Source organism: Methylophilus sp. DMC18, from assembly GCF_056314005.1.
Genome location: NZ_JBQUZE010000004.1, coordinates 1 through 115,343 on the forward strand (window position 1 = coordinate 1; position 115,343 = coordinate 115,343).

The 115,343-nt window shown below is 52.0% G+C and carries 109 protein-coding genes, 1 tRNA gene and 1 riboswitch (1 of these 111 running past the window's edge); of the genes, 34 read left to right on the forward strand and 76 right to left on the reverse strand.

The window, feature by feature from the left end; translation table 11 throughout:
• Positions 1-260 precede the first annotated feature (260 nt).
• Positions 261-584: a cupin domain-containing protein gene (locus tag ACT53G_RS09965; protein WP_476169319.1), complete on the reverse strand. Its 324-nt coding sequence runs from the start codon at positions 582-584 to the stop codon at positions 261-263.
• Positions 585-693: 109 nt separating this feature from the next.
• Here ACT53G_RS09965 and ACT53G_RS09970 point away from each other — a divergent pair, with 109 nt between their 5' ends.
• From ACT53G_RS09970 to ACT53G_RS09980, 3 genes are all read left to right on the forward strand, one after another.
• Complete coding sequence (locus tag ACT53G_RS09970; RefSeq protein ID WP_476169320.1) at positions 694-1,650, forward strand: L-threonylcarbamoyladenylate synthase; 957 nt, start codon at positions 694-696, stop codon at positions 1,648-1,650.
• Between the two features lie 70 nt (positions 1,651-1,720).
• Positions 1,721-2,083, forward strand: coding sequence for a hypothetical protein (locus tag ACT53G_RS09975; RefSeq protein WP_275357237.1), 363 nt, complete (start codon positions 1,721-1,723; stop codon positions 2,081-2,083).
• Between the two features lie 353 nt (positions 2,084-2,436).
• Entirely contained in the window at positions 2,437-3,540 is a 1,104-nt protein-coding gene (locus ACT53G_RS09980) for a porin (protein WP_476169321.1), read from the forward strand.
• 60 nt (positions 3,541-3,600) lie between these two features.
• Here the strand turns inward: ACT53G_RS09980 and ACT53G_RS09985 are convergent, their stop codons facing one another.
• From ACT53G_RS09985 to msuE, 10 genes are all read right to left on the reverse strand, one after another.
• Positions 3,601-4,389: an ABC transporter ATP-binding protein gene (locus ACT53G_RS09985; RefSeq protein ID WP_476169322.1), complete on the reverse strand. Its 789-nt coding sequence runs from the start codon at positions 4,387-4,389 to the stop codon at positions 3,601-3,603.
• A gap of 114 nt (positions 4,390-4,503) precedes the next feature.
• Entirely contained in the window at positions 4,504-5,850 is a 1,347-nt protein-coding gene (locus ACT53G_RS09990) for an ABC transporter substrate-binding protein (RefSeq protein WP_194749537.1), read from the reverse strand.
• Between the two features lie 117 nt (positions 5,851-5,967).
• Complete coding sequence (locus ACT53G_RS09995; RefSeq protein ID WP_476169323.1) at positions 5,968-7,035, reverse strand: branched-chain amino acid ABC transporter permease; 1,068 nt, start codon at positions 7,033-7,035, stop codon at positions 5,968-5,970.
• A 25-nt stretch (positions 7,036-7,060) separates the two neighbouring features.
• Positions 7,061-7,942, reverse strand: coding sequence for a branched-chain amino acid ABC transporter permease (locus ACT53G_RS10000; RefSeq protein ID WP_338656096.1), 882 nt, complete (start codon positions 7,940-7,942; stop codon positions 7,061-7,063).
• A 22-nt stretch (positions 7,943-7,964) separates the two neighbouring features.
• Positions 7,965-8,753 (reverse strand): ABC transporter ATP-binding protein, encoded by a 789-nt coding sequence (locus ACT53G_RS10005; RefSeq protein ID WP_338656094.1) that lies wholly within the window; start codon positions 8,751-8,753, stop codon positions 7,965-7,967.
• Positions 8,750-9,904: an AMP-binding protein gene (locus ACT53G_RS10010; protein ID WP_476169324.1), complete on the reverse strand. Its 1,155-nt coding sequence runs from the start codon at positions 9,902-9,904 to the stop codon at positions 8,750-8,752. The genes ACT53G_RS10005 and ACT53G_RS10010 overlap by 4 nt, the downstream gene beginning before the upstream one ends.
• A 23-nt stretch (positions 9,905-9,927) precedes the next feature.
• Entirely contained in the window at positions 9,928-11,022 is a 1,095-nt protein-coding gene (gene sfnG, locus ACT53G_RS10015; RefSeq protein ID WP_476169325.1) for a dimethylsulfone monooxygenase SfnG, read from the reverse strand.
• A 57-nt stretch (positions 11,023-11,079) separates the two neighbouring features.
• On the reverse strand, positions 11,080-12,390 hold the full coding sequence (locus ACT53G_RS10020; protein WP_313984310.1) for an ABC transporter substrate-binding protein: 1,311 nt from the start codon (positions 12,388-12,390) through the stop codon (positions 11,080-11,082).
• A 31-nt stretch (positions 12,391-12,421) separates the two neighbouring features.
• Positions 12,422-13,546 carry a dimethylsulfone monooxygenase SfnG gene (gene sfnG, locus ACT53G_RS10025; protein ID WP_275357254.1) on the reverse strand — a complete coding sequence of 375 codons (1,125 nt, stop codon included), beginning with the start codon at positions 13,544-13,546 and terminating at the stop codon, positions 12,422-12,424.
• A 13-nt stretch (positions 13,547-13,559) separates the two neighbouring features.
• Positions 13,560-14,135, reverse strand: a complete 576-nt coding sequence (gene msuE / locus ACT53G_RS10030) for an FMN reductase (protein ID WP_275357256.1) — start codon at positions 14,133-14,135, stop codon at positions 13,560-13,562.
• 429 nt (positions 14,136-14,564) lie between these two features.
• Between msuE and ACT53G_RS10035 the strand changes: the two genes are divergently transcribed.
• Positions 14,565-15,797 (forward strand): SfnB family sulfur acquisition oxidoreductase, encoded by a 1,233-nt coding sequence (locus ACT53G_RS10035; protein ID WP_194749544.1) that lies wholly within the window; start codon positions 14,565-14,567, stop codon positions 15,795-15,797.
• 135 nt (positions 15,798-15,932) lie between these two features.
• Here ACT53G_RS10035 and ACT53G_RS10040 read toward each other — a convergent pair whose 3' ends face one another.
• The 7 genes from ACT53G_RS10040 to ssuD form a co-directional block, all read right to left on the reverse strand.
• Positions 15,933-18,359, reverse strand: a complete 2,427-nt coding sequence (locus ACT53G_RS10040) for a TonB-dependent siderophore receptor (protein ID WP_476169326.1) — start codon at positions 18,357-18,359, stop codon at positions 15,933-15,935.
• A 132-nt stretch (positions 18,360-18,491) separates the two neighbouring features.
• Positions 18,492-19,490 carry a FecR domain-containing protein gene (locus ACT53G_RS10045; protein ID WP_476169327.1) on the reverse strand — a complete coding sequence of 333 codons (999 nt, stop codon included), beginning with the start codon at positions 19,488-19,490 and terminating at the stop codon, positions 18,492-18,494.
• Positions 19,487-20,011 (reverse strand): sigma-70 family RNA polymerase sigma factor, encoded by a 525-nt coding sequence (locus tag ACT53G_RS10050; protein WP_476169328.1) that lies wholly within the window; start codon positions 20,009-20,011, stop codon positions 19,487-19,489. Before ACT53G_RS10050 ends, ACT53G_RS10045 begins: the two co-directional genes overlap by 4 nt.
• Before the next feature lie 187 nt (positions 20,012-20,198).
• Positions 20,199-20,903, reverse strand: a complete 705-nt coding sequence (gene ribB / locus ACT53G_RS10055; protein WP_476169329.1) for a 3,4-dihydroxy-2-butanone-4-phosphate synthase — start codon at positions 20,901-20,903, stop codon at positions 20,199-20,201.
• Positions 20,904-20,918: 15 nt separating this feature from the next.
• The gene (locus tag ACT53G_RS10060; protein WP_476169330.1) at positions 20,919-21,779 is read right to left on the reverse strand and encodes an amidohydrolase family protein; all 861 of its coding nucleotides are present in this window, start codon (positions 21,777-21,779) and stop codon (positions 20,919-20,921) included.
• Positions 21,780-21,937: 158 nt separating this feature from the next.
• Positions 21,938-23,158, reverse strand: coding sequence for an acyl-CoA dehydrogenase family protein (locus ACT53G_RS10065; protein ID WP_476169331.1), 1,221 nt, complete (start codon positions 23,156-23,158; stop codon positions 21,938-21,940).
• Positions 23,159-23,166: 8 nt separating this feature from the next.
• The gene (gene ssuD, locus ACT53G_RS10070; protein WP_476169332.1) at positions 23,167-24,300 is read right to left on the reverse strand and encodes an FMNH2-dependent alkanesulfonate monooxygenase; all 1,134 of its coding nucleotides are present in this window, start codon (positions 24,298-24,300) and stop codon (positions 23,167-23,169) included.
• A 565-nt stretch (positions 24,301-24,865) separates the two neighbouring features.
• Here ssuD and ACT53G_RS10075 point away from each other — a divergent pair.
• Together ACT53G_RS10075 and ribA are read left to right on the forward strand one after the other, a co-directional pair.
• On the forward strand, positions 24,866-25,906 hold the full coding sequence (locus ACT53G_RS10075) for a sigma-54 interaction domain-containing protein (protein WP_228518946.1): 1,041 nt from the start codon (positions 24,866-24,868) through the stop codon (positions 25,904-25,906).
• Positions 25,893-26,540 carry a GTP cyclohydrolase II gene (gene ribA / locus ACT53G_RS10080; RefSeq protein WP_379073808.1) on the forward strand — a complete coding sequence of 216 codons (648 nt, stop codon included), beginning with the start codon at positions 25,893-25,895 and terminating at the stop codon, positions 26,538-26,540. The genes ACT53G_RS10075 and ribA overlap by 14 nt, the downstream gene beginning before the upstream one ends.
• 1 nt (position 26,541) lies before the next feature.
• Here ribA and ACT53G_RS10085 read toward each other — a convergent pair whose 3' ends face one another.
• The 10 genes from ACT53G_RS10085 to ACT53G_RS10130 form a co-directional block, all read right to left on the reverse strand.
• On the reverse strand, positions 26,542-27,156 hold the full coding sequence (locus ACT53G_RS10085) for a hypothetical protein (RefSeq protein WP_194749553.1): 615 nt from the start codon (positions 27,154-27,156) through the stop codon (positions 26,542-26,544).
• Between the two features lie 114 nt (positions 27,157-27,270).
• A complete protein-coding gene (locus tag ACT53G_RS10090) occupies positions 27,271-28,680 on the reverse strand; it encodes a putative bifunctional diguanylate cyclase/phosphodiesterase (protein ID WP_476169333.1) in 1,410 nt (469 codons plus the stop codon).
• A 223-nt stretch (positions 28,681-28,903) separates the two neighbouring features.
• Positions 28,904-28,988: riboswitch (cyclic di-GMP riboswitch) on the reverse strand.
• A 178-nt stretch (positions 28,989-29,166) separates the two neighbouring features.
• Positions 29,167-30,447 (reverse strand): c-type cytochrome, encoded by a 1,281-nt coding sequence (locus ACT53G_RS10095; RefSeq protein WP_476169334.1) that lies wholly within the window; start codon positions 30,445-30,447, stop codon positions 29,167-29,169.
• 9 nt (positions 30,448-30,456) lie between these two features.
• Positions 30,457-32,673, reverse strand: coding sequence for a xanthine dehydrogenase family protein molybdopterin-binding subunit (locus ACT53G_RS10100; protein ID WP_476169335.1), 2,217 nt, complete (start codon positions 32,671-32,673; stop codon positions 30,457-30,459).
• Positions 32,674-32,675: 2 nt separating this feature from the next.
• A complete protein-coding gene (locus tag ACT53G_RS10105; RefSeq protein WP_194749556.1) occupies positions 32,676-33,134 on the reverse strand; it encodes a (2Fe-2S)-binding protein in 459 nt (152 codons plus the stop codon).
• 581 nt (positions 33,135-33,715) lie between these two features.
• Positions 33,716-35,152 carry a serine/threonine protein kinase gene (locus tag ACT53G_RS10110; protein ID WP_476169336.1) on the reverse strand — a complete coding sequence of 479 codons (1,437 nt, stop codon included), beginning with the start codon at positions 35,150-35,152 and terminating at the stop codon, positions 33,716-33,718.
• A 243-nt stretch (positions 35,153-35,395) separates the two neighbouring features.
• Positions 35,396-36,328, reverse strand: coding sequence for an ImmA/IrrE family metallo-endopeptidase (locus ACT53G_RS10115; protein WP_476169337.1), 933 nt, complete (start codon positions 36,326-36,328; stop codon positions 35,396-35,398).
• A gap of 8 nt (positions 36,329-36,336) precedes the next feature.
• On the reverse strand, positions 36,337-36,813 hold the full coding sequence (locus ACT53G_RS10120; protein WP_476169338.1) for a hypothetical protein: 477 nt from the start codon (positions 36,811-36,813) through the stop codon (positions 36,337-36,339).
• 9 nt (positions 36,814-36,822) lie between these two features.
• Positions 36,823-37,380 carry a GNAT family N-acetyltransferase gene (locus ACT53G_RS10125; protein ID WP_476169339.1) on the reverse strand — a complete coding sequence of 186 codons (558 nt, stop codon included), beginning with the start codon at positions 37,378-37,380 and terminating at the stop codon, positions 36,823-36,825.
• Positions 37,381-37,424: 44 nt separating this feature from the next.
• Complete coding sequence (locus tag ACT53G_RS10130) at positions 37,425-37,634, reverse strand: transcriptional regulator (protein WP_476169340.1); 210 nt, start codon at positions 37,632-37,634, stop codon at positions 37,425-37,427.
• Between the two features lie 120 nt (positions 37,635-37,754).
• Between ACT53G_RS10130 and ACT53G_RS10135 the strand changes: the two genes are divergently transcribed.
• Genes ACT53G_RS10135 through ACT53G_RS10145 form a run of 3 tightly spaced genes read left to right on the forward strand, consistent with a single transcriptional unit; the run spans position 37,755 to position 39,765 of the window.
• Positions 37,755-38,015, forward strand: coding sequence for a multiubiquitin domain-containing protein (locus ACT53G_RS10135; RefSeq protein WP_476169341.1), 261 nt, complete (start codon positions 37,755-37,757; stop codon positions 38,013-38,015).
• Positions 38,015-38,401, forward strand: a complete 387-nt coding sequence (locus ACT53G_RS10140; RefSeq protein WP_476169342.1) for an E2/UBC family protein — start codon at positions 38,015-38,017, stop codon at positions 38,399-38,401. Before ACT53G_RS10135 ends, ACT53G_RS10140 begins: the two co-directional genes overlap by 1 nt.
• Positions 38,401-39,765, forward strand: a complete 1,365-nt coding sequence (locus ACT53G_RS10145) for a ThiF family adenylyltransferase (protein ID WP_476169343.1) — start codon at positions 38,401-38,403, stop codon at positions 39,763-39,765. Before ACT53G_RS10140 ends, ACT53G_RS10145 begins: the two co-directional genes overlap by 1 nt.
• Here ACT53G_RS10145 and ACT53G_RS10150 read toward each other — a convergent pair.
• Positions 39,752-40,102 (reverse strand): ubiquitination-like system serine protease family protein, encoded by a 351-nt coding sequence (locus ACT53G_RS10150; RefSeq protein ID WP_476169344.1) that lies wholly within the window; start codon positions 40,100-40,102, stop codon positions 39,752-39,754. The two genes, ACT53G_RS10145 and ACT53G_RS10150, sit on opposite strands and share 14 nt — an antisense overlap.
• Before the next feature lie 179 nt (positions 40,103-40,281).
• On the opposite strand from ACT53G_RS10150, the gene ACT53G_RS10155 reads away from it, so the two are divergent.
• Positions 40,282-41,447 (forward strand): IS3 family transposase gene (locus ACT53G_RS10155; RefSeq protein ID WP_476169471.1). Its coding sequence is split into 2 segments (ribosomal slippage): positions 40,282-40,531 and positions 40,531-41,447, totalling 1,167 coding nucleotides; the frame shifts between segments, so codons are not numbered across the junction.
• Positions 41,448-41,516: 69 nt separating this feature from the next.
• On the opposite strand, the gene ACT53G_RS10160 is transcribed toward ACT53G_RS10155, so the two are convergent.
• From ACT53G_RS10160 to ACT53G_RS10170, 3 genes are all read right to left on the reverse strand, one after another.
• The gene (locus ACT53G_RS10160) at positions 41,517-42,239 is read right to left on the reverse strand and encodes a site-specific integrase (RefSeq protein ID WP_476169345.1); all 723 of its coding nucleotides are present in this window, start codon (positions 42,237-42,239) and stop codon (positions 41,517-41,519) included.
• Positions 42,240-42,478: 239 nt separating this feature from the next.
• On the reverse strand, positions 42,479-43,009 hold the full coding sequence (gene ssb / locus ACT53G_RS10165) for a single-stranded DNA-binding protein (protein ID WP_275357292.1): 531 nt from the start codon (positions 43,007-43,009) through the stop codon (positions 42,479-42,481).
• A 4-nt stretch (positions 43,010-43,013) separates the two neighbouring features.
• Entirely contained in the window at positions 43,014-44,411 is a 1,398-nt protein-coding gene (locus ACT53G_RS10170; protein ID WP_476169346.1) for an MFS transporter, read from the reverse strand.
• A gap of 78 nt (positions 44,412-44,489) precedes the next feature.
• Here ACT53G_RS10170 and uvrA point away from each other — a divergent pair, with 78 nt between their 5' ends.
• Positions 44,490-47,318: an excinuclease ABC subunit UvrA gene (uvrA, locus tag ACT53G_RS10175; RefSeq protein ID WP_476169347.1), complete on the forward strand. Its 2,829-nt coding sequence runs from the start codon at positions 44,490-44,492 to the stop codon at positions 47,316-47,318.
• Between the two features lie 215 nt (positions 47,319-47,533).
• On the forward strand, positions 47,534-48,610 hold the full coding sequence (locus ACT53G_RS10180) for an AraC family transcriptional regulator (protein WP_476169348.1): 1,077 nt from the start codon (positions 47,534-47,536) through the stop codon (positions 48,608-48,610).
• A gap of 173 nt (positions 48,611-48,783) precedes the next feature.
• Here ACT53G_RS10180 and andAb read toward each other — a convergent pair whose 3' ends face one another.
• From andAb to ACT53G_RS10210, 6 genes are read right to left on the reverse strand one after another with little or no spacing between them, the layout of a single operon-like run.
• Positions 48,784-49,851, reverse strand: a complete 1,068-nt coding sequence (andAb, locus tag ACT53G_RS10185) for an anthranilate 1,2-dioxygenase ferredoxin subunit AndAb (RefSeq protein ID WP_476169349.1) — start codon at positions 49,849-49,851, stop codon at positions 48,784-48,786.
• Entirely contained in the window at positions 49,848-50,321 is a 474-nt protein-coding gene (gene andAd, locus ACT53G_RS10190; RefSeq protein ID WP_194749565.1) for an anthranilate 1,2-dioxygenase small subunit AndAd, read from the reverse strand. Before andAd ends, andAb begins: the two co-directional genes overlap by 4 nt.
• Positions 50,322-50,331: 10 nt before the next feature.
• Positions 50,332-51,615, reverse strand: a complete 1,284-nt coding sequence (gene andAc, locus ACT53G_RS10195; protein WP_476169350.1) for an anthranilate 1,2-dioxygenase large subunit AndAc — start codon at positions 51,613-51,615, stop codon at positions 50,332-50,334.
• Between the two features lie 15 nt (positions 51,616-51,630).
• On the reverse strand, positions 51,631-52,599 hold the full coding sequence (locus ACT53G_RS10200) for a SphA family protein (protein WP_476169351.1): 969 nt from the start codon (positions 52,597-52,599) through the stop codon (positions 51,631-51,633).
• Between the two features lie 55 nt (positions 52,600-52,654).
• Positions 52,655-53,440, reverse strand: coding sequence for an SDR family oxidoreductase (locus tag ACT53G_RS10205; RefSeq protein ID WP_476169352.1), 786 nt, complete (start codon positions 53,438-53,440; stop codon positions 52,655-52,657).
• An 8-nt stretch (positions 53,441-53,448) separates the two neighbouring features.
• Positions 53,449-54,678, reverse strand: coding sequence for a dienelactone hydrolase family protein (locus ACT53G_RS10210; RefSeq protein WP_476169353.1), 1,230 nt, complete (start codon positions 54,676-54,678; stop codon positions 53,449-53,451).
• A 271-nt stretch (positions 54,679-54,949) separates the two neighbouring features.
• Between ACT53G_RS10210 and ACT53G_RS10215 the strand changes: the two genes are divergently transcribed.
• Together ACT53G_RS10215 and ACT53G_RS10220 are read left to right on the forward strand one after the other, a co-directional pair.
• Positions 54,950-56,464 (forward strand): flavin-containing monooxygenase, encoded by a 1,515-nt coding sequence (locus tag ACT53G_RS10215; RefSeq protein ID WP_476169354.1) that lies wholly within the window; start codon positions 54,950-54,952, stop codon positions 56,462-56,464.
• A gap of 51 nt (positions 56,465-56,515) precedes the next feature.
• Positions 56,516-56,794: an Lrp/AsnC family transcriptional regulator gene (locus tag ACT53G_RS10220; RefSeq protein WP_476144887.1), complete on the forward strand. Its 279-nt coding sequence runs from the start codon at positions 56,516-56,518 to the stop codon at positions 56,792-56,794.
• Positions 56,795-57,038: 244 nt separating this feature from the next.
• On the opposite strand, the gene mtgA is transcribed toward ACT53G_RS10220, so the two are convergent.
• From mtgA to ACT53G_RS10235, 3 genes are read right to left on the reverse strand one after another with little or no spacing between them, the layout of a single operon-like run.
• Positions 57,039-57,725: a monofunctional biosynthetic peptidoglycan transglycosylase gene (gene mtgA, locus ACT53G_RS10225; RefSeq protein WP_476156257.1), complete on the reverse strand. Its 687-nt coding sequence runs from the start codon at positions 57,723-57,725 to the stop codon at positions 57,039-57,041.
• A gap of 13 nt (positions 57,726-57,738) precedes the next feature.
• On the reverse strand, positions 57,739-58,557 hold the full coding sequence (gene aroE / locus ACT53G_RS10230; RefSeq protein WP_476169355.1) for a shikimate dehydrogenase: 819 nt from the start codon (positions 58,555-58,557) through the stop codon (positions 57,739-57,741).
• Between the two features lie 11 nt (positions 58,558-58,568).
• On the reverse strand, positions 58,569-59,018 hold the full coding sequence (locus ACT53G_RS10235; protein ID WP_476169356.1) for a rhodanese-like domain-containing protein: 450 nt from the start codon (positions 59,016-59,018) through the stop codon (positions 58,569-58,571).
• A 366-nt stretch (positions 59,019-59,384) separates the two neighbouring features.
• On the opposite strand from ACT53G_RS10235, the gene glnA reads away from it, so the two are divergent.
• The 4 genes from glnA to ntrC all read left to right on the forward strand — a co-directional run bounded on the left by glnA (position 59,385) and on the right by ntrC (position 64,033).
• Positions 59,385-60,794, forward strand: coding sequence for a type I glutamate--ammonia ligase (glnA, locus tag ACT53G_RS10240; protein WP_194749573.1), 1,410 nt, complete (start codon positions 59,385-59,387; stop codon positions 60,792-60,794).
• A gap of 126 nt (positions 60,795-60,920) precedes the next feature.
• Positions 60,921-61,412: a DUF4124 domain-containing protein gene (locus ACT53G_RS10245; RefSeq protein WP_275357303.1), complete on the forward strand. Its 492-nt coding sequence runs from the start codon at positions 60,921-60,923 to the stop codon at positions 61,410-61,412.
• 109 nt (positions 61,413-61,521) lie between these two features.
• Positions 61,522-62,625 (forward strand): nitrogen regulation protein NR(II), encoded by a 1,104-nt coding sequence (gene glnL / locus ACT53G_RS10250; RefSeq protein ID WP_194749575.1) that lies wholly within the window; start codon positions 61,522-61,524, stop codon positions 62,623-62,625.
• Between the two features lie 16 nt (positions 62,626-62,641).
• Positions 62,642-64,033, forward strand: coding sequence for a nitrogen regulation protein NR(I) (gene ntrC / locus ACT53G_RS10255; RefSeq protein WP_194749576.1), 1,392 nt, complete (start codon positions 62,642-62,644; stop codon positions 64,031-64,033).
• A gap of 4 nt (positions 64,034-64,037) precedes the next feature.
• On the opposite strand, the gene ACT53G_RS10260 is transcribed toward ntrC, so the two are convergent.
• Positions 64,038-64,712, reverse strand: coding sequence for a DUF6445 family protein (locus ACT53G_RS10260; protein WP_476169357.1), 675 nt, complete (start codon positions 64,710-64,712; stop codon positions 64,038-64,040).
• Positions 64,713-64,817: 105 nt separating this feature from the next.
• A complete protein-coding gene (locus ACT53G_RS10265) occupies positions 64,818-66,074 on the reverse strand; it encodes a porin (RefSeq protein WP_476169472.1) in 1,257 nt (418 codons plus the stop codon).
• Between the two features lie 376 nt (positions 66,075-66,450).
• Here ACT53G_RS10265 and ACT53G_RS10270 point away from each other — a divergent pair, with 376 nt between their 5' ends.
• The gene (locus tag ACT53G_RS10270) at positions 66,451-66,933 is read left to right on the forward strand and encodes a hypothetical protein (protein WP_194749578.1); all 483 of its coding nucleotides are present in this window, start codon (positions 66,451-66,453) and stop codon (positions 66,931-66,933) included.
• Positions 66,934-66,949: 16 nt separating this feature from the next.
• Here ACT53G_RS10270 and mutY read toward each other — a convergent pair whose 3' ends face one another.
• From mutY to katG, 4 genes are all read right to left on the reverse strand, one after another.
• Positions 66,950-67,993: an A/G-specific adenine glycosylase gene (gene mutY / locus ACT53G_RS10275; protein WP_476169358.1), complete on the reverse strand. Its 1,044-nt coding sequence runs from the start codon at positions 67,991-67,993 to the stop codon at positions 66,950-66,952.
• A 24-nt stretch (positions 67,994-68,017) separates the two neighbouring features.
• Positions 68,018-70,708, reverse strand: a complete 2,691-nt coding sequence (locus ACT53G_RS10280; protein WP_476169359.1) for an AsmA family protein — start codon at positions 70,706-70,708, stop codon at positions 68,018-68,020.
• 19 nt (positions 70,709-70,727) lie between these two features.
• On the reverse strand, positions 70,728-71,531 hold the full coding sequence (locus ACT53G_RS10285) for an undecaprenyl-diphosphate phosphatase (RefSeq protein ID WP_194749581.1): 804 nt from the start codon (positions 71,529-71,531) through the stop codon (positions 70,728-70,730).
• A gap of 208 nt (positions 71,532-71,739) precedes the next feature.
• Positions 71,740-73,920, reverse strand: coding sequence for a catalase/peroxidase HPI (katG, locus tag ACT53G_RS10290; RefSeq protein WP_476169360.1), 2,181 nt, complete (start codon positions 73,918-73,920; stop codon positions 71,740-71,742).
• A gap of 321 nt (positions 73,921-74,241) precedes the next feature.
• Here katG and ACT53G_RS10295 point away from each other — a divergent pair, with 321 nt between their 5' ends.
• On the forward strand, positions 74,242-75,147 hold the full coding sequence (locus tag ACT53G_RS10295; RefSeq protein ID WP_275357322.1) for a hydrogen peroxide-inducible genes activator: 906 nt from the start codon (positions 74,242-74,244) through the stop codon (positions 75,145-75,147).
• A gap of 12 nt (positions 75,148-75,159) precedes the next feature.
• Here ACT53G_RS10295 and ACT53G_RS10300 read toward each other — a convergent pair whose 3' ends face one another.
• The 8 genes from ACT53G_RS10300 to cutA form a co-directional block, all read right to left on the reverse strand.
• Positions 75,160-76,005, reverse strand: a complete 846-nt coding sequence (locus ACT53G_RS10300; RefSeq protein ID WP_476169361.1) for a DUF3426 domain-containing protein — start codon at positions 76,003-76,005, stop codon at positions 75,160-75,162.
• Positions 75,996-76,898: a 50S ribosomal protein L11 methyltransferase gene (gene prmA, locus ACT53G_RS10305; RefSeq protein ID WP_194749585.1), complete on the reverse strand. Its 903-nt coding sequence runs from the start codon at positions 76,896-76,898 to the stop codon at positions 75,996-75,998. Before prmA ends, ACT53G_RS10300 begins: the two co-directional genes overlap by 10 nt.
• A 2-nt stretch (positions 76,899-76,900) precedes the next feature.
• A complete protein-coding gene (gene accC / locus ACT53G_RS10310) occupies positions 76,901-78,250 on the reverse strand; it encodes an acetyl-CoA carboxylase biotin carboxylase subunit (protein WP_194749586.1) in 1,350 nt (449 codons plus the stop codon).
• A gap of 112 nt (positions 78,251-78,362) precedes the next feature.
• Positions 78,363-78,815 carry an acetyl-CoA carboxylase biotin carboxyl carrier protein gene (gene accB / locus ACT53G_RS10315; RefSeq protein WP_194749587.1) on the reverse strand — a complete coding sequence of 151 codons (453 nt, stop codon included), beginning with the start codon at positions 78,813-78,815 and terminating at the stop codon, positions 78,363-78,365.
• Between the two features lie 32 nt (positions 78,816-78,847).
• On the reverse strand, positions 78,848-79,285 hold the full coding sequence (aroQ, locus tag ACT53G_RS10320; RefSeq protein WP_275357328.1) for a type II 3-dehydroquinate dehydratase: 438 nt from the start codon (positions 79,283-79,285) through the stop codon (positions 78,848-78,850).
• 190 nt (positions 79,286-79,475) lie between these two features.
• The gene (locus ACT53G_RS10325; RefSeq protein ID WP_338656020.1) at positions 79,476-80,012 is read right to left on the reverse strand and encodes a TlpA family protein disulfide reductase; all 537 of its coding nucleotides are present in this window, start codon (positions 80,010-80,012) and stop codon (positions 79,476-79,478) included.
• Positions 80,005-81,777: a protein-disulfide reductase DsbD gene (gene dsbD / locus ACT53G_RS10330; protein ID WP_476169473.1), complete on the reverse strand. Its 1,773-nt coding sequence runs from the start codon at positions 81,775-81,777 to the stop codon at positions 80,005-80,007. Before dsbD ends, ACT53G_RS10325 begins: the two co-directional genes overlap by 8 nt.
• Positions 81,778-81,820: 43 nt before the next feature.
• A complete protein-coding gene (gene cutA / locus ACT53G_RS10335; protein ID WP_409934465.1) occupies positions 81,821-82,129 on the reverse strand; it encodes a divalent-cation tolerance protein CutA in 309 nt (102 codons plus the stop codon).
• 57 nt (positions 82,130-82,186) lie between these two features.
• On the opposite strand from cutA, the gene ACT53G_RS10340 reads away from it, so the two are divergent.
• Together ACT53G_RS10340 and ACT53G_RS10345 are read left to right on the forward strand one after the other, a co-directional pair.
• On the forward strand, positions 82,187-82,642 hold the full coding sequence (locus ACT53G_RS10340; RefSeq protein ID WP_476169362.1) for an FxsA family protein: 456 nt from the start codon (positions 82,187-82,189) through the stop codon (positions 82,640-82,642).
• Positions 82,643-82,662: 20 nt separating this feature from the next.
• Complete coding sequence (locus ACT53G_RS10345) at positions 82,663-83,673, forward strand: CDP-6-deoxy-delta-3,4-glucoseen reductase (protein ID WP_476169363.1); 1,011 nt, start codon at positions 82,663-82,665, stop codon at positions 83,671-83,673.
• A 113-nt stretch (positions 83,674-83,786) separates the two neighbouring features.
• On the opposite strand, the gene ACT53G_RS10350 is transcribed toward ACT53G_RS10345, so the two are convergent.
• The 9 genes from ACT53G_RS10350 to rpe all read right to left on the reverse strand — a co-directional run bounded on the left by ACT53G_RS10350 (position 83,787) and on the right by rpe (position 91,284).
• The gene (locus ACT53G_RS10350) at positions 83,787-83,993 is read right to left on the reverse strand and encodes a hypothetical protein (RefSeq protein WP_194749594.1); all 207 of its coding nucleotides are present in this window, start codon (positions 83,991-83,993) and stop codon (positions 83,787-83,789) included.
• Between the two features lie 177 nt (positions 83,994-84,170).
• The gene (hemB, locus tag ACT53G_RS10355) at positions 84,171-85,166 is read right to left on the reverse strand and encodes a porphobilinogen synthase (RefSeq protein WP_476169364.1); all 996 of its coding nucleotides are present in this window, start codon (positions 85,164-85,166) and stop codon (positions 84,171-84,173) included.
• A gap of 119 nt (positions 85,167-85,285) precedes the next feature.
• Positions 85,286-86,074, reverse strand: a complete 789-nt coding sequence (gene trpC / locus ACT53G_RS10360) for an indole-3-glycerol phosphate synthase TrpC (RefSeq protein WP_476169365.1) — start codon at positions 86,072-86,074, stop codon at positions 85,286-85,288.
• Between the two features lie 16 nt (positions 86,075-86,090).
• On the reverse strand, positions 86,091-86,579 hold the full coding sequence (locus ACT53G_RS10365; RefSeq protein ID WP_313984781.1) for a DUF3465 domain-containing protein: 489 nt from the start codon (positions 86,577-86,579) through the stop codon (positions 86,091-86,093).
• On the reverse strand, positions 86,576-87,601 hold the full coding sequence (gene trpD, locus ACT53G_RS10370; protein WP_275357566.1) for an anthranilate phosphoribosyltransferase: 1,026 nt from the start codon (positions 87,599-87,601) through the stop codon (positions 86,576-86,578). Before trpD ends, ACT53G_RS10365 begins: the two co-directional genes overlap by 4 nt.
• The gene (locus ACT53G_RS10375; RefSeq protein WP_026295541.1) at positions 87,601-88,167 is read right to left on the reverse strand and encodes an aminodeoxychorismate/anthranilate synthase component II; all 567 of its coding nucleotides are present in this window, start codon (positions 88,165-88,167) and stop codon (positions 87,601-87,603) included. Before ACT53G_RS10375 ends, trpD begins: the two co-directional genes overlap by 1 nt.
• A 1-nt stretch (position 88,168) precedes the next feature.
• Positions 88,169-89,686, reverse strand: a complete 1,518-nt coding sequence (gene trpE, locus ACT53G_RS10380; RefSeq protein WP_476169366.1) for an anthranilate synthase component I — start codon at positions 89,684-89,686, stop codon at positions 88,169-88,171.
• A gap of 179 nt (positions 89,687-89,865) precedes the next feature.
• Positions 89,866-90,558: a phosphoglycolate phosphatase gene (locus ACT53G_RS10385; protein WP_338655848.1), complete on the reverse strand. Its 693-nt coding sequence runs from the start codon at positions 90,556-90,558 to the stop codon at positions 89,866-89,868.
• Positions 90,559-90,576: 18 nt separating this feature from the next.
• Positions 90,577-91,284 (reverse strand): ribulose-phosphate 3-epimerase, encoded by a 708-nt coding sequence (gene rpe, locus ACT53G_RS10390; protein WP_049639627.1) that lies wholly within the window; start codon positions 91,282-91,284, stop codon positions 90,577-90,579.
• A 215-nt stretch (positions 91,285-91,499) separates the two neighbouring features.
• Between rpe and hemA the strand changes: the two genes are divergently transcribed.
• The 8 genes from hemA to metW are packed head-to-tail and all read left to right on the forward strand — an operon-like array spanning position 91,500 to position 98,686.
• The gene (hemA, locus tag ACT53G_RS10395; RefSeq protein ID WP_476169367.1) at positions 91,500-92,759 is read left to right on the forward strand and encodes a glutamyl-tRNA reductase; all 1,260 of its coding nucleotides are present in this window, start codon (positions 91,500-91,502) and stop codon (positions 92,757-92,759) included.
• A 51-nt stretch (positions 92,760-92,810) separates the two neighbouring features.
• Positions 92,811-93,893, forward strand: coding sequence for a peptide chain release factor 1 (gene prfA, locus ACT53G_RS10400; RefSeq protein ID WP_194749604.1), 1,083 nt, complete (start codon positions 92,811-92,813; stop codon positions 93,891-93,893).
• A 9-nt stretch (positions 93,894-93,902) separates the two neighbouring features.
• Positions 93,903-94,319 (forward strand): GFA family protein, encoded by a 417-nt coding sequence (locus tag ACT53G_RS10405; RefSeq protein WP_194749605.1) that lies wholly within the window; start codon positions 93,903-93,905, stop codon positions 94,317-94,319.
• A gap of 17 nt (positions 94,320-94,336) precedes the next feature.
• The gene (locus ACT53G_RS10410) at positions 94,337-95,185 is read left to right on the forward strand and encodes a DNA alkylation repair protein (protein ID WP_476169368.1); all 849 of its coding nucleotides are present in this window, start codon (positions 94,337-94,339) and stop codon (positions 95,183-95,185) included.
• A complete protein-coding gene (gene prmC / locus ACT53G_RS10415; protein ID WP_476169369.1) occupies positions 95,186-96,058 on the forward strand; it encodes a peptide chain release factor N(5)-glutamine methyltransferase in 873 nt (290 codons plus the stop codon). It begins immediately after the preceding gene.
• Positions 96,059-96,100: 42 nt separating this feature from the next.
• Entirely contained in the window at positions 96,101-96,904 is an 804-nt protein-coding gene (locus tag ACT53G_RS10420) for a TIGR01458 family HAD-type hydrolase (RefSeq protein ID WP_194749608.1), read from the forward strand.
• A 52-nt stretch (positions 96,905-96,956) separates the two neighbouring features.
• Positions 96,957-98,084: a homoserine O-succinyltransferase MetX gene (gene metX / locus ACT53G_RS10425; protein WP_313984758.1), complete on the forward strand. Its 1,128-nt coding sequence runs from the start codon at positions 96,957-96,959 to the stop codon at positions 98,082-98,084.
• On the forward strand, positions 98,081-98,686 hold the full coding sequence (metW, locus tag ACT53G_RS10430) for a methionine biosynthesis protein MetW (RefSeq protein WP_476144755.1): 606 nt from the start codon (positions 98,081-98,083) through the stop codon (positions 98,684-98,686). The genes metX and metW overlap by 4 nt, the downstream gene beginning before the upstream one ends.
• A gap of 19 nt (positions 98,687-98,705) precedes the next feature.
• Here metW and ACT53G_RS10435 read toward each other — a convergent pair whose 3' ends face one another.
• A complete protein-coding gene (locus ACT53G_RS10435) occupies positions 98,706-100,721 on the reverse strand; it encodes a sigma-54-dependent Fis family transcriptional regulator (RefSeq protein WP_476169370.1) in 2,016 nt (671 codons plus the stop codon).
• 168 nt (positions 100,722-100,889) lie between these two features.
• Between ACT53G_RS10435 and ACT53G_RS10440 the strand changes: the two genes are divergently transcribed.
• From ACT53G_RS10440 to ACT53G_RS10450, 3 genes are all read left to right on the forward strand, one after another.
• Positions 100,890-102,758: a methanol/ethanol family PQQ-dependent dehydrogenase gene (locus tag ACT53G_RS10440; protein ID WP_194749611.1), complete on the forward strand. Its 1,869-nt coding sequence runs from the start codon at positions 100,890-100,892 to the stop codon at positions 102,756-102,758.
• 13 nt (positions 102,759-102,771) lie between these two features.
• Positions 102,772-103,092 (forward strand): c-type cytochrome, encoded by a 321-nt coding sequence (locus ACT53G_RS10445; protein WP_194749612.1) that lies wholly within the window; start codon positions 102,772-102,774, stop codon positions 103,090-103,092.
• A gap of 172 nt (positions 103,093-103,264) precedes the next feature.
• Entirely contained in the window at positions 103,265-104,509 is a 1,245-nt protein-coding gene (locus tag ACT53G_RS10450; RefSeq protein ID WP_476169371.1) for an AmpG family muropeptide MFS transporter, read from the forward strand.
• 918 nt (positions 104,510-105,427) lie between these two features.
• Here the strand turns inward: ACT53G_RS10450 and ACT53G_RS10455 are convergent.
• Positions 105,428-106,201, reverse strand: coding sequence for an exodeoxyribonuclease III (locus ACT53G_RS10455; protein WP_476169372.1), 774 nt, complete (start codon positions 106,199-106,201; stop codon positions 105,428-105,430).
• Between the two features lie 27 nt (positions 106,202-106,228).
• On the opposite strand from ACT53G_RS10455, the gene pyrE reads away from it, so the two are divergent.
• The gene (pyrE, locus tag ACT53G_RS10460) at positions 106,229-106,876 is read left to right on the forward strand and encodes an orotate phosphoribosyltransferase (RefSeq protein WP_476144761.1); all 648 of its coding nucleotides are present in this window, start codon (positions 106,229-106,231) and stop codon (positions 106,874-106,876) included.
• A 42-nt stretch (positions 106,877-106,918) separates the two neighbouring features.
• Here the strand turns inward: pyrE and ACT53G_RS10465 are convergent, their stop codons facing one another.
• The 10 genes from ACT53G_RS10465 to ACT53G_RS10510 all read right to left on the reverse strand — a co-directional run.
• Complete coding sequence (locus ACT53G_RS10465) at positions 106,919-107,308, reverse strand: YidB family protein (protein ID WP_476169373.1); 390 nt, start codon at positions 107,306-107,308, stop codon at positions 106,919-106,921.
• Between the two features lie 168 nt (positions 107,309-107,476).
• Positions 107,477-108,562 carry a pseudouridine synthase gene (locus ACT53G_RS10470; protein ID WP_476169374.1) on the reverse strand — a complete coding sequence of 362 codons (1,086 nt, stop codon included), beginning with the start codon at positions 108,560-108,562 and terminating at the stop codon, positions 107,477-107,479.
• A gap of 44 nt (positions 108,563-108,606) precedes the next feature.
• Positions 108,607-109,893, reverse strand: coding sequence for a biosynthetic peptidoglycan transglycosylase (locus ACT53G_RS10475; RefSeq protein WP_476169375.1), 1,287 nt, complete (start codon positions 109,891-109,893; stop codon positions 108,607-108,609).
• Between the two features lie 12 nt (positions 109,894-109,905).
• Positions 109,906-110,220 (reverse strand): (2Fe-2S) ferredoxin domain-containing protein, encoded by a 315-nt coding sequence (locus ACT53G_RS10480; protein ID WP_194749691.1) that lies wholly within the window; start codon positions 110,218-110,220, stop codon positions 109,906-109,908.
• Between the two features lie 31 nt (positions 110,221-110,251).
• The gene (locus ACT53G_RS10485; RefSeq protein WP_476169376.1) at positions 110,252-111,205 is read right to left on the reverse strand and encodes an energy transducer TonB; all 954 of its coding nucleotides are present in this window, start codon (positions 111,203-111,205) and stop codon (positions 110,252-110,254) included.
• Between the two features lie 15 nt (positions 111,206-111,220).
• Positions 111,221-112,591, reverse strand: a complete 1,371-nt coding sequence (gene mpl / locus ACT53G_RS10490) for a UDP-N-acetylmuramate:L-alanyl-gamma-D-glutamyl-meso-diaminopimelate ligase (protein WP_476169377.1) — start codon at positions 112,589-112,591, stop codon at positions 111,221-111,223.
• Positions 112,592-112,661: 70 nt separating this feature from the next.
• Complete coding sequence (gene thiE, locus ACT53G_RS10495) at positions 112,662-113,288, reverse strand: thiamine phosphate synthase (RefSeq protein WP_476169378.1); 627 nt, start codon at positions 113,286-113,288, stop codon at positions 112,662-112,664.
• Positions 113,272-114,129, reverse strand: a complete 858-nt coding sequence (thiD, locus tag ACT53G_RS10500; protein ID WP_194749687.1) for a bifunctional hydroxymethylpyrimidine kinase/phosphomethylpyrimidine kinase — start codon at positions 114,127-114,129, stop codon at positions 113,272-113,274. The genes thiE and thiD overlap by 17 nt, the downstream gene beginning before the upstream one ends.
• Before the next feature lie 11 nt (positions 114,130-114,140).
• Positions 114,141-114,214 (reverse strand) — tRNA-Gly (locus ACT53G_RS10505).
• Between the two features lie 104 nt (positions 114,215-114,318).
• Positions 114,319-115,343: the 3' end of a two-partner secretion domain-containing protein gene (locus ACT53G_RS10510; RefSeq protein ID WP_476169379.1), read on the reverse strand. The gene runs 2,638 nt beyond the window's last position; only the last 1,025 of its 3,663 coding nucleotides appear in the window; the start codon falls outside the window, past its right edge; its stop codon occupies positions 114,319-114,321.

Genomic DNA, 115,343 nt, shown 5'->3' on the forward strand with positions numbered 1-115,343 from the left:
AAGAACAGTGCCTCGAAGGCTTTTCGCCCTTCCGTTTTAACTTCCAACGTTTCAAGCGAAGCGCGCATTATACAGAGCTTATTTACTTCGTCAACAACTTTTATTCCGCTGCCAACTTAACGCTCAAACATACTGCGCTTATTATTTCTTCTCACCCAACTAAACAACCGTTTCGTTGAAGAGAGCCGCGCATTTTACAGCGATAAGCGTTGCGGTCAACCCTTATTTGCCATTCTTACAATTTTGTTACAAATTGATGATTATTTCTTGAAAGCGGCCTTAATGCGCAACCAGGTTTGCGTCAAGACATTGCCATCCAGCTGATAATGCTTGTGCAAAGGTTGTTTGACTTCCCAACTCACCTTGAGGCCGGCAGGAAAGACCACAAAGTCTCCTTTACCAAAGCTGACCGGCGCACCACCCACAGGCGTTACTACACATTGACCTTCTAATATATAAGCCTGCTCTTGTTCGTGAAAAATCCAATCAAAGGTTGATACTTCTTTTTTCCAGGTAGGCCACTTGGACACACCCAAGTCCTTTAGTTGTGTTTCGGCAGGATTGTGCTGAACTTGAATTGGCATGTGTCGCTCCTTGAATCAAAGCGGGCATTTTATAGCAAGCCAGCTTTAGCCGTCAGGGTTTTACAGAGTAAAATACATTTTTTGATGATTTACATATATAGAGTGCGCAATGCGGATCAACCAGGCAGAGGCGATAGAACGATTGCAACGGGGCGAAGTGGTCGCCATCCCGACCGAGACCGTCTACGGCCTGGCGGCAGATGCACGCAATGACGTAGCTGTTGCCAACATCTACGCCACCAAACAGCGACCTGCCAATAACCCATTGATCGTCCATATTGGACGCACAGAACAAGTGGCCGACTGGGCCAGCAGCTTTCCGCCACTGGCACAAAGGCTGGCCGCGGCCTTCTGGCCGGGTCCGCTGACATTGGTATTGCCTGCGCGCGAGGAGGTCTCAGCGGCGGTGAGGGCTGGCGAGCCAACGGTGGCTTTACGCGTGCCGGCACACCCCGTGGCGCTGGCGCTGCTCAACGAAAGTGGCCTGGGCCTGGCAGCCCCTTCAGCGAATAAGTATACGCAACTGAGCCCCACCACGGCAGACCATGTGGAAGCAGGACTGGGGGCAAACATTCCGGTGCTGGATGGTGGCGCTTGCCAGGTGGGCATAGAGTCGACTATTGTCAGCGTGCATGAAGATGGCTGGCGCTTGCTCAGACCCGGCATGATAGATGAGGCGGCGATTGCAGCCGTCGCAGGCACGCCGGCGTCTGTAGATGCATCGGCGCAAATTCCCAAGGCCCCCGGGCAGCATTTGCTGCATTATTCGCCACGGACACCCTGCCTGCTGTTTTCTTCCAGGCAAGCGATGACAGACTATGCACAGCAGCATCCTCATGCTGTCGCCTTGTTGTTTGGCGCCGGGGCGGCGGTCACTTCCAAAGATACATATTTGCCAGCAACGCCTGCGCACGCCGCCGAGCAGCTCTATGCGGCGCTGCACATATTGGATGCCGCACATGCTGACGTCATCTTAATAGAATCGCCGCCTAACACCGCGGCCTGGGACGCCGTGCGAGACCGGCTGCAACGGGCAGCCTACCAACCCAAGCGCCAAAACGATTGAGTCTGCCCAGCATGGCTGGCACAATAGCGTGCATCGTCGATTCCCTTAAAATAGAGCCCAGATTTAAATCATGAAAAACATCTACTCCTTCATCCTATTGGTTGGCGCCAGCAGTCTATTGTTTGGCTGCAAAAGCGTTGAACTGCCAAGCGTGTTTGACAAAGGGACCAAGGAAGTCCCGCGCTATGGCAAAGAAGCTTTGCATTACCAATGCGAAAATTATCAGTCGTTTGGCCTCAAGCTCTCTGCCACTGGCGATGAAGCATGGGTCATGCTGCCTGACCATGAGGTGGGACTGTTACGTGATGCCGACGATAAGCAACACTACCATTATGGCACCATGGATTTGCGCCTGAATGGCGACCAAACCACGCTGGATGACAGTGACCACTTGCACCTGAAAGGTTGCAAGACCGCCGATACGTCCAAATAAACACTGATTCTCATCTATCCATGGCCACTGTTTACGGTGGTCATGTCCCCTGTTTGCCGAGTCCATTGGGTATCGCCACCTGCTTCTGCGCATCCCGCGCGTTTTTGTCATCGCACGTCATTCCGCCTAATCACATGCTGCGTTCGCCCTTTGCTGATTAAAAGACAGGCGAACAGCAGCTTGCGCCATCGCCAGCAAGCACCCCCAGCAAAATTAAATATAAGCCATTGATTTTTATCAAACAATTTTATGGCACAGATTCTGCAAAAGCTCACTCTGGAAAGCAACCATTTCATCGTTATCCGGTTGCCTGATCTCCATTTATTGATAACTGATTATCACAGAGTGAACACATGAATATACAAACTATTAATCCTAAACTACGACAAATTTTTCTCTACACCAGCTTGGCCCTGCTGAGTACACAAGCTTTTGCCGAGGCCACGCTGCAACGCAACGAAAACCAATTTATCAATATCGGCATTGCCTCTCGCGTCAGCTTTAGCTCGATTAAAGATGCCGCGCCGAATGGCAAAGACCGCTCGAATGACTTTGAGGTCGAAGAAGCCCGTTTGTATACCAACGGTAAGGTGCATGAGAACGTCTCCTTTGAATTCAACTTTGCGCGCAATTCGGCCGACGACAAAATAGAGTTGCTGGATGGCCATCTGGGGCTAGAGTTTAACAACTACGTGCATGTGTGGGCGGGTCGGTTCTTGCCCCCCGCTAGCCGCGCGTCTGCCGCTGCACCGATGTATTCCACCACGTTTGACTTCCCGATTGCCGAGCTAGGTTCTTACCAGTTTGCAGGTCGGGATAATGGTGCTGTCCTTTTCGGCACAGACAAGAGCGAGGCCTTCAAATACTACGTTTCAGCCACTAATGGCCGTCAGGGCGGCTCCAATCAGGCCGACAGTTTATCTTATGCCACCCGTCTGCAATATAACTTCTGGGATACCGAGCCAGGCTTTTATAACCTGGCCAGCTATGATGGCAAGAAATCCATCTTGTCTGTGGGCGCCTCTTACCGTTATCAAAAGGATGGCGCAGGGACGCTGCTGAATAAAGGGGACTCCAAATACTGGAACCTGGATGCACGCCTGGAAAAACCATTGAGTGATGGCGCCGTGCTGGGGGCAGAAGCCTCCTATTACAACTATGACAATGACAATACCGGCGATACCGTCTTGCCAGAAGCCAAAGGCTTTTTTGTGAATGGCAGCTATACCTTTGCCGAAAAAGTGGGCATAGGCAAATTCCAGCCCAAAGTGATTTACCAGGAATTTAACAATGACACCACCGGCTTGGACCGCAAGCGCGTAGACATTGGTGTAGGGTATTTAATTGACGGTGACAGCAACAAGCGGATTGATGTGTTTTACTTCAGGGAAAACCGCAATACGCTACCGGATATTGACGGCATTAAAGCCATTTTCCATGTGGCACACTTTTTCTAAAAGTATCCTGCAATAAAAAACGGCCATGATGGCCGTTTTTTTATTAGCCGCCATTTTAACTTAACGGCTACCCAGATAAGAATCACTCAATGCCTGGCTATTGGCAATGGTCTGTGCATCGCCCTCTTGCGTGATATGGCCACTTTCAAGTACATAAGCATGGTTGGCGTAACGCAAGGCCACCGTGGCGTTCTGCTCCGCCAGCAAAAAGCTCAAGCCTTGCGTTTGCTGTAACTGGTGCACGATTTCAAAAATCTCTTCTACAATTTGCGGCGCCAGCCCCATGGAAGGCTCGTCGAGCAGAATCAGTTTGGGATTCGCCATCAACGCACGGCCGATCGCCACCATTTGCTGCTCGCCCCCGGAGGTATACCCGGCATAGTTTTTACGCAATAACTTCAGGCGTGGGAAAAAGGCATAGACCTTTTCCAGGTCTTGCGCCAGCCCTTTGCTCGACGGTCTGCGAATAAAGGCCCCGGTCAGCAGGTTTTCCTCAACCGTTAAATGGCCAAAGCAATGCCGACCTTCAAGCACCTGAACCAGACCCTGTGCCACCAGTTGGCCCGGTGTGGCCTTGGTCACGTCTTTACCGCCATAGACAATCCGGCCTTGTACAATCTCACCGCGTTGTGCCGGGGCCAGGCCAGAAATCGCTTTCAGGATGGTACTTTTGCCAGCGCCATTCGCACCGAGCAAAGCCACAATAGACTGTGGTTTAACCTCTAAAGAAATATGCTTGATAGCAAAAATGACCTTTTCATAGATCACCTCAACATTGTCCAGCTGCAACAAGGGCTCAACCGCAGTGAGCGCTTGCACCGGGATCGTATTTAACTGTGCTTGTGTCATGTTTGACTCCTCAATTGACTGTCGTCGGCAAGGTGCAGGGCCTTGCCCACGGCAGCAAACTGTAAAGGCACACCGTCATGCGGTGTGCCCTGTGTATCGTTGTGCAACGAGTTTTTAGTTGGCAGCAACAACTTCTTTACTGCAATCCCGTGGCGTGATGCCTTTTTCCTTGGCATACTCATGGGAAGATTTTTCAATAATCGGACGCAACAACTGGCGGTCTGCCTGCACCCAGTCAGAAATCACTTTCCATTTGCTGCCATCCCACTGCTGGAAGCGGACGGCACCGCCGCCCTCATGGTCAGCGCAACTCAGTTTGAGCGGCTGTACCAGACCCAGAGCGCCCAACTCTTTAAGGCGCGCATCATCCAGTTTGAGGTTCTCAAAGCCCCAGCGTACCTCTTCACCGGTCAATGGACGTTTGCCAAATTTGGCTTGCGCCACACGCACGGCTTCCACGTTGAGGATGCCATTGACCACGCCCAAGTTGTAATACACATTGCCAAAACGTTTAGCGTCTTGCAAATTGCCTTTACCGGCCTTGATCACATATTTGTCTATGCCTTGCAATACCGGGAAGCTGGTGCCGGAAGGATGGGTAGTGATCGAGATAAAGCCTTTGGCAGCATTGCCAGCAGGTGCCGCGTCATCTTCAGAGTTGCTCCAGATATTGCCGATGATATGGTCGGCCGGAAAACCGGTTTTTTGCGCAGTTTTCAACGCCACCGGGTTCATCACGCCCCAGCCACGTAAAATCACCCAGTCCGGCTTGATGCGACGTATCGTCAGCCATTGCGACTGTTGCTCGTTGCCCGGATGCGGCACTTCGAGCAAGGTCAGCTCAAAGCCGTATTTCTTTGCCAGCAGTTCCAGAATCGGACTGGTTTCCTTGCCGTAAGGCGAGCCGTGGTACAAGGTGACAATTTTTTTGCCTTTGAGCTTGTCCAGACCGCCAGATTGCTGGGCGATATAGTTCACAATCGCAGACACTTCGCTGTACGGGTTTAATTGCAGCGGGAAGGCATAAGGGAACACGCTGCCATCGGTCGAATCGGTGCGGCCGTGGTTAATCGTGATCAGCGGCAATTTGTCTGTGGTCGAGCGCTCCAGGGTCGCGTAGGCAATGCCCACGGACAGCGGATTGGTCGCTGCAGCAGGCGCGCCGTTCAGGCCTTTTTTCAGGCGCTCGTAGCACTCAACGCCTTTTTCCACGACGTATTCGGTTTCGCACTCACTCCAGGTCAGCTTGACGCCATTGACGCCACCCTCTTTGGCATTGATGTATTGCAAATAGTCGATAAACCCACCAAAAAAGCCGGAACCGCCTGCCGCATAAGGGCCAATCCGGTAACTTTGTAACGGAAAATATTGCTCATTGGCGGCTTGCACTTGCGTAGACAGACTGGCAACCCCCAAGCCCAATGCCAGCCACAGCCAGCGATGTTTACTTAAAAAGTTCACTTAAATACTCCTTATAAAAATATAGAAATCTCTCTTAATCGTTCTTGGTTATATAAAAGACCGTGTGAGGCTGTTTAACACATGGAAGTCTCCTTCAATCAATTCGTACGGAACGACCTAGAAACGTAGCGGCCAGACCCGCAGCCGTTGTTTGAGGGTTTGCCAGACCTTGGCCAAGCCATTGGGCTCTTTGATCAGGAAAAAGATGATTAAGGCGCCAAAAATCATTTTCTGGAAATTTTCCAATTGGCCAGGATCAATCGCCCCGGCCAACAAGCTTGTCGAGATCTGAGAAAGCAGAATAGGAAACAACACGATAAAGGCCGCGCCGAGGAAATTACCCAGAATACTGCCCATGCCGCCGATAATAATGATGAACAGGATTTGAAATGAACGTGACAAATCAAAGCCATGCGGCTCAACGGTGCCCAGGTAAGTGAACGCCCACAACGCACCGGCAATTCCTAAGTAAAATGAGCTGATTGCAAAAGCCAGCAATTTGGTTTTTGGCACCGAAATCCCGATTACGGCGGCAGCGGTATCCATATCGCGCACGGCCATCCACTTGCGTCCGAGCTCACCGCTGACGATGGTTTTTGCCAGCCAGCCTAGCGCCACCACCACCGTCAAGGTCAACAGGTAACGTCCCGCCGGGGTACTCAAATCTGTGCCCAAGATGTGCAAGGGCGGTGCTGTAATGACGCCGGATGAAGAGTTGTTGGAAAACCAGGAGAATGTGGTGAATACCCATTGCACAAAAAACTGTGCCGCCAACGTCGCCACAATCAGGTAAAAGCCCTTGATGCGCAAACTCGGCAACCCGAACACCAAACCGACGCCACCTGCCGTCAACCCGCCCAAAATCAGGCTAGCAATCAATGGCAAGCCCTCTAGCCGCAGATGAAAGTTGTAGGTAGCAAACGCGCCTACCGCCATAAAAGCCGCAGAGCCTAAAGACAGCTGGCCCGCATAGCCAGTGAGCAAATTCAAGCCCAAGCCTGCCAGCGACAGCACCAGCACAGGGATGAGGATGGCGCTAAACCAGTAGTCGTTGCCAATGGCAGGGACCACCAGAAAGGCGAATGCCAGTAAGGCCGCAAACGCCCAGCGCTCCTGCTTGAGGCGGAAAAACCGTTTATCCAACCTATACTCGGTAATAAATTGTCCAGTTTCTTGATACCACATGCTATGCCTGCCTGCTCTCTATTTTTTAAACACGTTCAATCGCTTTGTCGCCAAACAAGCCATAGGGCCGGACCAGCAGAAACAACATCGCCAACACATAGGGAAACCAGTTTTCAATGCCACCGCCTATCAGCGGACCAATGAAGACCTCGGCCAGTTTTTCGCTGGCGCCAACGATCAGACCACCAACGATCGCCCCTTCAATCGAGGTAAAACCGCCAATAATCAGCACAGGCAAGGCCTTGAGCACAATCAGCGACAGCGAGAACTGCACGCCGACGCGTGCGCCCCACAACATGCCAGCGACCAGGCCGACAAAACCAGCCACCGCCCAGACAATCAGCCACAAGCGTTGCAGATGGATGCCCACCGCCAAGGCCGCCAGTTGGTCATCTGCCACGGCGCGCAAGGCAATGCCAATGCGGGTTTTATTGAAGAGGACACCGAGCAGCGCGACCAGGCCGCCCGCAATCGCGGCAGCAAACAAATCGAACTGTGACAGCAAAATACCGAACACCTCATACGGCTCGTCATTGATGCCAATCTCCAGCGCATGCACTTGTGCCCCCCACACCGCTTGTGCCAGCCCTTCCACGATATAGCTCAGGCCCAAGGTTGCCATGAACAAGGTAATCGGCGAACGGTTCACCAGCGGCCGCAACACCAGCCATTCAATCAGCCAGGCCAACACCGCCATGGTCAGCAAGGTCAACACAAAGGCGCCCCAGAACGGCACGCCTCGCTCGACTAGGCTGACAAAGGTCAATGCCGCAAACAGCACCATGGAGCCCTGGGCAAAATTAAACACGCCTGATGCCTTGTAAATCAGCACAAAGCCGATCGCGACCAGCGAATACATCACGCCCGCAAGCAAGCCACCAGTCAGAACTTCGAAAAAGAAACTCATCTCAATTGATCCTTGTATTGCCTTAGTGTTTGGTGCCCAGATAGGCGGCAATCACCTCCGGGTTGGCACGCACTTCATCCGGCGTGCCATCGCCGATCTTCTTGCCATAATCCAGCACCACCACATGGTCTGATAGCGTCATCACCACGCCGATATCATGCTCAATCAGCACAATCGTGGTGCCAAACTCGCGGTTGGTTTCACGGATAAAACGGCTCATCTCTGCCTTTTCATCGGCGTTCATGCCCGCCATCGGTTCATCCAGCAACAGCAGTTGAGGCTCGGCGGCCAGCGCACGGGCAAGCTCGACGCGCTTTTGCAAGCCATAGGGCAAACTGCCCACAATGCTGTTACGCCAGGGTTGCAGTTTGAGAAAAGCAATCACGCGCTCTGCTTTCTGCCGTTGCGCCAAGGCATCCGCAGGCGCGCGGCCCACATTAAATACCTGCTCCAGCCAACTGCTTTTCACCTTGAGATTGGTGCCGGTCAGTACGTTGTCGAGCACCGACATGCCTTTAAACAGGGCTATATTCTGAAACGTGCGCGCCACGCCGCGTCTGGCAGCCCATTGCGGATGCATGGCGCGACGCACCGCATCCTGGTAGCGGATACTGCCTTCATCAGGCTTGTAGACGCCATTAATCACGTTAAGCAATGAGCTTTTGCCGGCGCCATTGGGGCCGATCAAGGCACAAATTTCGCCCTCATTGACGGCAAAACTGATATTGGTAATGGCTTTCACGCCCTTAAACGACAATGAAATCCCGTCTAATGCCAGTAATGGCTGAGGTGCAGCAAGGGTGGTACTCATATCGCGGCCTTCCATGTCGCTAACCCCAAATAACTGTGCAAGTCATTGGACTGATGTGGAATCACTTGCAACTGGCTGGTCTGCCAGGCAGAAGCTTCTGGCCAAGCACGCACATCAATGCCAATGTCACTGAAAAACTGTGTGGCCTCGGGCGACAAGGGCTCGCCTACCAGTAATGGCACGCGCGTACGCCGCAGACCCAGCACATCCTGCAAGGGCAAAATCACCAGCCAGCGCGCCAGCGTTGCGACCAGCGGCAACCGGGCACGGGCTGCACGCAGTGCCCAACCCACCAGCCTATGCTGCCAGCTGCCCGGCAAGGGCCAACGGGATTGTGTCAGCGCATACAGGCGCTGATAAGTGGTTGCCGTGCCAGCGACCAGCGTGGGGCCGAGTTCGCGCCTGTCGGTGTCCCGGGTCGCCAGATTTTCTGGAAAATTCAGCGTAAAGCCTGCCAATAGCCACGGCGAAAGCAGGTATTTCGCATGACCGCTGGCGGCAAATGCACGCGCCGCCAATGCCTCTTCATGCGCAGTGAGCGCCTCTTGGCTGATCAGTTGGCGGCCATTTCTAAGCAGCTCGGCATGGCTTAATTCGCTGTACTCCAGCGCATAGGCGTCACTTAAGCGGTAAAAGCGGAAGGCGATTTCCGCAGTCTCAGCCACGGGTGAAATGTTCTGGGTCTCAGGCGTGGCCACAATCTGCGCATAGGTAACCAGCGCAGGATGCTGATAGCCCGCCAGCCCGCGCGCATCGGCATAAATCACCAGTGCGCTATCAGGCTTGGCTGCCAGGACTTGATCCACCTGCGCCTGCGCCTCGGCAAACACAAATTGCGGCCGCAAGGTATGCAATAAATCCAGTAACTGCGGCTGCGCAAAGGCCGGATCCAGTGGCGCCGCCACGCCGCCCAGCCAATGGGCAGCCAGCGACAACAACAAGGCCTCGGGCCGTGGTTCACTGAGCAAGAACAAGGTATCGCCCTGGCGAAAGCCGTGTTGCTGCAAATAGTGCGCTGTGCGGGTGACGTCCTCTTGCACCGCAAGCCAGGAGGCCTGCTGCCAGAGGCCCAGCTGTTTATGCCGAATTGCAACACGATGCGGGCGCTCCAAGGCCTGCAAAGCGAGCAAGTGAGGTAAAGTCTCTGCCATTGCCAATTTCCTGCCGGGTTGAGTTAAGCCGCTTTGGCCAAGGTTTTAGCTTCCAGCTCACGCACCAGTGGCAGTATTTTTTCACCAAAATAAGCGACCTCTTCCTGAAAGTGCAAAAAGCCCGCTAACACTAAATCTACGCCCACCGCCTTCAAAGCCACAATGCGCTCGGCAATTTGCTGTGGTGTACCAATCAGATTGGTTTTAAAGCCATCGTTATATTGCACCAGGTCTTCAAAGCTCGATTTCGCCCAGTTACCTTCACGCTCCGGGCTGGCAGCGCCGGCATTTTTCACTTCATGGCCAAAGGCATTTACCGCCTCAGGGTTGGCTTTATCAATGATTTCCTTCAATACGGCTTTGGCTTCTTCTTCGGTATCGCGGGCAATCACAAAGGCATTGACCCCGATCTTGACCTGATGCTTATTTGCCGCGGCCTTGGCGCGAATATCGTCCACCTGGGCCTTGATCCCTTCCACGGTGTTACCGTTGGTGAAGTACCAGTCTGAGACCGCGGCCGCATTATCGCGCGCAGCACGAGAGCTGCCGCCCTGAAAAATTTCAGGATGTGGCTGCTGCAAGGGTTTAGGCTTGAGTGAGTAGTTACTAAAGCGATAAAAATCGCCTCTGTAAGTAAAGTTATCCTGGGTCCAAATGCCTTTGAGCGCTTCAATAAACTCGCGCGAACGGCGGTAGCGTTCGTCGTGATCCAGCCAATGCTCGCCAATCGCCGTAAACTCCCCGCGGAACCAGCCGGAGACGATATTCACGGCAATCCGTCCCTGAGTGAGAATATCAATGGTCGCCAATTGTTTGGCGGCCAACACCGGATTCCAGGGGCCAGGCAAAATGGCGGCAATCACTTTGAGTTTGGTGGTCGCCGCCAGCAAGGCATGCGAAAAAGATACCGACTCATGCTGAAACTCGGCCCCATACCCCGCTGTAAAACGGATTTGGCTCAAGGCATATTCAAATCCGGCTTTTTCGGCAATTTGTGCCAGCTTGCGGTTGTAATCGATATCCCAACTGGTGCGCTGCTCAATGTTACTGACCACCAGGCCACCACTGACGTTAGGCACCCAATAGGCAAATTTAATCGCTGCTTGATGTGTAGACATTTATTTTCCTTTCCTTTTGGAGGCTGAGCCTCCCACGTTTTCAGAATGTGTGAATCATTAAAGCTCTTTGCTGCAATCCCGGATCGGGACTTTTCGCTCTTGGGCATACTGGGCCGCAGATTTCTCAATCAATGGCCGCAACAGCTGTCTGTCGGCCTGTATCCAGTCGCTGATAACTTGCCATCGCTTACCATCCCACTGCTGGAACTTCACTGCACCGCCACCCTCGTGATCGCTGCAACTGAGCTTGATCGGTTGCAGCAAGCCGTTCGCTCCCAGAGCTTCCAGGCGGCTTTTATCAAGATCAATGTGCTCAAAGCCCCAACGCACCTCATCCCCAGAAAGGGGGCGGTGACCAAATTTGGCCTGTGCCACCCGCACCGCTTCCACATGCAAAATGCCATCAAGCACGCCCATGTTGTAGTAAATGCTGCCGACGCGTTGCGGCTCGATCTTGCCCTTGCCTGCGGCATACACATACTTCTGGATGTCCTGCAGCACAGGGAACGCGGTGCCTGACGGATGGGTGGTGGCCGAGATATAGCCCTTGGCCGCAGAACCGGCCGGTTGCGCATCCTCTTCGGAGTTACTCCAGACATTGCCAATGATGTGATCGACTGGAAAACCGGTTTTTTGGGCGGTTTTGATCGCCACAGGGTTCATCACTCCCCAGCCACGCAAAATCACGTAATCGGGTTTGATCCGCCGAATGTTCAGCCACTGCGACTGTTGGTCATTGCCCGGATGCGGCACCTCAATCTGCGTATTTTCAAAGCCATATTTTTTGGCCAGCAACGCAAAAATCGGGATGGTTTCTTTGCCATAGGGCGAGCCATGGTAAAGCGTGACGATTTTTTTACCCTTGAGCTGATCCAGCCCACCCGATTTGCTGCCGATGTAATTAATGATTGCCGACGCTTCGCTCCAGGGATTCAAAATCACCGGAAACACGAACGGAAACACGCGGCCATCAGTGGAGTCTGTGCGGCCATGATTGGGCGTAATCACCGGGATCTTGTCCGTGGTGGCGCGCTCAATCACGCCATAAGCAATGCCCACACTAAACGGGTTAAAGGTCGTGGCTTGTTTTTTGGTCCGCTCGTAGCACTCGACACCGCGTTCAACCACATATTCGGTCTCGCACTCGGTCCATGCCAGCTTGACGCCATTGACGCCGCCATCTCGCAGGTTGATCAACTGCAAATAATCTTCCAGCCCGCTGGCCTGACCAGAACCGCCGGCGGCATAAGGCCCAATGCGGTAGCCGGCAATACTGAACTGCTGCTCTGCAGGGGCTGCCTGTAATGCGGCTGCACTCAATGCGGTCAGCAGAGCGACAGAAAGTTGATAGATACTTCGGTTAAACACGCTTTTTCTCCCTAAGCGTTTGATGCTGCCCTCAGGCAGCTACGCTGTCTTTAATCTTCTGTTGCGACGCAGACGTTGTCTCGAGCACTTGCTTCTCAAGAGCACGCACCTGCGGAATGATCTGCTCACCAAACGCGACCAGTTCCCAGTCGTAGTTGAGTACGCCCACCAGCACCAGGTCGATGCCAATCTCGCGCAATTGCACAATGCGCTCGGCAATCTGTTCGCGGGTACCGATGAGCCCGGTTTTAAAGCCGTCATTGGGTTGCACCAAATCCTGCTTGCGCGAATTTGCCCACATGCCCAGTTGGTCCTGCGTCGCCAAACCCGCTTGCTTCACGGCTTGGGCAAAGCCTTCCAGCGCTTCTGGGTTGGCCAGGCGGACAATCTCCTCCTGCACGGCTTTCGCCTCGGCCTCGGTCTCCCGCGCAATCACAAAGGCATTCACGGCAAACTTGAGCTTGCGACCATGTTTCGCCGCTTCAGCCGACACCTCGTCAATTTGTGCTTTCAACACTTCAGGTGAACCGCCATTCATGAAATACCAGTCCGACACACGGGCCGCCATCTGCCTGGCCGCGGTCGAATTCCCGCCCTGGAAAATGGGTGGATGTGGCCGCTGAATCGGCGTTGGCTGGTAAGCCAATTGATTGATGCGGTAAAAATCGCCTTTAAAGGTCAACGATTCGCCCGACCACAAGCCCTTGAGCACGCGGATAAACTCTTCAGAGCGGCGATAGCGCTCGTCATGATCCAGCCAGGGCTCGCCCAAAGCGGTAAACTCGTCCTTGAACCAGCCACTGACCACATTCACCGCCCAGCGGCCACCGGAAAGGTGGTCGGCGGTAATGCCCAGCTTGGCCAACAGCGCAGGGGGCCAGACGCCGGGCAATACCGCGGCAATCACCTTGAGCTTCTGCGTCGCCTGCAACAGGGCCGAGGTCAGAATGACAGACTCATGTTGCCCATCCGCCTTGTAGCCGCCCAAAAAGCGGGTAGCGGTCAGCGCATAGTCAAAGCCAACGCGCTCGGCGATTTGCGCAAGCTGAATGTTGTACTCGGTGCTCCAGCCAGTTTGCTGGGCAATTTCGCTCACGACCTGGCCGCCACTCAGGTTGGAAACCCAGTAAGCAAATTGAATCGGTGATTGGCTCATCAGGCGCTCCCGTTTAGGCGTTAACCAAGACTGAAGCGTTTTCTGCCAGCTCACGGTGTTTAAGGAGCGGTAAGGCACGCTCAACAGCCAGCGCTACGCGCGCTTTCACCGCCTCACTCTTGATTTGATAATTTTCAAAATCCGCTTCAACGGCATATACGCCGATCGGCAACGTGACTGCCTGGAAGAAGCTAAACAAGGGACGCAGCTCATGATCAATGATCAAGGCATGGCGCTCAGTCCCGCCGGTTGCTGCCAGCAGCACGGGCACATCAATCAATGCTTCGAGATTGACCAGATCAAACAAATGCTTGAACAACCCTCCATAAGAGGCGCGATACACAGGCGTAGCCACCACCAGTAAATCGGCGGTTTCAATCGCCTGGATATCTTGCTGTACGTTGATTGGCAAAGCTTTGGGATCGTAGGAAGCGACCAAGCTGCCCGCAATTTCGCTTAATTCCACCACGTGCAGATCAATCGGGATTTGCTGTCCCAACTTCTGTGTGATCGCCTGCACCAGTGCAGCGGTTCTGGAAGGTAATTTATAGCTGCCGGAAACGGCAGTGACTTTTAATGGACGGCTCATCATGACTCCTGAAATAACAATGACGGAGGTCGTTGCTTACGATGCTTCGCAGACGACCTTGCTTGCCAGTAGTATTAGCAGCATCCATGCCAGGCAATAATATCTATATTTTTCAATGACTTAATATAAAACCTGATTTTTAAATGGTGTTAGATTCCAGCGCTAGTTGCTGATCAACTGCTGCAAAAGCAGCAGTTTTGCGCGATCACGCTGCAGTTCGCTCCCACCCCACCCTCCAGTGGCTGCTGCTTTTACAGCAGTCATTCAGCAGCAAACTGTTTCTATAGAGGCGGCAGCAGAGATGGATTTTTATATTTTCTTTTAAATTCAATGCCTTATTGATTGGCACACTAAATGCAACAGTGACTGAAGACGCATGGTGCCTGCTCGCCATGCCTTTATTGATCTCTTTTTGAATAAGGACTGACTATGACTGCACAAGCAAATAAGATTGCGCATTTGCCTGTAAACCTGCCGCGACAAGCGGCACATTTGATTAAAAGTGACGCAGAAGCCCTGACCGTCGCCAAACAAGTGGCCAGCGAAATTGCCAAAGAAGCCGCCCTGCGCGACCAGGAACGCCGATTGCCACGTAAAGAGCTAGACCTGTTTTCAAGCAGCGGACTGTGGGGCATTACCGTGCCAAAAGAATACGGTGGTGCCTTCGTCTCCAACAAAACCCTGGCAGAAGTGGTAGCCACCGTGGCCGAGGCGGACCCCAGTGTCGGGCAGATTCCACAGAATCATTTATATATGGTGGAAGGCTTGCGCCTAGATGGCTCAGACTTTCAGAAAAAATACTTTTTTGAGCTGGTGCTACAAGGGGTGCGGTTTGGCAATGCGTTCTCCGAGATTGGCACCAAGAGCGTCAATGACGTGAAAACCAAGCTCACGCCCACCAATAGCGGCTACTTTTTAAACGGCAAAAAATTCTATTCTTCAGGCGCATTGCTGGCGGACTGGGTGCCAGTGGTGGCAAAAGATGAACACGACAATACCGTGGTGGCGTTTGTCCCTGCTGGCGCAGAAGGCTTGACCATTATTGATGACTGGTCCAGCTTTGGCCAGCGCACCACGGCCAGCGGGACGACCATCCTGGAAAATATTTTTGTGCCCAGCGAATATGTGTTGCCGCACCACCTGGCGTTTGACCGCCCGACCACCATGGGGCCGATTGCGCAGATTATCCAGGCGGCGGTGGATACCGGCATCGCCCGCGCGGCGTTTAAAGATACCCTGCACTTTGTACGCAACTACACACGGCCATGGATAGATACCGATCTGGAGCACGGCTACGAAGATCCGCATACCATCAAGGATATCGGTGATTTGCAGATTCGCCTGCACGCCACCGAGGCCTTACTGGCACGCGCGGGTGAATACATAGACGAAGCGCAGCGTAACCCGAATGAAGACACCGTGGCCGAAGCCTCGATTGCGGTGGCAGAAGCCAAAGTGCTGAGTACCGAAACTGCCTTGCTGGCGGGTAGCAAGTTGTTTGAACTGGCCGGCACACGCTCAACCCTGGGCGAATACAACCTGGACCGCCACTGGCGCAATGCACGCACGCATACCCTGCACGATCCGGTGCGCTGGAAATACCATGCCGTCGGCAACTACAGCCTGAACAAGGTCAAACCGCCGCGCCATCCTTGGATTTAAACGGCAAGGCCATGAAAGCGCCATAAGCGTTGGCGCCTTCTGCAAGTCATGCAGCATAGATTGAAAAAACAGCCCGACATGATGTCGGGCTGTTTGCGTTGGCTCAGGCTGTTAACCGCGCTGAAGGCAACAGGTTTACCAGCGGTAAGTCGCCGTTAGCATGGCACGCCGAGGTTCCCCATAGTAGCAACTGCCAGAGGCGCAATTGGCGACATATTCTTTGTTGGTGAGGTTGCGCGCATTCAATGCCAGCGTCCAGTGCGGCAGGTCATACCCGACCAAGGCATCCCATAAAGTAAATGCCGGAATCCGCTCGGATGCAGAATCAAAATTGCCACGGGTTGAGCCGTTATAGCGCGCACCCAAGCCCACCTTGAACCCATTGTTAAAGCGGTAATCACTCCACACGGCGAGCGAGTTTTCCGGCGTGGCCAGCAAAGGCGTACCAATCAACGCAGGATTGCTGCTGGCAGTGACTTCAACCTTGGGCGTATACGTATAGGCCGTAATCAGATTCATATTTTCTATTGGCTGCGCTTGTATTTCGACCTCCAGGCCACGCACCTGAATCTGCCCGGTCTGGCTCGGACTGCCGCTGTTGGGGTCATAACTGATAAAGTTGTTACGCTCCAGATTAAACCAGGCAGCGCTGTAACGGTTCTTGCTACCTGGCGGCTGATAGCGTACGCCAAACTCATACTGCTTGCCGGTTTCGGGTTTAAAGCCTTTGCCTGTTTGCGTGTTGACCGTGACCGTTGGTATAAAAGACTCTGAGTAGCTGAAATAAGGGGCAATGCCATTGTCTGCCAAATAGAGCAAGCCTGCGCGGCTGGTAAACTTGTGGTCATTAAAGCGATCATTGGTGCCTGCCACACGCTCCGCGTTCTGGGTGGTGGCATCGTCGTAGCGGCCACCGAGGGTCGCAATCCAATGCGAACCCCATTTGATCTGGTCTTGCAGATAAAAGCCTGTTTGCGCCAGTTTGATGCTGCTATCCTGCACAGGGTCACCCCTCACTATGGTTTGTGCCGTATCCGGGGCCAACAAATCCAGGTCTGCCGCACTGCCAGAATAGAATTGATTGCGGTCCCTGACCTTTTGGTAATCCAGACCCGCCAGCAAGGTATGTTGCCAATCCCCCGCCTGAATACGCCATTGCAGCTGATTATCGATGGTGAAGGCTTTGATGTGATCCGGGCTACCGTTCATATTGCGGGTGATATAGCGGAAATTGCGAGGGTCCTCCGGATTCGCCTGGTTGACCTGCGTGTACCCCATGCCGAACACCTGCCAGTAAGCCAAATCTACCTCGCTGTAGCGTGCATTCTGCCTGAAGGTCCACTGGTCGTTGAAGCTATGCTCAAACAGATAGCCGACATACCATTGCTTTTGCTCAAACCGGTTAAATTTTCTATCGCCGACAAAGGTCTTGTAAGGCAACTTTTGTCCCGATGGCGTGCGCAGCAAGGTGCCTTGCTCAGGCAAGGCACCAGCCACGATCCCGGCATCCGAGTTCATATACTGAGACATGACTGTCAAACTGGTTTTGTCAGAAGGCAAAAAGGTGATTGACGGCGCAATAAACACCCGGTCATCCTTCATGCCTTGACGCGGCAAGTCGGCGTCACGCACCAGGCCGGTGATGCGATACAACACGGTGCCGTCTTCATTGAGCGGCCCCGAAAAATCACCGGCGAGCTGCTCACGCGAGTAATTCCCCAATTGCATCTGGATTTCTTTAAGCGGGGTTGCGGTTGGACGTTTGCTAACCACATTGATCAAGCCGCCTGCAGTACTTTGTCCATACAGCACCGAGGCTGGCCCGCGCAGGATCTCGAGACGCTCTATGCCATAATTTTCGATTCTGCCGGTCGCAAACGTGCCGGCATTGCGCCACGGCAAGCCATCTTGATAAAAACCGGGTGAATACGCATCAATGCCACGCAAGGCAATCCAGTCATAGCGGGAATCCGGGCCGTAAGGCGCCACATTCACCCCCGGTGTATAGGCCATGCCTTCACGCAGGCTTTGTGCACCAATGGCCTGAATAAAGTCTTTAGTCACCACCGAGACCGACTGCGGCGTTTCCATCAGCGACGTATCGGTTTTGGTCCCCGTGGCTGATTGCTCGGCAATATAGCCTTTAATTGGGCTCCAGGCCGTTTCCTTGTTGGCCGCGGCCGTCACTTGCACCTCGGGCAAGGTACTCGCCTTGGCCGACTGCGGGAGAATGGCATAACGGTGATCCCCGCGATGCTCGACCTCCAGACCGGTGCCCTTGAGCAAGGTATCCAAAGCCTGCTGCACAGTAAACTTGCCATGCAACCCTGTGCTAGCTTTACCATCTGCCAGCGCAGCATTGGCTGACAGCAGAATGCCGGCTTCGGCGGCAAATCGGCTTAATACCTGACTCAACGGTCCGGCAGGAATCTGGTATTCCTGTGCCACGGCCTCCTTTTCAGCAGCGTGCAATACAGGCATAGGCGTGAGGCTGCTGATCATCAGTGTCAGTAAAGCCGCCCGGACATGCCGCGCAAGCGGCAAAGTGTGATGCGATTTCATTCAAGCTCCCTGTTAGGTTAAAAATAACGTGTTGTTATCTCTAAACCGAAACAGCCCGTTAAAAAGGGAACCTCCAGCGCAAAAAATACAAAAATTTCTCGCGCGCCTGATACCAAAGCCAATGACAGGCGCTCAAGCAGCAGGGAGCAATTGAATATTGCCTTGCGCGTCGGTGTGCTGGCGAATGCCTAAACTATGGGTGATTTCCTGCAGCACCAGCGGCACGTTGGCAAACGGGTATGCGCCCATCAAGCGTAAATGGGCAATATCGGGGGCTACCGATAGCCTGGTTGAATGATAGCGTGCCAGCTCGGCAATAAAGTCTTTGAGCGATTGATTGTCCGCAATCAGGATGCCGCGGATCCAGGCTTCACGGGCAGGAAGTGCGGCCTGTATTGCACCGACGCCATGCCGGTCAAAATAGGCCTGCTGACCGGCACTCAACGTGATGGCAGTGCCTTGTGATGGCGTAATCGCCACCCGTCCCTCATACACGGCGAGCAAGCTACGCGTGGCCTCCTGGCAGACGGTAAAACGCGTCCCCAGAGCCGTCAAGCGCCCATGCTGCGTATCCACGACCAACGGCCGCGATTGCGGGTCATGGCCAGATTGCAGCAGTATCTCGCCGTATTCCAGCGTGATGCGCCGCAACATCCAGCCATAGGCGACGCGCACCTGGGTGTCGGTATTGAGCCAGAGTTTGCCCTGATCCGCCAATAGCACGCGATGCGTTCTGCCGGCTGGCGCACGGTAGATGCTGGTGTTGGCAGTGAGCGTCGTCAGCCAATCTTGCCAGGGGCTGTAGCGATGCAACAGGCGCACGCCCAAGTAAGTGACGCCCGCCAGGCCGAGCATTTTTAAAGCCTGCCTGCGCCCACTGGAATGCAACAAGGCCTGATGCGAGGCCGACTTGCTTGCCACAGCATTGAGATTGGAGAAGGCAGCATTAATCGCCTCCACCTCGGCCCAGGCCCGTTGGTGGGCTGGGTGCGCAGTTAGCCACGCTTGCCAGGCCTGCCGCTCAGACGCCTCGGGGGCGTCATCACTGAGTACGGCAAACCATTCTGCCGCTTGCTGCAGCGCCAACTGTTCTACCGGCGACATCCCCACCTTAACGGCTGATGACTTCATGAGGTCTGTCTTTCATCTTGCCATTGCCGGCGCAACATCAAGCAATGCATCATGGCGGTTGCCATATATTTTTTGACCATGCGCTCAGAGACCGCCAGCCTGTCTGCAATTTCCTGATATTGAAAGCCGTGGATCTGCGCCAGCAAGAATGCGGCTTTGGCCTTGGGGTTTAACCGACTCAGCATCGCATCCACTTCCAGCAGGGCTTCGGTAATCATGGCCTGCTGTTCCTGGGAGATGCAGGCAGGCTCCTCCTGACTCAGCGCATTGAGGTAACTTTGTTCCAGAGCCTGACGTCGCCACTGGTCTATCATCAAGCCTTTGGCAATCTGCAACAGATAGATACGCGGCGTATAGACATGCTGTAAGGCCTCCTGTTTTAGCAACAGTTTGACAAAGGTATCCTGGGCCAGGTCTGCGGCGTGGTGTGTACAACCGACTTTTTTGTTCAGCCAGCAACACAACCAATGATGATGCGCCTGATACCAATGCGTGACCGGTAACTGTGAAGAGTCTGCCATGACTGCTTAATACATAAATGATAATAATTCTCATTTTAATATTAAGCCAGACAATCGACAAGCCTAAAACGCGTCTGCGGCGCTCACAAACAATACGGCCACCTCATCTCCGGTCAAGCTACACCCCCGGCCAGGCCATGAAAAAGCCCAACACAAGGTTGGGCGCAAGGCTAGCCGGTATCCGTACTTAACCGCTGTAGACCATGGCTGCATCCAGCAGTCGGCTTTGCTGGCGTGGAATCGACTGCAAGCCCGGCATTGCGTAGTTGAGGTCACGCGCACGATAGGCTTTCATATCGGCAATGCTGATGATTTTAAGCCCGTGTACGCTGGCAAACTTGAATAAGTCGGGTCGTCTGGCCATGCTGCCATCGTCATTGACGATTTCGCATAACACGCCAACCGGCTGCAAGCCGGCCATGGCCGCCAGATCATGCGCCGCTTCGGTATGGCCGGGCCGCTCGAGCACGCCACCACGGCGTGCGCGCAACGGAAAAATATGGCCGGGGCGGTGAAAATCATCGGCCTGAGTGGTGGGATCCGCCAGCTTGCGCAGGGTCAGGGCACGATCCGCTGCTGAAATGCCGCTGGTCGTGCCATATTTGTAATCGACGCTGACCGTAAACGCAGTACGGAACGGGTCGGCGTTGTCTGTCACCATCTGTGGTAACGCCAACGCCTGCAAGCGTGGTGCGGGCATGCCGACGCAGACCAGACCACTACTGTGTTTGACCAGGAAGGCCATTTTTTCAGTGGTGATTTTTTCGGCGGCGATAATCAGATCCCCTTCGTTTTCGCGGTCGGTATCATCGACCACAATCACGAATTCGCCGTTGGCGATGGCTTGAATGGCGCTAGCGACCGAATCAAATGGTTGGTTTTTTTCTAACATACACACTCCTTTTACTCACGCGGCCGGGCTGAGATTCAGCACTCTGGCCGCATTCTGATAAAACACTTTTTCGAGTACGGCATCCTTGAAGCCCAGTGCCGCAAAATCAGCGATGGTTTGTTTCATGGGGCGGAACGGATAAGAGGTGCCAAACAGTAACTGGTCGCCCAGAAACTGGTTGGCGGCCTGCACATACAGCTCGGCGCCGGGCTGGAAAATGTACATATCCGGCACCAGGTACAGATTGGGGTAGCGGAAGGCGGCACCGACAATCTCGTTCACAAACGGGTAATAGCCGTGAAAACAAATAATGTTCAATTGGGGATATTTACGCGCCAGCCGTGCCACCGCATTCGGATGCGCATAGTCGAGATCCGGTGTGGTCGGGCCCGACATCACGCACACCGGCACGCCATACTGCTGGCACGCGTCATACACCGGGTCAAACAGCGGATCATCCACCTGCCGCGCAGGCTTGCCAAAGCCCGGCTCGATATTGATGGCTTTAAAGCCATAATGGTGTATGGCTTTTTCAATCGCGGCCAAGGTGCTGTCCACGCCGCGACTTTCAATATCCACCGAGCCCAACCCCACCAGCTTGGCGCTGTGTTTGACCAGGTCGGCAATTTTCTGATCATCAATGGTCAGGTCCGGCGTTTCACGGCCGACCACCACTGCAATGTCGATACCAGCTTCGTCTATTTCCTGCAGATAACCCTCTACCGTGTAAGAGCGACGGAAATGCTCGGGCTCCAGCGAACCCACGCGCTGATTCAGCCATTTGGCCGTCTCATAGGCAGGCGTGTTGGGGGTGGCGCCAAAAAAGTCATGCAAAAACGCAGGACGGTTACGTAAATCAATAATTTTTTGTTTCATATCTATTCTTTAGTGATGGAAACACTTAAGCAATGCGCGAGCGGGATGAAGACCAAGGCGCACGACACGCAGAAACCGGAATGTACATGGCGTACATGGGGATTTTGAGTACCGTGCAACGCCGTTATTCGCCCGCGCAGCTATGGATCATGTGTTTTCTATGAGTAAAAGCTAGGGGTGGGATACTGCCCATTCAGCGCCCACTCGCCTAACTCCTTGAATTTGTAATCCACCGGGTCATGCAAGGTATACACACGCAAATTCCGCCAGAAACGGTCCATGCGCAGCTTGGCTGTGGTCGCACGGGCGCCCGCCACCTCAAAAATACGCGTGGTCACATCCAGCCCGGCACGGGTCGCCTGCACTTTGGCCGAGAATACGGCCAGCGCCACCTCTCCGCGTTGTGCGTCTTCCAGTGCCAACCCTTGTTGCCAGGCCGCATCGAGCAATTCGGCAGCATGGTCGGCCAGTACAGATGATGCATGTAATCCGGCCCAAAACTCGCCGTAATGCAGCAAGGTATAAGGATCCTCATACACACTATTTGCCAACGAAGCAGACCAGACCCGGCTGCTGCCACGGGTGTATTTGGCGCCCTCGGCCAGCGCCCCTTCGGCAATACCCAGGTAGATATTGGTAAAAATCAGCTGGGCCACCAACGAACGCAGACTGGCAAACGACGAACTGAGTGGACCAGGCTGCATGAGTAAGTCATGATCTTCCACCTTGAGCTGGTTAAATTCGGCGCTACCACTATCGGTCTGGCGCTGGCCAATATTGTCCCAGTCGCCCTTGAGCGTAATCCCTGCGCGACTGGTCGGCACCGCAGCCACCAGAAATTTGCCGCTGCCTTCTTCTATGGCAGACGCGATCAGGAAGTCAGAATCCATGGAGCCGGAGCAAAAACTTTTTTGCCCGTGGAACACATAACCGCCGTCTATCTTGCGTGCCACCGTGCGCTGGTCCAGCGGATTGAGGGCATTACCCCACCACAGGTGCTGTTGCGCAGTGAGCTTGAAATAATGCTGCCATTGCGTCTCGCTGCCATATAAACGGATAGACGCCAGCATCAAAAACTGGAATGCAAACACCTGTGCAATTGAGCTGTCGACGCGGGCAATCTGGCGGATGATGCGGTAAGTCTGCGTCCAGCTAGCGCCCAAGCCCCCGGCCTGTTGCGGAATCCACAAGCTGAGTAAGCCACTATCACGCACCGCCTGGCGCTGCAGGTAAGGTGTACCGCCTGCGACATCACGCTCAACCGCAGTGAGTGCCAGATAATCGCAAAGCTGTTCTGCGCGCTGCTCTGGGGTACCGTGAAACACAATGCCGTGCTCCGCCTCAACGGCGGGCTGGCGTAAATTCAGAGCCAAAGTCATCTTCCCCCCTACGCAGCATGCTTAACAGATTGGGCTGCGCCAAACGGGCCGGTGAGATTGGTCGTAATGCTAACCTCATGTGGGGCCTGTTGCTGGAGCGGCAAAAGCGGGAACAATAATTCAGCGACACGGTAAGCCTCCTCCAGATGTGGGTAGCCTGAGAAAATAAAATAATCAATGCCAAGCGCCTGATACTCTTTAATGCGGTCAGCCACTTCTTGCGGATTGCCCACCAGCGCAGTGCCGGCACCGCCGCGCACCAAGCCCACACCGGCCCACAGACTCGGGGAGACTTCGAGCTGGTCACGACGGCCATGATGCAAAGCCGTCATGCGTTTTTGCGCCACAGAATCAAAGTTGGCCACCGCGGCCTGGGCGGCGGCTATGGTGTCATCGGTGACCTGCGAAATGAGCGTGTCGGCGGCTTGCCAGGCTTGCTCGCTGGTCTCACGCACAATCACATGCAAGCGGATACCAAACCGGATATGGCGGCCTTTGGCTGCCGCGGCCGCACGGATCACCTTGATTTTTTCGGCCACGGCGGCAGGCGGTTCACCCCAGGTTAAATGCACATCAATATGCTCGCTGCTGAGTTTGATGGCGGCCTCGGAAGCACCGCCGATAAACAGTGGCGGGTAAGGTTTTTGTAGGCTACCGGTCGGTAAGCTGGCCCCTTTCACACTTAAATATTCGCCTTCAAAATCCACGCGCTGCTCGCTCAGTACCGAGCGCCAGATAGACAAGAACTCCTCAGCCTCAGCATACCGCGCATCATGATCGAGAAAGCTACCCTCGGCTTGCTGTTCGGCCGGGTCACCGCCCGCCACCACATTAATCAACAGACGCCCGCCTGAAATGCGATCGAGTGTGGAGGCCATGCGTGCCGATACCACCGGTGAAATAAACCCAGGCCGTGTGGCGACTAAAAACTTGAGCTGGCTGGTTTCATTGATCAGCGCCGAAGAAATCACCCAGGCATCTTCGCAAGAGCGGCCAGACGGCACCAGCACACCGCCATAGCCCAGCCGATCTGCCGCTTGCGCAATCTGCTTCAGATAAGAAAACGTGGCCGGTCTGGCGCCCTGGCTGCTGCCAAGATACCGTTGATCGCCATGCGTGGGTAAAAACCAGAATATTTGCATCGACTACCCTTTACAACCCATTCAACAGAAATAACAGCTTGAAAAGTGCAAAGTCCATGCCACAAATAAAGTGCTTTTAATTCAATTACTTAAAAAAATTATTTTTTTGATTGCTGCAAAATCAGCAACTTGTTCAGCAGTGCTGCTGCGTTTGCAGCACCCTGCATCGATTTCAGCAGGCGGATGTAGAGCAGTGCCATTTGCATACCTCACGCAGCAATAAGCAACCACAAGTCCTCCTTTTCTTAACCCCATGATTTGATGGCATTTATTGTTTTAACCCGTCATCTCATGCCTGCGGTAGCACGACCTCGGCCTGATTGGCATGCATTCTGCTAATTCAGACGGGTAATTAAATCATTATTTCTAATGAGAGATTTATTTATAACTTTAAAGAATATGAATAGCGCCATTACTTATTGGCACGAAATTGCAGCCTGGATTACTGTATCTGGGCTTAACTCTATGGAAAGACAGTGAGATCCTCACGATGGCAAATCTATTAGCAAACGATTTTTATACGACTGAACACGACACGCAGTTTGAGCAACAGCGTCTGTTAACCATGCCGAACTCGCGGGCCATGTCGACATCGATTCGAGCGACCGCGCAGGTGTTTGAAGATCCGAAGTCGATCGCCTTGCTTAATCGCATCAAGCAAATTGCCCCCAGTGACGCCAATGTCTTGATCATCGGCGAAACTGGCACGGGCAAGGAGCTGATTGCCCGCCATGTGCATGCCTTGAGCTACCGTAAATCCAAACCATTTGTCGCGGTGAATTGCGGGGCGTTCTCGGAAACACTGGTCGAAAGTGAATTGTTCGGCCATGAAAAAGGCGCGTTTACCGGGGCAGTCACCGCCAAAGCCGGCTGGTTTGAAGAGGCGAATGGCGGCACGCTGTTTCTGGATGAGATCGGTGATTTGCCGCTGAGTCTCCAGGTGAAGCTGTTACGTGTACTACAAGAGCGGGAAGTGGTACGGCTAGGCGCGCGCAAACCAACCCCGATTGATGTGCGGCTGATTGCAGCGACCAACGTACGCCTGGAAGAGGCCGTGCTGGCTGGTAACTTCAGGGAGGATTTATTCTACCGTTTACGCGTTGCGCACCTGGAGCTGCCAACCCTGCGCAACCGGCCCGGCGATATTTTGCCACTGGCAGATTATTTTGTTGGCGAATATACACGGCGGTTGGGCTACGCCACCATCCGCCTCGATGACTCGGCCAAGCAAAAATTATTGCAACATAGCTGGCCAGGGAATATCCGCGAACTCGAAAATGTGATTCATCACTCCTTGCTAATTTGCCGCAACAATGTGGTGCGCAGTGAGGATTTACATTTGTCCTCGATCTCGCTACACCGACCCAAAGCGACACTGCAGGCCTTGCCCAGCGAAGCAGATACTGACTCGCTGGAGGCGTCGCTGCAGCAGTTGTTTGAAACGGGCAAAGCGCAGCTTTATGACTATGTGGAAGACACGCTGGTACGTGCCGCCTATCAGCATTGCCACCATAATCAGGTGCAAACCGCCAAGCTGCTGGGCTTGAGCCGCAATGTGTTGCGCGCCAAGCTGATTAAAATGGGAGCGATCAATGCGCTTAAATAAGCTTGCCTCTGTGCAAACAGCAGCCATCGAAAGCGGCAGCCTGCGCTGGAAAGCCAGTGCTCACTTACCGACAGAATATGGGCAGTACCGTTTACACGCGTTTGTTGATATGCACAGCGGGCAGGAGCAAATCGCGTTGGTGCTCGGCGAGGTCAGCGGTCAAGCCAGAGTGCTGACCCGCGTGCACTCTGAATGCCTGACCGGGGATGTGTTTGGCTCACAGCGCTGCGATTGCGGCGAACAGTTCAAACGCTCGCAGCAACTGATTCAGGCGCGTGGCAATGGCATTATTCTGTATCTGCGCGGACATGAAGGGCGCGGCATCGGCATCAGCAACAAGGTGCAGGCCTATGATTTGCAAGACACCGGCTTGGATACGGTGGCGGCAAACCTCGCCCTGGGCCTGCCTGTAGACCAGCGAGCATATGATGATGCCGCCAGTATGTTGCAGCATTTTGAGGTGAAGTCGATTGAGTTACTGAGTAACAACCCGGATAAGTCGCGCGCCCTCACCCGGCTGGGCATCATGGTGGAGGCCGTGACGCCGTTAGAGATCGCAAGTAATCCAGCCAATGCCGACTATCTGGCGACCAAAAAGCACAGACTGGGGCATCACCTGAGTTTGGTGCCTTAGGCTAGACGCTCAAGCGTTGCAACAGCTGCTTGAGTGTGGCCTCGATGGGCTGGCGCACGGCGGGTTGTTCTAGCAAAGACGGCAGCGGTGCCCGCTGCAGGCGTGCCTGCAAATCCTTAAGCTGTTGCTGCAACTGCTGCAGTTTTTGGCGATCGCGTTGTGGCGGGATTTCAAACTCATTTTGGCTGCCATAGCCTTCAAACAGCAAGGTTTCTATCCCCACCACCAAAGCCAGAATACGGTCACCACCAAACGCTTCGTCGAATGCCAGGTCTATCGCGGTCATGCCCTGCAAACGGCGGATCGCCTCAAACTTCCAGTTGGCCTTGCCATCAAATACCCATTCCGTCATTTCGCGCGGCCCGACCTGCGTGCTTTTCGCCAATTCCTCTGGATGTTCGGTATAGAGCTGCAACATCAATGCCCGCAAGTCATCGGTATGCTCACTCATGGCTTGCTTGGGGCTGAGCTCTGCGCGCTGCGCCGAAGAGGGCGCCACCTTTTTTGCGGTGCGCGCTTCCGCCTGTGGCAGAGACAGCATTGCCCACAGGCCGATCACCCATACGCAAACCCTGAAACAAGCACACCCCCTGAAGACTGCAGAATTCACCAACATGCACGCCCTTTCACCGTCAATCAAAGGTCACAGTGTAATCAGCCGCAGTTGCGTGGGTCTTGGGAGATTTTCCTTTTTACAGTCACCGCCAGGCTAGGGTTGGGAATATGCTCGTCAGAACAGGCCCGAGGTTGAATGCGCAACTGGCGAAAGCAGCGGCGAAGGCAATTGTTCAAAGGCCTGTACAGTTAAAGGTTTGCTAAAAAAATATCCCTGGTATTTCATACAGCCCTTGCTATGCAGGTATTCGAGCTGCTCTATCGTTTCCACCCCCTCAGCAATCAGGGTCATTTTGAGATGCTTACCCAGATTCACCAGCGTATCGACAATCGCCTGGTCACTTTCATTATTCAGCAAGTCGCGCACAAAGGATTGATCAATTTTTAATTGCTCAAATGGCAGGTGCTTCAAGTAGTTTAATGAAGAGTATCCGGTGCCAAAATCATCCAGCGACCAACTCATGCCAAATGCCTGCAATGCGCGCATTTTCTGGATCGTATCGTCTACTTCGTTTGCCAGCATGCTCTCTGTGAGCTCCAGTTTAATCTGGCCGGGATTGGCGCCGCTGCGCGTTACAATCTCCTGCACCTCTTGCACAAAATCGGGCTGGCGCAGCTGCGAAGTGCTCACATTCACCGCAACACTCAAGTGGGACAAATGCGGATGATCAGACCATTTCACCAACTGTGCACAGGCTTCTTTTAATACCCAATTACCAATCGGCAAAATCAGACCGGTTTCTTCCGCGGCAGTGATGAAAACACCAGGCGGGATCAAGCCCCGTTCAGGATGCTGCCAGCGTAGCAACGCTTCAGCGCCAAAAATATGACCCTGAGCATCGACCTGCGGCTGGTAATGCAAACAAAAATGCCCTTTGGCGAGTGCTTCACGCATATCCTCATACAGCCCACTACGCAAGGTAATATCGGACTGCATCACAATCAAGGCAATCCCCAAAATACCTAAGGCGGCAATATTATTCATCCATGCCCCAACCGCCCGAATTTCAGGATTTGCAATCAAAGATGCCTGGGTAATGCCAATGTCAGACGAACCAAAAATCAAACATCCCAACAGCATGAGCAACGGAAAAATCACGCGCAGATAAATGCCCTCTTTACGGAACACCAGCGATGATCCTGCGGCAATCGGCAGATAATACATATGCACCGAGCGGACCACCCCGGGCAACGGCACATCAAACACAGAAATCGCAGAAATAATCAGCGCCAAGCCATGCGCCATAAAAATGGCCGCCAGGCGATCCCGGCCCGCATTGATCATGGTCACCACAAGCATGCTCAATATCACCAGGGAAAAATTAAAGGCCATTAACAGCCATTTGGCCTGCCATAAATAGTAAACACTCCAAGCACCGCCCAGAATGATGGAGGCACAGGCAGCAATCGCCAGTAACAGTTTCACCCGCAGTTGATGCGGGTCTTGGGCAAACTGAAAAAGCTCGCCTTTAAAAAGTTTGGCAACCAGTCTCAGTTGTAGAGGAGTGTTTTTAAAGTGTGGCATTAGGCGCGCCTGTCATCCAATTGACCATTGCCAATCCACCACAAACGACTGCGACAGCGCAGTGCAAGCAAGTCATTTCTCTTTAGTAAGTGGTCGATCATAAAGCCCTCAGCGGCGGATACCCTCAATGGGCGAAACAGCACGCAGGCTTTGCCGAGACGGCATAAGCCCAGCCCACACAACACACTACTTGAAAGAACTTGATACATTAACCCTTGCGGTAAATGGTAGCCCCGCTGTCATCAGCAACTGCTTTTAGACCGGAAGCTTTGCGTCCCTGCTTTTCAGCAGGTTTGCCTTTTATAATGGTACTTAACAATAGGTGACAAGTTCATCAAACTTTGTAACGGTTGTCAATCCTCTCGACATTCAATACTGTATGTTTGTCATTAAAAAGCCGCACACACATTTTTCTCAGCAACAATCATGCCTTTTATCTCTGGCAAAAGGCTCGATTGGCAATCTACCGATGGATAGATTTCACTGTCACTCATGTGCCGAAGCGGGCAGTTTTCGAATGTCTGCAACGGCCTTCGCACTCGTCGGTTTAAGATTATGATTCCAGGCGGATTGCATAAAACTGACTAACTGCGCCACCTCAGTATCATTCAAGGTATGTCTGAACTTTGGCATATTGAAGGGTGCCGCCACCCCTTGCGGTTTGAGTTGAGGCGAGCCATTCAAAATGACATTAATGAGTGAGGAGGGGTCTGGATCCATCACAGCCGGGTTGCCCGCAAGCGGTGATAAATAAGGGGCAACCCCTTTACCCTCTTGTCCATGACACGCTGCACAATATTGCTGATAAAGCCGGGCGCCAGGATAGGTTGTCAATGATTTGAACTGAGCCAATGTCGCACCAGAATTGTATTTATACGTCGTTTGACCTTTATCGTTTGTCCCTTTGATTGTTTTCAAGTAGCTAGCGATGCCCGTTAAATCCTGGATAGTCATGCCTTCAGTACTGTTATTAATGACCGTAGTCATGGTGCCAAAAGCGGAGCTATGCTGATTAGCACCAGATTTCAGATACACAAGAATATCCGCCTCAGACCATCTGCCTAACCCGGTATTATGGTCCCCACGTAAGTTGGTGGCAGACCATCCTTCCAGGGTTTCTCCGCTTAAAAATTGATCCGATGCGTGCGTCAGCCCTTTTTCCTGATAGGCAAAGCCGCGTGGCGTATGGCAAGCACCACAATGCCCCAGCCCCTGAACCAAATAAGCGCCACGATTCCAGCTGGCATCTTTTGATGCATCAGGTTGATAACCATGCTTATCTAAAAACAGGCTATTCCAGATGGCCAAAGGGAACCTGTAATTCAATGGCCAAGGAATCTCATTCGCCCGGTTTGCTTGGCGCACCGGTTTCACGCCTTGCATGAAATACACATAGAGGGCGTGAATGTCAGCATCACTGACTTTGGCATAAGAAGGATATGGCATGGCCGGATAAAGATGATGACCATCTTTTGCCACCCCGCGCCGTAGTGCTTTGGCAAAGTCGGACTCGGTATATTTGCCGATACCTGTCTCAGCATCAGGCGTAATGTTCGTCGTATAAATCGCGCCCACTGGCGTCAGCATGGGCAGCCCGCCGGCAAAGGCTTTGCCATGGGGTGCGGTGTGACAAGAGACGCAATCGCCTACCCGCGCAAGATACTCCCCTTTTTTGATCTCTGCCGGATTGACGGCAAACACATTCAACGAGAATGTAAAGGTGACGACTGCGAAACCTATTTTCATCAAACCTGAGGCCATGTTCATGGTGACTCCTTATGCTTTTAGTTGATGCCCGATAGGTAGCTTGCGAATACGTTTGCCAGTCGCTGAGAACACGGCATTTGCCAACGCAGCGCCAATCGCTGCAGTACCAGGCTCACCAATCCCCCCCGGCGCCTCAGCGCTTTTAATCAGGTGGACGTCAATAGACGGCGCTTCATTGATACGCAGCATACGGTAATCATTAAAGTTAGTTTGCTCTACACGACCATGCTCAATGGTGATTTCGTTATATAGCACGGCCGTCAGGCCAAAAATAACACCCCCTTGAATTTGCGCAATCACGGTATCTGGATTCACGGTCATGCCACAATCGACAGCAGACACGACGCGGTCGACCTTGACTTCACCCTGATCATTCACGGTGACATCGACCACCATGGCCAAGAAACTGCCAAAAGCATGCATCACAGAGACGCCGCGACCTTGGCCTTTAGCTAATGGCTTGCCCCAATCACTCTTGCTTACCGCGAGTTGCAAGGCATTTTTCAATCTAGGCGTTTTACCGAGCAGATCCAAACGGTATTTCACTGGATCCACTTTCGCCAAATGCGCCAGTTCATCGATAAAACTCTCGACGACAAAAGTACCGCGTGTCGGTCCAACCCCCCGCCAAAATGCGGTGGGTACATCCCGCGGCTCTACCCGCACATAATCCACATACAGATTAGGCAAATCATATGGCGGCTCTGCCGACACTTCCACTGCATCCGGGTCTACCCCATTTTTGACTAACGGGGGCGCAAAGCGGGCCATGATGGAGGAGCCAACAATACGGTGTGACCAAGCGACCGGCTTGCCGTTAGCATCCAATCCTGCTGAGATACGGTCAAAGTAATAGGGGCGGAACATGTCATGTTGAATGTCCTCTTCCCGCGTCCAAATGACCTTGACGGGGCCCTTTACCTGCTTGGCAATTTTGACAGCCTGCACGACCCCATCAAACTCTAGTCGTCTGCCGAAACCACCGCCGATGAGGAAATTATGCAACCTGACTTTTTCAACCGGAATGTTGAGCGTTTTGGCGGCCATGCCTTGGGCAAACGTCGGAATTTGCGTCCCTACCCAGAGATCGCAGCCAGAAGCGCTCACCTCCACAGTGCAATTCATGGGCTCCATCGTCGCATGTGCTAAAAAGGGTTGCTCATACTCCACACTCAGCGTTTTATCCGCTTTTTTGTAGGCACTGGTGGCATTGCCTTGCTTTTTAGCCACAGCCCCCGGTTTCTTGGACGCCTCACGCAGATCATTCACCAAATCACTGGTTTTTACCGCAGTGCTTTTACCTTCATTCCATTGAATATCCAGTGCGCCCAAGCCGCGCTTGGCGGCCCAAGTATTCGTGGCTATCACGGCAACCGCATTATCTACCTTGACCACTTGTAGCACACCGGGCATTTTCAAGGCGCGGCTATCATCTACACTTGCCAGCGTCCCGCCGAACACAGGACTGGTAGCGATCACTGCAAACTTCACATTGTCAGGGTGTGCATCAATGCCAAACTTCGCCTGGCCATTTACTTTATCAGGCGTATCTAATCGCTTGGCAGCAGTGCCAATGAGTTTGAAATCTTTAGGGTCTTTGAGAGCGACTTGCTTGGGTACAGGCAAGGTGCTGGCCACTTTGACTAATTCCCCATAACGCAGTGTTCGTCTGGAGGCATCGTGGTAAACCACGCCAGATTTTGCATAACAGGCAGATTCGGCCACTTTCCATTGCTGTGCAGCCGCAGCAATCAGCAATGACCGGCACACAGCACCAGCCTGGCGCATGGGCTCCCACAAGGCACGGATGGAAGTTGAACCGCCCGTCACCTGCGCTCCGAGCAACGCATCGGCATACAGCTTTTCATTCGGGGGGGCATGTTCCAGTTTCACAGAGGGGAGATCAACCTCCAACTCTTCTGCTAACAACATGGGAATAGACGTATAAACCCCCTGCCCCATTTCCACCTTGGGCATGATCATGGTGACCTCGCCCTTAGTATCAATCTTGATGAATCCATTCGGGGCGAGCACATCCTTACCGGTTTCCAGCTCGCTATAAGGTTGGGTTTGCTTGCTTTGACTCAATGCAGGCAAACTGATACTCAGCAGCATCCCGCCAGCAGTGGTCGCACTTACCGTCGCGGCAATTTTAAGAAAATCACGTCGCGGAGGATTGGAAACCGTATATTTGTCGGCCAAGCCCTGGATAAGCCCTTGTGACATAACTAGACCCCTTCCTTAGCAGCCACCTTGATAGCGGCGCGTATACGTGGATAAGTGCCGCAGCGGCAAATATTACCGGCCATGGCGGCATCAATTTGCGCGTCATTCGGGTGAGGGTGCTGGTCAAGCAGCGCACAGGCAGACATGATCTGGCCCGACTGACAATAACCACACTGCATCACCTCCAGATCTAGCCAGGCCTTTTGCACAGCCTGACCTGCGGAGGTTTCCCCAATCGCTTCTATGGTCGTAATCTTCTTGCCGCCAACAGCCGAAATGGGCAATACGCAGGAACGCGTTGCCTGACCATCCACATGCACTGTACACGCGCCGCACTGCGCGATGCCACATCCGAACTTGGTTCCGGTCAAGCCGATGATGTCTCTGATCACCCAAAGAAGAGGCATATCAGCGGGTGCATCCACTTGGTGGGTGGTGCCATTAATATTCAGGGTTGCCATCTATGGCTCCTTCCTTGAAAACGTACGAATACTTGTGATTTTTATTATGAAATACGATTATTCATTGAAATAAATTAATTCACGAATAACTCAAGAGTGAATTAATTTAAACCCCGAATCAAGTATAAATTTATGAAATTCTTGCCTAAAACAATTTTACCTTTTGCTGTAAATCGCCTATTACGCTCCAATACTGCTTAAGTTTGGCATTCTACAGATTGGAATAAAGAGTCAATGGGGCTCGTGCGAAACCAATGATTCTTCAGGATTCTATTGCCCTTCTGGAATATTCTTAGCTATAGAAAAAGAAAAAGGCCCTGTAAAAACAGGGCCTTATCTAATTTAAATCAACAACATTTATTATTGTGTCGATCAAAAAGGTTGTTAACACCTCTCATTGATAAAAAGCTTTACCAACTCCCCTCAACCCAGACCAGGAAAGGGTTCTCACACACCGCAAGGTTGAATAATGGATAAATATAAAATATTTTGTGAAGTATTACAGCTTAATTCTTCAAAACTTTACAGCTTATTTGCAAAATCAAATCCGAGGTAAGCAGTGCCGGAGCGACTAATGCACATTATTGTTTTGAGTTTTCAAGAATGTATGCACGAAACTCTTCTTCGCTCATTTCGTTGTGACGAGCATCATATGTTCCAGGGTTTAGATTGTATGCAGAGCGTGTACTAAAGAAAACAAATGACCCTTTCAGAAATCTAGTAATTGGCCTAGCTGACTCTGGAAGTGGATCCCCATTGAACTCGCCATAATCCCAGCACTTGTATTGGGCATACTCCCCAGGTGTTAATTCGGTTAGCGCTTCACTAATTCCATCCAAACTTATGGCATTGGCTATTCCGGAAGGCTCGACCGGCGCAACCTCAAGTCGAAAGTAGCTCCAACTGGTGTCACTACCAAAAGACTCGTACGTTAGCTTTGCGGGTTTTAGTATTTCTGCAATTTTCTCTCCTACATGCAGGGCAATCATGCCTTTCTCTGCAGCACGAGAAACGCCGGTGATTGTGTTTCCGCCACCAGTTGGATAAAACATATGATTAAGCGCCTTCACTTTGGATATCTCCGAAAGCGCCGCACAAATGGAGTCGATGTTTGTCCAGGTGCTGCGCTCAGGTGCTCCCATAGGAAAAAGTTTCTGAGTAAGCTCCGTCCATTCTGCTAAATTACGTGTGTGAAAGTCGCTTGTAATTTTTTGCCACTCTTTTAAACGTGAGATGAACTCCCCGATTTTGGGTCGTAAGTTCGGATCTGTTTCGGTGCACTCCATAAGCAGACGATCTAGCGTTGTTGTGTACGTTTCTGGCAAATATTTTGACAAGGCGAGAGTGGATGCGGGAGTATATTGGCCATCAAATCCAACCTCTACCTTGGTGAGCGCAATCCAGAGAGACTTTGCGAGGGAGTATATGTCTGCCGGTAAGCCATTGGCGAGATGCGCAGTTCTGCGCATCTCAGGAGCCATTGTAAATTTGGCCCCGACATCTCGCTTTGCTGGGGTTATTGGCTCTCGCTCTGGGTATTTAACAAGTCCGAAATCTGATAAACATAGACGGCCATCAAAAAATAGAAAGTTGGCAGGCTTTATGTCCCTGTGTGCAATGTTGCGGGTATGCAGATACTCAACCACTGCAGCAAGGTCTATAAAATCGTTAACAATTTCGGCTGGTTTTTTGTTGCCTATGTGAACTGAAAAAGGCGTGGCTATTGGCATGGAAAACCATGGGGATCCAGTCGACTTATCGTCTGGAATGAACTTTTCCAAAAGGGGTATGATTCCCTTGACGCTCCCGAGCTTCTCGAGGGCTGCTATTTCAACTTTGAATCTCGCGTAGGTTTCTTCAGTAATTGTTCGAAGAATTTTTATTGCTCTTGAAGGTGCACCTGGCTTTGAAGCCTGCCATACATCACCGTTGCCACCGGCTCCAAGTTGTTTCTCAATTGCCCATTCGTTGAACATATCGCCTGGTGAAAGGGAGGGATTTTTGTTACGTTTTGACATCATCAATCCAAGAGTGTTGCCCTACAAAGTAATTGTAGTGACAGAGCACTACGGTCTACTGATTTTAGACCAAAGGATCAAACTTTCAACTTAATGCTGGCAATCAAGCATATTTTGTTCGCGAGCCCCTATGTTTTTGGTGTACGAACCCTGAAACGGATTACTACGGCAACTTCATTGCAAAGCCAACAGAGAAGAAAAGTAGTGGCTGCTCTGGCTCGTGCCTTCTTACACAAGTAATTATTACTCCTGAGATTCGGCCAAGGGAGCGCTAACTCCAATCACGACTTGTCGAGGGCGCAACCACCGGCCAAGCGTTAATACATTGTAGCCATTAGAGAAACTCTCAATATAAAAAATATGTGGGTCGCCATTACTATCGTGCACTTCAATCTCGGCACAGCCTAAAGGCCCTATTTTTGATCTTTTACAATAACCATTTTTCCAAGCCCAAACGTCTAGCGCTGTGATATGAGGAAATTGCTTTTCGAATGGATCTGACGTTACAAAATATTCTATATTCGGCTTCCCTTCCTCAATCGTATGAGGATGTTGACCTATTGTACTAAAACAAATCTCTTCACTATTTTCCACAGTTCGCCAAAGCGTACTTGTAATGGTGTTGCCAAAGTGCTTTGAAAGTGCTCGAACATGAGCAAGACTTAATTGACTTGATAGCCTGGCCGAAGTGAAGACTTGGGAGGGGAATAAAAGCAGACCCGCCCCATAGTTTGCTTCAGCCTCTATAACTTCATGGCAATCGGGAGATAATGTGGTTCGGTTATCTCCGAGCATATAATTCGCATGCCAAGGAATAACACTATGCGAAATTTCATGCGACTCATGCCAGCGTTTCTTTAGATCGGGCACTGACCCATCTATGTATATACGCTTTTGGTCAGGCAGAAATAAAGCACTTAGGTCAAAATTACGGATAGCATCCAGTAATAACTTTGGTCTTTTGATTACTTGCTTTGCACCCACTGTTAATTTGTGGATTATTTCGTCCTGTAAGCCTGGATCTTCAAGTTGATAATATCTTAGATCCAACTTCAACAGCTCACGCACCTCAACCAACGGTACCTTGCCATCAACATAACCTATATCTCGGTGAATACGCTCTACCGTTGAAGTAATATCTCGTGCAGAGCGTGAATCAATCCGAATATTTTTCACTATTGTTCTTATTTTTGCTGTGACAATATCTCTACGAGCGCTCGGACAGCCTCATATTCTGCATCTGTAACAGAATCAGTTCCTTTTGAACGCGCTGCATATCTCAATTGCTCATCGTTAGCAGGAGTTCGATGTCCTGCGAATTCAATGAACTTATCTTTGGAAAATTGGCAAACATCAGCTAATTGGGTAACGGTTCTCGGGTGTAGTTTATACTCAGGTAATGTCTCCACTGCTTGAATATCCGATACCTCAACGTCAGCTAACACAGCCATTTCTTCTACCGTCCAGCTTCGCTTTTCTCTCACATAACGTACAACCTTACCCAATTGTGTAGGAACGCTTTCTAAAACTTGCGGGGTTACTGTCCTTTGTTCAACAATCTTATTAAATTCCTCAAGAGTAGGTCCCACAGTCGAGACAACAAGATCATCACAATGCTCTAATTTCCTATCAAGCCATTCATCCGAAAATATAAATTTCATAGTGGCCTCCTATTTCATAAACGCTACAGCAGACGCAGCGCTAAGTTCATAATACTTTAAAGAGCTTTGAGTATCTATCCCATAACACTCAAACTTATGACACTCATAAAAAGCTTCTGCCTGTGGTAAAGAGTGCAAACCAAGACGTCCTTTAAAACCAAGGGCCATGCTTGTTTGTATGGCGGCACTTATCAGCACTGTTCCCACACCTCTATATTTAGGATCCGTAGCGAAGCCTGGCAAATTCCAAGGTGCTGTAGATAGATACGGAATGTAAACAAGCGGCTGATGCAACGTCTCTTTACACTTGCTCAAATACCCATCCGTGATTAACAGCATAATACCTTGAGGCAATCCTTCACATTCGACAGCAAAATTCGGCATTGATAAAAGCTTAGCGCTTCCATCAATTTTATGTTCCCACTCCCAATGGCCGTGCTCAAGTTCCGGCTTCGCCACATCTTGAACAGTTGCAGCCACTTTAGCTTGCGACAGAAAACCACCCCATGTGTCATCCGCCATCTTGGCAAAAGCCGTATCAACATTCTCATGCAACAGGGCATCCACCTTTGCACCTGAAGTTACGTGCCTCAAACTAATATTATGGGAAGTCACAGGACAACCACCTCTTTCTTCTCTTTGAGTTTATCGTCTTCAAAAAATAGCTTGTCCCCATCCTTCAGTCGAACATTTATCAATTGATACAACCGCAAGGCCTGGCGAATTACTGCCGTTTTGCTTAGGTCTTTTTCAACACACAACTCCTCCAACACCGCCATTTCGACCTCTGTAAGGTTGAGTGTCATGGTTTTTTTAGACATACCGAATCTCCTTTTATGCAACAACTATAGATTATTTAGCTAAAAAATGCAAATTTATTACTTGTTTTTTAGCTACTTATTAGCTATTATTTAGCCACACCTAAACAAAGGAGCAGTAAAATGAAACCTACAAACGATCCAAACGTACCAAAAACACAGCATCCAATCTTCATTGATGGCACAAAATACACCATTGATGCCGACACACTTACTGGCACTCAATTACGTGCATTAGTACCAGTGCCAGAAAACAGAGACCTGTGGTTAGAAGTACACGGACCTAAAGATGACATTCTTATCCGTCCCGAACAAACGTATGAAATTAAATCTGGGTCTCAGTTCTACACCGCACCCAGCACAATCAATCCAGGAGGTCGCTAATGGAACTGCCGGCTCGAGATTTAAAATTTCTGAACGAGCGAGGGTATGACTGGCAATTGTCGCCAGATCCCCAAGGCGCGGGATGCTTATTGGTAAAAGGTTTTGATGTAGCAGTCGGCGGCTTTACCCCCAATACAACTGATCTGATGATTCGTATTCCACCACAATATCCAATTGCACCCTTGGATATGTGGTACTGCGACCCTCCAATACGCATCGCTCAAACTGGTCAGTTTGCTATTGCTTCTGAAGTTATGGAGCCGCACTTAGGTCGCCAATGGCAACGCTTCTCACGCCACCTAAATGGTGGCTGGCAATCGGGGATCGATGGTCTTAGATCCTTCTTTGCATTAATCCAACGCGAACTTCAAGGAGTAGGAAAGTAATGTCATTGCATAAGGTTGTCTTGCTAGAAGAGCATCTAACAGAGCTGAATCAATACTTGTTTGACCTGCCAGGGATAGAGGGGGCAGCATTTATTCTATGCGGACAGTCGGTTTCAGATAAGGTTACAAAGTTAATCTCACATGCTGTGTTTCCGATTAAAAACGAAGAGTACCTTCTACGAGAGCCTTATAGATTAAGCATTTCATCGGCCGCGCTCGCACGTGTAACAAAATTGGCTCGATACGAAAACTTAAGCATTATCTTTGCACACTCACACCCTAAAGGTATTCCTGAGTTTTCGGAACAGGATGATGGTGAAGAAGAGCAGTTAATGCCATTCCTCCAGTCTCGCGTTCCAAATCGCATTCATGGCACCCTAGTACTAACCGAGAACCAGATAGGTGGACGCCTATACGTCCCTCACCGCGTTGCAACAGATGCAGTGATAGTTGTCGGGAATAGATTAAATGGTCATTTCCCTGGTGACTCAGAAATAGCACCCATCTACGACCGCCAAGTCAGAGCCTTCGGTAAAGACGTGCAACATATACTTAGTAAACTACATGTAGGAGTGGTAGGTCTTGGGGGCACAGGATCCCCGTTAGCTGAACAATTATGCCGCCTGGGCGTTGGAGCATTGTCATTATTTGATGGGGATACTTTTGAGGATACAAATGTAAATCGAGTTTTTGGCTCCAGGCTCGAAGATGCAGGACTGCTAAAAACGGATATTGCAAAAAGGCAGCTTGATGCTATTGGCCTAGGCACTGACATTAGAACATACCCAAAACATATTACTGACAAGAACACTGCATTGGCTCTTCGAGATTGCGATGTTATTTTCGGATGCACCGACAAAGAATTACCGCGAGCCATTCTTCAAACACTAGCCTTGCATTACAGCATACCGGTCTTTGATCTTGGCGTATTAATTGACTCCCATGGAGGAAAAATTATAGGGGTGCATGGCAGAGTAACTACTTGCATGTCTGGAGAAGCGTGCTTATTTTGCCGCGGACGTATCACTTCTGAAAACATAAGACTTGAAACACTACCGGATGAAGAGAGGCAGCAACAGATTAAAGAAGGGTATGCTCCAGAACTGGGAGACCCAGCGCCTGCGGTTATTGCATTTACAGCAGCGACTTCAAGCCTTGCAGTTTCGGAATTGCTACATCGCCTGACCGGATTTATGGGAACAGAGCGTTACTCATCAGAGGTGCTAATTGCATTTGATATGTCTCGCATTCGGACCAATAGAATAGAAGCGAGAGAGGGATGCACTTGTATTGACAAGGCCGAGTGGGGATGTGGAGATAGAACTCCGTTTTTAGATTTGATGTGGTCAACTAACACCAAATAACTTCGCTATCTCGAATCCAAAAATGCGCGCCACAGGTTGTTGAATCAACTGACGGGTGAAGGGAGAACTTATTTCCCGCCCTCATCTCGACACGCCAGAAGGGTTTGTGACTTTGCATTAGGTTTAATGCTAGCTCTTGGTTACAGCCACAAGGACATTGCATAATGAGCCACTTATACCCTTTGCCCCCGCCAACTAACGCAGCAACGCCAGGATTACTGGCTGCTGCAATTGCATCAGACCGAGACTCAAATTCTTTTAAGTCATATTTGTAACGCCTAGACTTAGTTTGAATGCCAAAAAAACGTGCAATTAAATTAATCAGTTTATTGAACATAAGCGAGTCAAGAATGCGAGGATTTCATAATACTTATTTACTTTGAGATTCTACTTTGCAGATCTTCCAAACGCAGGTATTTTTTTCAATTAAATACGATAATGTATGGGCTTCCCCCAATAAAACGGACACTTTTATCAAGCATGTTAAGATGGAAGGAAACGTAAAAGATGGAAGCAATGGCAGTTCGCAGAAAATTCTGTGCCGAGTTTAAAACAGAGGCAGTCAAATTAGCCCGTCAATCTGGTGTATCTATCAGTGGTGTGGCACGTGATCTGGGTGTTCATGAAAGTATCTTGCGTCGCTGGATACAAGACGCAAGCCCTTCAGTAAAACCCAAGCAATCTCACATTGATACAGATAGTCTTGCCCAAGAGGTTTCTCGTTTGCGCAAAGAGAATGCGCAACTGAAGATGGAGCGGGACATCATAAAAAAAGCGCTAGGCTACTTCGCAAAAGACCCGCAGTGAAGTACGCCTTTATTGAGCGGCAATGCTTCGTTTGGCCTGTGAGAGTGATGTGTCGGGTGCTGGATGTTTCGCACAGTGGCTTTTATGTCTGGCGTTTGCGTAAGCAAAGTCAGCGTGAACGGCATAACCAGATACTGAAAGCACAGATAAAAGATAGCTTTCACGGCAGTGATCGCACTTATGGTTGTCCCCGGATCTGGCTTGATTTACAAGCATGGGGACAAGTGTGCTCAGAGAATAAAGTGGCCAGATTGATGCAATCGCTTGGGCTCAAAGCCAGAACCAAACGAAGACGACAGCCTGGTGATTTAGGGGTGCGTAACGTGCATATGCTGGCACCCAATTTATTGCAGCGACAATTCAGTGCGACGGCACCCAATCAAAGCTCGGTATCAGACTTCACTTATGTGTGGACGGTGGAAGGTTGGCTATCTGTCGCAGCAGTGCTGGACTTGTACTCACGCCGCATCGTTGGTTGGTCCATGAGTCAGAATATGACAGCGCAACTAGTGATGGATGCATTAATGATGGCTATTTGGCGCAGAGGGAAACCCGTGTCACTGATGCACCATTCAGACCAAGGCAGTAAATATGCCAGCGAGGACTTCCAGCGCATGCTGGCTGCGCATGGCATCACTTGCAGCATGAGTCGCAAAGGGGATTGCTGGGATAATGCTGCGATGGAAAGTTTCTTCTCGACATTGAAGCTTGAGAGAGTTTATCGCAGACGATACCTCACACGAGAAGAAGCGCGTGCAGACATATTCGATTATATTGAGCGATTTTATAATCCAAAGATGCGTCATTCGACGCTTAGTGGTATGAGTCCGGTAGCGTTTGAAGAGCGCTATTCGAGCTTAACTCAGTGTCCGTGAAATTGGGGGAAGCCCATATCCATGCTTCTTAGCAGCTGGGAGCTTACTCCGATGCTGCGTCAAATACTCCTAAATACGGTTAACGAGTTCGTCATCAAGGGGAAACTGTCGCTCGCGTGTTTTGGCCACTGGCTGATACCGGCGCTCATCATGTGGTGAATCTGGTCGTCTCATGATTCTCAAAATATTCGCAGCGAAGTTGATATCGTCGACTTTCAAATTCAGCAACTCTCCGCGCCGCATTCCAGTTGTACAAAGGATGGCAAACATGAGGGCATTCCGGAATTGGACGGAATAGTCAGCGAATGGATTTCCTTGCGCCCCAGGCTTCAGCTGAGCCTCCAACGCGTCCAAAGTAGAGTCCTCCAGGGATTTTTCATCTCTATCACTGTCCAGCGTTTTTGTTCTTTGATTGGGACGATTGCACTTGATTTGCATCACCATGGCTGAGATTTGCTTCTCGGCTTCCTCAGATATTGGATAGAGCCGTCTGGCCAGAAACTCAAGATATTCTGCAGCAACAGTCATCCGCGCATAGTGGCTGCTAGAGCAAACGGACTTTTGCTTTCGTGACAGGGGAGCAATCTTCCCGGCTGCCTTCTGCGAAAAAGATGTCTGCAAGAAATCTCTCAGCGAGTGCACCTCATCACTTTTTAGAAACTCGCCTACTGAAAACCGCTGTTCAAAATTTAAGGCGTAGATGTCCTGCCAAGCGTAAAGGCATTTGATCGCGTTCAGCGCGTTCTGGATCGTGTTTAATGCCCGAGCCCCTCCTCTGAGGATCACGGTCACCAAAGAGTAGGATAGAAGAGAGGCACCCCACGCTCATCAACTAATATGGCTTATCTCTCCCCATCGCCACCTTTGATCCTCTTTACCGACAGCGCCATAAAGACTCCATTCTTTACGATTTTGCATGGTAGTAGACCTTAAGCTAACCATCAACTATCTTTTACAGTGTCAAAAAAGCAAAAACCCTCGCTAGGCGAGGGCTCTTTGGTAATACTTTACAAATTACTCTTAGGTGTAAGTCAGAACGGAATATCGTCATCAAAATCGTCAAAATTGCCAGCTGGTTTGCTAGCAGGCTGGAAGGCATTGCGGTTTGCGCCGCCAGCGGCGTTACCGCTGCCCATCGCAGGTTGCTGCTGACGTGGTGGGGCCTGGTTGTAGTCGTCCATACCGCCGCCTTGATCCATCTCACCGCCATCATAAGAGGCGCTGCCACCTTCACGGCCAGTGCCTAACATTTGCATCTGGTCGGCGACGATTTCGGTGCTGTAGCGGGTGACGCCATCTTTTTCCCATTTACGGGTTTGCAGGCGGCCCTCAATGTAGACTGGGCGGCCTTTTTTCAGGTACTCGCCGGCGATTTCGGCCAAACGGCGGTACATGACGATGTTGTGCCATTCGGTTTTTTCCTGGCGCACGCCGGATTTGTCTTTCCAGTTTTCGGTGGTGGCGATACTGAAGTTAGCCACTGCCTCACCGTTTGGCATGTAGCGCACTTCAGGGTCACGCCCGAGATTGCCCATCAAAATCACTTTGTTGACTGATGCCATGGTGTTACGACTCCCCTATTCGATTCATGATTGCTTGCGACAATGCCGCCTGAAATGCTTTGCTGCGCTGATTTTCCAACTTTACCATGAGCATGGTTTCTGAGGGAATGGCGACGACTTCATAGACGCCTTCCATCGCGCGGATATCTTGCACCAGTTTGGCGGCCTGGGCGTCATTATACCCTGCTTGCAAATGGAACATTTTGGTTTTGACACTGGGCGGTGCCTGCATGCCGAGCGCGAGGCCAAACCAGATCAGCATGAGCACAGCGCAGAAGACAAACACGGTGCTGCTGCCATAGGTGTGCGAGAGCCAGCCACCGAGGGCGGCGCCTAAAAACATGCCAAAAGACTGTGCGGTGTTGTGCACGCCCATGGCGGTACCTTTGGCGGCGACCGGCGCCATTTTTGAGATGAGTGACGGCAACGAGGCCTCAAGGATATTAAACGCCACAAAATACGAGAACAGGGTGGCGACAATGCCCCAAAGGCTGTTGAGGCTGAACATGAAGGCGATTTGCGTGAACAGCATGAGGCCGACGGCGCTGATAAAAACAGGTTTAAGCTTGGCTTTTTTCTCGGCATAAATAATGGCGGGCACCATTAAGACGAATGAAATCAGCAGCACTGGTAAATAAATTTTCCAGTGAGAATTTTCGTTCATGCCGGTGCTGTGTTTGATGGCAAACGGCACCACCATGAACATGGCCATTTGCGCCCCATGTAAGCAAAACGTGCCAAAGTTCAAGCGCAGCAGTTGCTTATCGCGTAATACCTCGCCGATTTTGGCGGGCACCGCTTGGGCGTCGGAGTGAAAGTGCGCATGCAAGGGCTCTGGCACGGCAAACTTGACCACGCCGATGGCGAGAATGGCCAGCACGGCGGTGAGCCAGAAAATGCCTGGTACACCTATCCATTGATTGAGGATAGGCCCGGCCACCAGTGATACCGCAAAGGTCACGCCTATGGTCGCGCCTATCATGGCCATGGCCTGTGTGCGGTGTTCTTCGCGGGTAGAGTCGGCCACCAGCGCAGTCACCACCGCAGAAATCGCGCCTGCGCCCTGAATGGCGCGCCCGACAATCACCATGTAAATATCTGCGGCAGTCGCTGCAAACACACTACCAATGGCAAACATGACCAATCCGAGATAGATCAGTTTTTTGCGGCCGAAACGGTCAGAAGCGATGCCAAACGGTAACTGGAAAATCACTTGCATGAAGCCATAAGCGCCGAGGGCGAGACCGATCAGGGTATGGTTGTCGCCGCCTTGCAAGGTTTCGGCATAGATGGCAAAAATAGGCAGGATTAAAAACATGCCCAGCATACGTAGCCCATAGATAGAGGCAAGGGCCGCGGTGGCGCGGGTTTCTATCTGGGTCATTTTTTCGGAGAACTGCATGAATCTTTTAAGAAAACTTGGCTTAATTTCAAATAATTGCGTATATTATCAGGTTGGCTGTCTGTTCGTGAAAGTATCATGGAATTTATCAAAATTCGCGGGGCGCGCACCCATAATCTCAAGAACATCAATCTGGATATTCCGCGCAACCAACTGGTTGTGGTCACCGGCCTGTCAGGCTCAGGAAAGTCTTCGCTTGCTTTTGATACCTTGTATGCAGAAGGACAGCGCCGCTACGTCGAAAGTTTATCTGCTTATGCCCGCCAGTTTTTGGCGCGCATGGACAAACCGGATGTGGACCTGATTGAAGGCTTGTCACCGGCCATCTCCATCGAGCAAAAATCGACCTCACACAACCCGCGTTCCACGGTCGGCACTGTCACTGAAATCCACGACTATCTGCGTTTGCTGTATGCACGTGCCGGGGACCCGGAATGCCCAGAGCATGGCATCAAGCTTGAGGCACAAACCGTGAGCCAGATGGTGGACAGTGTGCTCAAGTTGCCGGAAGACACCAAGCTGATGATTTTGGCGCCGGTAGTCTCTAACCGCAAAGGCGAACAGCTGGATTTGTTTGACACGCTCAAGGCCCAAGGTTTTGTGCGCTTGCGCATTGATGGCAAGATCTACGAAATGGATAGCCTGCCGCAGTTGGCTAAAACCACCAAGCACAGTGTAGACGTGGTCGTCGACCGCCTTAAAGTGCGCGAAGACATAAAGCAACGGATTGCTGAATCCTTTGAAACCGCACTGCGGCTGGCAGATGGCAAAGCGGTCGCACTGGAGATGGATAGCGAAAAAGAACACCTGTTCTCTGCCAAGTTCTCCTGCCCGGTGTGTGACTACTCACTGGCCGAACTCGAGCCGCGTTTATTCAGCTTTAACAACCCGATGGGCGCTTGCCCAAAATGCGATGGCCTGGGTCAGGTCACGTTTTTTGATCCCAAGCGCGTGGTGGCTTTCCCGCATTTATCGCTGGCCAGTGGCGCGATTAAAGGCTGGGACAAGCGCAACCAGTTTTACTTTCAGATGCTGGCCAGCCTGAGCCAGCATTATGACTTTGACCTGGAAGCACCGTTTGAAACGCTGCCGGAAGAAACGCAGCAAATTCTGCTGTATGGTTCTGGCCGCGAGCAAATCGCCTTTAAATACCTCAATGAGCGTGGCACCTTCTTTAGCAAGTCGCATACCTTTGAGGGCATTATCAATAACCTGCAACGCCGTTATCGCGAGAGTGACTCGACTGCGGTGCGCGATGAGCTGGCAAAATATATCAATGCGACTGCCTGCCCGGATTGTGGCGGCACGCGTTTGCGCAAAGAGGCTCGCCACGTCAAGGTCGGCGACAGAAACATTCACCAGATTTGCGAAGTGCCGCTCAAACAGGCGCTAAATTTCTTTGAAACACTGCAACTGAGCGGGCAAAAGCTGGCGATTGCCGACAAGATCGTCAAAGAGATCGAAAGCCGCCTCAAGTTTTTAACCAATGTCGGTCTGGACTACTTGTCGCTGTCGCGCTCGGCAGAAACCCTGTCTGGCGGCGAAGCGCAGCGTATCCGCCTGGCCTCGCAAATTGGCAGCGGTCTGACTGGCGTCATGTATGTGCTGGATGAGCCTTCCATCGGCCTGCACCAGCGCGACAATGACCGCCTGCTGGAAACCCTCAAGCGCCTGCGCGACATTGGTAACAGCGTGATTGTGGTCGAGCATGACCAGGATGCCATCCAACTGGCAGATTTTATTGTCGACATTGGCCCCGGCGCGGGCGAGCATGGCGGCAATATTGTGTCTTTTGGCACCCCGGCCCAGATTGAAGCTGACCCCAACTCATTGACCGGGCAATATATCAGCGGCAAAAAACAGATTACCTTCAAGCTGCCTCGCACACAGCCAGACCCCAAGCGCATGATCAAGCTCAATGGCGCCAGCGGGAACAACCTCAAAGACGTCAGCATTGAGATTCCGGTCGGCCTGCTGACTTGCGTCACGGGCGTTTCCGGCAGCGGCAAATCGACGCTGATCAACGACACGCTTTACCGCGTGGTCGCCGCGCACTTGTATGGCAGCAGCACCGAACCTGCCGCGCACCAGAGCATTGAAGGTCTGGAGTTTTTTGACAAGGTGGTCGATGTTGACCAAAGCCCGATTGGCCGCACACCGCGCTCCAACCCGGCGACGTATACCGGCTTGTTTACGCCAATTCGTGACTTGTTTGCCAGCGTGCCGGAAAGCCGCGCGCGCGGCTATGGGCCTGGCCGCTACTCATTTAACGTCAAGGGCGGCCGTTGCGAAGCCTGCCAGGGCGATGGCGTGATCCGCGTGGAAATGCACTTTTTGCCAGATGTGTATGTGCCTTGCGACGTCTGCAAAGGCCAGCGCTATAACCGCGAAACGCTGGAAATCCAGTTCAAGGGCAAAAACATCCACGAAGTACTGGCCATGACGGTGGAACAAGCGCACCAGTTCTTTAATGCACAGCCGGTGATTGAACGCAAACTGAAAACCTTGCTGGACGTGGGCCTGGGCTATATCACGCTGGGGCAATCGGCCACCACACTGTCTGGCGGTGAAGCACAACGGGTCAAACTGGCACTGGAACTCAGCAAACGCGATACCGGCCGCACGCTGTATATCCTAGATGAACCCACCACCGGTTTGCACTTTGCGGATATCCAGTTATTGCTGGACGTGATTCACCGTTTGCGTGACGCGGGCAATACCGTGGTCATCATCGAACACAATCTGGACGTGATCAAAACCGCCGACTGGCTGATCGACATGGGCCCCGAAGGCGGCGATGGCGGAGGCGTGGTGGTCGGTGTCGGTACGCCGGAAACGCTGGCAGAAAACAGCGCCAGCTACACGGGCCGCTACCTGATTCCGCTGTTAAAACAGCTCAAACCCTGATTTACCCCCCTGCTTCTCTGGCCAGGCCTGCAAATGCACGCCTGGCTTTTTTCTGTGTGCATGCGCCGTTGGGTGGTATGCATCTTGCTATCTTTAAGACACATAACAGTAAAAAATTCTTTTTAATCCAGATAGATAGCTGAGGTTATCCAAAAAGTGCAGCCACTATCCGGATACTGCAGATCCTCAGGCCAGAGGGAAGAGAGAGGCGCACCATGACTGTGTTAGGCAGCACTATATTGGAGCAAAGCAGACTGGATCAATCCAGCCGGACGGACCACCGTGTGTCGGCCCTGATTGCTCAGCTGGAAACGACATTATTTAATGACGATAATCGGCTGTTTTGTTCGTCGGACATGGACGAAGTACAACAGACCGTAGGCGATATTTTCAAGCCTCACCGCCTGAAAATCCGCGACCACCGCGAGCATGGTATTGCCAGCATGCATCATGTGCGTCAGGGCGCCTTGTCGTTAAACCGCTTGCAGTACCAGCATGAAGTGGTGATAGACCCTGACCGCCTCAATGATTTTTTTCTGGTGCATATCCCGATGAATGGCAGTTCCACCATCCGCTGTGGCAATCACCGCTTTGTGTCTACCCCCGAGAATGCCTCGCTGGTGTCACCGACCTTGCCACTCGAAATTGAATGGGAAGCTGGCAGTGCAGACATCATTTTGCGCATTGAACGCGCCCGCCTGGACAAGCACTGTGCGCAGCATCTGGGCATGCCGCAGCTGGAAAAACCGCTGGAGTTTCATCCTGACTTGCAACTGCAAACGCCAGCCGGACAATATTTTTTAAGGCTGGTGAGCATGCTGGCCGACAACATGCAGAGCCCGTATCCGCAGTTAAATGAACCCATCGTATTTGAGCAGTTTGAATCCACCCTGTTTAATGCCCTGCTGTATGGCCAACCCCACAATCTGTGTATGAAAGCCCCGATTACCAATATTGCGCCGTTCTACATCAAGCGGGTAGAAGACTATATTCATGCCCATACTGCCGACAGCATGACCATAGAATCCCTGGCGGCGATTGCCGGGGTCAGCGCCCGCACCTTGTTCGCGGGCTTTCAGCGTTATCGGGGGTTGAGCCCGATGGATTACCTGCGGCAAGTCCGGCTGGACCGCGTGCGCGAGATGCTGTTATCGGAAAAAACGGCACACCTGTCAGTGACTGAAATCGCCATGCAATGGGGATTTAATCATATGGGCAGGTTTGCGATTGATTATAAAAAACGCTTTGGCGAATCCCCTTCCGCCAGCCGCCGGTTTGGGCCGGGGCATTGATGCTCAGTGAGCAGTAGCCATCATCAAACCTCATGGCTAGCGCTAAGTCCCACGATGACTTAATTCAGGTGATGGGCGCATCACAGCGCAATGTGCTGAAGCCTTGCGGATGGCCCCGTGTGTCGCGCTTTTTGCCAGCGTAATGGCTGGTTAATCAGCGCGACACACGTGGGTTATGCGGCCTGTCGACGGTCGGCCTGTGAATAGAAGGCATCGGCAAAAAATGCCGTGGGTGCCAGGCCTTGTGCGACAAAGCGCTGGTTGGCAGTGGCCACCATGGCTGGCGAGCCGCAGGCATAGACCTCAAATGGCTGTAAGTCTGGCCAGTCTTGCAATACCGCATCCGTGACATAGCCTTGCCGCCCCTGCCAGGACGTCGCTGTGGCTGCCGATAATACCGGCACGTACTGAAACCAGGGGTAGCGGGTGGCCAGATTCAGGCATTGGCTATGCTGGTACAAGTCCGGCAAGGTGCGGCCGCCCCAATACAAGGTGACGGGGACCTCGTTGCCTGCAGCAATCAGCGCCTCGAGCATGGCCTTGACCGGGGCAAAGCCGGTGCCGGTCGCGACCATGATTTTGGGCTTCTGGGTTGCCTGCAGCGTGAATTGTCCATGCGGACCATCAATCGACAGCGGCGTGCCCGGTGCGAGTTGATGAAACAGCTGATCGGTAAACAAGCCACCAGGCAGATGACGGATATGCAACTCCAGCGCATTGGCCGTGACTTGGGCCAATGAATAACTGCGGCGCTGGTCGCCGAGCAGGATATCGATATATTGACCGGGCTGGTAAGCAAAACGGTGCGCAGCTGGCAGTTGCATCCGCACCAGCGCCACATCCGGCGCCACCTTGTCCAGGCTGGTCAACACCACCTCCACCGCCGCAGGCTTGGCAGTGGCAGGCGCAGCCTCCGCTTCTACCGCTACCTGCACGCGGCCGTCATGTATCCTGAGCGGGAAGCTACGCACGGCCTCGGTCACCGGTGCGCAGCGTGGCTCACCCGTGCGGATATCAAACAGGCCCTGATGCAAAGGACACTCGACACAGCCATCTTCCACATAGCCTTCAGATAGCCGCGCCACACCATGGGTACACAAATCATGCAAAGCGAATAACTGATCCTCAAGCCGGAAAATGGCAAGCTGCATGCCGACGGCCTCAACCGCGACCGGTTCCTCCTCGCTAAAGTCCTCGACGGCGCCAATATCTGTCCAGCGGTGTAAATGGACGGTACTCATATCGGCGTCGCCAGCAAGGTTTGTACACGTGAGGTGTCATACACCACCTGCCGCCGCTTGAAGCGCCAGCCCTGGTCGGTGCGCACAATCTGGTCGATGTAGCGACCCGTCTGGTAGACGTGCGATTCGCCATTTTGCAGCGTTTGCACCACCACATAGCTGGACTCTGCCTGTACCTCATCGGCACTGCTGGCCTGCAACACCAGGCCAGAGGTCATGTGGCGGTAAGTATGGCTCTCAAAAATATTGGCATGGCGCAAGGACGTGACGCGGTCTTCGAGCATATTGCGGTTATCAAAATAAATCATGCCGATGGGCAAGCCCGCATCAAAATTTTCTTTGGGCACAATGCTGTAGTGGCAGTCTTCGGTAAAAAACTGTGGCCAGCGCTCCAGCTGATCGTTATCAAGCGCCGCAATATAGGCCTGCTGTAACTGTTGCACTTCAAACCAGGTTTGTAATTCTTGCATGCTGTCCTCCTTAAAAACCCATGAGCTGCTGATAGCCGACCCAGAAGCGTCTGATCAGGCTTTCGGTGATCAGCGTGTCTTGCTGGTCTGGCTGGTCTTTGCTCATTTCAATCACCGAGCAGGCATCGCCATCACGCACGGTGCCACGTTGCACCAGCTCGGTCGCCTCGGTGTCTTCCATCGAGATATACCCCGCCGGGCCCACCAGATTGGCCTGTTTGAGCCGCATGGCGCGCAATTCCGGCGTGTCATCCACATAGCCAAAAAAGTGGAAAATCAGCTCGAAATTGTTGGGGCCTTTGGCCAGCAACTGCCGCGCCACCAGCGTATTGTGGATTTGCTGTACGACCAACTGCGGGAAAATCGGCTGGATATGGTTGGTGGTCAGCTCTTCATACTCCTGTATCTGTCCGAGCAGGCTGTCATCCTTGAGCTGAAAGCCTTCATCAAACGAACGGATGGCCTGCGCTTTATACGCCTCGGCGGTCTGCACCTCGTTTTTGGTCGCGGTGATGATGCTATGCAAACCATGGGTGGCATCCGGGATCGAGCGCGCCTTCATGCCGACCCGGAAAATATTGAAGGTGGTATGAAACAGGTGCAGCAAACTGGCGTGATACGGATCTTTGACGTTTTCCAGATACAGTTTCCAGTTAGATTTGGAGTATTGGCGGGTGCAGCCCAGATACTCGATCGGCTTGTGGAAAATACGGTCTATCCACGGCCGCATTTCAGGACCGATATAGTCAGGCAAAGGCGCCACCGTGTCGCTAAAGGTGGCAAACACCAGGCCTTTATAGCTGTCTACCCGCAGCTGCTTGAGACCGTGCTCTTTCGGGTTAAAGTCTTTGGGCATGCCAGACATGCCTTTTTGCCCACGGCGGAACGGCACGCCCTGCAAATTGCCCTCACAGTCAAAACTCCACTGGTGATACACACAGGTATGCTCACTGGCATTACCGCGCGCCTGACGGCAGACTTGTGCGCCGCGGTGCGCACAGCGGTTCACCCAGGCGGCCAGTCCGCCTTCTTTGGTGCGGGTCATCACCACCGGCGTATCCCCAACAAACGTGCTTTTAAAGTCGCCGGGGTTGGGGATTTCGGCTTCCAGCCCGAGAAAACTCCAGGTCGGCCCGCGAAAGATGCGTTCTTGCTCCAGCTCATACACTGCTTGCGAGCTGAACACGGCGTAAGGAATACGTGAACCGTCATCGGTGGGAAACTTGAGCAAGGGATCACCAGACTGGGACTTGCCAGCATGGAACTGGACGGCTTGTGCTTGAATAGCGTTCATATTGACCTCGAATCCTTAAAAGTGATGCACAAAACGCAGGTTGTAACGTTCACCTTCGGTACGGTTTTTCACCGCCATTTCATCGTAGAAGTTAAACATCAGATGATCCTGCTTGGAAAAGCTGTACATGCCCCCCACGCCCAGTGCCAATACCTGCTCGCGACGCCCAGACACGTCATGACCGTTCATTTGAGTATCGGTCGTTTGCTTGAGGTAGTAACCGTTAACGCCCAAGCGCAATTGCGGCGTAAAGGCATACTCCATGGCAAAGTTGGTATGAAACGCCTGCCCTGCACGCGTGCTGCTGGCGCCCAATGCCTGAAACCCTCGGTTGGGATCATCATTTTTGCCGTTCCACAAATAGTGTGCACGCACAGAGGCGGTCCATTCTGGCGTGAAAAAATAAGTGCCTGACCAGTAAGGGTTGAACGACCAGGCATTGCTGCCCGGGTTGATTTCGCGGTTAGCACTGTATTCGCCCGTGGGCAAAATAAACTGTAATTCAACGCGCTGCATGAATTTGGGCCCTTTTTCGCCCATGACGATAGGCCACTGTAAGAAAGGGCCAACCAGTAAATCGCCTACGCCACTGTCACCCGCTTTGGGGAACGCATTGGAGGCGGCGCCATAACTGGTATGTGGACTGACCACGGGCACAATCACATCCATGCCCAGATTAGCCCCGGCGACTTCGATATCCGAGATATACAGTACTTGCGACAGACTGACGGTGACATCCACTTTGGGGTTAGGCAAACCTAGACTATTGCCCGCGTTATCCTTGAACTTGTCGGCATGGTATTGCTGCACGTATTGGCTGAAATACCAGCCATTGCCTGCAGGCGGGGCACCATCCAGAAAGCTGGTGAACCCAAGATTGATTGGAGGCAAATCGTAGGCGTGGGCAAGCATGGGTAAGCTGGAGGTGGCCAGTGCCAGACCCAGTGCACCAAGGGGTTTACTGCAAGAGGAGAGGAGGTTCATCGAGGGGTTCCTTTCAGAGTGAGATTCAATCGTTTAAAAAATCTGGGTATAAATATCAATCCGCCAGCTTGGGAATGGCGGGCTCTGCCTGCTCTGGGCCCATCGCGCTGTAGCCACCATCGACGGCATAGACGGCGCCCGTAACAAACGAGGCATGGTCAGAACATAAAAACAGCACCACATCGGCGACTTCCTGCGGGTCACCTACGCGTTTCAGGGCATGGAAAGGCGCTGCTACGGCATCGGTTTTGGCGCGGTTGCCGCCCGTCAGCTCGTCCATGACGCGTGACCAGATCCAGCCGGGGGCCACCGCATTGACCCGGATATGGTCACTGGCCAGATCAATCGCCATGCTGCGCGTCAGTTGTTCGGTTGCGGCCTTGCTGGCCGGATATAGCCAGCGGCCGGTTTGTGCAGCGCTGGCTGAGATGCTGGAAAAATGCACGATGGCGCCACCGCCACGCTGACACATGGCCGCATGGCAAGCCTTGGCCAGCATGACACTGCTCACCAGATTGACGTTGTAACTGAGCAACCAATCCTCGCGGCTGGCAGCAAAGCCGTTGTCCACATAGCTACAGGCCAGGTTGACCAGAAAATCTACACCGCCAAAGGTGTGTTGCGTGGTCGCCACCAGCTGTTGCAAGGCGGCATCATCGGTAATGTCTGTTTGTAAAAACAGAATGTCCGGGCTGATGCCAGCCGCCACCCTCGCCCCACGTGCATCAATATCCACCGCCACCACTTTTGCGCCCGCGGCGTGGAAGGCTTCTACCACGGCCGCACCGATCAGCGTGGCACTGCCGGTGACGATGACGACTTTGTTTGCGATCCCTTTCATGGCACACCTCATGCATTGGCACTGAGTGACCAGTTGGCCATCAGCGTGTTGGAAGGAAGGTTGGGGTCCAGCAGTTTGCGTGCTTGCTCGACCCCGCAGATGGCTGGAATCAGGGCGGGATCCAGCAGCCCCGCTTGCACCAGCACGCTGGCCTGATCCCAGTAAATATGTTCGTTAAACAGCTTGTCACCGCGGAAAGTCACCACAACCAGCATGGGGATTTCAATCCGGCGCCCGGTCGGCGGTACATTCGGCAGCAACCAGTCAATGTCGCAGTCGTGCGTAAAACTGAGCACAAACTCATCCACCATGCGGTCTGCACCGACCACGCGTGAAATTGGCGTCATTTGCATGTCTGCCGGGTTGTTGTGAATAAAATGATGCTGATAAAAGCGACGCAGCATGGTGTAGCCGACCCCGCCCGTCATGGTGGGCACATGATTCACATACGGCTGGGCGACCATGGTGGTCATGGTGGCATCGGCATCGCGGGTGGCAAATTCGAGCGCAAAGTGATGATCTGCAATCGCACTCAGGTCATAATCCGGCCCCATGGCTTTACGCAAGGCGCCCAGGGTGCGGCTATATGCCATTTGTGCCGAGGGGGCGTGGTAGTGCGCACCACCCAGGCGGGCAAACGCATGATCTACGCCGGCATACACATAGGTCTTCGCCAGCGGCTGTGTGCTGGCTGCAGCCAGAATCTCGGCTTGGGCCGCAGGTGGGCAGAAGGCATCCTGCTCGGCGATATGCAGGGTTAACGGGCAACGTAGCGCAGCCATCTGTGGCAAGGCCTGCTCTATACCTACCCCGTAGTAACCCACCGCCACATCGGCATCGGTCTGACTGGCTGCCAGATAAGCCAGCTTGCCGCCCAGGCAATAGCCCAGCACCCCCACCTTGCCACTGGCCCCTGCCATGCCACGCAAACAGCTAATGGCCAATTGGACATCCTGCATGCCGGTCGCCTCATCAAACCGCTGGTAATAGCCCAACGCAGCCGGCATATCCTCGGCTGCATCGGTCAGGGTAATACCAGGCTGCAGCCGCCAGTACAAATCTGGCACCAGCACCATATAACCCTCTTCGGCATACAGGTCGGCAATGGCCTGCATATTGGCATTCACGCCAAAAATTTCCTGGCACAACACCAGGCCCGGCCCGCTGCCGGTGGCTGGCAGGGCCAGATAGCCTTTAAAGGCCGGGAATTGCGCGCTGATTTCTATCATTTGTCCCATTTTTCGTCTCGCTTGCTCGGTTGAAGGGTGGGAAGGCAAGTGATCACCTTCGTTGTGGTTGCTACTTTCTCGCAGCGCAGACGGCGGGGCTATCCGCTCCGTGCAGCCACTATCCGCATTGCGCAGCCAAATGCAGCACGCATGCAAGTTGTTGCCGAACGCGGATAGTGCAGGCAGTTTCTGGATAGTCGGCAAACTTTGCTCGCTCAATACTGCACCCGACGATACAGGGATAGGCCCTGTATGATTTTTTCAGCGCAAAGGAAACCGTATGAATATTGCGATTGTGGGTGCCGGGTTTGCCGGTTTGAGTACAGCAAAAGTGCTGACTGCATTTGGTCACCAGGTCACGGTGTTTGAGAAGGAGGCTGATGTCGGCGGGGTTTGGAGCGCCTCCAGACGCTACCCTAACCTGACCACACAAAATGTGAAGTCCACCTATGCCTTTTCAGATTTCCCCTATCCCAAGCATTATCCTGAGTGGCCGAGTGGCGAGCAGGTGCAGCACTATCTGGATGCCTATACCAAGCAGTTCAATTTTGCACACCTGATCAGCTTGAATACCGAAGTGAAATTGGCCACACCGGTTGGTCAAGGCTGGCAGCTCACCGTTAAGACCGAAGGCAAAGCAGAGGAAACGCGACATTTTGATTTTTTAATTGTCTGTAACGGAATTTTTTCGCAGCCCATGATCCCGGACTATCCGGGTGCAGCCGAATTTACCGCCGCAGGTGGCCGTATTTGCCACACCAGCGAGTTCAAGGAGCTTGCAGATGCCAAAGGCAAACATGTGCTGATTGTCGGCTACGGAAAATCTTCTACCGATGTCGCACAAGCGGTTTGCCAGCAAGCGGCGAGCACCACGGTGGTGGCCAGACATTTGATCTGGAAAGTGCCCAAACGACTCATGAATGTGCTCAATTACAAATACCTGTTTTTGACGCGCATGGGTGAAGGCTTGTTTAAATATATCCGCCTTAAAGGCATAGAGCGCTTTTTGCACGGCATCGGCAAACCAATCCGTAACAGCATGCTGAATCAGGTGCAGTGGGTCATCAACCGCCAATGCCGCCTCGAAAAACTGGGCCTCAAGCCTGACCAGCCACTAGAATCGATTGCGCGCAGTACCGTCAGCCTGGTCACCGAAGGTTTCTTTGAAAGCGTGGAAGCGGGTCATATTGACGTTGCCAAACAAAACAGCATCACAGGCTTTAGCATTGAGCATGGCGTGCGTTATGCACATTTAACCGATGGCCGCCGTTTGCCTGCCGACATTGTGATTTGCGGGACAGGCTGGCATCAGCGTGTGCCTTTTTTGAACGATGACGTGATGAAACATGTGACCGATGCGGAAGGTAATTTTGTGCTGTACCGGTCGATGGCACCGGTTGGCATGCCAGGTCTGGCGTTTAATGGTTATAACTCTTCATTCTTTAGCCAACTGAATGCCGAAGTAGGCGCTTACTGGCTGGCCGACTGGATTGGTGGAAAGATGAAGTTGCCGACCTCAGAAGCACAACGCAGCACGATCAAAGAACGTCTGGCATGGATGGAAGCGCGTACAGAAGGCAAACACTCCAAAGGCACCAATATCATTCCGTTCTCACTGCATCATATTGACGAGCTGTTATCGGACATGCGCCTGCCGCTGGGCGTCGCGACCCGCTTCAAGCAGTGGTTTTTACCAATTGATCCGGCGGATTTTCAGTATTTGCACAAGGCCCTGCTGCAGCGCCATCAACCCAACGCCGCGCAGAAAATGCCGGTACAGACCAAAACCGTTTGAAAGGCTTAGCCTCCGCCGCTCACAGGCGGAGGTCTTGAAAAGGAGTGTCTTATGATGACGTGTATTATGCTGGTGAACGCTGAGCGCCAACAAATGGCGACGGTGGCGGAAACCCTGGCATCATTAGCGCAAGTGACAGAAGTCTACTCAGTGAGTGGTCAATATGACCTGGTGGCCGTCATACAAGTCACCGGGCCCGAGGCGCTCTCTGCACTGGTGACCCATCAACTGGCTGCCATCAGCGGCATTGTGAGAACCGAAACCATGCTATCACTGCGCACGTACCGCAAACAGGATCTGGACGCCATGTTTGATATCGGGTCCAGTTAATACCGGCCACCAACTCAAGTTTGGTGAGGCAAGCGTGGATGCGGTCAAAAAAATACGGCCAGTTACCTGGCCGTTACCTCACACCCTTGTAAAACATCTCGCTGTCAAAGGCTAAGGTCAACATGCAACCTGCCTGACGATGCATCTGCATACACCGCCGATGGAAATGATGTATCAAATCCATTGATAGCAAACATTGTATGCAGGCGTGTTTCACGTTCATGCCTAAATCAAGCCCGTAAAATCAGGGTATTTTGACCAATCGCATGCGCGCCTGAATGGTAGCGGTGTGGCGATTTAAATAGCGGGTACTGCGGTGCAGATCATAAAAACGCGGGTTAGGAATCATGGCCGCCAAGCGCGCCGCTTGGGCGGGTGCCAGACTGGCGGCCGAAGCGTGAAAGTAATGCTTGGCCGCCGCTTGCGCCCCGAACACGCCCTCGCCCCACTCAATCACGTTCAGGTAGATTTCCAGAATCCGGCGCTTGGTCATGAGCTTTTCCAGCATAAAGGTAATCACCGCTTCTTGTGCTTTGCGCCAGGGCGTGCGATGCCCGGATAAAAACAAATTCTTGGCCAGTTGCTGGCTAATGGTGGAGCCGCCAGCGACGATTTTGCCCTTCTTGAGGTTTTTCTCAAAAGCGGTTTCGATCCCGACCCAGTCAAAGCCTTCATGGTCAACAAATTTGCTATCTTCCGCCGCAATCACTGCGCGTTTTAAATGGTTGCTGATCTTGGCGTAAGGCACCCACTGCTGCTGTATGGTGGCTTCGGGATGGCTTTCTTGCATCACTTCTAGCCGCGCCTGCATGAAGGCAGTGGCGTCTGGGTTGTGATCTACCCACCACAAAATATGGGCGAGTATCCAGACCTGATACAACAGTACCCAGAGCAAAAACAGGACGAAAAACAGCTTGATGCTTTGTTTCATGACTGAAAGAGGATTAGCGGAATGTCTGAATCACTGTGGCCGTGTCAGGACGCAATCCATGCCAGATAAAAAACGCTTCCGCCGCCTGCTCGATGAGCATGCCCAATCCGTCTGCCACCTGCGCACCGGCGGTACGCGCCTGCTGCATAAACGGCGTCTCCCGGCCGTACATCATGTCGTAAGCCAGGGTATGCGTGCCAAAGACATGCGATGAAAGCTGTAATGGCGTTTCAGTCAATCCTGCAGAAGTGGCATTAATGACCACATCATAGGTCTCGGTGAGTGCTGCAAACGTGGTCACGGCCAGCAAGACGCCACATTGCCCCCCCGCGTCCGCAAACTTATCCAGCATGGCTTGCGCCTTGTCCTGTGTGCGGTTAGCAATGGTCAATTGCGCCGGGCCTTGTGCAATCAACGGCAGCATCACGCCTTGCGCAGCGCCGCCTGCGCCCAGCAACAAGATTTTTTTTGCGGCCAGGGCCGTCTGGTGATGTTTGAGAATGTCATTGACCAGCCCACAGCCATCAGTATTGTCGCCCTGAATTTGCGTTTGGCCAAAACTGAGGGTGTTCACTGCCCCAGCCGCCTGCGCGCGTTCAGATAAAGTCTGGCTTAAGTCATAGGCTTCAAATTTGAATGGCACCGTGACATTTGCACCCACATACCCTTGCTGCTGCAATTGCTGCACCGTGGACGCAAAGCCATCCAGAGGTGCCAACACCTTTTCGTAAACAATCGTCTTGCCAAATTGCAGCGCAAATGCCTGGTGAATCAACGGCGATTTGCTATGTGCTATCGGGTGGCCAATGACTGCGTATTTTTCAACCGACATAGCAAGATCACCTAGTTGGACCAGGGCAAGCCTGCATGTTTCCAGCCATTGATCAGGGTTCTTTGCTTGGCCTCATTCGCTTCGCCTTCAAAGCCTTCGAGCATGTTATAGGCATTGGCATATCCAAGTTTTTGTGCCAGCAAGGCGGCATTATGGCTGCGGCCACCCGTGCGGCACATAAATACGACGGTGCGCGCAGGATCAACCAGCGCCTGTAGCTGATCGGCAAACTCAGGATTGGCAATCATGCCTGGATAAAACGCCCATTCCAGATGGGCCGCCATCGGCACGCGCCCAACCAACTCCAACTCGGCACGTGAGCGCACATCCACCAACACCGCATTTTGATCTTGGCTAATCAGCGCATACGCCTCCTGGGGCGTCATCGCGCCGGCATACGGCAAACCATTTTGCTGAGCACGCTGAGCGGCTTGTTGCAAGATTTTCTCAACACTTTCCAAAGGACACCTTCGTTCTTTTAATAAGCTAGTCAAACCGCGAGTATACCTGTGAAAGTCACGCAAGCGCATGGAGCACCATTTTTGTGCTCAATTTGTTGTTGAGCACCTTTTTGGTGCGCATTGATTTTGCTTTTTTATGTTAGATATCTCATATCCATGCAAAATGCCTGTTTTTGGGTGGCATGCTTCCTGCTACTATTACATCCTAAGATTCAATGGAATTCGTAAACCAAAAATTCCACATATCTATTTGTTTTGCTAGTTTGTGTTTTTATATTTGCTCACGTTCCGGGACATCCGCAACATGTCCCTTTTTTGCGTGCGCAAGTTGAATCATTTTAGATCTTGATCACTGAGGAGAATGTAATGTCCGTTGCAAACGTAATGAAACTGGTTGCGGAAAACGACATCAAATTTGTTGATTTCCGTTTTACCGACACCAGAGGTAAAGAGCAGCACGTGACCGTGCCAGTGTCTGCCTTCGACGAAGATAAATTTACCGAAGGTCACGCCTTTGATGGTTCTTCCATTGCTGGCTGGAAAGGCATTCAAGCCTCTGACATGCAATTGATGCCTGATGCAAGCACCGCATTCATCGATCCATTTTTTGACGAACCAACCCTGGTTCTGACCTGTGACGTGGTAGACCCTACCGATGGCAAAGGCTATGACCGTGACCCACGTAGCCTGGCTAAGCGCGCTGAAGCCTACCTGAAATCCAGCGGCCTGGGTGACACTGCTTATTTTGGTCCAGAGCCAGAGTTCTTCATTTTTGACAGCGTACAATGGGATGCCACCATGGGTGGTAGCTTTGTGAAAATCAACTCCGAAGAGGCCGCTTGGTCCTCAGGTGAAAAATTCGAGGGCGGCAACACTGGCCACCGTCCAGGCGTTAAAGGCGGCTACTTCCCAGTGCCTCCTGTCGATTCATTGCACGACATCCGCTCTGCCATGGTCATGACTTTGGAAGAACTGGGTGTGCCTGTTGAAGTGCACCACCACGAAGTGGCAACAGCCGGTCAATGTGAAATCGGTACTAAGTTTGCGACCTTGGTACAACGTGCTGACTGGACACAAATCCTGAAATACGTAGTGACTAACACAGCCCATGCTTATGGTAAAACAGCCACATTTATGCCAAAACCAATGTTTGGCGATAACGGCTCTGGTATGCACGTTCACCAATCCGTTTGGAAAGATGGTAAAAACCTGTTTGCAGGCAATGGTTATGCTGGCCTGAGCGATTTCGCTCTGTACTACATCGGCGGCATCATCAAGCATGCGCGCGCACTGAATGCGATTACCAACCCAGGTACTAACTCCTACAAGCGCTTGGTACCGCATTACGAAGCACCAGTCAAACTGGCTTACTCCGCTAAAAACCGTTCTGCTGCGATTCGTATTCCGTTCGTGCATTCTGATAAAGCCCGTCGTGTTGAAGCTCGCTTCCCAGACCCGATTGCTAACCCATACTTGGCTTTCTCAGCCCTGTTGATGGCTGGTCTGGATGGCGTTCAGAACAAGATTCACCCAGGTGAACCAGCGACTAAAGACTTGTACCATCTGCCACCAGAAGAAGATGCATTGATCCCAACGGTATGTTCATCTCTGGAACAAGCATTGGAGTATCTGGATAAAGACCGCGAGTTCTTAACACGCGGCGGCGTTTTCTCAGACGACTGGATTGATGCATACATTGCATTGAAAATGGAAGAAGTCACTAAACTGCGCCAAACACCACACCCAGTGGAATTTGGTCTGTACTACTCTTGCTAATCACAAGAGCACGCACTAAAACAGGGCAGCCCAGGCTGCCCTGTTTTTTTATGTGCGCGCTGTTTCGTCAACGTTTTTAGGCGAGCAGACGTTGATACCCTCAACGATCTACTCTAAACTATTGCCATGAAAAGACTTTTTTACATTTGCACCTTCGCGCTCATGTGCAACCAAAGCTGGGCAGATATCTACAAATATACCGACAGTAACGGCGTCACCACCTATACCAATATCAAACCCGAAGGCAAAAGCAAGGCAGAGCTCATTATTAGTGGGCCCAGAACCGCAGAGCCTCCACCCCCTGCCAGGGAGAAAAAAGCCAATGTCAGAACACCCTCTCCGGCCGATTTTCCCAAAGTCGATAATCAGACACAAAATCAACGCGACCAAAAGCGGCGAGAGCTATTAATGAACGAGCTTTCTCAAGAAAAACAAGCACTTGAGAATGCTCGCCTGTTATATGAAGAAGCCCAGAACACGCCAGAAGTCTACAGAGGCGCGAATGGCAAAACGTTTAGAAACGTCGCCAAATATGAGGAAAAGCTGCGCGTCATTGAGGCCGAAATTCAGGCGCATGAGCGTAATATCGAGCTGTTAAATAAAGAGCTCAATCTTTAAATGCACCATTTTGGGAGTTTTCTCAATCATTTTTGCGTTGTGCACAAGAATTGGCTTGGGTTTTGCTTTAAAACAGGGCGTGATTCACTCTTTTTAACAAGCTCAGGACATGGTACAGAAATCTCCCAACGGCTTTAGTGGTTTAGAGCATATTGCCACGGCAGTCATTTTGCTTAATAACCAACTAGAAGTTACTTACGCAAACTCCAGCGCCGAGATTCTGTTTGCATTTAGTGCCAACCAGATTCAAGGGGCGCATATCCATGACGTGTTTGTGAATTGCGAAATTTTGCAAATGGCCGTGACCAACGCCATTGAAACACAGAGCCCATATCGTGAGCATGAGTTTGCACTGACCACCCAACGCGGCCATACAACGGCCGTGACCTGCACAGCCACCCCTATTTCAGCCGCGTTCAACCAAACGCCGGAAGACATGCTGATTCTGGAGTTTGTGCAAATGGATCAGCAATTGCGTATTGCGCGTGAAGAGCGCATGTTGATACAGCAGCAAGCCAACTCTGAATTACTCAGGAATCTGGCGCATGAAATTCGCAACCCGCTAGGCGGCTTGCGTGGTGCGGCACAATTGCTTGAGTTTGAGTTGCCACAACCCAGCCTAAAAGAATATACCCAGGTGATTATCAAAGAGGCTGACAGACTACATAGCCTCATGGACAGACTGCTGGCACCTCATCGCGTGCCAAAATATGAGCCCACCAACATTCATGAAGTGCTGGAACGCGTACGCAGCCTGTTACTGGCGGAATCCCCCAATCATATCCGCGTGATCCGCGACTACGATACCAGCTTGCCGGAGCTCATTGGCGATCGCGAGAAACTGATACAAGCCGTGCTCAATATTGCGCGTAATGCGGCACAAGCGATGCAACAGCACCAGACCGAAGGTGCGAGTATTACTTTCCGCACGCGTGCGGAGCGCCAAATTACGCTAGCCAGAAAACGTTACCGTGTCGGGATTCATTTAGAGATTATTGATAACGGCCCAGGCATCCCTGCCGGCATCAAAGAACGCATTTTCTATCCGCTGGTATCCGGTCGCGAAGGCGGCACAGGCTTGGGCCTTGCGCTGGCGCAAACCTTTATCACCCAACACCATGGCATGATCGATTGTGACTCGCAGCCGGGTAAAACCATCTTCCATATATTGCTACCCATTGAAAGTACGCAATTAAAATCATCAGTACAATAATTCACGAGAAACAGCTATGAAGCCAATCTGGATCCTAGACGACGACAAATCCATCCGCTGGGTGTTTGAAAAAGCACTCGCCCGCACGGACTTTGATTTCAAAACATTTTCATCCCCGGCAGAAGCCCTCAACGCTTTAAATCGTGAACAACCCCAAGTCATTGTCAGTGACATCCGCATGCCGAATGGCTCGGGCCTGGACTTTTTATCCGAGGTGAAACAACGCTTTCCCGAGATTCCAGTCATTATCATGACCGCCTACTCAGACCTCGAAAGTGCTGTCGCCGCCTTTCAGGGTGGCGCGTTTGAGTATCTGGCCAAACCGTTTGATGTAGACCAGGCCATCGAAATTATCAAACGTGCCGTTGAAGAAAGCATGCGTCAATCTGTCGAGGCCGTAGAAGACACTGGCCCCTCGCCAGAAATCATCGGCCAGGCCCCCGCCATGCAAGAGGTTTTCCGTGCCATTGGCCGCCTGAGCCGCTCGCACTCCACCGTGCTCATTAACGGCGAATCCGGCAGCGGTAAAGAACTAGTCGCAAGCGCCCTGCATAGACACAGCCCACGTGCTGACAAGCCATTTATCGCCATTAATACCGCGGCGATTCCCAAAGACTTATTAGAATCTGAATTGTTTGGTCATGAACGCGGAGCGTTTACAGGGGCCGCCGCTGCCAGACGGGGCCGCTTTGAACAAGCAGATAACGGCACTTTGTTTCTGGATGAAATTGGTGACATGCCTGCTGACTTGCAAACCAGATTGTTGCGCGTCTTGTCCGACGGCCAGTTTTATCGCGTGGGCGGACATCAACCAATCAAAGTCAATGTACGCGTGATTGCCGCCACTCACCAGGACCTCGAAGAACGCGTCAAACAAGGTTTGTTCCGTGAAGACTTATTTCACCGCCTGAACGTCATTCGTCTGCGCTTGCCGCCCTTACGTGAACGTAGAGAAGATATCCCCTTACTGACCAAGCATTTTCTCGCCCACAGTGCTCAGCAACTGGGGGTTGAGCCCAAGCAACTGTCGCAGGCAGCTATTAAATACCTGATGTCGGTCAACTGGAGCGGTAACGTTCGCCAGCTCGAAAACGTCTGCCACTGGCTCACCGTGATGGCGCCAGGTCAAAACGTGGATGTCAATGACTTACCCCCAGAGCTTAAAGAAGATACTGGCAAACACAGTAGCGGAGGCTCCTGGCAAGAAGCGCTGGCACAAGAAGTCACCGACGCGCTCAACCGCGGAGAAACCAATATCCTGGACGCCAAAACCAAAGAGTTTGAACGTATTCTGATCACCCGCGCCCTCGCCCACACTGATGGCCGCCGGATTGAAGCCGCCAATCAGCTAGGGATGGGAAGGAATACACTTACTCGCAAGATACAGGAGTTAGGGATTGATGATTAGCAAATTAAATGTGTACTTGCTGACTGCGCCAAAGCGGGAACGAGCTGTGCCGTTGTGCATCAATACTACTGACAAAAAAGACTTGCGCCAGTCGTGAGTCTTTTAATGTCTTCCCAAAAAAGTTATTTGCGGCATGAAAATGTCTGCCTTCATAGAGTATCAAGGTGTTATAAACGTTATTGATTCTCACAATCTCATCAAACATGCTGTGATAAGCGGTATCCATCTTTACCGTACCCTCTGCAAATCGCTTATCATTCACCTTAAGTGCTTTTTCGTATAAAGCCTGATCAAAGCTTTTATTGGGCCTAAATAAAGAAGTCCCGGAATCCAAAGGCGCATCAGGACTTAAATATAACACCGCTGCAAAAACAGCATTCCCATCGGTATGAATTACACCGCGACCATAATCCTCAGTGACACTTTGAAAGTTGGTCGAAATTGCCCAACGCATATGCTCATATTCCGAATTATGAAAAAGTGAAATAATTTTTGTACTAAGCTTCTCAAATAGGGGCTTATTAATGACGGACAAATCCTTTGTTCTACATCCTGGAAAAACATAAGGCACGTTGCCTAATTGATGGCGGTATTGATATTTCTGATTTAATGCAAAAGTACGAACAGCGCCTGGATCTTCATAAAAATTTTCGACTATCGTGACTGGATACAAATTCATAATTAATGATCCATAATTAAGGATTGATAATAAAGAATATAAAAAAACGGCAACCGAAGTTGCCGTTTTATGACTTTTAATTTACGCAGTTAAACTGCAATTAAACTAGAAGAACAAGATAGCGCCCAAAGAAATGGTTTTCGCTTTAGCTTCTAGATTACCACCAGCAGTTTGGTCAAGTTTACGCTTAACGTCAGAGTATTCAGCAACCAAGTTCAGGTGTTTTGTCAGAGGATGGTAAGCACCCACGGTCCACATTTCGTCTTTGATTTCGTCGAATGTGTCTACGCTGTTACCGTCAAGTTTTGATTGACCCCAGCTCAAGCCCAATTTGGTACCAGCACCTGGCACAGTGTATGTACCTTGTACATAGCCACCTTTAGAATCACGGCGCTTACCAGTTGCATCGAAACCGCTGTTTAATTGCAGAGTTTGACCGATACCTTTACCATCGTAGTAGTAACCTGTCAGACCAAAATCAGCAACTTTAACTGTTGTACCGATATCCCATGCATATGCACGCTCGCTACCCAAGTTTGTAGTAGTTGTGGCAGTGAAAGCTTGCAGGTTATCAACTTTTTGGCTGATAGCAGAAGCCCAAACTTTACCAGCTACATCACCAGTCCACTCGTAAGAAGCTTTACCTTCGAACGCTGGTTGGGAACCGCCACGAGTTGTGCTAGATGCACTTGTTGAAACCGTACCACCTGCACCATTAACTGGAGCAACGCCATCACCAACTGCATTCCATGCTTGAGTAACACCAGCTGTGAATTGGAAACCATTCCAGTTTGGTGATGTATAAGCAACTTGAGATTTCCAGTCAGCATACATGTAACCAGTACCGATACGACCCAAAGTAGTTGTGTTGCCAGCCAAAGAACCTGCGCCTGCACCAACGCCCAACAATGTCATGTCGTTCAAGATTGCGTCTGAAGCGAAAATGCCCAGATCTTTACCCAATTTGATAGAACCCCAAGAAGCATCACCGAATGTCAAGAATGCTTGACGGTTTTCTTGTTGTGATGTTTGACGGCCAGAGTTAGTTGTAGATGCACCTGGGTTGATACTGATTGTGAAACCAACATCCAGATCGTTCTGACGTGTTTTACCAGAAACGCTCAGGTAATTTGGCAACAAACCAGTCGTGATGTTAGCTGAGCTGTCTGCATTACCGTTGCCCAAGCCTAAAGGACCAGCACCAGAGTTGTCACCGCTGAAGCTAGTGTGTGTGTAGTAAGCGTTAACAACGCCACCGATGTCCAGAGTCCAGTCACCAGCTGGGATAGTGATGCCAGCTTGTGCGCCAGTAGCGGCAGCGAACAGAGCTGCTGCAACTGCAACGTTCAATTTTGTATTCATACGAATCTCCAAAAATGTTGTTTTCACAACTTGTGTAAGGATATTGCTTTCCAGTAAAGAGCCATTGAATGCTCTTTCTAATAACTCCTGCGGAATCACTTAAAGCATTTCCTGCAAGGTCAGAGCAATTTTTGCAAAAGCGGCCTAGGTGGCGCAAGTGAATACGTCAAATTGCTTAGTCCTAGTTAACGTTGTTGCAGATTTGCAACAATCTAACACCTGCCGGACTAGGGTGTTTTTTTGAATTGCTACCGTTTTTTAGCTGATTTCCCATCAACATCAATATATCTTTCTGCTAGCATAGGAACAATTTGCAGCTTATTTAAATTTACACGTGCGCCTCTATTTAAGTGAAGCGCATCCGCAGGGGAAGAGAATGATTTCGGACATTCAGTTATGTAGTCGCTTTGTAGAGACCTTGGACTGGATATGCCAAGTGCTGATCAGGCATTCTGAGGATTTCAATATTGCCCTGGTTAAAATTGCTTATGGCGATGACAATAGTTTGGGTGAGGCCTACGGCGCGCCTGAGGCCTTGCGTCAGCTCTCATCGTTAACCCATGATCTGCAAAACTCTTTTAGAAGATCTGACCTGGTAGGCCGGGAAGGGACAGACTTCTGGATTTTGTTTCCTTATACGCGTGTGCAAGATGACGTGTATGAAAAACTGCTTGATGTGCTTGAAAGCTCCAAGCATCAAACATTGAATATCGTAGAGCGTGAAATCGCGATTTTTGAATTGCCGCTGATTTACCAAAAAGCGTTGGTTAAGCCTGACAGAGGGCACGCCTTGTTACAACATCTCAAAAACAATCAGCGGGAATTGGCCAGCCATGTTTTCCGTCTAGCCAATCTCTAGGCTGCAGGCGTACCGTTTAAAAACGTACTTGTTGAAGTCCTTTGATCAGCGTGCGTATTGGCGTTGGCAACGCTGCGGCGACAGCATCCGCCAAAGCGAGCCATTGCTGATTGGGCGCTGGTGGCGGGCGTTTCCCCTGCAATAGCAGTGGCTGTGGCGTTATTTCAAGCTTGAAATGTGTAAAGGTATGCCAGAGCACGGGCAATGTTTCCAGCGGCTCCACATCCATGTCGAAGGTAGTTTTTACATGGGGGACGGCAAGCGCACTGGGGGACAACTCAGGCAAACTCCACAAACCGCCCCATATACCATGGTTCGGCCGTCGCTCCAGCAAAATTTCCCTGGCATCTAAAATCATCAATACCGTGGTCTGTTTTTCTGGCAAGGCTTTACGAGGCTTGGGGGCTGGCAACACAGAGACCATTTGTTGCTGATACGCCAGACAACTCGCCTGCATCGGGCAACGATGACAATTTGGTTTGCTACGCGTACACAAGGTCGCACCAAAGTCCATCAACCCTTGCACATAGGCGGGCAAGCCTTGGCTAGGCAACACACTTTCGGCGATTTGCCACAATTTCTTCTCTACTTCTGGTAACCCTGGCCAACCCTGAATGGCATACAGCCTGGCCAATACACGTTTCACATTACCATCAAGAATCGTTTGCCGCTGGTTAAATGCAAACACGCTGATCGCTGCGGCGGTAGAGCGCCCGATGCCTTTTAAAGTTTGAATGGTCTCAAAATCTGTTGGAAAAATACCACAATGCTCACGCATAATGGTTTGGGCGGCATGATGCAGGTTGCGCGCACGTGAATAGTAGCCAAGCCCGCTCCAATAGCGCATGACTTCATCTTGTTCGGCTTCGGCTAGGCTGGCAATTGTTGGAAAGCGCTGCATGAACCGATCATAATAAGCAATGACCGCCGATACCTGCGTTTGCTGCAACATGATTTCTGACACCCAAATAGCGTAAGGGTCACGCGTCTGCTGCCATGGCAAATCATGGCGGCCATGCGCCTGCTGCCAGGCGATCAGTTTTTCTGCAAAATCACTCACACTTAAAACGCTTATCTGCTGGCCCTAAAAATTCAGCAGCTTTTTGAGTGCTTTTTGCTTGAGCTGGTCCACGGGCTTGGCAGGCTCAGTGCTATTACCACCTTCAGGATTGGCTGCCTCGCTACCGCTATTCCCCGGCGTTTTTCCATTCAGCAATCCTTTAAGGGCTTCGGCCTTGTCTCCGCCGATTTTCTCGGTCAAGGCGTCCATAGCCACCGATTTGGCCAGTGCCTGACCTAAAGCCGCCATATCAACACCGAATTTCGGCGCACTAAAACTACCGGTGACCTTCACCGGAATGCCGAGACTGCCTAATTGCTCAGCCTCTTTACCGCCCTGCCCCTTGAGCGAATTCACCAAAGTAGGCTTGGCGAGATAGTTGATCTGTTCTTTGCCTATATCAATATCGCCTTTGCTTTCGCCTTTAGTCAACCGAAAAACCGGTGCCTTCATGGCCAGATCATCATTGTGAGCTACGCCGCTCTTAATATTAAAGCTGGCGGTCAGTTCACTAAAGTCGGTTTTTTTACTTTTATCTGCGTCTGCGCTGGATTGACCCTTGAGCAAGTTGAGCTTGCTTTTCGCCTCGCGGATAGTTCCGGCCAGATCAAACCCTTTAACGGCGCCATCGGCCATGCGTAAATCAACCGAGCCGCCCAGTGACTTTTTTAGTGCAGTCACCGTATTTCCTTGCGCGGTCACGTTCACATTCAAATTGCCGTTACCAGATAGCATGTCATTGTTGATGGTATCGACTAACAACGGGCCGACAGCGATGTTTTGCAGGCTTTGCTGTATGGTGACTGCAGGCGTGGCACGTGCATCCAGCTTGACGGCACCGCGCACCGTGCCTTGATAGACATCGGCATTGAGTGGATTCAGGCTAGCCAAGCCCTCCTGCGCTTTCAGTCCAATATTGAGGTTTTTGGCTTCGGTTTTGCCATATTTCAACCAGCCAATGCGGATGTTGCCCTGCGCATTGAGCGCCTTCAAGGCAGACAAATCCAGCGGCTGCTCCGCTTGCGCGGTTTTCTCGGCAGGCTTGGCCGTCGCTTCGCTCGCCTTGGCTTCTGCAGCAGGCAGATAACGGTTCAAATCCAGCTTGTCGATGTTGAGATCAAAGGTATACAGCGGTTTACTAAACTGGCTAATGCCAACATTGCCCTGGATACGGCTGTCATCCAGTTTGACATCCAGGCCCTGCAAAGCCAGCTTCTGGCCATCGGCCTTGATGCCCACGTTCAGGCCAGTCAGGGTATAGGGGCTGTATAAAATCTTGCCGATATTGATACTGCCATCAAGGAATAAGGTTTTTAACGCGCTCAAATCGGCAGGTTTGTCTGCTTGCGCGCGATTGGCATTGGGGCTGGCAACGGTTTCTTTTTTAGGCTTGGCCTTGCCCAGCAACGCATTCAGGTTCAAGGTGTCGGCGTGCACTTTAAAACCTATATGCGGCGTCGCAAACCCTGCCACGCGCACATCGCCATTGAGCTTGGTTTCCGCCAAGCTCAAATCAAACGTGGTGTTAACTTGCTCTTGCTTCACGTTTGCGTTGAGGGCCAACTTGAACTGCCCTTGCATGGTTCCATTCGGCAAGGCGGGGTCTTTAATATCAAATTTACCTGCCAACGCAGGCACTTCAAACACCAAGTCGGCCAGATTGAGGGTCACAGGCGAAGCAAAATGCCCTTCAACCTTGCGTGCACCGGCATTCAGGCTAACATCCGCGGTCAAGCCTTTGCTTTCGACGGTTTGCTGGTTGCCTTTTAATTCGGCCAAGACCACGGCCAAATCGAGATCGCCGTTGGCATCTTTTTGCTTGAGTGACAAGGTGACCTTGTCACTGCTGATGAGTTGCGGATTGACGGCGAGGGCAGGCGCCTGCAGGCTGACTGCGCGCTCGGCACCTTTAAAAGTACCTTGCATCGCCAGCTTGAGATCAGAAACATCCAGGGCAGTGTTAGCGGCATCCACATCAATGCCCCCTTGCGCCGTGACCGTCACAGCCTGGCCATCTAGCAAGGCGCCTTTGAGCTGCGCATCCAGACCCTGGATCACAAAATGCTTGGCTTCCGGATCGGCCATGACATTGGCTTTAATCAACGCCTTGGCATCCACGGCGGGCTGGTTTGCCGTCAGATGAAAATCGGTCGCAATATCAAACGGCTTTTTCAGTGCCACCTGGCCGGTGGTGAGGTTTAGCTGGTCAACTGAATACTTGGCACCGCTTTTCTCATTCGTAAAACTGGCCTCAGTATTGGTGATTTTAATGCCTTGCACATCAAAGTTGATCTGCTGTGACTCTTCTTCCTCTTTGCTCAGCAGATCATCAAAGTTGAAGCTGCCATCAGCATGCTGGATGACATTGACCTGCGCGCCATCCAGATAGACCGTATCGACGACAATTTCTTTTTTGAGCAAGGGCAGCACGGCCAATGCCACTTTTGCGCTTTTAATCGCGGCAAACTGTTGTTCTGACTGATGCTCGGACAAGCTGATTTCACCTAAATCGGCGCCGATTTTTGGCCAGAAACTCAGCTTGATGTCGCCTTTAATGTCTAGCGTACGTTGTTTCTTGTCTTTGACCAGTTGAATGATGGTGGACTTGTAATCGTTAGGATTAAACGTCGCAGCCAGATAAACCACCAGCAACAGCAACACCGCCAGGATGGCGGCAAGCACATAAGCTATCTTTTTAAACAGCGCACGGTTCATGCATACACCTTAAAACAAATTAATGTGCAAAGAAAACCAGCACCAGAATGCCAAACACGATACGGTACCAGGCAAACACGGCAAACGAATGCTGGGCGACAAATCGGATCAGGGCGCGAATCACCACCAAGGCTGACAAAAATGAGACCACAAAACCGATCAAAAAGATCAATGCATCGTCCACAGACAGTAAGTCACGGGCTTGATAGAGGTCGAGCCCGGTGGCTGCGAACATGATGGGCAAGGCTAAAAAGAATGAAAACTCAGTCGCGGTCTGACGGCTCAGGCCAAAAAACATGCCGCCCAGAATGGTCGCGCCTGAACGTGACATGCCCGGAAACAATGCCAGCGATTGCGCAAAGCCAATCTGCAAGGCTTGCTTGGCTGAAATCTGGTCGATATCACGCGTATTGCCTGCTGGCACAAATTTTTCAATCAGCAAAATTAATACCCCCCCCACGACCAGTGCGATGCCAACGGTGAAGGAGGAAAATAAATATTCTTTAATTTGGTGATGAAATGCCAGGCCAATCAAGGCGGCAGGTAAAAAAGCAATGATGAGGTTGCGCACAAAGTGCTGGGCGTTGGTATCCGTTTGAATGCGCTGTACGGTATGCCAGAGCCGTTGCCGGTATTCGACACAGACCGCAAGAATCGCGCCCAGCTGAATGATGATCTCAAACACATCACGTTTATCTTTAGAGAGAAAGTCCAGCCACTCCCCGGTAATGATCAGATGCCCTGTACTACTCACAGGAATAAACTCGGTCGCGCCTTCGACCAGGCCCATGATCACGGCCTTCAGCATCAAATAGATATCCATGCAGTTATTCTAACAGACAGTTTTGCAGACTTGCCGTGGCCATAGAAATTTCACGATTGAAAATGCATGGGCGCACGTTGCTTACGCCTGGCAAATGTCAGTGATACGCATCATGACCAATGTCTGCATACATACTAATCCATCAATAAAAAAGCGCCTTGATCCCTCAAGGCGCTTGGCATGACGACAGAGTCACAGAAATTTTTAATTATTTAAGATCAAAACGATCCGCATGCATGACCTTGCTCCAGGCGGCGACAAAGTCGTGCACAAACTTCTGCTTGGCATCATCTTGTGCATACACCTCGGCATAAGAACGCAGGATGGAGTTGGAGCCAAACACCAGATCCACACGGGTAGCCGTCCATTTAACTGCACCTGTGTTGCGCTCACGGACTTCATACAGGTTGTTGCCAGCAGGCACCCAGGTGTAGCGCATATCGGTCAGGTTGACAAAAAAGTCATTGCTGAGCACACCAGGCTGATCGGTAAATACACCGTGCTTGCTCCCACCGTGATTGGTATCCAGCACACGCATCCCACCCACAAGGACGGTCATTTCTGGTGCAGTCAGACCCATCAGCTGGGTACGGTCCAGCAGCATTTCTTCTGCCGAGGGTACGTAGTCGGCCTTGAGCCAGTTGCGGTAACCATCATGCACAGGTTCCAGCACCTCAAAAGACTCAATGTCTGTCTGCTCTGCCGTCGCATCACCACGGCCTGCAACAAACGGTACTGTGATGTTCACTCCGGCGGCTTGGGCGGCTTGCTCAACGGCAGCAGAACCACCGAGGACAATCAGGTCAGCGATGCTGACAGGTTTGCCAAAGCCCTGCTGTATGCCTTCGAGCACGGTCAGCACTTTTTGCAGTCTGACGGGCTCGTTGCCTACCCAGTCTTTTTGTGGCGCCAGACGAATACGTGCACCATTTGCGCCCCCGCGGTAGTCTGAGGCACGGAAAGTACGTGCGCTATCCCAAGCGGTCGCGACCAGTTCTGCGGTGCTTAAGCCGCTCGCCAGAATGTGTGCTTTGAGTGCAGCAATGTCTGTCTCGCTGATGGCTGAACCTGCAGGCACCGGATCTTGCCATATCAGATCCTCTTGCGGCACATCCGGGCCGATGTAACGGGCTTTGGGACCCATGTCACGGTGTGTCAGCTTGAACCAGGCACGGGCAAACACTTCAGAGAAATACGCCTGGTCGTCACGGAATCGCTCCGAGATTTTGCGGTAAATCGGGTCCTTGATCATGGCCATATCCGCATCTGTCATGATGGGGTTATAACGGATGCTAGGATCCTCGACATCGACTGGCTTGTCTTCTTCCTTGATGTTCACGGGCTCCCATTGCCATGCACCGGCCGGGCTCTTTTTAAGTTCCCAGTCATGGTTAAACAGCATGGCAAAGTAACCGTTATCCCATTGGGTCGGGTGTGTGGTCCAGGCACCTTCAATGCCGCTGGTCACCGTATCCCGGCCCACCCCGCGTCTGGTGTGGTTGTTCCAACCCATCCCTTGCTCATGTACGTCGGCGGCTTCCGGGTCGACACCAAGGTTGCTGGCCTGGCCGTTACCGTGTGCTTTGCCCACTGTGTGGCCGCCTGCCGTCAGCGCAACCGTTTCCTCGTCATTCATCGCCATGCGGGCAAAGGTAACGCGGATATCCTGCGCGGTTTTCAGCGGATCAGGGTTGCCATCCACGCCTTCCGGGTTCACATAAATCAGGCCCATCATCACGGCAGCCAGCGGGTTTTCGAGGTCACGCTGACCAGAATAGCGGCTACCTTCGCTACCGGTTTTTGCCAGCCACTCTTTTTCATTGCCCCAATAGATATCTTTTTCCGGGTGCCAGATATCCTCACGGCCAAAAGCAAATCCGAAAGTCTTGAGGCCCATGGACTCATAAGCAATCGTGCCCGCAAGTACAATCAGGTCCGCCCAGGAGATCTTGTTGCCATATTTTTTCTTGATCGGCCACAGCAGGCGGCGCGCTTTATCTAGGTTGACGTTATCAGGCCAGCTGTTGAGTGGTGCAAAGCGCTGGTTACCTGTACCTGCGCCACCACGGCCATCTGCTACGCGATAAGTCCCGGCGGCGTGCCAGGCCATGCGAATCATCAAGCCACCATAATGACCCCAATCTGCAGGCCACCATGCCTGGCTGTCCGTCATCAAGGCATGCATGTCCTTTTTAAGCGCATCTACATTCAGCGTGGATACTTCCTGTCTATAGTCAAATGACTCACCAAGCGGATTGGTTTTACGGTCATGCTGATGCAAGATATCCAGATTGAGGGCGTTCGGCCACCAATTCGTATTGGTTTGTGCGGTTGTCGTGATTGCGCCATGCGCGAATGGGCACTTGGCGCCCGTGTTTTGATTCTGCATGTGTTAGCTCCTTGTTGTTAATTGATGAGTGCGGCAAAAAATTCATCAAGACTCAAATATACTACGCCTTGATTGTTACGATAATAATTTGATATAAAATAAACTACAGAGTTAAAAACTGGCAGCGTAAGCGGCTAAAGCTTCCTGCCACACGGCTGATTCCTGATTAAGCCAGGTCCACATCTTGTCTCCTTATGTTGTCATCCATGCATCGCATTCTAGGGCGCTCCATTTAATTTGTATAATTGTATGTTTTGATATTATTGATTAATAAAATTAATGTATATAGAATAGTGATGGTGAAAACAGCGAGACAAGCAAATGACCTTGATTGAATTAAAGTTTGTATTGGCGGTGGCGCAAGAGAGAAACTTCAGACGCGCAGCAGAAAAATGTTTTGTGACCCAGCCGGCGCTCAGTCTGGGCATCAAAAAACTGGAAGAAGAGCTGGGTGTCTCTCTGTTTGAACGTAACCGCAACGAGGTGACCCCCACCGAAATTGGTGAGCAGATTATTGCACAAGCCAATATCGTGCTGGAGCAAGCAGCCAAGATTAAAGAGATGGCGAAACACGGTAACGATCCGCTCAACGGCCTGTTCAAGCTGGGCATGATTCACTCGGTCGGGCCTTATCTGTTACCCGAAATCATTCCGCCACTCATCCAGGTGGCGCCGCAGATGCCGCTGGAGGTTGAGGAAAACATCACGGCGACCCTGGAGCAGCAGCTGAAGAACGGGCTCATCGATGCGGCTGTAGTCGCCTTACCGTTTGATGTGCCGGGCATTGAAACCTTGCCACTGTATGACGAGGACTTTAATGTCGTCGTACCCGTGAGTCACGCCTGGGCCAAGCGCACATCGGTCGAGGCGGATGAATTGAGCCAGGAGAAAGTGTTATTGCTCAACACCGGGCATTGCTTCAGCAATCAGGTAACCCAGGCTTGCCCCGAGCTCAGCCGTAAAGGCGAAGTGTTACAGGGCAATTCGCTGGAAACAATCAGAAATATGGTGGCTTCGAATTTGGGTATCACTGTGCTGCCAGCCATGGCAACTGCGGCGCGCTATCAGAACGCGCTGATTCGCGTGATCCCATTTACCCGCCCTGCCCCTAGCCGACGTATTGCGCTGGCCTGGCGCAAAAGTTTTGTGCGCAAAGAAGCGATTGAAATATTAGGAAAAGTGATGGCTGAAGTGGGCGCTGCGCAACAACAGATTGACCCGGTTTAGATGCAGAAACAATTAGTAGGCAATGGCGACGCGAAAACCCGTTACCAGTTTTTCGTCTACACCTAACAACACTTTGGCGGACTGCTCTTGCAAGGCCGCCAAGCCATTGCTGGCATCGACCGTCTTGGGCAGATAGTCTTCCGGCTTGAGCGTTTTGCGCAATACCGGCTCATCTGCCGTATTGGTCAAAGTCAGCTCTATCATCGGATAGGCCTGTCGCACCTCACCGTGATTCATGAGCACACTGGAAAACACCAGCACGCCGGCGCGTGTCTTGTGCTCTTGAATATCCGCATCATCTATCGTCAATTGCGCAATATCCCTAGGCAAACCCACTTCACAATGCAGTGGCTTGCATAGCGCTTGCAGCCATGGTTTGGTGTGCGGGTAACTGGCAGCAAGCGTGGTGCGAGAGAAATACAGTGTTTGCAGAAAAAAAGTCACCAGCAGCAGGACAGAAAGCAGGCTATATGCCCAAGGGGAGGCGGGCGTCACCCGGGATTGCGGGCGCTCATCCTCGAGTGAAACATTACGCAGAAAAGCAGGGACTTCAGGCTCAATCGACTCGTCAGGCTGAATAGACAGCTCCGGCATGACTGCTTCAAACGGCTCGTCAGGCACCGGATGCGCCTGTGCGGCCTCGGCACTCACCTGAAAGTAAATCGCAGCATCACTGGCAGGCTGGGGATCTACCGCCTCGCTTGCAGCAGTGGCAGCAGATGACGACAGCAAATGCGAGCGCGCATCAAACACATGGTCACATTCACCGCAGCGCACCTTGCCAGCATAGGCCTGCAATTGCTCGTCAGTGACTTCAAATTGTGTTTGGCAGGCCGGGCAGGCCGTAATCAAGGACATTTTCTGGTTCCCGTCAGCAAGACCCATCCATCTTGCTGGATGGGGGCATCCATTTCAAACCACTCGGCATAATGCGCCAGCAACATCTGCTGCTGGCTCTCCAATATGCCGGATAATGCAACTTTACCGCCAGTTTTGCAAGATTTGGCAATCACTGGGGCCAGCACCATCAAGGCGCTGGAGAGAATATTAGCCACGACCAGATCAAACGGCTCATGCAGGTATTCGGCAGAGTCATAAAAAATGGCCTCGACCTGGTTATTGAGCGCGTTATCACGACTGGCAATCACTGCCTGCGGGTCAATATCAACGCCTGTGGCGGTGTTGGCGCCCAGTTTTTTGGCGGCAATCGCCAAAATGCCTGAGCCACATCCGTAATCAAGGACATTGGCACTGCGCAACAGTGTTTCAGGTAATTGCGCCAACCAGCTCAAACACAAATGCGTGGTCGGATGACTGCCAGTGCCAAATGCCAGGCCCGGATCCAGCACAATATTGATCGCCTCCGCATTCGGCGCCTCATGCCAGGAAGGCACGATCCACAATCTATCGGTCACGCGGATAGGGTCAAACTGGGCTTGCGTGGCCCGCACCCAATCCTGCTCCTCGATCTGCTCTAACTGATATTTGAGACCGTCCAGTTGCAGCTCGGCTTGCACACGGGCCAGTAAACCCTGGACATCGGCTTCAGCATCCAGCATGGCTGTGACAATGTTTTGCTGCCAGATGCCGGGCGGGGGATCCCCCGGCTCGCCAAAAATTGCCTGCTCGGCCAAGGTGTCAGCGTGCGCATCTTCAATGCTGACGGACAACGCACCCTGCTCCATCAGCACATCGCTGAGTGCCTCGGCCTGCGGCTCGGTTGATTGAATTTTTAGTAACAGCCAATGCAAAATTATTTCGAGCTGATACCCAGCTTCTGCTCCAGATAGTGAATGCTGGTGCCGCCCTGCTGGAAAGCCAAGTCGGCCATCAGATCAGAATGCAACGCAGTATTGGTTTTAATGCCTTCGACATACATCTCGGACAAGGCCACGCGCATTCTGGCAATCGCCTGTTCGCGTGTCGCACCATGTGTAATCAGCTTGCCTATCATCGAGTCATAATGCGGTGGCACGGTATAGCCGCCATACACATGCGTATCCATGCGTACGCCAGGGCCGCCAGGCATATGAAAGCGATTGATAAAGCCTGGTGAAGGCACAAAGGTATAAGGATCCTCGGCGTTAATCCGGCATTCGATGGCATGGCCATTGAGCACAATATCGCGCTGACGGAACGGCAGCTTCTCACCGGCAGCGATGAAGATCTGCTGCTGAACCAGGTCGATACCCGTGATCATTTCAGTGACGGTATGCTCCACCTGCAAGCGGGTGTTCATCTCAATAAAGTAGAACTCGCCATTTTCATACAGGAACTCGAAGGTGCCGGCGCCACGGTAACCAATCTTACGGCAGGCCTCGGCACAACGCTCACCAATTTTGTCGCGCAGCCTTTCTGGCAACAAGGGTGAGGGTGCTTCTTCAATAATCTTTTGATGGCGGCGCTGCATGGAGCAATCGCGGTCACCCAAGAACACGGCGTTGCCATGCTGGTCAGCCAGAATCTGGATCTCGATATGGCGCGGGTTTTCAAGGAATTTTTCCATGTAAACCATCGGGTTGCCAAAGGCAGCCTGTGCCTCGGCTTTGGTCATATTGACCGCATTGAGCAAGGCGGCTTCGGTATGCACCACGCGCATGCCACGACCACCGCCACCACCCGCTGCTTTAATAATCACCGGGTAGCCTACGCGTTTGGCCGTTTTAATGATTTCAGCCGGATCATCATTCAGCGCACCATCTGAGCCAGGCACACATGGCACACCCGCCGCTTTCATGGAGTCCTTGGCAGACACCTTGTCACCCATCAGGCGAATGGTCTCTGCGCGGGGGCCGATAAAGACAAAACCGCTTTGTTCAACCCGCTCGGCAAAGTCGGCATTCTCGGATAAAAAGCCATACCCAGGGTGAATCGCTTGCGCATCCGTCACTTCAGCCGCACTGATCACGGCAGGAATATTCAGGTAGCTTTTTGCAGAAGGTGCTGGACCGATACAGACAGACTCATCGGCCAGCTTGACATATTTGGCATCACGGTCAGCCTCAGAGTGCACAGCTACCGTTTTAATCCCCAACTCACGACAAGCACGTTGCACGCGCAAGGCAATTTCGCCGCGGTTGGCAATCAGGATTTTCTCGAACATTATTTACTCCGCGTCTCAATAGCCGCTAGACAATTAAACTTCGTTGCTGCGAAACCCGCAGAGGGCTGCTGGTCGCCGCCACGGGCAATCAGTACTTTTTCAACCATCACGATTAACCAATCAGGAACAGAGGCTCGCCGTATTCCACAGGCTGACCGTTTTCAACGAAAATCTTTTTGATCGTGCCCGCATATTCACTCTCAATTTCGTTGAGCAGCTTCATGGCTTCAATAATGCACAGGGTGTCCCCTGTATTGACCGTGCTACCAACATCGACGAACGCTTTTGCATCTGGAGAAGACGCGCGATAGAACGTACCGACCATCGGTGATTTAACTACCGTGCCTTCTAGCACTTCTGCCGCTGCAACGGCGGGAGCAGCGGCTGCTGCGGGTGCCGCTGCAGGCGCGGAAACAGGCGCAGCGACATATTGAGTCACTGGTGCAGCACCCGGTGCCATGGCGCGACTGATACGTACCTTCTCTTCACCCTCAGTCAGTTCCAGCTCGGAAATCCCCGATTCCTCGACCAGATCAATCAGTTTTTTGAGTTTGCGTAAATCCATATTAGCCTCGAATGTAAATGTTTTAAATGTTATTAGCGTTGTTGGATGTAGCGATAGGCGGCGTAGTATCCCTCTGCGCCCAAACCGCAGATGACGGCGGTTGCCAGATCGCTGAAATAAGAATGATGCCGGAATGACTCGCGGGCATGCACATTGGAGAGATGCACTTCAATGAATGGAATGTTCACTGCCGAAAGGGCATCCCTGATGGCAATAGAAGTATGTGTGAAGGCGGCAGGATTGATAATGACGTAATCCACCCGGTTCACAGACAATGCATGAATTTTCTCTATGATCTCCGCCTCAGAGTTGCTCTGAAAGGATTCAAGACGTACCTGATCGGCCCGCGCCAATTCCAGCAGATGCTGGTTGATATCTGCAAGCGTTTGGCTACCGTAGTGCTGTGGCTCACGTGTCCCCAGCATATTCAAGTTGGGTCCATGTATCACCAGGATGGATTTGGCGCCCATTTCAGATGCCTCTCAAAGAGAAAAATACAACCTTCATGGCGTCGAAGTTTGCCGAAGTTATTGCATTTTGTCCAGTAAAATTCGCAATTTGGAACAAATGGAAAGTCGCCAAAACGGCAGCAACTGGTACAGATCAGGCGACAAACCTAAGCCATAAGCGGCCTGTTTGCGCACAGAACTGGGCAGGCATTTAGGGCAAGTTGAGTGCTTTTTGCAGCATTTGGCGATTGACTCTGCCGAAGAAGGTGTGTGTCAATTGGCCGTTGGCAGAAATCACCACGGTGTAAGGTAATACGCCTTTGGTGTTGCCCAGTTGCTCGGCCAAAGGCATGCCTTCATTCTCGGCAATTAACAAAGGATAACTGACGGGCGTACTCTCCGCGAACTCATGCACAGCGGCTGCCTCGTCAATGGCTAGGCCTAATACTGCAATTTCGGGGTGTTCGGCCGCCAGTGCTGAGATTTCTGGCATTTCTTCACGGCAAGGCTCACACCATGTCGCCCAAAAATTCATAATGACAGGCTTGCCTTTAAAGCTTGAAAGCGCATACGTCCTGCCACCAGCATCCTGCAAACCGACGCTCCATACCGCGTCAGGCACCATCATCGCCGTTTGAGTAGGGGCAGAAGTCATCCATTGATCACGGTGAAGGTAAAGCCAACGGAATCCGCTACCGAGAACAACGATCAGTAATATCGTCATGACCAAACGCGCAATATTATGCATGTGCAGACTTCTCCATGGCGCTTAAAGGTAACTTGCGCAAGCGGTCAAGAAATTGTGTGGCGTCCTGATAGCCTTTGATCACAGGTTGCAACGGCCGTCCCTGCGCATCAAAAAACACGATCCCTGGCGGCCCGAACAATTCAAAGCGCTTGAGCAATGCGGCATCTTCCGCCCGGTTTTCGGTCACATCTGCCTGCAACAGCACCACATCTTTGAGCGCAGCCCGCACTTCTGGCTGGCTAAAGACAAACTGCTCATATTCTTTGCACGAGACACACCAGTCCGCGTAAAAATCCAGCATCACGGGCTTGCCCCGCGCGGCCGCAAGCGCATTTTCGAGCGCTTGTACACTTTGCACGCGTTTGAATGGCAGTACTTGCACATCCGTCGCCGAAGCAGACATGACCCCTTGCAAAGGTTGTAGCGGTGAGCGTGCGCCCGACCAGGCACCCACCAGCAGCGCGGCGCCATAAAGCAGCAACATGACCGCAAATCCCTTGCAAAGACGCGCGGTGCTCCCCGCATCCGCAGGCAAAGGGTCTATTGCGCGCAGATAAATGGCCGGGACAATACACAAGGCCGCCCATAAAACCAGTTGCGCTGACACAGGCAGCAACGGGCTGACGATCCAGACCGAGACAGCCAACATCAACACCCCAAACAAACGACGAACGGCATTCATCCATTCGCCCGCCTTGGGCAAGACCGTGCCCGCTGAAGCACCAATCAGCAATAACGGTACGCCCATGCCCAGCGACAATGAAAACAATGCCACCGCGCCCAGCACCACATCATGCGTCTGGCTGATATAAAGCAGCGCACCCGCCAGCGGCGCGGCGACACAAGGGCTGATGATCAAGGCAGATATGGCCCCCATCAAGAAATCGCTGGCCAGATGGCCACCCTTGAAACGACTGCTCCAGTTAAAAAAGTAATTTTCAACCGCTGACGGCAGTTTGAGCTCGTAAAAGCCGAACATGGAGAATGAGAGCACCACAAAAATCAGGGCACCGATGATCAGGGCGGCAGGCGTTTGCAGCGCGCTGCTCAAGAGTTGCCCAGAGAGGCCGGCGGCGACGCCAGCCAGGGTATAAGTGAGGCACATGCCCAGCGTGTATGCCAATGACAAGGTAAACGCCTTGCCACGCGACACATGGGCATTTTTGCCCACAATAATCCCAGACAAAATAGGAATCATCGGGAACACGCAAGGGGTGAATGCCAGCAACAGGCCTGCACCAAAAAAGCCTGCCACAATCTGCCACCAGTGGCCAGAGGCCAAAAGCTTGCCAGAAAACTCGTCCGCACTCTCCGCGTTGACGGGCTGTGCACTGCGAATATTATCCGCCGAGGCAACCGCGTCCAATGAAAGTGATTTGGTTTGTGGGGGATAACACAGGCCTTTTTCACTACAGCCTTGATAGCGTACTTGCAACACCTGAGGGGCGGCCCCTGCAAACGTGACCTCGGCCACGGTATCGTGGTGAAACACCTGCTGTTCGCCAAAATTGGGATCATGCTTGGTTTCACCGGCTGGCAAGCTGAGCTGTGTCGTGTCGCTGGCCGGTAAGAGTTGTATGCGGCCTCTATATAAATAGTGGCCTGGTGCTACAGTAAACCGGATCTGGGCATGCGTGGCATCCGTCAGTGCCGCATCGACCTTGAATGCCTGATCGACAGGCAAAAAATCTTCGCTGCTATCTTCAGTGAATAGTTTTGAGAATTGTGACGCCGCGTGCACAGGCAACACCATCACGCACAACATGACCAGCACCCATGCTACTTTAAACCCATTTTTGATCAACGCTTCACTCCTGCATCCCTGTCTCGGCCGCCACCCATGCCAAATATTCCGGCAAACCCTCGCTCACATGGATGCCTACAATCTCTGGAAGTTCATAAGGATGCAGCATTCTAAGCCTGGCCGCACAGGCGGCATACCCCTGCCGCGTGGTTTTAATGCTCAGGGCAATTTCTTCCGCTTGCTCAATCTGCCCTTGCCAGCGATAAATAGAGGTGACCGGACTTGAAATATTGACGCATGCCGCCAACTTGTCTGTAAGCAACGTCTGCGCGATATGCTCGGCACATGCCTTGTTCGGCACATGCGTAAACACGATTATAATTTCCTCTTTTGGCGTCATCGCGCGCTGACTCACAGACAGGATTCTGACATGCGTTTTCTCATCCTTGCTATTCTACTGGCTTTTCCGTTTCTGGAGATAGCGGTCCTGATCGAACTCAGTCAGCGCTATGGCTGGTGGGTCTTGGTCTACCTGATCATGATCGGCTACCTGGGCCTCAAGCTGATTCGTGGTGAAAAAGACCTGATCGCGTCACGCTTGTTTCAGCAAATGACGGCCGGTGGCAACCCGGTAGCCGCCATCTTTTCCACTGCCAGAAACTTGCTGGCCGGAGTATTACTCCTGATTCCGGGCGTCATTAGCGATGTCATTGCCGTGATTCTGTTACTGATTCCAACCAACAACCCAACCGTCAGCGGGCAGCATCAACAACCCCATGCACGCTACCGTCACAGCGCGAATGACGAGGTGATTGAGGGGGAATTTACCGAAGTCCCTGAAAGCAAACCGGTAGATAATGTCGTGCATCTCCCCCGCAAAGATTAACTCTTGGAAAATATCGTCTTATGAACCGTGTCCTGATTGAAAACAGTGGCCATACCTTTGATGTCCGCCCCAGCCAAACCGTGCTCGAAGCCGCCATTGAAGCGGGTATCAACTTACCCTATGGCTGCCGTAATGGCGCTTGCGGCGCCTGCAAAGGCAAGGTACTGACCGGCAAAGTCATGCATGATGATTACCAAGGCAACGCCTTGACCGATGCCGAGCTTGCAGCTGGCATGGCTTTGTTTTGCTGTGCCAGACCCCTTGAAGACCTGGTCATTGAATGCCGCCAGATCGATATGGTGCAAGGCATCAAACCGCGCATTTTGCCGGTACGCATTCAACACAAACAGCAGTTCGGCGACGATGTAATGGTCTTGCACCTGCAATTGCCTGCCACTGAACAACTGACCTTTATGGCTGGACAATACATCGAATTTTTACTCAAGGATGGCCGCCGCCGGGCTTTCTCCATCGCCAATGCGCCACATGAAAAAGGGTTTATTGAATTGCATATCCGTAAAATTGCTGGCGGGCATTTTACCGAGCAAGTGTTCAATGACATGCCGCTTAAAACCATATTGCGTATGGAAGCGCCTCTCGGCAGTTTTTTCCTGCGAGAGCAAAACCAAAAACCCATCATTATGGTGGCCGGTGGTACGGGGTTTGCACCGGTCAAAGGCATGATAGAACACATGATTTTCAATCAGATCCAGCGCCCCGTTTACCTCTACCGCGGCGCGAGACGAACCGGCGACTTATATATGGATGACCTCTGCCAGCGCTGGACACAGTTTATGCCTAACATTCAGTATATCCCCGTCATTTCTGACGGTCACGACGACGATGGCTGGCAAGGCCGCCGTGGCCTGGTGCATCAAGCCGTATTGGAAGATCACGCAGACTTAAGTGGATTCGAAGTCTACGCTTGCGGCGCACCTGGCATGGTGGATATTGCGAAAGAAACTTTTGTAAAGCAAGGGTTACCAGAGGAAGAGTTTTATAGTGATGCGTTTACGTTTGCGCCTAAATAAGCAATCTCTATAGTTTTTTATTCGTTTGCGGCAACGGCGATTAGTAAAGCGCACTTCATCGAGAAGAATACTTGCATCAATTATCTAAGGTTTATTTCGCCGGTAAGCGAAACCTACTGCTGATGGTTGCCGGAAGATCGCAAATGTACGATAAATGTTTCCACATCATCTGGCGGGTAAATTCCCACATTTTTTCGGACTTGATAAAGCAAATCACTTAGCAATTTATCATGTTCATCTAACGGTAAGTCCTTACTTAATGTAATGGCTTCAACAAATTTATAGAGTTCATTAAGCACCAATTGAGGAGCAAATAACATTAAATTATTCACCGCCTTCGAAAACTTTTTCTGGTTTTAATGTGTATGCTCGCCATTAACCACCCCAATCAAACTATCCACAAATGCTTTGTAATAAGCTAGTTTTTCTTTACGCCACTCAGCTTCTCGCTCTTTTTTCTTAGTAATCCAGAATTTGAGCAAAAATCGCACTCATCGTTATGCTTTTAACCATCTTGCGATATCCATCGCATAATAAGTCAGTACGCCGTCCGCTCCGGCGCGTTTAAAACCAAGCATCGCTTCCAGCACACAGGCTTTTTCATCCAGCCAGCCATTTTGTGCAGCGGCTTTGAGCATGGCGTATTCACCGCTAACATGATATGCATAAGTCGGTACGCCAAACTCGTCTTTGACACGGCGTACGATATCCAGATAGGGCATGCCTGGTTTAACCATGACCATATCCGCGCCCTCTTCCAAATCCAGTGCGACTTCTTTTAATGCTTCATCAGAATTGGCTGGGTCCATCTGGTAGTTGTATTTGTTGCTTTTGCCCAGATTGGCCGCTGAACCGACCGCATCGCGGAAAGGACCGTAAAACGCTGAGGCGTATTTGGCAGAGTAAGCAAGAATTCGCGTGTAGATGTAGACTTGCTCTTCAAGCGCATCACGAATGGCGCCAATACGGCCATCCATCATGTCAGAGGGCGCAACTACATCTGCACCCGCTTCTGCGTGACATAACGCCTGCTTGACCAGCACTTCAACCGTTTCGTCATTCAGGACATAGCCGGTATCGTCGATCAAGCCATCCTGGCCGTGAGTGGTGTACGGGTCTAAAGCCACGTCAGTGATCACGCCCAAGTCCGGGAAAGCCTTTTTCAAGGCACGCACAGTCCGTGGCACCAAGCCTTCAGGGTTATAAGCTTCTTTGGCATCTAGGCTTTTAAATTCTTGTGGCACCACCGGAAATAAAGCCAGCGCGGGAATACCTAGTTTTACGCACTCTTCAGCGGTCTTGAGCAGCACATCCAGGCTTTGACGCTGTACGCCAGGCATCGATTTGACTTCTTCAATCGCGCCTTCACCCTCAAGCACAAACACCGGGTAAATCAAGTCATTGGTGGTGAGAACGTTTTCACGCATCAAGCGACGTGAAAATTCGTCTTTGCGCATACGGCGTGGACGGATGGCTAAAAATTGATTACTCATATCGATTCCTTTTTTGACCACAGCATCTGGTCAAATTGCTTGCGCTTTCAATCATTGCGCCTGATTTGGATACGCTCATGCAGGGCATACCTTTGCACTCACGCTGTTTAAAACTTCTCCTAACCAAAGACCCTGGCGAGTTCTGCACCTGGATCCTCTTGCCGCATAAATGCTTCGCCGACCAAAAAGCCATTCACCTGATGGCTGCGCATCAAAGCCACATCCTCTGGTGTGAAGATGCCAGACTCAGTGACGACAAAACGGTCTTCCGGCATGTTCTCGAGCAGGTCGAGCGTGGTTTGCAAGGTGACATCGAACGTGCGCAAATTGCGGTTGTTGATTCCCAGTAGCGGCGTTTCCAGTTGCAGCGCGAGTTCAAGCTCATCCGCGTCATGGACTTCGACGAGTACCGCCATGCCCAGATTGTGAGCGGTCAGCTCCAGTTCCTGCATTTGTGACAGTTCGAGAGCAGCCACGATCAGCAACACGCAGTCAGCGCCCATGGCTCGGGCTTCGTAAATCTGATAAGGATCTATCATGAAATCCTTGCGCAACACGGGCAATTTGCAGGCAGCGCGCGCTTGCTGAAGGTAGGCAGCAGATCCCTGAAAATATTGCTCGTCAGTCAGTACCGATAAACAGGCCGCGCCGCCTTTTTCATAGCTTTTAGCAATGGCGGCCGGATTAAAGTCAGCACGGATGATGCCTTTGGACGGGCTGGCTTTTTTAATTTCAGCAATCACGGCAGGTTTATCTGCATCCACCTTTTTAACAATATTGCCGATAAAGTCACGGCAATCCGGCTGACTTAGCGCTTCCTCACGTATCGCATCCAATGACTTGCTGGCTTGCGCTTTGCTGATTTCTTCACGTTTGGTCGCTAAAATTTTATTTAAAATATCGGACATAATCTGCTCGCATGCCTTATTCGTAAGTGTGATTTTGATGTTTGATCCAGCCATGCTGGTGGCCCTGCGGGTCATGATGCGTCCAGTGCATAATGCCGCCTTTGGGGTTATAAATATATTCGCCTTTAAAACTGATCTGATCCCCTATGTTCAGGCTTTCTACCCTGGGCGCGAGGTCAATATTATGCGCAAATAATAATGTTTGTCCTGGCGACACGCTCACCAGAAACCGCTGGTGCCTGGCACCTTGAGTGTCATCGGGCAACAGCTTCTTCACCGTGCCGCTGCCTTCGAGCCAGACATGACTTTGCTTTTGGGCAAATGCCTGCTTAAGCGCCGCATTCTCTTCAGTGACGAGTCCTGCCGAGAGCGGTTGCAGGTGTACAGACTGCACCTGCGATTTCACCTCTAGCGCAGACTGTGGCTGATTCAGCGGATTGGATTGCTCTGCTTGCTGGCAGGCGGCCAGCAGACAGAATATTGCAATCAGCGCCCCTTGTTTCATGCTGCCTGACTCAAGGCCTTCAATTGTTGCAGTTTACGCAACGCTGCGCCTGAATCAATCGATTGCGCGGCTTGCGCAATGCCTGATGGCAAGTCGCTTGCCAGGCCAGACACATAAATCGCCGCCCCGGCATTGAGCAAGACGATATCGCGGGCAGGGCCTTTTTCGCCAGAGAGCAGGCCTAAGATAATGTCACTCGAATGCTGCGCACTTTCCACATGGATGCTGTTCACATCATGCACGGGCATGCCAAACTGGGTAGGGTTTAAAGTGTATTGACTCACCTGGCCATGCTTGAGCTCGGCCACATAAGTATCCGCTGAAAAAGAAATTTCATCCATTTCATCCGCACTGTGCACCACCATGACATGCTCGCTGCCGAGCTTTTGCAAGGTTTGCGCCAGCAAAGGCACCAGGTCACGGTGAAAAACCCCCATCACCTGACGCTTGGCGCCGGCCGGATTGGTCATGGGGCCTAACAGGTTGAACATGGTACGCACGCCCAGCTCACGGCGCACCGGTGCGGCGTATTTCATGGCCGCATGGTGGTTAGGTGCAAACATAAAGCCGATTCCGGCCTCGTTCACGCAGCGCGCCACTTGCTCAGCCGTTAGGCCAATGTTGACGCCCAGTGCTTCCAGCACATCGGCAGAACCGCTCTTGGACGAAGCGGCCCGGCCACCATGCTTGGCGATTTTGGCGCCGGCCCCGGCCGCCACAAACGCGGATGCGGTAGACACATTAAAGGCTTTGTTGGGCGCGCCGCCGGTGCCGCAGGTGTCAATTAAATGCGTAGAATCGGTAATTTCTACCTTGCTGGACAGGTCGCGCATCACCTGTGCAGCAGCGGCGATTTCGGTGACGGTTTCACCCTTGACGCGCAGGGCCGACAAAAAGCCGGCAATCTGGATTTGAGTAAACTCGCCGCTCATGATCTGCTGCATGATTTCCAGCATTTCTTCATGCGTGAAATCTGTATGGTCAATCAGGCGCTGTAAGGCGATTTTAGGTGTGATGGCCATCAATAGCCTTTCAGGAAGTTATCCAGCAACTCATGCCCATATTCGGTCAGAATAGACTCGGGGTGAAATTGCACGCCTTCCACGGCCAGTGTTTTATGCTTGACGCCCATGATCTCGCCATCTTCGGTCCAGGCCGTAATCTCCAGGCAATCCGGAATAGTTTCGCGCTCGATGACCAGCGAATGGTAACGCGTCGCGGTATAGGGATTAGGCAGGTTTCTGAACACACCGGTATTGGTATGGTGGATCAATGAGGTTTTGCCGTGCATCAGGGTTTTGGCCTTGATGATGTTGCCGCCAAAGGCCTGGCCTATGCTCTGATGCCCCAGGCACACACCCAGCAAAGGAATTTTCCCAGCGAACTCGTGAATCAACGGCACGGAAATCCCGGCTTCATTCGGTGTGCAGGGCCCTGGTGAAATCACAATTTTTTCCGGGGCCATGGCTTTGATCTGCTCCAGCGTGATTTCGTCATTGCGGTGCACATGAACATCTTGCCCCAGCTCGCCGAAATACTGCACGAGGTTGTAGGTAAAAGAGTCGTAGTTATCAATCATCAACAACATATCAGGCTCCTTTTCCTGCATGGGTTTGAACATTGGCTGCCTGGCTATCCAGTCCTGCCTGCACCAGCTCAGCGGCGCGGATGACGGCTTTGGCCTTGTTTTGGGTTTCTTCCCATTCGCTTTGCGGCACCGAGTCAGCCACAATGCCAGCGCCCGCCTGTACATAGAGTTTTTTGTTTTTGATCACGGCCGTACGAATCGCAATTGCCACATCCATATCGCCATTAAAGCCTAAATAGCCGACGGCGCCAGCATAAATGCCACGTTTGGAAGGCTCCAGCTCTGCTATGATTTCCATGGCGCGCACTTTAGGGGCACCAGACACGGTCCCGGCAGGGAAAGTCGCTTTAAGCACGTCAATCGCATCCAAGCCTGGCTTGAGCTGACCTTCAACATTGCTGACGATATGCATGACGTGTGAATAACGCTCTATCGTCATGTTGTCGGTGACTTTCACAGTACCCGTGAGCGCGACGCGACCCACATCATTGCGGCCCAGATCCATCAACTGCACATGCTCGGCACGCTCTTTAGGGTCAGCCAGCAGCTCGGCTTCGAGGGCCAGGTCATGATCACGGTTTTTGCCGCGTGGGCGTGTCCCGGCAATCGGCCGTGATGTCACGGTGGTCTCTTCCAGACGCACCAGAATCTCTGGCGAAGCACCAACCACATGGTGGTCATCCATATCGTAATAGAACATATATGGGGAAGGATTGAGGCTACGTAAAGCGCGGTACAAGCTCAATGGCGAGGCGTCAAAGTCCTGCGACATCCGCTGGCTCAATACCACCTGCATAATGTCGCCTTCTAAAATATATTGCTGTGCCTTTTTGACTGCCGCTTTGAAGTTGTCTTCACCAAACTCAGAAATAGCCGCTGTTTTAGCGCTGGGCAATGCAGCAGGAATTTCTACGCTACACCGTAACTTCCCGACCAAGGTGTGCATGCGTGCGCATGCAGTTTCATAGGCATTGGCTTTAGCCGGGTCAGCATAAACGATGAAATACAGTTTGCCGGAGAGGTTATCCACCACGGCAATTTCTTCTGAAACCATCAACAATATATCTGGCGTACCAATCACATCTGGCTTCTTCTGCTTACCCAGACGTTTTTCAATGTATTGAATAGTCTCATAGCCAAAATAGCCAGCCAGGCCACCGGTAAAGCGCGGCAAACCATCGTAAGGCGGCGTTTTAAAGCGCGCCTGATAGGCCTTGATAAAGTCCAGCGGATTTTGATCGCTATGCGATTCAATGACTTGATGATCCTGAATCACCTGCAATTGCTGCTCACGCACCACAATTCGCGTGGTGGCAGGCAGGCCTATGATCGAATAGCGGCCAAAGCGCTCGCCGCCTTGTACGCTTTCGAGCAGGTAGGAATAAGGTTGATTGGCCAGTTTAAGATACAGTGATAAGGGCGTATCCAGATCGGCAAAGGTTTCTAGCACCAGCGGGATACGGTTGTAGCCTTGCGCCGCCAGCGCGTCGAATTCGGTCTTGCTTAATGTGCTTAACATGATGCTTTTTTCCAGTTTGATTCGTAGAGTGCCGTGCAAACAATCACAGCAGGTCGGTGCAAATGGCGCGCACCTGCGCGTGGGGCAGGACTAGCCCCGCCACGAACGACGCCAGCTTAATACTGGCCAACTGGAAGAATGATGAGCACAAAACATCATGGTAATTAAGGTCTGTTTTTTTATGATCCCTGCTTTAAGAGAGCAGGTAACTCCAGCAAGTTCACCACCTCGGTAAGTTGCTGTACGGTGGCATCCACCGTCGCGACATCAATTTCGCGGCCTTGATTATACCCATAAGGCACGGTGACGACAAAGCATCCGGCAGCATGCGCGGCCTGAATATCCGTCTCCGAATCCCCCACCAGTACCGCTTCAGCAGGCAGCACACCTAGCTTTTGGCAAATATGCAACAAAGGCAAGGGGTCAGGCTTCTTTTTCGGCAAGCTGTCGCCAGAAATAATGACCTCAAAAAAATCAGCCAACCCTGCTTGTTGCAGCAAAGGTAAGGTGAATTTTTCGGGTTTATTGGTCACACAAGCCAGGCGGTAGCCTTGTTTCTTCAGCTGCTGCAAAGCAGGGACAACCCCTGCGAATGGCTGGCTTTGCGTGGCGTTGGCGGTATAAAAATCATGATACAGCGGCTGCGCCTGCGCAAACAAATCGGCCTCCGGCTCCACCTGCACGCTTCCGGTGAGGCAGCGCTTGATCAGGTTTTGCACGCCTTCGCCAATATAAGTGGCGATTTGTGCTTGCGGCAACATGGGTTTGCCCAAAGCCACCAACATACGGTTGGCAGCTTCGGCAATTTGCGGCGCGGTATCCAGCAAGGTGCCGTCCAGATCGAACATCACCAACTTGACTTGAAACCGCATCACAACAGGCTTTTTAAATTAAACAGTGGCTAAAGAAGCACGCATCGCCGCAACAACCGTGTCGTAACGGTTAGGGTCGGTGTCTTTAGGTGAGCCGAAAATTGCGCTGCCTGCAACGAAAGTATCAGCACCGGCTTTGGCGATCTCTGCGATGTTATTGGCGTTCACACCACCGTCCACTTCCAGCCAGATTTGACGGCCAGTTTTTTCGTAATAAGCATCAATGCGTGCTCGCGCTTGTTTCAGTTTGTCCAGCGTGGCAGGAATGAATTTTTGGCCACCAAAGCCTGGGTTCACCGACATCAGCAAAATCATGTCCACTTTATCCATCACGTAATCCAGATAGTGCAATGGTGTCGCTGGGTTAAATACCAAGCCAGACTTACAGCCGCTATCACGGATCAAGGCCAGGCTACGGTCAATATGGTCAGACGCTTCAGGGTGGAAAGTGATGATGTCCGCACCCGCTTTGGCAAAGTCTGGGATGATACGGTCAACAGGTTTCACCATCAGGTGCACGTCGATGAGCGCGCCAACATTGTGTGACAGGTCACGAATCGCGTCACATACCAATGGACCAATGGTCAGGTTAGGCACGTAATGGTTGTCCATCACGTCAAAGTGCACGATATCGGTGCCGGATTTGATCACGTTTTCGATTTCCTGGCCCAACTTGGCAAAGTTGGCAGACAGAATACTGGGGGCAATGCGGAAAGTTTTGTCCATGCGCTTGATGTTCCGTAAATGAATCTAATAAAAAGTTAGCAAAACCAATATTTTAACGCCATTTTGTGACAAATTGACAGGATTCTTGCTTGCCGCCGCCGAATATAAGAAAATGTCGGCACTTTTGACATGGATGCCTCTCCAATTCGCCATGAACCACCTGCAAGCGCCCACGTGTTTCACTTTTGACCCTGTCCCGCAGGTAAAATAGCGCCATGCAACTGTATACCATTGGTGTCAACCACACCACCGCCCCCATTGCCATCCGCGAGAACGTTGCGTTTAACAACGAAACCTTGCCGCAAGCACTGGCTGATCTGGCACGACACAATGTGGCAGAGGTGGCGATCCTGTCCACCTGCAACCGCACCGAAATCTATGTGCAATCCATCCGGCCAGAAGTGGTGATTGATTGGCTGGCAGCGTATCACCGCCTGGAGGCAGACAAGTTGCTGCCCTACACCTACACCTTGAGCAGCCACGAGGCCGTCAAACACGCGTTCCGCGTGGCCAGCGGTCTAGATAGTATGGTGCTGGGCGAGGCGCAAATACTGGGGCAATTCAAGCAGTCAGTCAAAATTGCGCAGGATGCAGGTACGCTGGGCACCCTGCTGCACAAACTGTTTCAACGCACGTTTGAAGTGGCCAAAGAAGTGCGCACCAATACCGATATCGGTGGCAGCTCGATTTCGATGGCTGCTGCGGCGGTAAAACTGGCACAACGTATTTTTGGTGATTTGAGTGCGCAACGGGTGCTGTTTATTGGCGCCGGTGAAATGATAGAGCTCTGTGCCGACCATTTTGCTGCGCAAAAACCGAAAAAAATCACTGTGGCAAACCGTACACTGGAGCGCGGCGAACAACTGGCAGACAAGATTCGCGGCCAGGGCCTCAATGTGCAGGCCATTTTGCTCAACGACCTGCCAGAGCGTTTTCAGGAATTCGACATCGTCATCACCAGCACCGCCAGCCAGCTGCCCATTGTTGGCCTGGGCATGGTCGAGCGCGCTATTAAAGCGCGTAAACACAGACCGATGTTTATGGTAGACCTGGCCGTGCCGCGGGATATCGAGCCCGAAGTTTCCGCGCTCGATGACGTATTTTTGTACACGGTAGATGATTTGGCGCAAGTGGTCTCCGAAGGCCTGGGCAATCGCAAAGAAGCCGCGATAGATGCAGAAATGATCGTCAACGCGCGTGTTGAACATTTTATGCAATGGCTCAAGCAGCGCGAAGCGGTGCCCACCATCAAAGCCCTGCGTGATCAAGTAGACAGCCTACGCAAGGCTGAGGTGGAAAAATCGCTCAAATTGCTGCAAAAAGGCGAGCCGCCCGAAAAAGTAGTCGAACATCTCAGCAATGCACTGACCAACAAGTTTTTGCATGGCCCCAGCCACGCACTCAACAACACCGAAGGCGATGCCCATGCGCACATGGAGCATCTGGTCAAACAACTTTTTCAGTTAAAAGAATAACTTTTTCAAGATATCGGCCTCCGCTGACGCTTTGAATTTTAGGGTCCCACAATGAAACCAAGCATGTTGCAAAAGCTCGCCAACCTAAGCGAGCGTCTCGAAGAACTCAACCGCCTACTCAGCAGCGAGGGCGTGACTGACAATATGGATAACTACCGTAAAATCATGCAGGAACATACGGAAATCACCCCGATTGTCGAGCAGTATCACGTCTACGCGCAAACCGAGTCCGACATCAAAGAGGCACATGCCATGCTGTCTGACCCTGAGATGAAAGAGTTTGCCCAGGAAGAAATCGAGACTGGCAAAAAACGTCTGGAAGAAGTGGCGCTCACCCTTCAAAAGTTACTGCTGCCCAAAGACCCCAACGATGACAAGAATATTTTCCTCGAAATCCGTGCCGGCACCGGCGGCGATGAGTCTGGCCTGTTTGCCGGTGACCTGTTCCGTATGTATTCGCGCTATGCCGACCGGCAGGGCTGGAAGGTAGAAGTGGTCTCTGCCAACGAAGGCGAGGTCGGCGGCTACAAAGAAATTATTGCCAAAATTATCGGCTACGGGGCATATTCAAAACTCAAATTTGAGTCCGGTGGCCACCGCGTACAGCGCGTACCCGATACCGAAACACAAGGCCGGATTCACACTTCAGCCTGTACCGTCGCGATTTTGCCCGAAGTGGAAGAGGTGGGCGATGTAGAAATCAACCCGGCGGACATTCGTATCGACACCTTCCGCGCCAGTGGTGCAGGTGGTCAGCACATTAACAAAACCGACTCCGCCGTGCGTATTACGCATGCGCCTACCGGCATTGTGGTCGAATGCCAAGACGGCCGCAGCCAGCACGCCAACAAGGCGCAAGCCATGCAAGTGCTGGCCGCGCGCATTAAAGCCAAACAAGTCGATGAGCAACAAAGCAAAATCGCCTCTGAGCGGCGCAACCTGATCGGTTCGGGTGACCGCTCAGAACGTATTCGCACTTACAATTACCCGCAAGGCCGCATTACCGACCACCGCATCAACCTGACACTGTATAAAATTGATGCGATTACCGAGGGCGATATGGATGAGTTGATTAATGCGCTGGCGACTGAATATCAGGCGGATTTGTTGGCGAGTTTGGGCGAAGACGCCTAATCGAAAAATATGGTGACAGAAACTCATCTCCACCATCGAGGCAGTTGCCTATGTGAAACGGTGCACTATGAAGTCAGAGGCGCACTGGGAGAACTGGTATATTGCCACTGCCAGCGTTGCCGCAAAGCGACCGGCTCAGCCTTTATTGCAGTTGCCCCTGTGCCCAAGGCCAACTTCACAATAACGCAGGGCGAGACGGCACTTAAAACTTACCGCAGTGAAGCAGGGGTTTGTCGTGTATTTTGCAGTCATTGTGGCTCGCCCATCATGGCTTACCGCGAGAGTGCACCCGATATCTTGCGACTTCGAATCGGGACCCTAGATACGCCGCTCCCCACTCAGGTATCAGCCCATATCTTTGTTGGCTCAAAAGCAGACTGGCATGAGATTCACGATGATGCGCCCCAATATGTCGAGCGCCCGTGACTGAATCGTCCCCGCACATGACCCCATTTCGCATCCCTGTTGCACCGCGCAGTATCCAGAAAGACAACCCAATCAAGTTCTTGCTGGATACTGAAGCCGTCGACTGCTTGGCACATAATATCGGATTAGTGCATTCGGCTTTTGATGGACACGCATTCAAAAGCTTGGCGCTCACCAACATTGCAGCACTGGGGATTATGGACCGCTCAGCTCATATTGCTGCGGCATTAAAAGCGACCTTACCCGCAAAGTTTTCTGAAGCCACCGACATTCTGCTCAGCACACTCACACCGCCCAATGTATTAACCGAACGCCTCGGGCTGAGTGTGTTTTTTTATTTACCCCATACCCGCTTTGTCTCGGACTATGGGCGTGACCCCCAACACAATGGTGGTGAAGATCCTTTTGACACGGCCATGCGTGCCCAATATGAATTGACGCGCCGCTTTACCGCCGAATTTTCGATCCGTCCGTTCCTGATGCATGATTTTGAGCGCACCTTGAATCAACTGACCTTGTGGCTAAACGACGCAGATCCGCATGTGCGCCGCTTATGCTCTGAAGGCTGTCGTCCCCGCTTGCCTTGGGGCGCGCGTATTCACCAGTTGATTAAAGACCCCAGGCCAACACTGCCTATTCTGGAAGCCCTGAAAAATGACCCCAGCCTGTATGTACGCCGCAGTGTTGCCAATCATCTGGGCGATATCGCCAAAGACCATCCAGCATTGGCATTTGAGGTGTGTGAGCGCTGGCTGACTAATGCGGATAAAGACTTGAAATGGGTGATCCGCCATGCGGTGCGCCATCCTGCCAAGCAAGGCAACGCGCATGCGCGTGCTATCCGGCTGGCTGCGGGAGGAAAATAAATGCTGCCCACCATCCGCGCCTGCCTGGATGCTGCAAAAATCCAATTGATGCAAACCATCCCGGCTGACGAAGCCAGCATAGAAGCCCGCATGTTATTAATGGAGGTGCTCAAGGTGAACCATGCCTGGCTACTCGGTCATGCACTGGATTTGCTGGATACGCAAAAACAAGCGGACTTTAAGGTCTTAATTGACCGCCGCCTAAAAGGGGAGCCCATCGCGCATATTTTGGGCTATCGGGAATTTTTCGGACTCGCGCTCAGAGTGACGCCTGACACCTTGATCCCGCGACCAGATACTGAAACACTGGTAGAGGCTGCCTTGGAAAAAATCAACCAGCATGCGCGCGGCAAGCCGCTTGAAGTGTTGGACCTGGGCACAGGAACCGGGGCTATCGCACTCGCGCTGGCCAAACATGGACCAGACTGCCAGGTGACTGCGGTGGATGCCTCTGAAGCGGCCTTGGCCGTCGCGAAAGACAACGCTTATGCGCTGGGCATTGAGAATACGCAGTTTGTGTTAAGCGACTGGTTTTCAGCACTGGCTCCCAAACCTTACCATGTGATTGTGAGTAATCCGCCCTATATCGAAGCGGACGACCCGCATCTGCAACAAGGCGATTTGCGTTTTGAACCCTTATCGGCGCTGGCTTCAGGGGCAGACGGTTTGCAAGCGATCCGGCAGATTATTGCCCAGGCGCCTGGCTATTTGACTGAAAATGGATGGCTCATGCTGGAGCACGGTTACAACCAGGCGGACGCCGTGCAATCACTCTTAAAAGCATACCGTTTTACCGAGATCGTAACAGTGCGTGATCTAGGTAATCAGCCCCGAGTCACGTCAGGAAAATGGCCACTAGCAAAACCAGTATGATTTTTGCTAGATTGAAAACAAACCTTTATCTAAGGAGTTGTGATGCAGCCTATCCCTAATATTAAAGCCGTGCTATTTGACCTGGATGGCGTGTTGTATATCGGCAATCAAGTCATCAATGGCGCGATCGCGGCCGTGAAACAACTGCGCGAAGCGGGCATTGCAGTCCGCTTTGTTACCAACACTAGCACGCTATCCTTAGCGTCCTTGCAATCCAAGCTGAATGCGTTAGGCTTCAATGTAGTGCCCGAAGAAATCATGAGTGCACCACAAGCGACCATCCAGTACCTCAAAAAGCAGCCCAATCCGGTCTGTAAATTATTGCTGGCAGACGATGTGAAAAAAGATTTTGCCTGTTTTGATCAATCGGAAACCGCGGCCAATTATGTGGTGATCGGCGATATAGGCGACCGCTGGTCTTACCAACTACTCAATGAAGTGTTTACCTGCCTGGTGAATGGCGCGCAGTTAATTGCCATCCATAAAAACCGCTTCTGGCAAACCGAGACTGGCTTGCAAATGGATATTGGCGCGTTTGTCACCGGGCTGGAGTACGCCAGCAATACCAAAGCCATGCTAATGGGCAAGCCTTCGCAGCATTTCTTTCATATGGCCATCGATGCCTTACGGCTGAAACCTTCGGAAGTGCTAATGATAGGCGATGATATTGATGCGGATATTGGCGGTGCACAAGATGCGGGCTTGCATGGCATTCTGGTCAAAACTGGAAAATATCGCGAAACCTATACGCGCTTATCCGCCGTGGAGCCGGATGCGATGATTGCTTCAGTGGCAGATTTACCGGCATTGCTAGGCTGCTTTTCTGCCTCCGCCCATTCCTCCTGACCGGGTCAGCCCGGTCTCGCCGTTTCGGCATGCCGCATAGTATAATTGCGGCATGTTTGAATCGAATTCTGTTGGTATCGTTAAAGCGCAAGTTGCGCATTTCACCCGGCCGCTCACGCTTAAAAGCGGCGCCGTGTTGCCACAATACCATCTTGCTTATGAAACCTATGGTGAACTTAACGCGGCCAAAAGCAATGCCGTGTTGATTTGCCACGCCCTGTCTGGCAACCATCATGTGGCTGGCCGTTATACGCCAGAAGATAAATATCCTGGCTGGTGGGATAACCTGGTGGGTCCGGGCAAACCGCTGGATACCAACAAGTTTTTTGTGATCGGGTTGAATAACCTGGGCGGCTGTCATGGCAGTAGCGGCCCATCCAGCGTGGATCCGCTGACAGACAAGCCTTATAGCGCTACTTTTCCGGTCGTGACCGTAGAAGACTGGGTAGAGTCACAAGCGCGACTGCTAGATTACCTGGGTATTGACCAACTGGCGGCGGTGATTGGCGGCAGTCTAGGGGGCATGCAAGCGCTGCACTGGAACATTGTGTATCCCGAGCGTGTGCGGCATGCCTTTGTGATCGCCTCTGCACCCAACCTGACCGCACAGAACATGGCGTTTAACGAAGTGGCACGCCAGGCGATTATCACTGACCCCGAGTTTTTTGACGGCGATTATTACAACCATGGCACCGTGCCGCGCCGTGGCTTGCGCATTGCCCGCATGCTGGGTCATATCACCTATCTGTCAGACGATGCCATGGGTGAAAAATTTGGCCGCAAACTGCGTCATGGCGATGTGAAGTACAGCTTTGATGTCGAGTTTGAAATGGAGTCTTACTTGCGCTATCAAGGCGACAAGTTTGCCGGCGAATTTGATGCCAACACCTATTTACGCATGACACGCGCGCTGGATTATTTTGATCCGGCGCTGGATTTTGAAGGCAATTTGAGCAAGGCGCTCAGCCGCGCCAAAGCCAAGTTTGTCGTCATCTCGTTTACCACCGACTGGCGTTTTTCGCCTGCACGTTCGCGCGAGATCGTCCAGGCCTTGCTGGATAACGCCTTGCCCGTGAAGTATGCCGAGGTCACCTCGGCCCATGGGCATGATGCCTTCTTGATGCCTGATCCGCATTACCATGCCATCATGCGCGCCTATCTGGAGCAAATCAAAGTATGAAGAATGTAAATATTACCAATGTTCGCCCAGACTTTGCATTAATTACAAAATGGGTGCAAATGAAAGCCAAAGTGCTGGATTTAGGTTGCGCAGATGGCACGCTGCTCACGCACTTGCATCAAACACTAGGCATTACAGGCTACGGCATTGAAAAAGACGATGCCAATTGGTTGGCGGCATTAAAAAATGGGGTGGATGTGATTCAAATGAACCTCGAAGAAGGCCTGTCCGGCTTTGAAGACCAGTCGTTTGATACAGTCATTTTGTCGCAAACCTTGCAGGCCATGCACAATACTGAAAGCATCGTGCATGAAATGCTGCGAGTAGGGCGCGAAATCATCGTCACCTTCCCCAATTTTGGCTATTGGCGCAACCGCCTGCAAATCACGCTGGGCAACATGCCGGTCTCCAAAAGCCTGCCCTATCAATGGTACGACACGCCAAACGTGCACCTATGCACCATCCACGATTTTGACCATTTTTGCCGCCAGCACGACATTCAAGTGATTGAGCGCAAGGTAATTACCGACGGCCAGGATATCCACGTCTTGCCCAATCTGCTGGGCAACCTGGCCATGTACCGCTTAAAACGCGCTGCCTGATAACACCAAACCAGCCATTTCAAGAAAGATTGAGCGCTTTTAAGCGCCGGTAAAGCGTATTTCTGCTCAACCCCAGCTGACGGGACACCGCTGAAATATTGCCGCCATGTTGCAACATGGCTTGCCGGATCGCTTCATCATTTTGCACTTTCAGGCTGGCTGCTGGCAACGCGGCCATGCCGACCGCAGACGGCTCAGCATCTGCTTTTTTCGCCAGCATTTCATCCAGAAAGTCCTGCATCAAATGCTGGCGGCCAATGACGCCGCCATCTGCCAATGCCACCGCCGTGCGCAAAACATTATGTAACTGGCGTACATTCCCTGGCCAAGGATGCGCATTAAACAATGCCATGACTTCTTCACTCAAGCTGGCTTGCGGCGCCTGTTCAATTTGCAAAATCACTTGAATCAGCCTTGCCATATCCAGCCGCTCACGCAATGCGGGTAATTGCACACTCAAACCATTGATACGGTAATACAAATCACTGCGAAACTCACCCGCTGCCACTTTGTCTTTTAACTTCTGATTCGTCGCGCTGAGCAGCATAAAGTTGACCGGGATAGACTTGCTGCCGCCCAACGGCGTCACACTGCGCTCTTGCAAGACGCGCAACAAGCGCGCTTGCAGTGACAATGGCATATCGCCAATCTCATCCAGAAACAAGGTGCCGCCATCCGCTTGCTGGATTTTGCCAAGATTGCCTTTACGCTTGGCCCCTGTATAAGCGCCTTCTTCGTAGCCAAACAGTTCGGCTTCAATCAGCCCTTCTGGCAAGGCCGCACAGTTGACGGCAATAAACGGCTTGTGGCGGCGCGCACTGGCATCGTGAATCGCGCGTGAAAATAATTCTTTACCGGCCCCGGTCTCGCCGAGGATCAGCACCGGGATGTCCTTATCCAGCACCTGCTTGACCTGAGTGATGGCCAGCTTGAATTGCGGGTCGCCACTGTCCAGCAACTCCAGACTGGCGGCAGACTCTCGCGGCGCCAACGGCGGCATTTTTTTCGGAGCGGAAGGCGCCTGGCTCGCCGAGGCGCGGGCATATAACCGCGCGCCATTACGCAGATGCAGTGGAAATAGGACATCGGTATTTAAACCGCGTTGCTTGAACGCGATCCACGACTCGTCAAAAATATCTTCAAATGCAATACGCCGCGCAGACAGGCTATCCTGGTCCAGCGGCAAACCAAACTGGAACTGACCACTACGGTTGATCGTCTGTAGCTGGCCAGCCGCATCAAACAAAGCCACCCCTTCCCACAAGGTACCAATAAATTCTGGCCGCACATGAAAATGCACGGCGATTTCACCCTCTGCAGTGGCATGAAACAGCCGGTTTTCGACCATTTGCGCCGCCATTTTGACCAGGGCCAGCGTGTGCTGCTGTGGCGCATTAAGGTCGTTGGATACGTCCAGCGTCGCAACCAAATGGTTATTGGCAGCAAAGATAGGCACGGCGGAACAACTGAGTGAATGATGATAGGCCATGAAGTGCTCAGCCCCCTGCACACTGATGGCCAGGCGCTCTACCAGCGCGGTGCCAATGGCGTTGGTGCCCCGGTGCTCTTCGCTCCACGACGCACCAGGCAATAACGAAGCGCGGATCTGGTTTTCATCCACGCCTTCACCCATGGTGCGCAAAATCACCCCTTCGTGATCGGTCAAAATCACCAGGCTACGCGTATGGGCGATTTGCTCACTCAAGGTGATCATTTCCGGCTCAGCTTGCGCCAATAACAGGCGGTTTTTCTCCAGCCGCTGCGCCAATTCCTGGGCAGTAATAATCTGGTCTTCTGCCGGGGCTTGCTCATCCACGCCCTTGACCATGCAACGTCGCCAGGAGCGGGCAATCGCTTCGGCAATCGCGCGCTGATCATCACGCAAGCCAACTTGCGGCAGGGGAGTGGAGGAGGGGGAATACTTGTTGGGCATGGAAAACTGAACACCTGTCACATCGGATTGAACAACTGTACCAGTATGACACAGTCGTGAACAGTACAGGCTATCTTGCACAGAATCTCGAGCATTGATCATACTTTTATAACCTACTGATTTTAATATATTTTTTAAAAATTTTCAAAACATGATTGCGGTTGGCACACGCATTGCAATGAGTGATCAAGCCGTCACAAAAGAAGCATTTGTTAACGGCGTGTCAACACAACTCATCCAGCTTCAAAGCAACCATTTTGGAGGTTATTTATGCAACAACGTATCAAGCTTGCCATCAGCGCATTACTGTTAGGCAGCATCAGCACCAGCGTATGGGCAGATGCTGAACTGGACACTTTAATGAAAGATGACAACCAGTGGGCCATGCAGCGTAAAGACTACGCGAATCAGGGCTATAGCCGGTTGTCACAAATCAACAAAGGTAATGTCAAACAATTGAAAATGGCCTGGTCGTTTGCCACTGGTGTGAACCGCGGTCACGAAGGTGCACCACTGGTGATCGGCAATACCATGTTTATCCACACCGCATTCCCTAACAACGTGTATGCGCTGGACTTGAACGATGACCAGAAAATTCTGTGGTCTTATTTCCCTAAACAAAGCCCGGATGTGCAATCCGTCATGTGTTGCGACAACGTGAACAAAGGCTTGGGCTACGGTGACGGCAAGATTCTGCTGCAACAGAATAATGGCGTACTGGTCGCTCTGGATGCAAAAACAGGGGCCAAGGTTTGGGAAGTAACTGTCAACGACCCAAGAACAGGCGCGGCCAACACCAACGCTCCACACGTGTTTAAAGATAAAGTAATCACTGGCTGTTCAGGCGGTGAATTCGGTGTACGTTGCCATATCAGTGCTTACAACATCAAAGATGGCAGCCTGATCTGGAAAGCCTACAGCACCGGTCCAGACAGCGAAGTGATGATTGGACCAGACTTCAACAAGGAAAACCCACACTACAGCGCACTGTCTCTCTACGAAGACGTGAATGGCGGTAACAAAATGGGTGGTTCCTTCAAGAATCTGGACAAAGCACAACTGAAATTTCCAGAAGCCAACCTGGGTGTACGCACCTGGCTCAAACCACAACAGCAGAAAGATGGCTGGCAAAATGGCGGCGGCCCAACATGGGGTTGGTATTCTTACGATCCAAAATTGAACCTGATGTACTACGGCAGCGGTAACCCAGGTACCTGGAACCCAGACGTACGTCCAGGCGACAACAAATGGTCGATGACGATTTTTGCCCGTGACCTCGATACCGGCTTGGCACGCTGGGGCTACCAGATGACGCCACACGACGAGTGGGATTATGACGGCATGAACGAAATCGTGTTGTGGGAAGCAAACGGCAAGCAATTGGCCACCCACTTTGACCGTAACGGTTTTGGCTATACCTTTGACCGCACCAACGGCACGCTGCTGGTCGCTGAAAAAATGCACCCGTTCGTCAACTGGGCAACCAAGATTGATCTGAAAACCGGTATTCCGGTCAAGGATCCAAAATACTCTACGCACCAGGATTACAACGCAAAAGGCGTTTGCCCTTCTGCACTGGGTGTTAAAGACGAACAACCGTCCGCGTTTTCACCGAAAACCAAAACGTTCTATGTCCCGCTTAACCACGTGTGCATGACCTATGAGCCAGTTGAATCGAAATATGTGGCCGGTCAACCTTGGGTAGGGGCGACATTGACCATGTTTGCCGGTCCAGACGGCGTGATGGGTGGCTTTATGGCTTGGGATGGCCTCAAAGGCAAAGCTCAGTGGTACAACAAGGAGAAATTCTCTGCTTGGGGTGGCGCACTGGTCACCGCGTCTGATCTGGTCTTCTACGGTACGCTGGACCGTTGGGTGAAAGCACTGGATGCCAAAACCGGTAAAGAACTGTGGAAATTCCAAGTAGGTTCCGGCGTGGTCGGCAACATGATCACCTACGGTCACAAAGGCAAACAATACGTCGGCGTACTGTCTGGCATTGGTGGTTGGGCGGCCGTGGCGATGAACCTGGGCTTGACCAATGATACCGATGGCTTGGGTGCTGCCGGTGGTTACAAGGAACTGACTAAATACAACGCCGCACCTGGTGGTGGCGCCATGAATGTATTCAGCTTATAAGAGAGGAAGTCGCATGCAATTGTTTAACCAAACCTTGCTCGCCACGGCCTTGCTGGCTGCCACAGCCTCTGCCATTGCAGGGAGTGGCGCCGAGGCCTTGGCTCAAAAAAGCGGCTGCTTGCTTTGCCATGGCATCGACAAAAAAGTCGTTGGCCCTGCTTACAAAGAAGTCGCCGCCAAATACAAAGGTGATAAAACCGCTGAAGCCAAGCTGATCCAGAAGGTGAAAGCCGGTGGCAGCGGGGTATGGGGTGAAATGCCTATGCCACCGAACAGCCCACAAGTGAAGGACGAAGATATCAAGACCATCGTCCAGTGGGTGTTGAGTTTGTAGTTCCCCTGCGAAATAAGGCGTCGGTGGCCTGTGCAATATGGATGATTCACTTGCCCACTGACGTCCTGTTTCCAACCGTTTTACCATTGATCTCCGAGTGTGCCAACCCGCAAGGGTTGGCTTTTTTTTGCCCCAAAATTAGCCAAGCCTTAAAAGCGTTTACAATGCGGGCATGACGATCTCGCAAACCCTGTTTACACGCCGCATGCTGATGTGTGTCGCCCTAGGCTTCAGTTCTGGCCTCCCCCTGTATCTTTTGCTGCAACTGTTGCCTGCCTGGTTACGTAGCGAAGGCCTCAATCTCAAAACCATCGCCGCCTTTGCCTTTATGCAACTGCCCTATACCTGGAAGTTTTTGTGGTCGCCCTTGATGGACCGCTACAGCTTATTACAAGCACTGGGCCGCCGCCGCAGCTGGATACTGGGCACTCAATTCGCGCTGCTGGCCAGTATTGTGGGCTTGGGCATGTTCCAGCCGCAGCAAGAAATCAGCATGGTCGCCCTGCTTGCCACACTGGTAGCGCTATTTTCGGCCAGTCAGGATATCGTCATTGATGCCTACCGCCGCGAAACACTGAGCGATGAAGAGCTCGGGTTGGGCAACAGCCTGTATGTCAACGCCTATCGGATTGCTGGCTTGGTCCCTGGCTCGCTGGCCCTGATTCTGGCAGACCATCTGGCCTGGTCGCAGGTATTCTTGGTCGTTGGCCTGTTTATGCTGCCCGGTATCGGATTTACACTGTGGGCACAAGAACCCGTGATGGCCAGCGCGCCCAAAACCTTGCTCGCCTCCGTGATTGAACCTTTCAAGGAGTTTATCCACCGTAGCGGCTGGCAGCATGCCCTATGGGTGTTGCTATTTATCTTGCTTTATAAGCTGGGCGACAGCATGGCCACCGCACTCGCGACGCCGTTTTATCTTGACATGGGCTTCAGCAAAACCGATATCGGCGCCATTGCCAAAGGCAGCGGCCTGGTCATGCAAATCGCCGGTGCCTTCGTTGGCGGCATATGGATGCTGAAATTGGGTATTAACCGCGGTTTATGGACCTTTGGAGTCGTGCAGGCACTCTCCATCCTGGGGTTCGCCTGGCTCGCGGGCAGCGGCCCCTTTACCGAGATCGGTGCCCCAGAACGCAGCATGCTTGCGATTGTGATCGGCTTTGAAGCCTTTGGCGTTGGCTTGGGCACAGCGGCTTATGTGGCCTACATGGCACGCGAAACCAACCCCGCCTATACCGCAACCCAGCTCGCCTTGTTTACCAGTCTCTCCGCCGTACCGCGCTCCGTTTTTAATGCTCTGACTGGTGGCATGGTGGAGGCACTAGGATGGCAGCAGTTTTTTTATGTGTGCACTTTGCTGGCGATTCCGGGGATGTTGCTGTTGTTTAAGGTAGCGCCTTGGCGGGAAAAATAGTTTTCTCGCAGACAAATATGTTTCTTTTCGACTCTTGACGAGTTACTTTTCTTTGCTTGCACAGGCTGTGATTTACTTTTGAGTGCGCTTTGGGATTTTGGAAGGGTCTATTTCGCCTTTAGGCGACCATTCTTTCTTATGCTTGTCCATAAAAAAGAAGGCAAAGAACAAGACACCCTAGCTTCCGTTTCATTCCTGCGTTGCTCGCCAAAACAAGCGGTCACGCAACTCGACCTGGCAGCTCACAAAATACGTGAGCTGCTGCGGGACTCGAACAGTCGCTCCCTTCTTCCTTGTTTTGGCTGCGCTACTCGGCGCGTCAGATAGGGGCCCGAAAACCCATTAGCGCTACCCGTGGTGAATTAAAGAAAGAATTTGAGTTTTTGAACGGTCCAAATTTCAATAGTGTGAGTTTGGCAAGATGAATCCCATTCCATCACGCTGAGTAGCGGAGACGAAGTGGGGGATGTCGGCCATCGGCTGTTTGAGTTCCGCAAAAAGCCACGAAGTGTGTGGCTTGTCAGAGCGAGTTTCGATGGACGCCCACTTTGTTGATAACTAAGACTGCAGCGCAGTCTGTTACGGCGTAGGCTAACTTGCGCAGCAATGTTAAGCGTAGCGGCCGTAGCCAACAACGCAAGGAAGCCAAAGGCCGTGATGGCTGGGTGCCCTCTTCTTTGGCTTCGGCCGCCACTGCGTGGCTTAACCTAAAGGTTAGCCTTCGCCGCAACACTGCGTTAGTTGTGGTTACTTTCTGTGGGGCAAGCAACAGAAAGTAACTCGCCTAGAGGCGAAACAAACTCTTCATGCATTCGGCATCATATTAACAAAGTACTCACTAGAGCACTTGGATTCCGACCTACGTCAGAATGACAGAACGCACTATCCAAGCAAGCTAAAAAGAACAACCTTGCTTACTCAATCCGCATAATCCACAATCAACGGCGCATGGTCACTAAACCGTTCCGCCTTATACACGCTCGCCGCCATCACCTTCGCACCTAACGCAGGCGTTGCTAGCTGATAATCAATGCGCCAACCCACATTCTTGGCCCAAGCCTGCCCACGGTTACTCCACCAGGTGTAGCACGCATCGGTGGTGTCCGGATACAGCGTCCGATAAGTGTCGACCCAGCCGACACGTTGCAACACATCCCCCATCCAGGCGCGCTCTTCTGGCAAAAAGCCGGAATTCTTTTTATTACCTTTCCAGTTTTTGAGGTCGATTTCCTGATGCGCGATATTCCAGTCGCCGCAAATTACCACTTCACGCCCCCCAGCAATCAGGTGCTCCAGATGCGGCAGAAACTTCGCCATAACCGCAAACTTGAACTGCTGGCGCTCTTCGCCGCTCGAGCCACTCGGCAGGTATAAAGACACCACGCTTAGATTGCCGTACTGACATTCCAGATAGCGCCCTTCAGCGTCTATTTCGGCATGGCCCAAGCCAATAATCACCTTGTCTGCAGGCTGCTTGCTGTAAATCCCCACACCGCTATAGCCCTTTTTCTCAGCATAGTGAAAATAGCCGTGGTAACCAGGCGGCTGCAGCATGTCAGGCTGCATGTCACCTGCCTGGGCTTTGAGTTCCTGCAAACACACAATCTCGCCGCCACTATTCGCCAGCCAGGGCAAAAAGCCTTTGTTGCAGGCTGACCGTATGCCATTGAGGTTCAAGGTTATAATACGCATTGTTTAAATACTTTCTGCTTTTTTAAAATGACTGCCAACACACTCAGTGCCGATTTTATTGCTTTTTCCATCCACAAACAGGTATTGCGCTTTGGTGAATTTAAAACCAAAGCCGGCCGCTTGAGCCCATATTTTTTTAATGCTGGCCTGTTTGATGACGGCGAGAGCATGCTCAAACTGGGTGAGTTTTATGCAAACAGCATTCTACAGTCTGGCTTGCAATTCGACATGCTGTTTGGGCCAGCTTATAAAGGCATTCCGCTGGTGACGGCGATCAGCATTGCATTTGCACGTCTGGGCCATAATTATCCGTATGCGTATAACCGCAAAGAAGCCAAGGACCATGGCGAAGGCGGGACGTTGGTCGGGGCTGCATTGAAAGGCCGTGTGCTGATTATTGATGACGTGATTTCTGCGGGCACTTCTATCCGGGAGTCTGTTGAACTCATCCGCAAAGCAGGAGCCACGCCTTGCGCGGTCAGCATCGCCCTGGATCGCCAGGAAAAAGGCTTAGGGGAATTGTCCGCAGTGCAAGAAGTGGAACAGACCAACCAGATGCCGGTGGTCAGTATTGCTAAATTGGCCGACCTGTTTGCCTATTTGCAAGGCAACGAAAAACTGGCGCAGTACTTTCCAGCCATTGAAGCGTACCGCGCACAATATTGCGTACGCTAAGCCGGCGGATCCCACTAAAAAGCGAGCATCGGCTCGCTTTTTTTATTTCAGCATGCCCATCAAGCGCGACATGATAAGTGCCGGATTATTCTCCACCACACCATTCGGCGTTAATTGATTCACCACCTCGGGTAAATGTTCGGCAATTTTGCTGCTCAGCTCATCGGTCGTCATATTCAACTTACCGGCGATCCCGCTCAATACTGCAGTCCCCAAGGCAGCGCCGACTTGCTGAGCGCTCACATTCAAATTCGCCCCTGTGCCTACCCACGAATCGACCTGCTCGCTCAAGCCGCCGTTTTTCAGCGTTTGCAAAATACCTGCTAGGCCACCGTATTGTTGAAATAGCTCCATCGCCAGTTTTGCCAATGGACCTTTATCACCCATGACCTTGTTCATCATGGCCCCAGCCATGCTATCGAATAATCCCATTCTGGGCTGCTCCTAGTTAGTTGTCCAAATAGTTCTTCTTTTATTGCGCGGAAACGATTACCCCGGCCTGGATCCGCCCTAGGCCGGAACGACAGATCCCAAGAGCCAATCAATCTGCTTTAATAACTATCTTAGAAGTAGATTGTTTACCGATTCAGAAAAGACCAATCAAAAACGCTCATGCTCGCCCAAATACCGCCATTGTCCCGGCGGTAACTTACCCAAGTTGATACTGCCTATGCGAATCCGTTTTAAGCCGACGACGTGCAATCCCACCAGTTCACACATGCGTCGAATCTGGCGCTTACGCCCCTCTCGTAACACAAATCGCAGTTGATCTTCATTTTGCCAGGAAACTTTGGCAGGTTTTAACTGCACCCCATCCAGACTCAGGCCATGATTCAACAAAGCCAGGCCATTGGCACTGAGCTGACCTTCAACCCGCACCAAGTATTCTTTTTCAACGCTGGAGTCATCCCCGATCAGCTTGCGCGCAACGCGGCCATCTTGTGTGAGTACGAGCAGTCCGGTGGAGTCAATATCCAGCCGCCCGGCGGGGGCCAAGCCACGCAAATGGCCTCGCTTGAAGTCGATACCGCTGCTATCTTCGGGCCATTGATTGTCTGGATTGACCAATACCACTGCTGGTTCATAACCATCCTCAGCCTGGCCGCTAACGTAACCCACGGGTTTGTGTAGCAGAATGGTGACGGTTTCGGCCTGATGCTCTTTGGCATAGGCACTGATAATAATCTCGGCCGCTGGGTCAATGCGGGTGCCCAAGGTTTCAATGATTTCACCATTGACCTTGACCCAACCGTTCACGATCCAGTCGTCGGCTTCGCGACGTGAGCACAAGCCGCGGTCGGCCATGACTTTGGACAAGCGAGGCTGCTGGTCAATGGCAGCGGGCGCAGGGGCTGACGGGCGAGGGGGACGGTCATCGGTTTTTGCCATGCGTGGACGCTGCTGGTCGCGGTTGTATTGTCGACGGCCATCGTTGGCGGTGGGTGAGCGTCTCTCTTTTTGTTCGGGTTTGCCATCAAATGCACGTGGCTTTTTATCACGCACGGCTTTTTCTTTGCGTGCGGGTAGCGCTTGTGCGTCGGGCGCTTGCGGCTCGGCTGCAGCACGTTCTTTTTTGACAGGGGGCGCTTTGCTGCGGTCACGCAGCTCGGGTGAAAGTGGCCGCACCGGCTTTTCTCGTTTTTGTTCTGTGGCCGCGGGAGATTTATTGAGTTTGAGCGTAGACAAAGTAGTCGTCTCACCATAGAAAATGAATAAGACGCTATTGTAATTTATTTGACTGGCAGCGGACGAAAATTCAGGGTGCCAGGCTGTTTGCGGGCACTTTCTGGCATGTAGTGCAAAATACTTTCAGCACGCGACAATACGGGGTTTCTGGCAATAAACTGTTGTTTCCAGGCACGGTGCGGGTTGCGGATGATGCCCGCCAGCCAGGCGGCCTGAATCGGATTCATCTTGGCAGGCTCCATGCCAAAATAATAGTTGGCCGCTGCGTGTGCACCACACAGCCCCGGGCCCCAATCCACCGTATTCAGATACAAATTAAGAATCTGTGTTTTGTTTAAAGCGTGTTCAAGCTGCACCGCGTAGAGCAATTCTTCGATTTTACGCTTCCAGGTCCGTTCACCATTGGTGAACATGTATTTCACGACCTGCTGGGTGATAGTGCTGCCGCCTACCGCTTTATCCGTGCTTTCCTTACCTAATAGCTGACGCATTTGCGTGAGCACATAGCCGGGATGGTGCCTGAACTCGGCATCCTCGGCAATGATCACCGCCATCGGCAGCCAATGTCCCATGTTTTCATAACTGAGCCAGTGGACTTTTTCAGGATGTTTTTGCTCATCAAGCAAGGGGCAATCATACTGCACCGTCGACGCTGTGACCTTGCTGAGATCAAGCCCTGTCACTTGCAGCTGTTCAAGCTGAGGTTGTGCACTCCAGCTCTGCTTGGGCCAGCGCAGGGTGCCGCTGGCGCTAAGAATGCCTGAGACATGCGCCTGCGCGATGCTGGAGGAATGACTGGCCAAAGGCGCCAGCAAGCTCGCTAAGGGGGTAGCAGGCAGCGTCCAGTTAAGCTTTAAGGCGTGCATGGTGACTTTGCCTTCAAAGTTGATTTTGAAGGCGGGCGGGGGGGGCATTGCGGAAGGGATATTGGGGAGCGCTGAGGACTGCGCAACCAGGTGTCCGTGAAGTTGCTGGCCATTCAGCTTGAGCCATAACTCGACACTTTCCAGCATCAGGGGCTTATCACTCACTGATTTAGCGATTAACCAGCATTGCTGGCAGTGGACACGCAAGCCGTCTGCATCATACAAGCGGATCTGGCCATGGTGCAGGCTAAATGCCTTGTGGTCCAGCCACCAGCGGCCAACCGGCGAGGTCGCCAGCATGAACAGAGGCAACACACGGACCTGAACGCCACTGCCTATCGGCAGCTTTATTCGCCAGGCAGTTTTATCATAGGGCTGCCAAATCCAGGCGGTAACGGCGAACGTTGTCAGCAGGACAGCTGCCAAGAGCGTGAGTAACAGGCGTTTGCACCAGAGTCTGACCATGTTGAGCAATGCTTAGACCACCAGGCGCTCCACAACCTTGCCTTGCTGCAGATGACTTTCGATGATGTCGTCAATATCGCTTTCATCGACAAAGGTATACCAGACCGCATCTGGATAGACGACCATGACCGGGCCAACGCCACAACGGTCCAGGCAACCGGCACGGTTAATCCGCACTTTGCCAGCCCCAGCCAAGCCTTGCTGTTTGACCTGCTTTTTCATGTAATCAAAAGCCGCTTCGGCACCTTTGTTCATACAACAGTCTTCACCGTTTTCACGCTGGTTCAGGCAGAAAAAGACATGGTATTGAAAGTGGCTTGGAGTCATCTAAATTGCCTCAGTAAATAGGGACTGCACATTACTCAGTCGAAAGTTGGTCATCCCTGGTAAAGTTCCAGGTACGGGTAATACTCAGCACATCGGTATCCTGACGAATATCTTCGGTGAATACCGGAAACGGCGCGGCCAATTGCACAATGCGCCGTGCGGACTCATCGAGCAACCTGTGCCCGGAGCTGCGATGAATACGAATATCTTCTATCGACCCATCGGCCTTGATCGACACCGTCATCTGCAATTGACCATATAACTTTTGTGTTCGGGCCGCCTGCGGATAATTCAGGTTTCCCACACGCTCAATTTTTTGCCGCCATTGCTCCACATAATTCGCAAAGCGATATTCACGCGTGCGGGCACCGATAAATTGTCGCTTGGGGCGATTTTCATAGGCCTCCTGCTGCTTGGCAATCAATGCTTCCAGCTTGGCCATTTCTTGCATGGCAGCCAATTGCGGCTGTGATTGCTCTGGCAGCAATTTTGCCGGCGGTTGCTCTTTGCTGGATGGATGCGGCAATGTGGACGGCGCCTGCAGACTAGTGACCGATGTACTGGCTTTTAGTTGCGTCAGTAGTGCCAGTGCTTCTTGCTCCAGTTGGGTCACCCGCTGTTTTTCTCGAACCAGCTCAGACTCTTGCGGGGCCGCGGCAGGCGTTGCTGAGGCGGTGTTTGCCTGTGGCGTAGCGGGCAAGGCTGCTTGTAATTGCTGCACGCTGGGCAGCGGACTTTTCATCTGCCGCTTTTCATCGGTATTGCCGCCGCGATCGAGGTTGGCTTGTGCCAGCGCATCCGCTTTTTCTGGCGCACTGCGGGTTTTGCTGTTGACCAGCATCACCTGCAAAGAGGGAATCTGGTCTTTAAACGCCTTGAGTTCGGGCTGAAAATGGAGCGTCAGCAATACGGCGTGCACCAGTAAAGAAGCCCACAAGGCCCATACCAGTGGTGACTGTTTGCTGAAACCTTTCACGAGGCCCATGCGGCGTCTGCCTGTTTATCCCTGCAAAGCCTGCAATAATTTCTGGTGCACGCCGCCGAACCCGCCATTGCTCATCACCAGCACATGGTCGCCAGGTTTGGCCATGGCGCTTACAGCGGCCACTAACTGTGTCAGGTCATCAAAGGTTTGGGCTTTGTGCTGAATCGGCGCCAGCGCCGCTGCAGCATCCCAGCCCAGGTTGCTGGCGTAGCAAAATACGGCATCGGCATCGCGCAGGCTGTCGGGCAGGGCCTCTTTCATCACACCCAGTTTCATGGTGTTAGAGCGTGGCTCGAGGACGGCCAGAATGCGAGCTGCGCCCACTTTGGCGCGCAAGCCTGCAACCGTGGTGGCAATCGCGGTAGGATGGTGGGCAAAATCGTCATACACCGTGATTTCGTTAACCACGCCTTTGACTTCCATGCGGCGTTTGACGTTTTTGAATTCGCTCAAGGCCTCAATCGCTATGCAAGGTGCAACACCGACATGGCGGGCGGCGGCAATCACAGCCAGCGCATTATTACGGTTATGTTCGCCGAGCAAGTCCCAGCTTACATTACCCTGGCGCTCACCGTTAAAAAACACATCAAAACGACCTTGGGCGTCCACATGTTGCACTTGCCAGCCACTCGCGCTGTCTATGCGCTCCACGGCACTCCAACACCCGCGTGCAAGTACCCGGTCCAGGCTTTCTTGTTGGTTCGCGACCACCAGACCTTGCTGAGGCACGGTGCGCACCAGGTGATGGAACTGCTTTTCAATGGCGGCAAGGTCGTCAAAGATATCCGCATGATCGAATTCCAGATTATTCAGTACGGCTGTACGCGGACGGTAATGCACGAACTTGGAGCGCTTGTCGAAGAAAGCGGTGTCATATTCATCGGCCTCAATCACAAAGAAAGGGGAGACCGATTGCGGATCTTGCCTGGGTGCTTGTGGCAACCGCGCAGAAACACCAAAGTTTTCGGGCACGCCGCCAATCAAAAAGCCCGGCGCCAACCCGGCGTACTCCAGCACCCAGGCCAGCATCGAAGACGTGGTGGTTTTGCCGTGTGTCCCGGCCACCGCCAGTACCCATTTACCTTGCAGCACATTCTCTGCCAGCCACTGTGGGCCAGAAATATAAGGCAATCCCTGATTGAGGATTTCCTCCATTAAAGGATTGCCGCGCGTCACCACGTTGCCAATCACATAAATATCAGGCTCCAAGCCCGTTTGCGAAGGATCAAAGCCTTGGATCAACTCAATGCCCTGAGCCTCGAGTTGGGTGCTCATAGGCGGGTACACATTGGCATCACAGCCAGTGACCCGATGCCCGGCCGCCTTGGCCAGCACGGCGATGCCGCCCATAAACGTGCCACAAATGCCAAGGATGTGAATATGCATAGAATTTACCAGAACAGATTAACGCATGCATTTTACCAAACAACGTCTGGCAAAACGGTAGTGATGTGATTCAATTTGACGCAAATAAAGACTGATATGCCCGGCAACGGGCAGTGATATCGTCTGCCTGGAAAATATCGCTAATCACGGCCAGTGCATCCGCGCCAGCCGTGATCAATGGACGGGCATTCTCCAACGTTATCCCCCCAATGCCAACCACCGGCACAGACAACTGTTGCCTGGCTTGCGCAAATAACGCTGTCTCGGCACGCGGCGCATTCGGCTTGGTAGAAGAAGGATAACAGGCGCCAAAAGCCACGTAATCTGCCCCCGCAGTTTGCGCGTGTTCCGCCAGCGAAAACTGGTTATAGCAAGAAGCGCCAATGATTTTTTGTTTACCGAGCAGGGCGCGTGCCTGCGTGATGGCACGGTCATGCTGACCCACATGCACGCCATCTGCATCCAGATGAGCGGCCAGATCAACATGGTCATTAATCAAAAAGGGAATCTGCGCGCCACGGCATAATGCCAACAAGGCTGCCGCTTGCTCCAGACGCAAGGCCTCGGTGGCCGTTTTATGACGGTATTGCACAATGGCAACGCCTCCACGCAAGGCCTGCATCACCTGTTCGCACAACAGTGCAGTGTCATCACAATCTGGCGTGACCAGATACAAACCTTTAATGCTGAAGCTCACTCGCTTTTTCCTGTACCTCGGACTCACGTGCCCAGAAGAAACGGTCGGGAATAAATTGCCCCATGCCCGGCCTAAAAGCGTGACGCAGGGTTTGCCAGGTAAATTCCTGTGCTTCGTGCACGGCTTCTTCCATACTCAAGCCATGTGCCAAACATGCGGTGATGGCACTGGTGAGCGTGCAGCCAGAGCCATGATAACTGCCAGGCAAACGCTCCCAGTGATAATCCTTGATCAGGCCAGGCGCCCCATTTTGTAAACCATACAAACTGTTAACGACGTCATTTGAACGCTCGTGCGTGCCCGTGATCATCACATATTCAGCCCCCATGCCCAGCAGGCGTAGCGCACATTCTTCAAGCGAGCTATGCTTCACCTCGTCGCTTTCATCGTAATAGGCCAGGCGACGGGCCTCCAGGCTATTAGGCGTAATCAGAGTGGCTTGCGGGAACAAGAGCTCGCACATCGCGGCCTGCATTTCTTCATTCGACAACTCGTCGCCGCGGCCGGATGCAAGAATCGGATCGATGATAAGCGGCACATCCGGGTAATCAGCCACAATCTCGGCAATCACTGCCACATTTTCAACGCTCCCCAGCAAACCCAATTTAAACGCGCTGACGGAGACATCTTCCAGAATGGTGCGTGCCTGATCATTGATCAGGTCTGCATCCAGTGGCATCACGCTCTCTACCCCCACTGTATCTTGCGCGGTAATGCCAGTAATCACTGACAAGGGGTAGCACCCGATGCTGGATAACGCCAGAATATCGGCCTGCACACCTGCACCACTGCTGGGATCTGTGGCCGCAAACGTTAAAACGGTGGGAGGGGTATTTGCCATGAAAAATCCTTTGGAGCGGCTGACGGGAATCGAACCCGCGTATCAAGCTTGGGAAGCTGGCGTTCTACCATTGAACTACAGCCGCAGATGAACGGGCTCTATTTTACTTGGTGTTAGCATGAATACAAAACATTATTCAGCATAAAAATAAAGCCGGACAATTGCCCGGCTTTATTAACACTCAACACATTAAATACAATTCGAGTTCACACCATCCGGCAATTTAACGCCAGAACTCAGGATAGGCGTACTACCCAGGTGATCTTCATTCACGGGACAAGCCACTGCATCCGGATCGTCGTCATCACCCGCAGCAGGGTTCAGAGACACGATGGTCATCGTATTCAAAGCAGGGTTAGTTCCGACCAGGCCACCTAAACCAGCGTTGTCACGTGGTGAGATATTCAACGTTGTAGTCGTAGGGGTTGTAGGGGGCGTTGGAACAGCCAAAATACTAGCTGTAGTCGTTGCGGTATTATTAACCAGTGTATAGTTACCTGCATCTACACCACCTAAAGTGATGCCACTGATATTAACAGTTTTACCAGCACCTACGGCACTATCAATAAACTGTCCGTCAGCTGTCGCCACTGTCAGCTGATCATTACCCAATCGTCCATTAAATATTGCAGCACCCGTATTTAAAGAGGCAAGTGTATTTCCATCAAAAACTTTGTCATTGGCTGTGATACCTGCCACCGTGGAGACTGTAGCAGGCGTAATTTTGCCTACAGCACCAGTCGCAGCTACTGAAGTCTGATTATTAGTTAATGTATAACCATATACTTGCCGCACGACACTCGCACCATTCCGAAACCCTGTGTTAGTGACACTTACAATAGAGACAGGATTCGTGGTTACAACTTTGTTATCACCTACATTTTTGTTGTCATAAGTCGCCGAAACCAATTTACTGTAATTAATCACATCGTTATCACGCCCTTCTTTCACCAAGTCCAGACCAGCGATGCTTGCATCCGTAGTCGTGTCATAAACCTTGGTTGCAGTCCCACTTACTTTTGGATCAATTACAATTGTTTCAGAATAAATCAACCCATTGCCTTTGGCTGCGGCATTTATCTGCTGCGAGCCACTTTTTACGGCATCATAGCTGGTACCGTATTGTTTAAAGTCGTATCCATTCAGAATTTTTGAGCCACGTTGACCAACATCCGGTGATTGGGAGTAAATCAACCAACGCCCATTAGAACCAG

Bases quoted from the DNA above. Each gene is read 5' to 3' on its own strand.
- ribB (WP_476169329.1), bottom strand. From the start codon at position 20,903: ATGTTAGAAAAAAACCAACCATTTGATTCGGTCGCTAGCGCCATTCAA.
- ACT53G_RS10375 (WP_026295541.1), bottom strand. From the start codon at position 88,167: ATGTTGTTGATGATTGATAACTACGACTCTTTTACCTACAACCTCGTG.
- ACT53G_RS10365 (WP_313984781.1), bottom strand. From the start codon at position 86,579: ATGAAACAAGGGGCGCTGATTGCAATATTCTGTCTGCTGGCCGCCTGC.
- ACT53G_RS10300 (WP_476169361.1), bottom strand. From the start codon at position 76,005: ATGTCCTTGATTACGGCCTGCCCGGCCTGCCAAACACAATTTGAAGTC.
- ACT53G_RS10090 (WP_476169333.1), bottom strand. From the start codon at position 28,680: ATGCCACACTTTAAAAACACTCCTCTACAACTGAGACTGGTTGCCAAA.
- ACT53G_RS10260 (WP_476169357.1), bottom strand. From the start codon at position 64,712: ATGAATTTGTATCCAGTCACGATAGTCGAAAATTTTTATGAAGATCCA.
- uvrA (WP_476169347.1), top strand. From the start codon at position 44,490: ATGGAATTTATCAAAATTCGCGGGGCGCGCACCCATAATCTCAAGAAC.
- ACT53G_RS10205 (WP_476169352.1), bottom strand. From the start codon at position 53,440: ATGAAAGGGATCGCAAACAAAGTCGTCATCGTCACCGGCAGTGCCACG.
- trpC (WP_476169365.1), bottom strand. From the start codon at position 86,074: ATGTCCGATATTTTAAATAAAATTTTAGCGACCAAACGTGAAGAAATC.
- msuE (WP_275357256.1), bottom strand. From the start codon at position 14,135: ATGAGCCGTCCATTAAAAGTCACTGCCGTTTCCGGCAGCTATAAATTA.
- ACT53G_RS10350 (WP_194749594.1), bottom strand. From the start codon at position 83,993: ATGTTATTTGCTCCTCAATTGGTGCTTAATGAACTCTATAAATTTGTT.
- pyrE (WP_476144761.1), top strand. From the start codon at position 106,229: ATGACTGCCAACACACTCAGTGCCGATTTTATTGCTTTTTCCATCCAC.
- ACT53G_RS10170 (WP_476169346.1), bottom strand. From the start codon at position 44,411: ATGCAGTTCTCCGAAAAAATGACCCAGATAGAAACCCGCGCCACCGCG.
- ACT53G_RS09995 (WP_476169323.1), bottom strand. From the start codon at position 7,035: ATGTGGTATCAAGAAACTGGACAATTTATTACCGAGTATAGGTTGGAT.
- prfA (WP_194749604.1), top strand. From the start codon at position 92,811: ATGAAACCAAGCATGTTGCAAAAGCTCGCCAACCTAAGCGAGCGTCTC.
- ACT53G_RS09965 (WP_476169319.1), bottom strand. From the start codon at position 584: ATGCCAATTCAAGTTCAGCACAATCCTGCCGAAACACAACTAAAGGAC.
- glnL (WP_194749575.1), top strand. From the start codon at position 61,522: ATGGTACAGAAATCTCCCAACGGCTTTAGTGGTTTAGAGCATATTGCC.
- ACT53G_RS10075 (WP_228518946.1), top strand. From the start codon at position 24,866: ATGCCGAACTCGCGGGCCATGTCGACATCGATTCGAGCGACCGCGCAG.
- ACT53G_RS10465 (WP_476169373.1), bottom strand. From the start codon at position 107,308: ATGGGATTATTCGATAGCATGGCTGGGGCCATGATGAACAAGGTCATG.
- ACT53G_RS10295 (WP_275357322.1), top strand. From the start codon at position 74,242: ATGACCTTGATTGAATTAAAGTTTGTATTGGCGGTGGCGCAAGAGAGA.
- ACT53G_RS10280 (WP_476169359.1), bottom strand. From the start codon at position 70,708: ATGAACCGTGCGCTGTTTAAAAAGATAGCTTATGTGCTTGCCGCCATC.
- ACT53G_RS10040 (WP_476169326.1), bottom strand. From the start codon at position 18,359: ATGAAATCGCATCACACTTTGCCGCTTGCGCGGCATGTCCGGGCGGCT.
- accB (WP_194749587.1), bottom strand. From the start codon at position 78,815: ATGGATTTACGCAAACTCAAAAAACTGATTGATCTGGTCGAGGAATCG.
- ssb (WP_275357292.1), bottom strand. From the start codon at position 43,009: ATGGCATCAGTCAACAAAGTGATTTTGATGGGCAATCTCGGGCGTGAC.
- ACT53G_RS10035 (WP_194749544.1), top strand. From the start codon at position 14,565: ATGACTGCACAAGCAAATAAGATTGCGCATTTGCCTGTAAACCTGCCG.
- ACT53G_RS10385 (WP_338655848.1), bottom strand. From the start codon at position 90,558: ATGCGGTTTCAAGTCAAGTTGGTGATGTTCGATCTGGACGGCACCTTG.
- ACT53G_RS10450 (WP_476169371.1), top strand. From the start codon at position 103,265: ATGACGATCTCGCAAACCCTGTTTACACGCCGCATGCTGATGTGTGTC.
- sfnG (WP_476169325.1), bottom strand. From the start codon at position 11,022: ATGTCTACACATCAAGCAGCGATTAAATTTGCCTATTGGGTGCCTAAC.
- rpe (WP_049639627.1), bottom strand. From the start codon at position 91,284: ATGGACAAAACTTTCCGCATTGCCCCCAGTATTCTGTCTGCCAACTTT.
- ACT53G_RS10085 (WP_194749553.1), bottom strand. From the start codon at position 27,156: ATGTTGGTGAATTCTGCAGTCTTCAGGGGGTGTGCTTGTTTCAGGGTT.
- dsbD (WP_476169473.1), bottom strand. From the start codon at position 81,777: ATGTTGTGCGTGATGGTGTTGCCTGTGCACGCGGCGTCACAATTCTCA.
- prmC (WP_476169369.1), top strand. From the start codon at position 95,186: ATGCTGCCCACCATCCGCGCCTGCCTGGATGCTGCAAAAATCCAATTG.
- mtgA (WP_476156257.1), bottom strand. From the start codon at position 57,725: ATGAAACAAAGCATCAAGCTGTTTTTCGTCCTGTTTTTGCTCTGGGTA.
- ACT53G_RS10050 (WP_476169328.1), bottom strand. From the start codon at position 20,011: ATGGCAGACTCTTCACAGTTACCGGTCACGCATTGGTATCAGGCGCAT.
- ACT53G_RS10010 (WP_476169324.1), bottom strand. From the start codon at position 9,904: ATGGCAGAGACTTTACCTCACTTGCTCGCTTTGCAGGCCTTGGAGCGC.
- ACT53G_RS10045 (WP_476169327.1), bottom strand. From the start codon at position 19,490: ATGAAGTCATCAGCCGTTAAGGTGGGGATGTCGCCGGTAGAACAGTTG.
- ACT53G_RS10245 (WP_275357303.1), top strand. From the start codon at position 60,921: ATGAAAAGACTTTTTTACATTTGCACCTTCGCGCTCATGTGCAACCAA.
- ACT53G_RS10270 (WP_194749578.1), top strand. From the start codon at position 66,451: ATGATTTCGGACATTCAGTTATGTAGTCGCTTTGTAGAGACCTTGGAC.
- ACT53G_RS10265 (WP_476169472.1), bottom strand. From the start codon at position 66,074: ATGAATACAAAATTGAACGTTGCAGTTGCAGCAGCTCTGTTCGCTGCC.
- ACT53G_RS10345 (WP_476169363.1), top strand. From the start codon at position 82,663: ATGAACCGTGTCCTGATTGAAAACAGTGGCCATACCTTTGATGTCCGC.
- ACT53G_RS10475 (WP_476169375.1), bottom strand. From the start codon at position 109,893: ATGGTCAGACTCTGGTGCAAACGCCTGTTACTCACGCTCTTGGCAGCT.
- ACT53G_RS10095 (WP_476169334.1), bottom strand. From the start codon at position 30,447: ATGAACATGGCCTCAGGTTTGATGAAAATAGGTTTCGCAGTCGTCACC.
- ACT53G_RS10480 (WP_194749691.1), bottom strand. From the start codon at position 110,220: ATGACTCCAAGCCACTTTCAATACCATGTCTTTTTCTGCCTGAACCAG.
- sfnG (WP_275357254.1), bottom strand. From the start codon at position 13,546: ATGAGCCAATCACCGATTCAATTTGCTTACTGGGTTTCCAACCTGAGT.
- ACT53G_RS09975 (WP_275357237.1), top strand. From the start codon at position 1,721: ATGAAAAACATCTACTCCTTCATCCTATTGGTTGGCGCCAGCAGTCTA.
- aroQ (WP_275357328.1), bottom strand. From the start codon at position 79,285: ATGGGCGCCAAATCCATCCTGGTGATACATGGACCCAACTTGAATATG.
- glnA (WP_194749573.1), top strand. From the start codon at position 59,385: ATGTCCGTTGCAAACGTAATGAAACTGGTTGCGGAAAACGACATCAAA.
- hemB (WP_476169364.1), bottom strand. From the start codon at position 85,166: ATGAGTAATCAATTTTTAGCCATCCGTCCACGCCGTATGCGCAAAGAC.
- andAc (WP_476169350.1), bottom strand. From the start codon at position 51,615: ATGAACGCTATTCAAGCACAAGCCGTCCAGTTCCATGCTGGCAAGTCC.
- ACT53G_RS10105 (WP_194749556.1), bottom strand. From the start codon at position 33,134: ATGGCAACCCTGAATATTAATGGCACCACCCACCAAGTGGATGCACCC.
- ntrC (WP_194749576.1), top strand. From the start codon at position 62,642: ATGAAGCCAATCTGGATCCTAGACGACGACAAATCCATCCGCTGGGTG.
- ACT53G_RS10405 (WP_194749605.1), top strand. From the start codon at position 93,903: ATGGTGACAGAAACTCATCTCCACCATCGAGGCAGTTGCCTATGTGAA.
- ACT53G_RS10325 (WP_338656020.1), bottom strand. From the start codon at position 80,012: ATGCATAATATTGCGCGTTTGGTCATGACGATATTACTGATCGTTGTT.
- andAd (WP_194749565.1), bottom strand. From the start codon at position 50,321: ATGCAAGAATTACAAACCTGGTTTGAAGTGCAACAGTTACAGCAGGCC.
- ACT53G_RS10210 (WP_476169353.1), bottom strand. From the start codon at position 54,678: ATGGGACAAATGATAGAAATCAGCGCGCAATTCCCGGCCTTTAAAGGC.
- ACT53G_RS10440 (WP_194749611.1), top strand. From the start codon at position 100,890: ATGCAACAACGTATCAAGCTTGCCATCAGCGCATTACTGTTAGGCAGC.
- andAb (WP_476169349.1), bottom strand. From the start codon at position 49,851: ATGAGTACCGTCCATTTACACCGCTGGACAGATATTGGCGCCGTCGAG.
- ACT53G_RS10060 (WP_476169330.1), bottom strand. From the start codon at position 21,779: ATGAAACAAAAAATTATTGATTTACGTAACCGTCCTGCGTTTTTGCAT.
- ACT53G_RS10455 (WP_476169372.1), bottom strand. From the start codon at position 106,201: ATGCGTATTATAACCTTGAACCTCAATGGCATACGGTCAGCCTGCAAC.
- katG (WP_476169360.1), bottom strand. From the start codon at position 73,920: ATGCAGAATCAAAACACGGGCGCCAAGTGCCCATTCGCGCATGGCGCA.
- ssuD (WP_476169332.1), bottom strand. From the start codon at position 24,300: ATGCAAATATTCTGGTTTTTACCCACGCATGGCGATCAACGGTATCTT.
- ACT53G_RS09970 (WP_476169320.1), top strand. From the start codon at position 694: ATGCGGATCAACCAGGCAGAGGCGATAGAACGATTGCAACGGGGCGAA.
- ACT53G_RS10200 (WP_476169351.1), bottom strand. From the start codon at position 52,599: ATGAACCTCCTCTCCTCTTGCAGTAAACCCCTTGGTGCACTGGGTCTG.
- ACT53G_RS10000 (WP_338656096.1), bottom strand. From the start codon at position 7,942: ATGAGTTTCTTTTTCGAAGTTCTGACTGGTGGCTTGCTTGCGGGCGTG.
- metW (WP_476144755.1), top strand. From the start codon at position 98,081: ATGAAGAATGTAAATATTACCAATGTTCGCCCAGACTTTGCATTAATT.
- ACT53G_RS10065 (WP_476169331.1), bottom strand. From the start codon at position 23,158: ATGACTTTGGCTCTGAATTTACGCCAGCCCGCCGTTGAGGCGGAGCAC.
- ACT53G_RS10215 (WP_476169354.1), top strand. From the start codon at position 54,950: ATGAATATTGCGATTGTGGGTGCCGGGTTTGCCGGTTTGAGTACAGCA.
- ACT53G_RS10285 (WP_194749581.1), bottom strand. From the start codon at position 71,531: ATGGATATCTATTTGATGCTGAAGGCCGTGATCATGGGCCTGGTCGAA.
- ACT53G_RS09980 (WP_476169321.1), top strand. From the start codon at position 2,437: ATGAATATACAAACTATTAATCCTAAACTACGACAAATTTTTCTCTAC.
- ACT53G_RS10180 (WP_476169348.1), top strand. From the start codon at position 47,534: ATGACTGTGTTAGGCAGCACTATATTGGAGCAAAGCAGACTGGATCAA.
- ACT53G_RS10150 (WP_476169344.1), bottom strand. From the start codon at position 40,102: ATGTTCAATAAACTGATTAATTTAATTGCACGTTTTTTTGGCATTCAA.
- ACT53G_RS10420 (WP_194749608.1), top strand. From the start codon at position 96,101: ATGCAGCCTATCCCTAATATTAAAGCCGTGCTATTTGACCTGGATGGC.
- thiD (WP_194749687.1), bottom strand. From the start codon at position 114,129: ATGGCAAATACCCCTCCCACCGTTTTAACGTTTGCGGCCACAGATCCC.
- trpE (WP_476169366.1), bottom strand. From the start codon at position 89,686: ATGTTAAGCACATTAAGCAAGACCGAATTCGACGCGCTGGCGGCGCAA.
- ribA (WP_379073808.1), top strand. From the start codon at position 25,893: ATGCGCTTAAATAAGCTTGCCTCTGTGCAAACAGCAGCCATCGAAAGC.
- ACT53G_RS10145 (WP_476169343.1), top strand. From the start codon at position 38,401: ATGTCATTGCATAAGGTTGTCTTGCTAGAAGAGCATCTAACAGAGCTG.
- trpD (WP_275357566.1), bottom strand. From the start codon at position 87,601: ATGGCCATCACACCTAAAATCGCCTTACAGCGCCTGATTGACCATACA.
- accC (WP_194749586.1), bottom strand. From the start codon at position 78,250: ATGTTCGAGAAAATCCTGATTGCCAACCGCGGCGAAATTGCCTTGCGC.
- ACT53G_RS10005 (WP_338656094.1), bottom strand. From the start codon at position 8,753: ATGAGTACCACCCTTGCTGCACCTCAGCCATTACTGGCATTAGACGGG.
- ACT53G_RS10110 (WP_476169336.1), bottom strand. From the start codon at position 35,152: ATGTCAAAACGTAACAAAAATCCCTCCCTTTCACCAGGCGATATGTTC.
- ACT53G_RS10410 (WP_476169368.1), top strand. From the start codon at position 94,337: ATGACCCCATTTCGCATCCCTGTTGCACCGCGCAGTATCCAGAAAGAC.
- ACT53G_RS10435 (WP_476169370.1), bottom strand. From the start codon at position 100,721: ATGATCAATGCTCGAGATTCTGTGCAAGATAGCCTGTACTGTTCACGA.
- ACT53G_RS10100 (WP_476169335.1), bottom strand. From the start codon at position 32,673: ATGTCACAAGGGCTTATCCAGGGCTTGGCCGACAAATATACGGTTTCC.
- hemA (WP_476169367.1), top strand. From the start codon at position 91,500: ATGCAACTGTATACCATTGGTGTCAACCACACCACCGCCCCCATTGCC.
- ACT53G_RS10220 (WP_476144887.1), top strand. From the start codon at position 56,516: ATGATGACGTGTATTATGCTGGTGAACGCTGAGCGCCAACAAATGGCG.
- mpl (WP_476169377.1), bottom strand. From the start codon at position 112,591: ATGCATATTCACATCCTTGGCATTTGTGGCACGTTTATGGGCGGCATC.
- ACT53G_RS10140 (WP_476169342.1), top strand. From the start codon at position 38,015: ATGGAACTGCCGGCTCGAGATTTAAAATTTCTGAACGAGCGAGGGTAT.
- aroE (WP_476169355.1), bottom strand. From the start codon at position 58,557: ATGTCGGTTGAAAAATACGCAGTCATTGGCCACCCGATAGCACATAGC.
- ACT53G_RS09985 (WP_476169322.1), bottom strand. From the start codon at position 4,389: ATGACACAAGCACAGTTAAATACGATCCCGGTGCAAGCGCTCACTGCG.
- metX (WP_313984758.1), top strand. From the start codon at position 96,957: ATGTTTGAATCGAATTCTGTTGGTATCGTTAAAGCGCAAGTTGCGCAT.
- ACT53G_RS10485 (WP_476169376.1), bottom strand. From the start codon at position 111,205: ATGGGCCTCGTGAAAGGTTTCAGCAAACAGTCACCACTGGTATGGGCC.
- ACT53G_RS10340 (WP_476169362.1), top strand. From the start codon at position 82,187: ATGCGTTTTCTCATCCTTGCTATTCTACTGGCTTTTCCGTTTCTGGAG.
- ACT53G_RS10135 (WP_476169341.1), top strand. From the start codon at position 37,755: ATGAAACCTACAAACGATCCAAACGTACCAAAAACACAGCATCCAATC.
- ACT53G_RS10120 (WP_476169338.1), bottom strand. From the start codon at position 36,813: ATGAAATTTATATTTTCGGATGAATGGCTTGATAGGAAATTAGAGCAT.
- ACT53G_RS10445 (WP_194749612.1), top strand. From the start codon at position 102,772: ATGCAATTGTTTAACCAAACCTTGCTCGCCACGGCCTTGCTGGCTGCC.
- ACT53G_RS10130 (WP_476169340.1), bottom strand. From the start codon at position 37,634: ATGTCTAAAAAAACCATGACACTCAACCTTACAGAGGTCGAAATGGCG.